Raw genomic sequence first — 113,338 nt, 5'->3', positions numbered from 1 at the left:
TCACCAGCCGCAGCCGCCGCCCGCCGCATCGTGAGAAGTCGACCAGGATGTCCGCGCGCTCCCCGGGCGACAGGATGAGCGGCGAGTCGACGGTCACGGGCGCGGGGAGGAGCCCGGCGTCCGTCCCGATCTGCCGCACCGCTCCCTTCACCGGCCGCCCGGTCTTCTCATCGATGATCATCATGTGGTACGTGCGAGTATTGCAGGCGTTGAGTATCCGGAACCGGTACCAGGCGGGCTCCACGTCCAGATGCGGCCAGATCGTGCCGTTGACCAGCGTGTACGGCCCGCGGAACCCGGCCGTGATGTACGGCGGCGCGGCGTCGGCGTAGGTCACCTTGTGCAGCAGGCGGCCGGTGAGCCGTCCTTCCGCGTCCACCTCGAAGTTGCGGTCGGTGATCACCAGTGGGATCTCGCGGTCGCCGCCCGGCAGCCCGAGCCGGTCCTCCTCTTTGTCCCTGATCAGGTACATGCCGATCAGCCCGGCGAAGAGCGTCCACGTCGAGACGTGCATCGAGTGATCGTGGTACCACAGGGTGGACGCCGGCTGGTCGTTGAGGTACTCCACGATCTGCGTCTCGCCGGGGAACTGCCCGTTCTCCGACCATCCGTCCTGGCCCGCCCCCGTGACGGCGCCGTGCAGGTGCACGACCAGCCACGGCGGGATCTCGGCCACGTCCTTGCGTGGCGTGCCCCCGCTGAGCCCCGGCACGACGTACGGGTTGGGCTCCACCCCCACCGGCGCGTAGACCTCCACCGCGGTGACCGGCACCCGATCGTCGTCGATGGCGTTCCGCCAGGCCACCTCCAGCCGCTGCCCGCGCCGCACCTCGATGGTCGGGCCGGGGAAGTGCCCGCCGTAGGTCCACAGGCGGGTCGGCGGGAGCTGCGAGTGCAGCCGCCGGTCCACCGAACGCAGGTCGATCGTCAGCCGCGGCCCCTTCGGGCGGATGACCGGCGGGACGCGGAGCGCGTCCACGAACGGCGTCAGCGCGACGGTGATCCCGCGGCCGTGGGGGACGTCCGCCGCGTCGGCGGGGCCGCGGCCGGTCGGGGAGGAGCCGGACTGCTGCGGGTCGCGCGCCTGATCCGCGCCGGGAAGGCCGTCCATGTGGCCTGCGCTCTGGTGCGGGTCGTCTCCCGATCCGGGCCTCCCCGGCGCCGCCTGGCGGACCACCGCCACCACCCTGTCGGTGCCCGCGCCCGCCGCGACCGCCGCGAGCCCCGCGGCCACGGCCCAGAATCCCCGCCTGCTGGTCCTCATCCCCGCCCCGTCTTCGCGATCCTCTCGCCGCCCCCCAGCGACCCGTGCGGCTCTTTCCCGGGGACCGTCCCCGGCGCGACGCCGGTCGCCATAGTGCCATGAAGGGCCCGTACGGCCCGGGAAGCCGCGCAGGAGCCGGGATCGGGGCGGCCGCCGTCGCGCGGGAACGGATCAGACCTGGGACGGATTGGCGGTAGTGTGCCCCGGTGCGGCGGTTGATCCCTTCTCGTCTGGTACGGCTCGCTCTCGCGGCCGCGGTGGCCGCGACCATCGTCGGGGCCGTGTTCCTCCTGCTCCGGCGCCGCGCGGACCGTACCTCCGGCGGCGCGCCCGGCCGTGTCTCCGTCCGTGCGGCGGACGGCGCCTCCGGCGGCGCGTTACGTCCCGACCGGGGCGGCCCGGTCCCGCGGAAAGAGGGCGAACCCGGCACCGGCTCCGGCACGGCCGAGGTCGCGCCCTTCCCTCCCGAGCCGATCCTGGGACGGCCGACGCCCGAGGAGCTCCGGCTTTTCCTCGGCCGCTCACGCGCGACCGAACGGCTCGAGGCGTTCGCCCAGGCGGACGGGCCGCTCGCGGACGTGCGCAGACTTGACGAGCGAACCCGCCGGCGGCTGCATCGCGTGTCGGCCGCCGCACTGGCCGTCTGCCTGCTCGCGCTGGGGGCCCGCTACGTCGAGGCCACGACCTTCCACGAAGGCATGCTGACCTCGACGGACGCGCGATTCCTGGACAGTGCCCCCTGCCTCGCGGACGGCTGTCCCGCGCCCCCCGGCTGCGAGGCCGCCTGCCAGGACGGCGGCGACGGCGCTGTGACATCCACCACGGGGGAGTCGGAGCCCGAGGTCGCGGGTCCGACACCCGTGCCGGACCCGGCGTGCACGCCCACCGTGGGCAGGCCCATGGTCCGGCCGGTGCGGCCCCGCGTGACCCGCGCCGTGAACCGGCAGTGGCGGCGCATCGAGAGGTGGCTCAAGGCCAACGCGCCCAAGACGTTCCGCACGCTGCGTCCGCCCGCGAGGGCGGGGACGATCGCCGTCGCCGAGGCCCAGATGGGCATGTGGTTCCCCGACGACCTGCGCGCCTCGCTCCTGCGCCACAACGGCTCCCGCCTCATGCCGGGGACCGGGGGCCTGCAGCTCTACAGGTACGGGATGTACGGCGTGAAGGAGATCCGCGACACCTGGCGGTACCTGTGCCGGGAGGATGGGGTCGACTACACCGACGATCCACGCGGCGAGTGGTGGAGCGGGCGGATGATCCCCGTCGGCGACGACCAGAACGGCGAGTACCTGATGATCGACTCCATGCGAAGGGACGTCGCGGGCTCGTTCGCCGAGAACGGGGGAACCTTCGCGAGCGGGCCGGACTGGACCTCGTACTACGCGTTGCTCAAGACCGTCGCCGACGCGCTGGTCTCGGGACAGCCGATCAGGGGCTGGCTCGCCCCCCAGGTGACGGACGGGGCGCTCGGATGGGTCGACGTGGACGACCTGGACACGGGCAGCTCGAAGGCGCCCGACGCGTGACAGCCCGTACGACGCCGTAGGAGGCGGGGGAAGGACGGGAGCGGCGTACGGCCACCGCGTCGCGGTGGCCGTACCGGGATCAGTTCGACGGCGGGGTGACCGGCTTGCCGCCGGGCAGCACCATCGGCTTGGGGAAGCGCAGGCGGCGGATCTGCGAGGAGCGCATCGCGGCGTAGAAGGCGATGCCCTTGAGGTTCTCGCCGGGGAACTTCAGCGCGGCGGCCCGCTTCACCCGGTTCGCGACGTACAGCGAGTTGCCGATGACCGCGATCATCACGATCGGCAGGGCCAGGGTGTAGACCGTCAGAACCACCGTGCGGACCTGCAACGGGAACGGGATCATCGACAGCAGCATGATGACCAGCACCGCGGGCAGGAAGTACTGACCGGGAAGACGCCGCGAATCGACCCAGTCCCGGGCGAACCTGCGCACGGGACCCTTGTCACGGGGGAGGAGGTACTTCTCCTCGCCACGGAGCATGCCCTCACGCTGGCGGGCCCGCTGCGCCCGGTCCCGGTCCCGCTGCAGGCGGTAGGCTTCCTTGCGGTTCGCCGGTGCGGTGACGGGCGAGCGGCGGCGCCCCTGCGCCTCGCTCCGCTTGGGGGTGGGACGGCCCTTGCCCTGAGTCTGCTGAGGCTTAGGATCTTGGACGGAGATGGGGGTCTCATCCGTGGCGGCCTGGTTACGACGTCCGAACACGTCGCCCAGCCTACCGGGAGTGCAACTTAGTGACGCCCTCACGCGTTATGCGTAGGGTGAACCCAGGCGGCTTGGCCGCTTTTGGGCGACTGAATACGGCTGGGGCTACCCACGCAACCTTGAGAAGGGGACGGCCGACGCGCATGAGCGTGATGAAAAGACTTTCCATGATCTTCAAGTCGAAGGCCAACAAGGCACTGGACAAGATGGAGGATCCGCGGGAGACCCTGGACTACTCCTACCAGCGCCAGCTTGAGCTGCTGCAGAAGGTGCGCCGGGGCGTGGCCGACGTCGCCACCAGCCGCAAGCGGGTCGAACTGCAGATCAACCAGCTCGAGGCCCAGGCCAAGAAACTGGAGGACCAGGGCAGGCAGGCGCTGAGCGTCGGGCGGGAGGACCTGGCGCGTGAGGCGCTGACCCGCCGCAACGGCCTCAACACCCAGATCGCCGACCTCCGGATCCAGTACGGCAACCTGCAGGGCGAGGAGGAGAAGCTCACCCTCGCCAGCCAGCGGCTCCAGTCCAAGGTGGACGCCTTCCGCACCAAGAAGGAGACCATCAAGGCCACCTACACCGCGGCCGAGGCGCAGACCCGGATCAACGAGGCGTTCTCCGGCATCTCCGAGGAGATGGGCGACGTCGGCCTCGCGATCCAGCGTGCCGAGGACAAGACGGCGCAGATGCAGGCGCGCGCCGGCGCGATCGACGAGCTGCTCGCCAGCGGCGCGCTCGACGACTTCACCGGTCAGCGTGACGACATCCAGGCCGAGCTCGACCGCATGGGCGGCGGCACGGACGTCGAGCTGGAGATCGCCAGGATGAAGGCGGAGCTGGGGCAGGGCCCGGCTCCCAAGAGCGCCATCGAGGCCGGCCAGCCCGGCCAGGCGACCCAGCAGGCGCCGCAGACCCAGCAGGTTCGGCAGCCGGGGGAGGGCCTGTGATCGTCAGAATCATGGGTGAGGGCCAGATCCAGATCGCGGACGCCGATCTCGACGTTCTGAACGCCCTGGACAGCGAGCTTGAGGCCGCCATCGAGGCAGAGGACGAGGCGGTCTTCCGGGTCAAGCTGCACGCGCTTCTGGACAAGGTCCGCCAGGTGGGCAAGTCCCTGCCCGACGACTCGCTCGAGCCGTCCGAGCTGATCCTGCCGCCCGCCGACGCCTCGATGGAGGAAGTGCGGGACATGCTCGGCGACACAGGGCTCATTCCGGGCTGATGTCCCGGACCAGGTTCGCCCCTGATCGTGGTCTGACCACCCGGATGGTCACGACCATGTTCCTGCTCGGCCTGCTCTACGTCGCGTTCGTGGCCATCCTGATCGCGGTCGGAGTGCGCGCCGTCGTGGTGCTGGTGATCGCCGGAGGCTTCCTGCTGGTGCAGTACTTCCTGTCCGACAAGATCGCGTTGTTCGCGATGCACGGACGGGAGGTCTCCCCTCAGGAAGCCCCTGAGCTGCACGGCATCATCGACCGGCTGAGCGCGATGGCGAACATGCCCAAACCCAGGGTGGCGATCGCGGACTCGGACGTGCCGAACGCGTTCGCCACCGGGCGCAACCAGAAGAACGCGGTCGTCTGCGTGACGACCGGCATCCTGCGCAGGCTCGACGCGCGGGAGCTGGAAGGCGTCCTCGCCCACGAGATGTCCCACGTCGCGCACCGTGACGTGGCGGTCATGACGATCGCCTCGTTCCTCGGGGTGGTGGCCGGGTTGATGACCCGGTTCGCGCTCTACAGCGGCCTCGCGGGAGGCCGCAGGGACAACAACAACGGCCCGCCCGTCGGGCTGATCATCCTGCTGGTGTCCGGCATCGTCTACGCCGTGAGCTTCCTGCTGACGCGGGCCCTGTCCCGCTACCGCGAGCTGGCCGCCGACCGCGCGGGCGCCCTGCTGACGCAGCAGCCGTCCGCCCTGGCGAGCGCGCTCACGAAGGTGAGCGGCGAGATCGCGCGGATTCCGACGCAGGATCTGCGCGAGGCGCAGCCGTTCAACGCGTTCTACTTCGCGCCCGCCCTCTCCGGACAGAGCATCGCGTCCCTGTTCTCCACCCACCCGTCGCTGGAGCGCCGCCTGGCGCAGCTCTCCACCATCTCGGCCGAGCTGGGGCGCTGATGGGCTGGTTCGACGCGCTTCTCGGCAGGTCGAAACCGGCCAGGCCGGACCTCGACGCGCTGTTCGCGCTGCCGTCGGCGGCGGTGACCCTGCAGGCGGCCACCGGGTTCACCCCCGCCGGCGTCGGGTCGGTGTGCTTCCGCGCCGCGGAGGGCGGCGCCTTCGTCCAGCTCGAACAGGACATCCAGGCTCTGCTCGGTACAGGCACCGAGCTGGCGCCCGACTCGTACGGCTACACCTGGCTGGTGGTCCGCCGCCCCGCCGAGGATGTGGCGTCGCTGGTCACCGACCTGCACGCGGTCAACTCGACGCTGGAGGCGAACGGCTTCGGGCCGTCCCTGCTGTGCTCGCTGGTGACCTTCGCCGACCCGCGCGGCCGGCGGCTCGCCATCGTCTACCTGTACAAGCAGGGCACCTTCTACCCCTTCGCGCCCATCGGCGGCACCCAGCGGGACAACGCGCTCGAACTGCAGATGCGCGGGGTGCTCGCGGGCGAGCTCAAGATCGAACCCGACCTCGCCCGCTGGTTCCCGGTCTGGGGCGCCCCCGGCCTGTGAGCCGGTCGCGCGGCACCCCTGATCTGTGAGTCGACCATGTGGCGCCCCCCGCCTGGGCGGGGGGCGCCACGCGGGCATCGGCGGCTACGGAAGCGCCAGCATGCGGTCGAGCGCGACCTTGGCCCAGTGGGTGGTGTCGGGATCGACGGTGATCTGGTTGACCACCTCGCCGTCGGCGAGCGACTCCAGCGCCCACACCAGGTGCGGCAGGTCGATCCGGTTCATCGTGGAGCAGTAGCAGACGGTCCGGTCGAGGAAGGTCACGTCCTTGTCCGGGAACATCCCCGCGAGCCGCTTGACCAGGTTCAGCTCGGTGCCGATCGCCCACGACGAGCCGGCCGGGGCCTCCTGGAGCTTGCGGATGATGTACTCCGTGGAGCCGACGAAGTCGGCCTTGGTCACGACCTCGTGCCGGCACTCCGGGTGGACCAGCACGTTCACGCCAGGGATGCGGGCGCGCACGTCGTCGACGCATTCGGCGGTGAACCGGCCGTGGACCGAGCAGTGGCCCTTCCACAGGATCATCCGGGCGTTCTCGAGCTGCTCCCGGGTGAGGCCCCCGTTCGGGCGGTGCGGGTTGTAGACGACGCAGTCGTCCAGGGACATGCCCAGCTCCAGCACGGCGGTGTTGCGGCCAAGGTGCTGGTCCGGGAGGAACAGGACCTTCTCGCCCTGCTCGAAGGCCCACTCCAGCGCCCGCCGCGCGTTGGACGAGGTGCAGACGGCCCCTCCGTGCCGCCCGCAGAAGGCCTTGATGTCGGCGCTGGAGTTCATGTACGTGATCGGGACCACGCGGTCGGCCAGCCCCGCGTCCTCCAGGGCGTCCCAGCACTCCTCGACCTGGTCGAAGGTCGCCATGTCGGCCATCGAGCAGCCCGCCGCCATGTCGGGCAGGACGACCTTCTGGGCGTCGGAGGTGAGGATGTCGGCCGACTCGGCCATGAAGTGGACGCCGCAGAAGACGATGTACTCGGCCTCGGGACGGGCGGCGGCCTCGCGGGCGAGCTTGAAGGAGTCGCCGGTCACGTCCGCGAACTGGATGACCTCGTCGCGCTGGTAGTGGTGGCCGAGCACGAAGAGCCTGTCGCCGAGCCGTTCCTTGGCCTTGCGGGCGCGCTCGACCAGTGCGGGATCGGAGGCGAGAGGCAGCTCACCCGGACAGTCCACGCCGCGTTCGCTGTGCGGGTCGGCGTCCTGGCCGAGGATGAAGAGCGGGATCCCGGTCTCGGTGGTCGTCACGACCACACCCCCTTCGGGGACTTATCGTCGAACTGACGACTAATAATTACACATCCTTCGTTCGTTTCATGCCAGGGGGCCCAGGCTCCGCGCGGGCTTGTCACGACCCCGCCCGCGATCACAGGCCCGGTGCCCGCGGAGGGGACCCGGCCGGGAATGTGTGGCGCCGAACCGGTGTTGGTAGCGTCTATCTGGGGAGAGCTCAGGGGTGTGGCCTTCGACAAAGGCGGAATCATCTCTTTGGGCCCACCCTGAGACGTCAGAATCCATCGACCGCTCCCGGAGGGCGGTTGACGCAGACGCGGGAGTCAGCACATGACGGTTGAGAGCAGCGAGGCCACCCAGCAGGGTCTGATCCTGACTGACGCGGCCGCCGCCAAGGTCAAGAGCCTGCTGGAGCAGCAGGGCGAGGAAGGACTGCAGCTGCGCGTCGCCGTGCAGCCGGGCGGCTGTTCCGGCCTTCGCTACCAGCTCTTCTTCGACGACCGCTCCATGGACGGCGACGTCGTGTCGGACTTCGGCGGTGTCAGCGTCGTGACCGACCGGATGAGCGCGCCGTACCTGATCGGCGCCACGATCGACTTCGTGGACACGATCGAGAAGCAGGGCTTCACGATCGACAACCCCAACGCCACGGGCTCCTGCGCCTGCGGCGACTCGTTCAACTAGCGGCCCCCGCGGCCCCGGAGCATCCCCTCGGGCCGCGCACCGCGACACGGACGCCCCGTACGGCCCCCTGCCGTGCGGGGCGTCGGCGTGTACCGGCATCGGTTGAGATCGCGCCTGGACTCCGGTCGCGTATTCTTGCGGGGTTTGTCGGAACGTTCATCGAGGCGTCTGTGAAGGCATATGAAGATCCTCGAAACGTTCGTCCAGATGCTGACAACGAGGAGACTGACCCCGTGCGCATCGCCGTCACCGGCTCCATCGCGACCGACCACCTGATGACCTTCCCCGGCCGTTTCGGGGACCAGCTCATCGCCGAACAGCTCGACCGGGTATCCCTGTCCTTCCTGGTCGACGAACTGCAGATCCGTCGCGGGGGGTGCGCGGCGAACATCTCGTTCGGCATGGGATGCCTGGGACAGCGCCCCATCCTCGTCGGCGCCGTGGGAACGGACTTCACGGACTACCGGTCGTGGCTGGAGCGCCACGGCGTCGACTGCGAGTCGGTCTACGTCTCCGAGCTGCACCACACGGCGCGCTTCCTCTGCACCACGGACGAGGAGCACAACCAGATCGCCTCGTTCTACACGGGGGCGATGGCCGAGGCCAGGGAGATCGAGCTGGGCCCGATCATCGACCGCGTCGGCGGTCTCGACCTGGTCCTGATCAGCCCCAACGACCCCGACGCCATGCTGCGGCACACGGACGAGGCGCGTGGCCGGGGCATCCCCTTCGCGGCCGACCCCTCCCAGCAGCTCGCCCGGATGCCCGGTGAGGACATCCGCCAGCTCGTCGACGGCGCGGCCTACCTGTTCGGGAACGACTACGAAAAGGGCCTCATCGAGCAGAAGACCGGCTGGTCGGACGAGGAGATCCTGCAGCGGGTCGGCGTGCGCGTCACCACGCTCGGGCCGAAGGGCGCGCGGATCGACCGCGCCGGCGAGCCGAGCGTGAGCGTCCCCCCGGCTCCCGAACTGGGCAAGGCCGACCCGACCGGCGTCGGCGACGCCTTCCGGGCCGGCTTCCTCTCGGCCCTCTCCTGGGGCCTGTCACTCGAGCGCTGCGCGCAGGTCGGCAACCTCACCGCGACGCACGTCCTGGAGCAGGTCGGCTGCCAGGAGTACGAGCTGAGCCAGCGCGCCTTCCTGGAGCGCTTCGGCGCCGTCTACGGCCAGGACGCGGCGGGCGAGGTCGCCACCCACGTGAAGTGCCACTACGCGTAGCGCGGAAGGTCGTTACAGACGCGGCGTGCTTTCCGCGTAGATCCTGCTGACCGCCTCGGCGAGCTTGCTCTCGGACAGGTGGGCGGCCAGGTCGGCCTCGCTGATAACCCCGACCAGTCGGTGGTTCTCCAGCACGGGCAGCCGCCGGATCTGGTGCTCCTCCATGGTCTGGAGCGCCTGGTCCAGATCCGCGTCGGCGTCGATCCACACGGGCGTGCCCTGCGCGAGATCCCTCGCCTTCACCTCGGCGCAGTCCTTACCGGCCGCGACACACTTGATGATGATGTCGCGGTCGGTGATGATCCCCTTGAGCCGGTCGTCCTCGCCGCACACAGGCAGCGAGCCGACGCTGAGATCGCGCATCATCCGCGCGGCGGTGAGCAGGCTCTCGTTCTCTCCGATGCACTGCACGCCGAAGTGCATGACGTTGCGTGCGGTGGTCATGGAATCCCCCGAGACTTCTCGATGTGCGTTTCCGGGGACCCCCTACCCAGGAGACGGGCGGTCAGTAGTTGCGCCGCACCTGGATGGCCCAGCCGCCCTGGGGGATCTCGGCGCTGCCCACGTGCGCGTGGGACTTCAGCCGGCACCATGCGGGGATGTCGGTGTACGCGGCCGGGTCGTCGGCCAGGACCTCGACCACCGCGCCCATCGGCACCTGGTTGATCTGGTCGGCCAGCATGATGATCGGGATGGGACACTTGCGCCCGAGCGCGTCGATCGTCAGGGCGGCGGGCTCACGCGTCCCGGCCTGCGTCTCGGCCACCGCCTCCGCCCTCGGCTCCCCGGTCTCGCCTCCGGCCCCCGAACGCTTCCGCCACATCAGCGCACTCCCAAACTCGCTCGGATGCGTCGCACGATGTCCGGTAGTGCGGCGAGGAACCGGTCGACGTCGCCCTCGGACACGCTTCGGGGCAGCGATACCCGGACGTTCCCGTGCGTAAGCACGCCCATCGCCTCCAGCACGTGCGATGGACGAAGCGTACTCGCCGTGCAGGAACTCCCGGACGAGACGGCGAACCCGGCCCGGTCCAGCTCGGTCAGCAGCGCCTCGCCCTCCACGTAAAGACACGAAAAGGTGACGATGTGCGGCAGCCGCAGGACGGGGTCGCCGACCACCTCCACGTCGGGCACCAGGCGCGGAACCTCGGTCCTGACCCGATCGACCAGGGCCGACAGCCGCGCGTTCTCCGTCGCGGCCTCCTCGGCCGTCGCGCGCAGCGCCGCCGCGGCGGCCACGATCGCCGGGACGTTCTCGAACCCCGGCACGCGGCGCCGTTCCCGCTCGTCCTGCGGGTACGGCGAGCGCCAGCGGGTCCCCTTGCGCACCGCCAGGACCCCGACTCCCGCCGGGCCGCCCCACTTGTGCGCGCTCGCGGTCAGCACGGACCAGCCGCGGGGGAGCGGGAGCCGTCCCGCCGACTGCGCGGCGTCGACCAGCAGCGGCACCCCCGCCTCCTGACAGGCCGCGGCGGCCTCCTCGACGGGCTGGAGGGTCCCCACCTCGTGGTTGGCCGTCTGCAGGCAGGCCAGCGCCGTTCCCGGCGCGGACACCGCCCGCGCGAACACCTCCGCGTCCACCCGGCCGGTACGGCTCACGCCGACCACGTCGACCGTGCCGCCCCCGCGCTCGTGCTCCTCGGCGGCGTGCAGGACACTGGAGTGCTCGACCGCGCCGGTCACCAGGCGATCGCCGACGCGCCTGCGCCCGTTCAGCGTGCCGAGGACGCCGAGATGGACCGCCTGGGTGCCCGACGAGGTGAACACGACCTCGTCCGGGCGGGCGCCGAGCACCTCGGCGACGTCGGCCCGCGCCTGCTCAAGCAGCATCTGCGCACGTCGCGCGGCGCCGTACAGGCGGGCCGGGTCGGCCCAGCCGGCGTCGAGGGCGGACAGCAGGGCGTCCCGCGCCGCGGGGTGAAGGGGTTCGGTCGAGGCAGCGTCCAGATAGACCACAGTTAGGACATTAACGGGGGCTGCTCAGAGGGGCGGTGCCGGTCCGCGCTAATGTGTCCCCCAGCGTGAACTCAATCAAGTAAAGGGGGGACAGGTCCGAGACGGCCCTGGTCCCTTTTGAACGTGCAAATTGGAAGATCCGCCCAGGAGAGGGACTCTTGGGCTTCACCTGTGGGGTAGGCAATCCGTGAGTCCGACCCGCCGTACGACACGGCGACCGTTGGCCCGCCGCCGGTTGCCACGCGTCGCCGCTCTGGCGGTGCTCGTGGCTGCCGCGACGGCGTGTAGCGCCCAGACGACTGAGCAGTGGTCCCGTGGCGGTATGCCCGAAGGCGCTACAGAGCAGTCGCACCTTGTTCAGTCGCTCTGGAACGGGGCCTGGATCGCGGCACTGGCCACCGGCATCGTCGTGTGGGGCCTGATCCTGTGGGCGTGCGCGTTCCATCGCAAGAAGAAGAACTCGTCGAACGAGCTGCCGCCTCAGGTGCGGTACAACCTGCCGATCGAGATCCTCTACACCGTGGTGCCGATCATCATGGTCTCGGTCTTCTTCTACTTCACCGCCCGTGACGAGACCGAGATCATGAAGGTGACCGGCACCGCTCCGGTCAAGGTCAAGGTCGACGGCTACCAGTGGAGCTGGCGCTTCACCACCGAGTACCAGGGCAAGACCGTCAAGGTCGACGGCGTGCCGGTCGACCTCGCCAAGCAGAACGTGGACAACCCCGAGGGCCCGCAGCTCGTGCTGCCGACGGGCGCCGAGGTCGAGTTCGACCTCCACTCGCCCGACGTCATCCACTCGTTCTGGGTGCCGGCCTTCCTGTTCAAGCAGGACGTGTTCCCCGGCCAGGTCCACAACAAGTTCCAGATCAAGACGCTGACCCGCACCGGCGTCTTCATCGGGCGGTGCGCCGAGCTGTGCGGCGTCGACCACAGCAAGATGCTGTTCTCCGTCAAGCTCGTGCCGCAGTCGGAGTTCGACCAGTACATCCAGAGCCAGGCGGGGAGTGCACAGTGACCGCCATCCACCAACCCTCCGCCATCGCGGCCCGGCCGTACACCAAGGGCTCGGTCGTGGCCAAGTGGCTTACCTCCACTGACCACAAGGTGATCGGGCACCTGTACCTGATCACGTCGTTCGTGTTCTTCCTGATCGGCGGCGTCATGGCGCTGGTCATGCGCGCCGAGCTGGCCCAGCCGGGTCTGCAGTTCGTGACGAACGAGCAGTTCAACCAGCTCTTCACGATGCACGGCACGATCATGCTGCTGATGTTCGCGACGCCGCTCTTCGCGGGCTTCGCGAACGAGCTGATGCCGCTGCAGATCGGCGCGCCGGACGTGGCCTTCCCCCGGCTGAACATGGTGAGCTACTGGCTCTACCTGTTCGGCAGCACCATCGCGGTGGCCGGCTTCATCACCCCGGGTGGCGCGGCCGCCTTCGGATGGACGGCGTACGCGCCGCTGTCCAACGCGGTGACCTCGCCGGGCCTCGGCGGCGACATGTGGATCATGGGTCTGGCGCTGTCCGGACTCGGCACGATCCTCGGCGCGGTGAACTTCATCACCACCATCATCACGATGCGCGCGCCCGGCATGACGATGTTCCGGATGCCGATGTTCACCTGGAACATCCTGCTCACCAGCATCCTGGTGCTGCTGGCCTTCCCGGTCCTCGCCGCCGCCCTGCTGGCCCTGGAGGCCGACCGCAAGCTCGGCGCCCACATCTTCGACTCCGCCACCGGCGGCGCGATCCTGTGGCAGCACCTGTTCTGGTTCTTCGGCCACCCCGAGGTCTACATCATCGCGCTGCCGTTCTTCGGCATCATCACCGAGGTCATCCCGGTGTTCAGCCGCAAGCCGATCTTCGGTTACATCGGCCTGGTGGGCGCGACGATCGCGATCGCGGGTCTGTCGATCACGGTGTGGGCCCACCACATGTTCGTGACCGGCCAGGTGCTCCTGCCGTTCTTCTCGTTCATGACGTTCCTCATCGCGGTACCGACCGGTGTGAAGTTCTTCAACTGGATCGGCACGATGTGGCGTGGCCATCTGACATTCGAGTCGCCGATGCTGTTCGCGGTCGGCTTCCTGGTGACCTTCCTCTTCGGTGGTCTCACCGGCGTCATCCTGGCCTCGCCGCCGCTCGACTTCCACATCAGCGACACCTACTTCGTCGTGGCCCACTTCCACTACGTGATCTTCGGCACCGTGGTGTTCGCGATGTTCTCGGGCTTCTACTTCTGGTGGCCCAAGTTCACGGGGCGGATGCTGAACGACCGGCTGGGCAAGGTCCACTTCTGGCTCACGTTCTTCGGCTTCCACCTGACCTTCCTGGTGCAGCACTGGCTGGGCGTCATCGGCTTCCCGCGGCGCTACGCCGACTATTCGCCGGTGGACGGCTTCACCGACCTGAACATCATCTCGTCGGTGGGCGCGTTCCTCCTCGGCGCCTCGCTGCTGCCGTTCATGTACAACGTGTGGATCACGTGGAAGAAGGCGCCGAAGGTCACCGTGGACGACCCGTGGGGCTACGGCGGCTCGCTCGAATGGGCGACCTCCTGCCCGCCGCCGCGGCACAACTTCACGTCGCTGCCGCGCATCCGGTCTGAGCGTCCCGCGTTCGACGTCAAGTACCCGCACCTTTCCGCGAAGCCTGCACTGGAGGAAAGTCGATGAAGGTCCAGGGATGGGTGTTCGTGCTCTGCGGCCTCTTCTTCGCCGCAGTGACCGTCGTCTACTGGTTCTGGTCCAAGGAGCCGACCGGGACCGCGGTGCTGGCCATCTCCGTCGGCCTCGCCCTCATGATCGGCTACTACCTGCTCTTCACGGCTCGCCGCGTCGGTGAGCAGCCGGAGGACAGCAAGGAGGCCGAGATCAGCGACGGTGCCGGTGAGCTGGGCTTCTTCAGCCCGCACAGCTGGTGGCCGCTGTTCGTCTGCCTCTCCGCGGCGCTGACGTTCTTCGGCTTCGCCGTCGGGATGTGGCTCTTCCTGATCGGTGTCTTCGCCACCATCATGAGCATGATCGGTTTCGTGTTCCAGTACTACCGGGGCAACTTCTCGCACTGACCCGGAGGAGCGCGTCTCCTGTCGACCCCGTCGCGGCCGGCCAACGATCACGTTGGCCGGCCGCGACGCTTTTCTTTGCCAGGTGCCATCCCTGATCTGAGCGCGGACCCAACGTAATCGGGTACTAACCCCATGCAAGTGGTACGTGGCGGGGGGAGGCCGACGTGCGAGCTGGTGCTGGGCTGCTTGCCATACTCATGGCGACCGGATGTTCCGCCGCCGCGGCGGATCGCGAGAAGGAGGCCGCCGTGGTGCCCACGGCGGCGGTGGGCATCACGCCGGAGAACGGCGCTCAGGGCCTGGCGCCCGAACTGCCCATCATGATCGCGGCCGCCGGGGGGACGCTGAAGAGCGTCACGGCCGAGGCGAAGGGCAAGCCCGTGGCCGGGATGTTCAGCGCCGACCGGACGAGGTGGCGGAGCGCCCGGCCGATGACACCGGGCACCGACTACACCGTCACCGCCGTGGCGGTCAACGCGGCGGGCAAGACCACCGAGACCAGGAGCGTCTTCTCGACGCAGAAGGCGGCCAAGACGTTCGACGTCCAGACCATCCTCCCCAACAAGGAGACCACCGGTCTGACCGTGGGCGTCGGCATGCCCATCATGATCACTTTCGACCACGACGTCACCGACCGAGTCTCGCTGGAGAAGAACCTGGAGGTCTACGCGTCCAAGCCGATCCAGGGCGCGTGGCACTGGTTCGACAACCGCCGGGTGACGTTCCGTCCCAAGGAGTACTGGCCGGCCCACACGAAGGTCCGGCTGGTCGCCCGGCTCGCCGGCGTCCGCGGCGGCGACGGCATGTACGGCACCAAGGACTACGTCCGCGACTTCACCATCGGCCGCTCCCAGATCAGCCACGCCGACACCGGAACGCACTACATGAAGGTGGTGCGCGACGGGAAGGTCATCCGGAACATGCCCATCAGCGCCGGCATGGGCGGCCAGATGAAGTACTTCACGACCTCGGGCATCCATCTCGCCATGGACCGCGAGCTCGTCACCGTCATGACCTCGCCCGGCATCGGCCCCGGCAGCCCCGGCTACTACCAGACCACCGTCTACGACACCGTACGGATCTCTGACACCGGCGAGTACGTGCACGGCGCCCCGTGGTCGGTGGGGGACCAGGGCAACTCCAACGTGAGCCACGGCTGCGTCAACGTCAGCCCCGCGAACGCGAAGTGGTTCAGGACCAACACGCTGATCGGCGACCCCATCGTCATCTCCGGATCGCCGCGGCCGCTCGACCCGACGAACGGCTGGGGCCACTGGCAGGAGTCCTGGAAGCAGTGGCTCAAGTGGAGCCGGCTCCGCGGTGCCAGCACCGAGCCGCTCTGACGGCCTCTGAACGCCGCGACGACGGCCCGCGTCCCCTTTTCCCGGGGCGCGGGCCGTCCGCCGTCTGCGGCCGAATGAGGGCCGGGCAGCTCGTTCGGGGGAGAGGCGCCTCCGCGGTGGTGCGTGCGGGTCACGGGCGGGGCCGTTCAAGGAGGGCCAGGGGCGCCGTCCTGGGCGGCCCTGGCACTCGTCGGAGGGGGCAGGGAGTCGTGCGGCCCACAAGGGGGCCGCAGAAAACGAAACGGCCCGGGTGGGAATCCCCACCCGGGCCGCTCACGTGCGGTTCACCCGGACTCAGTGAACTTCCTTGCGCTCCCCGGCGCCGACGGCGACGTGCTCCTCGCCGTGCTCCTCCTCAAGGGGGACACGGTCGGTGCCGTACGCCTTGCTCATCTTGGCGCGGAGCCGGCCGATCAGCGAGCGGGCGCCCTTGGGCGGGATCCCCTCACGGTCGGCTGCGCTCTCGATGACGGGGATCTCCTTCTTGCCGCGCATGTGCGCCAGGATGTCGTCCGCCGGCGGCGTGTGGACCTCGATGTACTCGCCGTTCGGCATCCGCTTGATGACACCGGACTCGACACCGTGGGACACGATCTCGGCGTCCTTGCGCTGGAGGCCGAGGCAGATCCGGTAGGTGACGAAGTAGGCGATCGCCGGGCCGAGGAAGACGGCCACCCGGCCGAACATCGTCGTCTCGTAGAGACCGATGTGGAAGTTGGCCGAGATCTCGTCGTTGGCGCCCAGCAGCCACAGAACGCCGTAGAACGTCATCGCGGAGATGCCGATCGAGGTGCGGTGCGGGTTGTTGCGCGGCCGGTCGGCGACGTGGTGCTCGCGCCGGTCGCCGGTCACCCACTGCTCCAGGAACGGATACAGCGCCAGGCCGGTCATGATGAGCCCCAGCGGCACCAGCGCCGGAATCAGCACGCTCAGCGGGACCGTGCCTCCGGACGTGCCGAAGAGGTTGATCTCCCACGCGGGCATCAGGCGCAGGGATCCTTCGAGGAAGCCCATGTACCAGTCGGGCTGCGAACCCGCCGAGATGTCCGCCGGTGTGTACGGCCCGAACAGCCAGATCGGGTTGATCTGGGCGAACGTGCCCAGCAGCGCCAGCACGCCGAACGTGAACAGGAAGTACGCGCCCGCCTTGGCCATGAAGGCCGGGTAGAACGGCGCGCCCACCACGTTCTTCTCGGTGCGGCCCTTGCCCGGCATCTGCGTGTGCTTCTGCACCCACATGAGGATCATGTGAGCGGTGATCAGCGCCAGCAGGATGCCCGGGATGAGCAGGATGTGCAGCGTGAAGAACCGGGAGATGATGTCCTCGCCGGGGTACTCGCCCCCGAACAGGAAGAACTGGATGTACGTGCCGATCAGCGGGATCGACAGGATGACACCCTGGGTGATGCGCAGACCGGCGCCGGACAGCAGGTCGTCCGGCAGCGAGTAGCCCGTCAGACCCTCGAACAGGGCGAGGCTCAGCAGCAGGATGCCGATCAGCCAGTTCAGCTCGCGCGGCTTGCGGTACGCCCCGGTGAAGAACACGCGGAGCATGTGCACCACCATGCCGGCGACGAACAGCAGGGCCGCCCAGTGGTGGATCTGCCGGATGAGCAGACCGCCGCGGACGTCGAACGAGATGTGCAGCGCCGAGGCGTACGCCTCGGACATCATGACGCCCTTGAGCGGCTCGTACGCCCCGTTGTACACGACCTCGCCCATGGTGGGCTTGAACCAGAAGGTCAGGAACGTACCGGTCAGCAGCAGGATGACGAACGAGTAGAGCGCGATCTCACCCAGCAGGAACGACCAGTGGTCGGGGAACATCTTCCGCAGATTGCGCTTGAGGAAGCTGCCCGCCCCGAGCCGGTCGTCGAGGAAGGTCGAAACGCCGGCGATTGCCTTCGGAGGAGTGTCCATTACGCCTTCTCCGCCTTCTCCCTGGCTTCCCGCTCCGCGTCCCCGCGCTCCCAGAAGCTGGGACCGACGGGCACGTTGAAGTCGGCCTTGGCGATGAGGTAGCCCTCTCCGTCGATCCCGATCGGAAGCTGCGGCAGCGGCCGCGCGGCGGGACCGAAGACGACCTTGGCGCCGTCGGAGGCGTCGAAGGTCGACTGGTGACACGGGCAGAGGATGTGGTGCGTCGTCTGCTCGTACAGCGCCGCGGGGCAGCCCACGTGGGTGCAGATCTTCGAGTAGGCGACGATGCCGTCGTGCGTCCAGTTCAGGTTCGTGCCGGACTTGAGCTCCTCCGGACGGAACTTGAGCAGGATCAGCGTGGCCTTGGCCAGGGCGTTGAGGTCGTGCTCGTAACCCTCGGGCACCACGGAGAGGATGCCGCCGGGCGAGTTGAAGTCGGCGGCGCGGATCGGCTGGCCGGTGCCCTCGGTGATGAGGCGGCGCGGCTTGCCGTTCTTGGTGGCCTCGCCCCAGACCGTGTGCCGGAGCTTGGTGCCCGGCAGCGGGCCGAGGTCCTTCAGCAGGACGAGCGGAGCCAGGCCGAGCGGCGCCGCCGCCAGCAGCAGCGTGCGGCGGAGCAGCTTGTGCTTGACGAAACCGCTCTCCTCGGCGCCCGCGAGGAACGTCTCCTTGACGTACTCACGGGTGTCGGAGTCGGACGCCATCAGGTGACGCTCCTGGATCATGCTGTACTTCGGCATGATCTTGCGCACCCACGTCGTGATGCCGGCCGCCAGCGCGAGCAGCGCCAGCGTCAGCGTGCCGCCGAGCGCGAAGTTGGACGCCGAGGTCTTCTCGAGCGTCCCCACCTGGAAGATGACGTACGAGGCGATGAAGCCGGCACCCGCGAGGAAGGCGATCGCGAACAGAAGCGCGACCGCCTTTTCCGCCTTACGGGCACTGACCGGATCCTGGTACTGCACCCCGGGCAGGGCCTCGGGCTTGTGGGCGGGCTCTTCCTTGAGGACGGCCTCGCTCGGAGGGGGCGTGCCGATGACGCGCTTGGGCACGCGATCCTCGGGCTGGTCGATGGTGTTGTCTGTCATTAGTGCGCCTGTCGCTTCTTCGCGGTGATCCAGATGGCGGCGAGAACCAGCAGGCTGATGCCGACGACCCAGGCCACCAGGCCCTCGGTCACCGGACCGATCCTGCCGAGGCCGGAGCCGCCCGGGTCTACCTGGCCGCGGACGCTCGTGATGTAGGCGATCATGTCCCGCTTCTGGGCGGGAGTGATCGTCGAGTCATTGAAGACGGGCATCGCCTGCGGACCGGTGGCCATCGCCTCGTAGATCTGCGTCGGCGACGCCTCGTTCAGGGACGGGGCGTACTTGCCGTAGGTCAGCGCGCCGCCCGCGCCGACGAAGTTGTGGCACTGGATGCAGTTCGCACGGAACAGCTCGCCACCCTTCGCCGGGTCGCCCTTGGCCGGGTCCACCTGCTCGGCCGACGGCCGGGTCGGGCCGCCGCCCAGCGACTGCACGTATGCCGCCAGCTGGTCGATGGCCTCGGGGGTCACCCACTCGTCAAGGGGCTTGCGCGGAGCCTGGGCCCCCGGGTCGGCCGCAGGCATGCGCCCGCTGCTCACCTGGAAGTCCACGGCCGCCGCGCCCACGCCCACGAGGGTGGGGCCGGACTTGGTGCCCTCGGCGTTCAGTCCGTGGCAGCTGGCGCAGTGAGCGACGAAGAGGTCCTTGCCCTTCGCCACGTCATCGGCCTTGCCGGACGCGACCGCCGCGTCCGCGGTGCTGCCGTTCGGCGCGGCGAGCGCGTATCCCCCGCCGAGGAGGCCCAGCGCGAGCGCCACAACGGCAAAACGCGCGAGGGGATGCCGCCGTCGCGCGGTGATGGATTTCACCGATCTCCCCGTTCCGATCATTTGATGATGTAGATGGTCGCGAAAAGGCCGATCCAGACCACGTCGACGAAGTGCCAGTAGTAGGACACGACGATCGCGCTGGTGGCCTGCTCATGGGTGAAGCGCTTCGCGGCGTACGTGCGTCCCAGAATGAACAGGAACGCGATCAGTCCACCCGTCACGTGCAGACCGTGGAAGCCTGTGGTCAGGTAGAACACGGAGCCGTAGGCGCTGGAGGCGAGGGTCAAGCCCTCCTCCACCAGGGTGCGGTACTCGTTCAGCTGGCCCGCGACGAAGATCGCGCCCAAGATGAAGCTGAAGATGTACCAGAACCTGAGCTTCTTGACCTGGCCCTTTTCCGCGGCCCATACACCGAACTGGCACGTCACGCTGGAGAGGATCAGGATGATCGTGTTCGCCGTGGCGTACGGAATGTCGAGATGGGCGTCCGGCCAGGGTTTGCCCTGGCCGAGGCTGACCGACCGGATGGTGAAGTACATCGCGAACAGCGCCGCGAAGAACATGAGCTCAGAGGACAGCCACACGATGGTCCCGACCTGAACCAGGTTCGGCCGGCGGGACCCGTAGGGCGTCGTCGTCGTTGTAATTGCGGATGCTGTCGCCACGGGCAGCATTATTGCGGCTCCCCTGGTCGGGTCGCCGCACGGCCCCCCGTTAGAGGCCCCTTTGCTCGGTTTAGAACCGGAGAATCCTGGCAAGAACCCTGGGCTACGCGTATGGCGAGGGCGCCGGTACCATCACGATGACCATACCCAGCGATTCGACAGTGAGCGTGACATGAGGGTTCTCGTCTACAGCGACGACGCAGGCACCCGTGAGAAGGTGCGGCTTGCCATCGGACGGCGTCCCGCAGCGGACGTGCCCCTCGTCGAGATCGTCGAGTGCGCCACCCAGCCGGCCGTGCTCAAGTATCTCGACTCCGGCGAGATCGACGTCGCGATCCTCGACGGCGAGGCCGCCCCGGCCGGGGGCATGGGGGTCAGCAGGCAGGCCAAGGACGAGGTGCACAACTGCCCGCCGATCCTGCTCATCATCGCGCGCAAGGACGACCGCTGGCTCGCCAACTGGTCCCGCGCCGACGCCGTCGTCGCCCAGCCCCTCGACCCCATGGCGGTCGCCGAGGCCGTGGCCGACCTCATGCGGCGCCGGCTGAGCCTGACCGGATCGAATCTCCCCGCCCAGCCCGTCTCGTAACGGAGCCTCTCCCTATGGACTCGCGTACCACCTGGCCGTCCCTGCTGAACGCCCTGCTCGCCGGCGAGCACCTGACCGCCGACGAGACGGCGTGGGCCATGGGCGAGATCATGTCCGGTGACGCCACCCCCGCCCAGATCGGGGCGTTCGCGGTCGCGCTGCGGGCGAAGGGGGAGACCGTCGCCGAGGCGGCCGGCCTCGCCAGGACCATGCTGGAGCGTGCGGTCCCGCTGTCCATCGAGGGGCCCGTCGTCGACATCGTCGGCACCGGGGGCGACCGGGCGCACACCGTCAACGTGTCCACGATGTCGGCCATCGTCGCCGCGGCCGCGGGCGCCCGGGTCGTCAAGCACGGCAACCGGGCCGCGACCTCCCTGTGTGGCGCGGCCGACGTCCTGGAGCACCTCGGTGTCGTCCTCGACCTGTCGCCGGAGGCCACCGCCCGGCTCGCCGCCGAGGCCGGGATCGCGTTCTGCTTCGCGCCCGTCTACCACCCGGGCTTCCGGTTCGCCGGGCCGCCGCGTCGCGAGATCGGCATCCCCACCGTCTTCAACTTCCTCGGCCCGCTCACCAACCCGGCGCGGCCCACCGCCCAGGCGATCGGCGTCTTCGACGCCCGCATGCTCCCCGTGGTCGCGGGCGTCTTCGCCGAGCGCGGCGTGTCCGCGCTGGTCTTCCGGGGCGAGGACGGGCTGGACGAGCTCTCCACCGCCGGGCCCTCGCGCGTCTACGTCGTCCGCGACGGCGCCGCCACCGAGACCATGTTCGACCCGGCGGACATCGGAGTGCCGCGTTCCCAGCCGGACGACCTGCGCGGCGGCGACGTCGCGTTCAACGCCGCGGCCGTCCACGACACGCTCGCGGGCAAGACCGGTCCGGTGCGCGACGCGGTGCTGCTGAACGCCGCCGCCGCCCTGGTCGCCTTCGACGGGTCCGGCGACGACCTGGTCGCCGATCTCGGCGCCGCCTACGCCCGCGCCGCCGAGGCGGTCGACACCGGAAAGGCGGCCGCCACCCTCGAGCGCTGGGTCGAGGTCAGCCGCTCTCTCGCCTCCTGATCCGCGCGGGCCGGGATCCGTCCCGCGAGGGACTCCCGGTCCGCCTCGGAGGTGACGCGTGCCGCGGGGCGTGAGCCGTACCGTGCGCGCATGACGCGCCTTCTGCTCGCCCGCCTCGCTCGGCTCGCCCGCGGGTGGCCGCCCGCCCTCTCCGGTGTCCGGCGGGGGCTCGCCTCCGTGCCGGCGTGGCCGCGCGGGACGTGGGGGAGCGATCTCGCGCGCCTCCGGGAACGGCTGCGCATCGCCGCCGAACTGCACGACGTCGTCGCGCACGACCTGAGCGTGATGACCGTGGGCGTCGGCGCCGGGCGGGTGCTCATGGACAAGGATCCCGTGCGCGCCGTCCATACCCTCCGCGAGGCGGAGGAGTCGGGCCGCCGGGCGCTGTCCGACCTGCAACGCGTGATGGCGCTGCTGCGCGTGGAGGAGGTCTCGCGCGTCCCTCAGCCCCGGCTCACCGAGTTACCGGCCCTGCTGGACGCGTTCACCGCCGCGGGTCTGGCCGTCACTTTCACCGAGGAGGGCCTGCGGCGGTCCTGGTCCGCGCTGGAGCTGTCGGTGTACCGGATCGTCGAGGAGGCGCTCGGCGCCGCGCTGCGCCCCGGCGCGGCCCGCTCGGCCGCGGTCACGCTGCGCTGGACCCGGAGCCTGCTCGACCTGACCGTACGGGACGACGGCGCGCCGAGGGAGCGGCCGCGCGGCGCGTGGGAACGGGCGTCGCTGTTCGGCGGCTCGGTGTCGGCGCGCGTCGTGCCCGGCGGCTTCGAGACCCGGGTCCGCCTGCTGTGCGGTCAGTCCGCCTCGTTGAGGCCGATCGAGAAGGCCGCGTCGAGGTCGTGGCGGGAGTAGGTGCGGAAGGCGATGTGCGTCTCGGTCTGCTGCACCCCGGGCACCTTGTTGATCCGGCCGGGCACGATCTCGGCGATCTGCTCGTACCGCCCCACGCGGATCATGGCGAGCAGGTCGTACTCGCCGGTGATCGAGTAGACCTCGCTGACCCCGTCGAGCTCGGCGACCGTCTGCGCGACCTCGGGAATCCGGTCGACATCAGCCTTGATGTGCACGATCGCGGTGACCATTCGCGTTCTCCTGTGTCAGTCGGGGTTCGTCGCGTACGGCCCGCGCCCCGGCGGCGCGGGGGCGGGATCGATGGTTCATCGTAGGGGCTTGCCCTCACGCGGCTGGTGCCCGGGGAGCCCCTGGTAGGCGCGTTCCATCCGGGCCCGCAGCCGGCCCGCGCCGTACGCGGGGAGGCTCCACGTGCCGTCGACCCGGACCAGCCGCACACCGGGGGACTCCAGCCAGCGCAGCACGCACTCGGTCTCCTCCGCGCTGGCCGCCGGGATGGGGCCGGGACCCGGCGCGACGGTCTCGGCCGTGGCGACCAGGGCGTCGACGTAGGGCACCGGGTGGGCGCCGCGCGGCATCACCCCCGCCGCGGCGAGCCGCCCGTGCCGTACCACGTGGATGTCCCACCCGCCGTCGAACGCCGGGGCGGCCGCCACCATCTGCGGGATCGCGGTGAGCGCGCGCAGCCGCTGCATGCGGGCGGCCGTGCGGACGTAGGCGGCGAGCCGGTCGCGGTCGACGGCCGCCTCCTCGTACCGCTGCTCCGCCGACAGGCGGCGCATCCTCGCCTCGATCGCGGAGACGACCACCTCGGGGTCGCGGTCCATCGCGTGCCGCGCGCACTCCACGTGCCGCGAGTACTCCTCCTCGCTCTCACGGCCCTCGCAGGGCGCGCCGCACCGGCCGAGCTCGGCCAGGGTGCAGGCGGCGCGGCGGACGCGGGGAGAGAGCCGCTGCGTGCACTGCCGCAGCGGGATCGCCTCGTGCAGGGCGGCCCGCGCCTCGTCGGCGATCCGGCTGCTGGAGAACGGCCCGAGATAGGTGCCGCGGTCGTCCTTGAGGTCGCGGACGACGCTGAGCCGGGGGAACGGCTCGTCGGTCAGCTTGAGCCAGACCACGCGCTCAGGGAACCGGGACCGCTTGTTGTAACGCGGCTTCGCCGCCCCGATCATGCGCAGCTCGCGGACCTCCGCCTCCAGCGCGGTCGCGCACACGATCGAACGGACGCTCTCGGCGATTCCGACCATCTCGCGGACCCGCGGCCGGGTCTCGCTCGCCGTGAAGTAGCTCCGGACCCGGTTGCGCAGGTTGGAGCTCTTGCCGATGTAGAGCGCCTCGCCCTTGGCGTCCTCGAAGACGTACACGCCCGGGGCACTGGGCACCGACTGGGCCAGATGCCGCTTGCGCCGCTGCTCCGGGGTCGGGGCGCGGACGAAGGAGCGCAGGTCCTCCAAGGTGTGCACGCCGTACGAGCCGACCCGGCCGATCAGGCCGTGCAGCACGTCGACCGTCGCCCTGGCGTCGGCGAGCGCCCGGTGGCACGGCTCGGTGCCGCTGCGGAACAGCCGGGCGAGGGTGGCCAGCTTGCAGTTGGGCGTCTCGTCCCGGGTGAGGACCCGCCGCGCCAGGTCCGCGGTGTCGACCACGGGGTTGGCCGGCGGCGGGTAGCCCCCGGCGGCGCACGCGGCCCTGAGGAACCCCATGTCGAAGGGCGCGTTGTGCGCGACCAGCGTGGCGCCGGCGGCGAACTCCAGGAACGCGGGCAGCACCTCGGGCATCTTCGGCGCGGCCATGACCATGGCGTCGGTGATGCCGGTGAGAACGGAGATGAACGGCGGGATCGGGCCGCCGGGATCGACCAGCGTGGCGAACTCGCCAAGGATCTCGCCGGCGCGCACCTTGACCGCGCCGATCTCGGTGATGGCGTGCTCGGCCGCCGCGCCGCCGGTGGTCTCCAGGTCGAAGACCACGAACGTCACGTCCCGCAGGGGAGTGCCGAGCTCGTCCAGAGTGCCCTGTACCGCTTCCACGCGCCTGACCTTAAAGACGGGCACCGACATTCCCCACGGCAGGGCTACGCCCGAGGGTTCCACTCCCGCCGCAGCATGGCGTAGATCACCTCGTCGCTCCACTCGCCCTTGAAGATCTCGTTCTCCACCAGGTGGGCCTCGCGGCGCATGCCGAGACGCTCCATCACGCGGGCGGAGGCGGTGTTGCGGCTGTCGCAGCGGCCGTAGACGCGGTGGAGGTCCAGATCGGCGAAGGCGAGCCGGAGCAGCTCCCGGGACGCCTCCGTGGCGAACCCGCGCCCGTGGTAGGCGGGGTGGAAGACGAAGCCGATCTCGCCCTGCCGGTGCTCGCGGCTGCGCCAGAACAGGGAGAGGTCGCCGATCAACGTTCCCGTCTCGCGCAGCTCGACGGCCATGTTGAGAGTGTCGTTGTCGTCGCTCAGGACGGCGTACCCGATCTTCTTCTCCAGTGCGGCCCCGGTCTCGTCGCGTGTACGGGCGTCCCAGTAGAGGTAGCGGGCGACGTCGGGGCGCGAGTGGAAGGAGTACAGCTCGTCGAGGTCGTCCATCGTGAACGGCCGGAGGAACAGCCGGGGGGTTTCGAGGGGGTAGGACGGGTTCAGCACCGGATCATCCTATTGGCGGCCCGGCCACTCGCCGCGCGTCCCGGTCCAGTCTCGCCGCGACGCTCCTGAGGTCCTCGGCCAACAGGTGCAGCATGCCGCGCCAGCCGTACAGCTCGCGGTCGAAGCGCTCGGCGGCGGGACCGGTCCACCCGGGGGACCGGCGCAGCGCGGCCACCGGATCCAGCAGGTCGTCGAACCAGGGCGCGGCCCTGCGCATCGCGTCGCTCTCGAACGTCACACGCCAAGCCTGACAGAAGCGGGAACAGTGCGTGACCGATGCCCTACGATCCGCAACGTGACCAAGCTGTGGTTGGCCGACGCGCCGTCCCTGCGCGCGCTCGCCGCCCGCCTGGACGACGTGTCGGGCCGCCTTGCCCCGAGGGCGGGCGGCGCCCTGTCGCCGGTGTTCGGCGCCGACCAGATTGCGCGGCATCCGGATCTGGCGCACTACGCCGAACGGCTGTGTGCACTGCGGCGCTGGTGCGAGGAGGCCGCGGCGGACCTGCGGCGCAGGGCCGCGATCGCCGAGCAGGCCGACGCGCTGGCCCTCGACCCGGTGGAACCGCCCGCCGTGCGGAGCGCGCTGGTCTCCGTCGCGTCCGGCACGGCCGACGCCGCGCTGTCCGAACTCAGGCTCCTTGTCGAAGGCCGGGACCCCGGGCCCGGGCGTGACGAGGCGGTGGCCGCGTTCTTCGCCGCCCTCGCGTCGGACACCGCGCTCGCGGTCGCTCTCGCCGACGCCGCCCTGGTCGGCCCGCTCGGTGGCGTGCCGTACGAGCTGCGGTACGCGGCGAACCGGCTGCTCATCCGGCAGGCCCGCGCGGAGGCGGCGGCCCTGTGGCTGACCGACAGGGTCGCCCTGTTCTCCCGGCTGCTTCAGCCCCGCGAGGTGTCGGCCATGCGGGATGGGCGGGTCGTCTCGGTGCGGGTGCCCCGGCAGTTCCTGTTGTTCGACCCGAACGGTCAGGGCCGGGTGGCCGAGGTGTTCGGCGACCTCGCCTCCGCGACGTCCGTCGCCGTCACCGTGCCCGGCACGGGGAACAACCTCGGGACCTACACCGACGGACCGGGCACGAACGCGCTGGCCCTGCACGACTTCGCCGAGCGCTTCTCCGGGGGAAGTGCGGCCACGATCGCCTGGATGGGGTGCGACCTGCCGCAGACCCTGCCGCAGGCGGCGTGGACGTCCTACGCCGAGGCCGGAGGGCCGCTGCTCCGCGACTTCGTGACCGGACTGCGTCTCGGCGACGACGTCCGCACCACCCTGGTCGGCCACTCGTACGGCAGCACGGTGACCGGCCACGCCGTGACCGCCGGGCTGCGTCCCGGCAACCTCGTCGCCGTGGCGAGCCCGGGGTGGGGCGTGTACTCGGCCGCGGCTCTGCGCGCTCCCGGCACCCACCTGTACGCCTTGCGCCACCCCCACGACGTGATCGGCATCGCGCCCGTGGTGTCGCTGCTGTCGAAGGCGGGGCTGCTCGGCCTGCTGGCCACCCCCTGGACGGGCCACGGGCAGGATCCCGTCCTCCTCGACGGCGTCACCCGCCTGGCGACCGGCACGGACCGCGATCTCGTGCAACTCGGCCTCGACATCGACGCCCACGGCGACTACTTCACGACCTCAGGTCGCGCTGCCACAGCCACCATCAACATCGCCCATGCGATCGTGGGGGACGTACGCCCTCTCACTTTTGCCGAGGCAAGGGAAGAGCCTTGATCAAGCGGGTCGTGTCCGCGTTCTTGTTCGCGGTCTTGAGTGTCGGAACCGGAGCCTGCCAGGTGAATGCTTCACATGTCCCCAGCGCCCAGCTATCGCGTGCGATCAACGAGCTCACGGCTGCCTTGACCCAGACGATTGAAATAGCGGCAGAGGGGGCGGCTCCATATGCGAAACAGAGAACGCCATGGCCGTGCGAGACGGTCGGAACCAGGGCGTTTTCCATTGGATATGACATAAAAGTCAAGGATCCGCGAGCCGGTCTGAAGAAGGCGCTGGCTCATTGGACCGACCGTGGACTGGGAGTCGGGCTTGATAGCTCGGACCGTGAGCAGCATCCGGAAATAGTGCTCGAAGCGCCTCTGTTCGAGCTCTCGGTTCATGCTTTTCCGGAGCGCGGAGAGTTATGGATTCGCGGCAACACGGTGTGCTTGGCGGGGGAGGTGCCGGAGGACTGGCGGGACGTCCGGTAAGGAGGGTGTCCTTCGGCGTGAGGGGAGCGTAGTCGCGGGTCGGCGGGTCCGTCCTGAGTCCTTATCGCAACCAAGCGGTTGGCTGAAGTCCGTTAACCTCGCAGTTCGTGCATCGTACGGGAGCGCCCCGCGATGCCGCGAGAAGGCGTCAGGCGGCGGACGCGCGGGCCGGGTTGATGCCCCGACCTGGCCATGGGCATGGCGGCCGTACCCTTTAAAAAGGACAAGGATGAGGAGCAAGCGGATGAGTTCAGCCGGAGAGGGCCTGTCTCGTCCGCTGCCGGAGCAGGTGCGCTTACACGTTGTGGAGCTCGCGGCTCAGGTGCTGGGGTCCATGCCGGCGGCCGCGATCCCGCCTCAGTTGCGCGGCATCGCCAAATTCGACCCGCGCAAGCGCGCCCGCCTCGGCGGCGCGCCGATCGCCGCCCTGCTCGAGTCGGACAAGGAGTTCCGCGAGACGGTCGCGGAGACGCTCAGGTCCGCCTGGCCGGACCTGGCGACGGGCCTCGCCGAAGGCGTGGTCCCGGCTGCGGCCGATCCTGTGCTCGTCGCCGCCGCGGCGTACCTGATCCGCCCTGAGGCCTGGCCGGATCTCGTCGAGCGTGCCCGCGAGGATCTCGAGCAGACCACGTCGGCCGAGGCGGAGCGGGACCAGGTCGAGGCGCGGCTCCGCGAGCAGCTCGCCGCCCAGCGTACGGCCGCCAAGGAGGAGGCCGAGCGCCTGCGCGAGCAGATCAGGGCGGCCCGCGGGGAGAACGCCGACCTCCGGCGCAAGCTGCACGACGCGCGTGAGCGGGCCAAGGCGGCCGATCAGCGCGCGGCCGAGCTGGAGGCCGAGACGGCCGAGGCCAGGGCCAGGGTGGCGAACGCCAGCGGCGCGGCCGAGACGGAGATCCGCAGGCTGAAGGAGCGCCTCGCGGACGCGGAGCGCCAGCTTGAGGCGAGCCGCCGCGCGGCCCGGGAGGGACGCAGCGTGGAGGACGCCCGCATCCGCGTGCTCATGGACGCGTTGCAGGACGCCGCCGCCGGGCTGCGCAAGGAGCTGGCCCTGCCCACGATGATCAGCAAGCCGGCCGACTACGTGTCCGCCGTGGTCCCGGGCGCGCCGAGCGTGCGCGCGGTGCCCGCCAGGGCGCTCGCCGACGACGATCCCCAGTTGTTCGACCAGTTGTTGGCCATCCCCAACCTGCACGTCATCATCGACGGCTACAACGTCACCAAGACGGGCTATCCGACGCTCACGCTGGCCGACCAGCGGGCCCGGCTCCTCACCGGGCTTGGCGGCCTCGCCGTACAGGCCAGGGTTGAGGTGACCTGCGTCTTCGACGGCGCGGAGCTCAACGGGCCGGTGCAGGTCTCGGCTCCGCGCGGGGTCCGGGTGATGTTCAGCGCCCCGGGTCAGATCGCCGACGACCTCATCCGCCAACTCGTCAAGGCGGAGCCCGCCGGACGCGCAATCGCGGTGGTCTCCTCCGACCGCGAGGTGGCCGATTCCGTACGCCGGATGGGGGCGCGGCCGGTGCCGTCGCTGCTGTTGCTCCGGCGTCTCGGCCGCGCCTGATCACTGAGGGTTCCACGCCGGTCGCCACAGGTGATGATCAGCCCGAATACCTGCGAATAGGTTGAATCGTCATGATCGCCTGAGTAAAGTCGCGCCCCAGATTTGTCTATACGAAGGGGACGTCAGTGCGAGGGCGTGTACCCGTGGCCGTCGGCTTGGCAGCTGTGGCGCTGCTCTTGCCTGTAACTGGCGCCCAGGCCGACCCCAAGCCCACGGTCGCGCAGGCCAAGGCCAAGCTGAAGAAGCTGAACGAGCAGGCCGACAAGGTCGTGGACCAGTACAACGCGGCCAACGAGAAGTGGAAGAAGGCCAAGAAGCAGTACGCCGAGATCAACGCCGGCTACGCCAAGAAGGCCGAGAGGGCCGACGAGCTGCGCGAGAACCTGGTGACGGTCGCCGCCAGCGCGTACCAGACCGGAGATGTCGTCTCCATGGGGCTGTTCTACAGCCCGAACCCTGACTCGATGCTCAGCGGTCTCGCCGCGCTCGACCAGCTTTCGCAGGGACGGGCCCGGCAGCTCGGCGAGTACCAGAGCGCCATCGCCGATCTCAAGAAGCAGCGGGATCAGAAGAAGAGCGTCTACGACGAGGCCACCAAGGTCAAAGCCGACCTCCTCAAGGAGAAGAAGCAGGCCGACGAGCTGGTCAAGGAGCAGACCGAGCTGCTGCGCCGCCTCGGGGCGTTCAACCCGGGCAACACCAACAGCCCCGGCGCCGTCTATTCCGGGTCCGCCTCGGGTAACGCGCTCGCCGCGCTTCAGTTCGCCTACCGGCAGATCGGCAAGCCGTACCGGTACGGCTCGACCGGGCCGGGCTCGTGGGACTGCTCGGGACTCGTCCAGGCCGCTTGGTCGGCCGGCGGGGTGTCGCTGCCACGGACGAGCTATGAGCAGTGGGCGTGGGGGGCGAGCCGCAGGGTCCCGCTCAACGCGCTGGAGGCCGGCGACCTGCTCTGGCACGCCGGGTACGGTCACGTGGGCATCTACGCCGGAGACGGCAAGGTCGTCCACGCTCCGCAGACGGGTGACGTGGTGAAGGTCGTCACGCTGGCCCAGTACAACCCGATCGGGGCGGTTCGTCCCTGATCCGTGCCGCTGGGTGGCGGCCCTCTCGACCTCGCGGGACACCGGCTGACCGGTGTCCCGCTTCGCGTATACGGCCCTGCTCCGGCTCCCTCTCCTGCGTCCTGCTCGCCCCGGAGTGGCCCTGTCTTGTGCCAGGCCGCACGCGGCCTGCCCAGGCCGTCCGTCCCCGCCCTTGCGCGGGTGTGACGGCGTGCCGGGCGGCTCGTATGGCGCCGGACTCCGTGCGCGGCCCCGCCGCGCACGCGTGGCCGAGCACTGTGGGTGTGCGGCTCGTGCGCCCGAGGTCGGATAAGCGCCGGTGCGACTGTTTCGGCGGACGGGTGTTCCATCGCCTCGCGATCCGCTCCGTCGCGAGCCCGCTGTCGGACGGCTCATGCCGGCGTTGGAGCCGTCCCCATTCACCGAAGCGAGGCGATGGGATATAGATCCACCGCGAGGTAGGTCGGCCCGCACAGGGAGATTATGACTTCTGATCTTTAGCACGAAATGTGAGAACTCTCACAAGAAGTGGATCAGAATGCCAACGCCGACGATCTCCATGGCGGAAAGACGAACACCCGAATCGATCTCACAATCAGAGTGATCGATGTGGCTGATGTGGCCGATTTGCGACATGATGTGGCAAATGTGAGCAGCGTCACATTGGCTGTCCGGAACTATCGACTATCCAGGGGTTTTCGCTTTGCCGGATCGTTTATTCGATCTTTATTTCTTTGGCAGCCCTTTGCCGACTTGTGGCACGAATCGGTAACTTCTGGCCCGCGGTGAGCGGCCACGCCACCGCCGCGAACACCGGTCCGAGGCCGCGTTCGCGCAGCATCCGTCGCCGTCACCCGCTTCGCGACCCCCCGAGGTGAGGCGACATGCCGAGTCCGTGCAGTCAGGAGGCACGGAGCCGGGGACCCATCGACCTTCTCCGAAGGTCCGGGGTGAATCGGCGCGCTTCGCGCCGTAGGGCGACTTCCCCGCCCGAACCCGTCAGCTAACCCGGTAGGCGCAAGCGGAAGACCCTAGGAGCGATCCTGTCCAGCACCCCTGCACGTCTGTCCCGCCTTGCCCGCGTCACCCTGGGCGGCGCCGCGATCGGCGTCTCCTTCGGGGCCGTAGGGGCCGTCGGGGCCTCCCCCGCCTCGGCCGACCCCGTGACGGACGGCCTCACCGTGGAAAAGATCACGACCACGAGTGTGACGGCCTCGACGGAAGCCGACGCGTCGGCCACCGTAGCGACCGCCACCGCCACCAAGACCTCCAGTCGCCAGTCCAAGGCGGTCCGCCAGCGGCAGCTGGCCCGCAAGGCCGTCGAGACGGCCAAGAAGCAGCTCGGCGACCCGTACCGATGGGGCGCCACCGGACCCGGCGCGTTCGACTGCTCGGGTCTCGTCCAGTACGCCTGGCGGAAGGCCGGCGTGGACATCCCGCGCACCACCTATTCGCAGCTCAGCGGAGTGAAGAAGAAGGTCTCCTGGAGCAAGCTCAAGCCCGGTGATCTCATCTTCACGAGCGGTGGCGGCCACGTCGGCATGTACGTCGGAAAGGGCAAGATGATCCACTCGCCGCACACCGGCGCGGTGGTCCGCATCGACAAGCTCGACGCCTACCGCAAGAGCAGTTTCGTCGGAGCGGTCCGCCCCGGCGTCTGAGAACACAGAAGCGCCCCGCCAACGGGCGATGAGCGTCCGGCGACGACAGCCGTCCCCCGGGCTTTCGGAACCGACGCTCTCGACGCGCTCCCAGGAGCGTCCCTCGCCCATCGGCCGGGTACGTCCGGCACAGAAGACCCCATCCCGGGCGCGTCCGGGACGCCCCCCGGCCGGGTTGGGGTCCTACCGGACACGCCTCGCGGCCCCGTCCCTCGTCCGGAGGGGCGGGGCCGCGGCATGTCCGCCCGCCCGTACGATTTCCGCATGCGCGCTCTGGCCCGCCTCTCGGCGGCCGTGCTGGTCGCGGCGTCGGTGGCCGGCCTGGCCGCCGACGCCCCACCCGACCGGGCCCTCGCCACGGCGCGGGCGGTCATGGGGGAGCACCCCGAGATATGGATCGGCGCCTCGATCATTAGGGGGAAGCACGCCGTCGTCGTCACCGGGCATGCGGCGTCCACGCCGCCGTCCCTCTCCGCCCCCGGAGCCCCTGCCGGAGCCGGGCTCGCCGACGTGGCCGACTCCGCCCGCCGTACGGTCGCCCGGGTGTGGGGGCCGGTGGACGCGGTGATCCTCGCCCCGGCGACCGACGAGCAGGCGGAGGTGCTCGCGTCGCCCTCCGGGGTGACGGGCCTGGCCGCCCTGGCCGACGTCGATCACGTGATCCTGGCGCCGTCCGGGTTCGGCCGGCTCTCCCCGACCGGCCGCCGGGTCGTGCTGGCCCACGAGCTGACCCACGTCGCCACCGGTGCCGCGATCTCCGGCGACATGCCGGCCTGGCTGGTGGAGGGCTTCGCCGACTACGTCGGCTATCTCGGCAGCGACCTCACGGCGCGGGCGGTCGCGGCGGAGCTCGCCGCCGAGGTCCGCTCCGGAACGCTGCCCGCGGAGCTGCCCGGCCGCGAGGCGTTCCGGCCCGGCGCGTCACGGCTCCCGCAGGCGTACGAGGAGGCGTGGCTGGCCTGCCGGTACGTCGCCGACCGGTACGGGGAGCGCACCCTGGTGGCCCTCTATCGGGCAGCGCGTCGCCACGGCATCGCCACGGCGCTGGTAGAAACGTTAGGCACCGACCTGGCGGAGCTGACCGCGGACTGGCGAGGATATCTGCGACACGAACTCGCCTGATCGGGCCCGCCCGCACGGGGACGGCCGCGGACTGCGAAGGGGTGATGGGGGATGTCACGGAGCGACGTCGCCGGACACGTCGGCCGCTCCGGAGCCGGACGCGATTCCGGCACCCGGGCGGCGGCGATCGCGCTGCTGACTCTGGGGGTGGCCCTGCTGGGGGTCGTCGCGGTCACGACCCCGTGGCAGCCTCTCGGCCCCGAGGCTCCGGACGTGCACGCCGAGCCCGCGCTGGATTTCACCCGCGCCCAGCTCGACCGCGCCGACGCCTTCGACGCGGCGACGTCGGCTCCCGGCTACCTGTCGCTCGCGCTGACCCTGGTCTTCGGGGGAGTGCTCGTCCTCACCCCGGTCGGCGCCCGGCTGATCGGGCGGGTCAGGGGCCCCTGGTGGATCAAGGCGATCATCGGCCTGCTCGGTGTCTATGTCGTCTCGCTCGCGCTCAGATGGCCGCTCGGCATGTGGATGGAGGGCCTGCTGCGGGACTACGGCCTGTCCACGCAGACCTGGGGCTCCTGGACCGCCGACCGGCTGAAGAACTTCGCCGTCCAGATCGTGCTCTCCGGCATCGCCGTGCTGGTGATCGTCGCACTCGCCCGCAAGTGGCCGCGCACCTGGTGGATCCCCGCCTCCGTGGGCGCGTTCGCGCTGACCGTCGTGGTGTCCTTCGCCTACCCGATCGTGGTCGAGCCGATGTTCAACAGCTTCACGCCGCTGCCCGCCGGACAGCTGCGCACCGACCTGCTCGCCATGGCCCAGAGGGACGGTGTCCCGGTCAAGGACGTGCTGGTCGCCGACGCCTCCCGCCGCACCACCGCGCTCAACGCGTACGTCTCCGGGTTCGGGGCCACCCGCCGCATCGTCGTCTACGACACGCTGGTCACCCAGCCGAAGCAGGAGGTCGAGCTGGTCGTCGCGCACGAGCTGGGCCACGCCAAGAACGACGACGTCCTGTACGGCACGCTGGTGGGCGCCCTCGGCGCGGCGGCGGGCACCTGCCTGCTGTTCCTCGTGTTCCAGGCGCTGCGCCGCCGCGCGGGCGTCTCCTCGGCGGGCGACCCCCGGGCCGTCGCGCTGCTCGTCGGGCTCATCTCCCTCGGCACCGTGCTGTCCGGGCCGGCGCAGAACGTGGTGAGCCGGCAGATCGAGGCCCGCGCGGACGCGCACGCGCTCGACCTCACCCGCGACCCGGCCACGTTCATCGCCATGCAGAAGAGCCTGGCGCTGCGCAACATCTCGGACCTGTCGCCGAGCGCCCTGGACTACATGCTCTACGCCTCGCACCCCTCGACCGCCGAGCGCATCGCGATGGCGCGGTCCTGGGCGCGCCGGGGCGGCGTGCCCCGGCCGTGACGCGGTGACCGTGGAGAGCGGCGGATCCGGAGGATGGGCCGTGGACAGGACCCTGTTCGTCACGAACGACTTCCCGCCGAGACCCGGGGGCATCCAGGCGTTCGTCCACGGGCTCGCCTCTCACCTCGACCCGGCGTCGGTCGTGGTCTACGCCCCGCGCTGGAAGGGGTGCGAGGCGTTCGACGCGCGGCAGCCGTACGAGGTGGTGCGGCACCCGACCTCGCTCATGCTGCCGGGGCCAACGGTGGCGCGCCGGGCCGCCGAGCTGGCGCGGGACTGCCGCACTGTCGTCTTCGGCGCCGCGGCCCCGCTCGGCCTGCTCGCCCCCGCCCTGCGCGAGGCCGGAGCCCGGCGCGTGGTCATGCTGACGCACGGCCACGAGGCGTCCTGGGCCCGGCTGCCGATCGCCCGCGACCTCCTGCGCCGCATCGGCGAGGGCGCGGACCTGGTCACCTACCTCGGCGAGTACACGCGCGGCCACCTCGCGCAGCACATCTCCGACGCCAAGCTTGTACGGCTCGCGCCGGGCGTGGACACCACGACCTTCCACCCGGGCGCCGGGGGAGCGCGGGTCAGGATGTCGCTGGGGCTCGGTGAGCGGCCCGTGGTCGTGTGCGTCTCACGGCTGGTGCCGCGCAAGGGCCAGGACACGCTGGTCCGCGCCTGGCCGCTGGTCCGCGCCCGGATCCCGGACGCGGTGCTGCTGCTGGTCGGGGGCGGCCCCTCGCGCGGCGCGCTGCGGCGGATGGCGGAGGGGAGCGGGCTCACGGACTCCGTCGTGTTCACCGGCTCCGTGCCCTGGGCCGACCTGCCGTCGTACTACGACGCCGGCGACGTCTTCGCCATGCCGTGCCGTACCCGCCTGGGCGGGCTGGACGTCGAGGGGCTCGGCATCGTCTATCTGGAGGCGTCGGCGACCGGCCTGCCGGTCGTCGCGGGCGCGTCCGGCGGCGCCCCCGACGCCGTACGGCACGGCGAGACCGGCCTGGTGGTCGACGGGACGTCGCATGAGGAGGTGGCGGCCGCGCTCGTCGAGTTGCTGGACGATCCCGCGCGTGCCCGCGCCATGGGGGAGCGTGGCCGGGCGTGGATCGAGGAGGAGTGGCGCTGTGACCTCGTGGCCGCCCGGTTCGCCGGGCTGCTCGCGCCCGGCCGGGCGGAGGAGGCCCGGCGGACCTCGCCACGGGACCGGGCGGTCCCGGGGGCCGGGGAAGCGCAGTCGTAGCGGCCGCCGAGAGAGCTCACGCTCCCCGGCCTGACCTGTAGGCCGGAGTGGCGGGTAGCGATCGGTACCCGGTGGCCGGAACGTCCATCGTGCCGTCCGCGGCCCGGACAGCACACATACGCGAGAAGACACCGGGCCGGCCCTGACGGACCGGCCCGGGACGTCGTCACCGCGAGGTGGAGTTACGCGTACAGGTCGTCGATCTGCTTGGCGAAGTCGCGCGCCACGACGTGACGCTTGATCGACTGCTTCGGCGTGACGTGACCGGAGTCCTCGCTCAGCTCGATGTCGAGGATGGCGAACTTCTTGATCTGCTCGGCCCTGGAGACGGACAGGTTGGCGGTGTCCACGGCCTGCTGCACCTCGGCCACGACGGCCGGGTCGGAGCAGAGCTCGGCCATGGAGGCGCCGGTGCGCCCGTTGGCCTCCTTCCACTGCTCCATGGCCTCGGGGTCGAGCGTGACGAGCGCGGCGACGAACGGCCGGTCGTCGCCGACCACCATCACCTGGCTGACCAGCCGGTGCGCCCGGATGCTGTCCTCCAGCGGGCCGGGGGCGACGTTCTTGCCGGCCGCGGTGACGAGGATCTCCTTCTTCCTGCCGGTGATCCGCAGGTAGCCGTCCTTGTCGAGCTCGCCGACGTCGCCGGTGTGGAACCAGCCCTGCGGGTCGATGGCCTCCTTGGTGGCCCGCTCGTTGTTCCAGTAGCCGCCGAAGACGTGGCGCCCCTTGACCAGGATCTCGCCGTCGTCGGCGATGCCGATGGTGACACCGGGGAACGGCTTGCCGACCGTGCCGACCTTGTTGGCGCCCGGGATGTTCACGGTCGAGGGGGCGCTCGTCTCGGTGAGGCCCCAGCCCTCGAACACCTCGATGCCGACGCCGCGGAAGAAGTGGCCCAGTCGCTCGCCGAGGGCGGAGCCGCCGGAGACGGCCGCGCTCAGCGCGCCGCCGGTCGCCGCCCGCAGCCTGCCGTACACGAGCTTGTCGAAGAGGCCGTGCTTGAGGCGGAGGCCGAGGGAGGCGCCGCCGGAGCTCTCCGCCTTGCTCCACTCGATCCCGACCTTCACGGCGGTGTGGAAGATCTTGCCCTTGCCCTCGGTGGTGGCCTTGAGCTCCGCGGCGTTGTAGACCTTCTCGAAGACACGGGGCACCCCGAGCAGGAAGGTCGGCTTGAACGTCTGCAGGTCCGGCGCGACGTTCTTCATGTTGGCCGTGTGCCCGATCACGGTGGACGTCTCGATGAGGACGATCTGGATGATCCTCGCGAAGCTGTGCGCGAGCGGCAGGAACAGCAGCGCGGCCCGGTCCTGAACGTCGAACAGCAGCTCCAGGGGGCCGTGCGCCACGTTCCGCGCGGTGAACAGCAGGTTGTCGTGGCTGAGCATGCAGCCCTTGGGCCGGCCGGTGGTGCCGGAGGTGTAGATGATCGTGGCGAGGTCGTGGCCGCCCCGCGCCGCCCGCCGCTCGGCCAGCGTGTCATTGGAGACGTCGGCGCCGAGCCGGATCAGCTCCTCCAGCCCGTCGTTCTCGATGCGCCAGAGCGCGGCCAGGTCGGGCACGGCCTCCTTGACCGTCTGCTCGTGCGACTCCAGCTCGACGACGACGCGTTTGGCCTCGCTGTCGGAGATGATCCACTTCACCTGCTCGGCGGAGGACGTCTCGTAGATCGGCACCCCGACCCCGCCCGCGGCCCAGATGGCGTAGTCGACGACCGTCCACTCGTACCGCGTACGGGACATGAGCGCCACCCGGTCTCCGGGCTCGACGCCGGCGGCGATCAGCCCTTTGGCGACGCCCGCGACCGTGTCGCGGAACTCGCGCGCGGTCACCGGGACCCAGGTGTCGCCCTCCTTGCGGCGGATCACCACGGCGTCCGGTTCGTCGACGCCGCGCTGGAACACCGTGTCTGTGCAATTCGCGGACAACGGGACGTCCACCAGCACGGGAACGCTGTACTCGCGCACGGTCACTCCTTCGGACGCGCTCCTGACTTCTTCTCGGCCGAGGCTGGAGCGGGGATCGGCTTCACCGGACGCTACCGTGCGAAGTTACGCGTGGGTAGATCCGTCACAGAGGCGTTATCTGCGCATTCGCACGCTATCAGGGCGGTCATCGGGGTTCGTCGCACCGGACGTTCCGTGGAGGAGACCGGACCCGCCCCTTACCTGTCGGCGCTCCGGAGGTTCGAACGCGCGATCGGGACGGGCGCCCGGGCCGGTCCGGGCACCGGTACTACCATGTCCGCCATGAGGGTGCATGTCGTCAGCGACGTCCACGGCCGGGCCGACGCCCTGGCACGGGCGGGCGACGGCGCCGACGCCCTCGTGTGTCTGGGCGACCTCATCCTCTTCGTCGACTACGCCGACCACTCGCGCGGGATCTTCGCCGACCTGTTCGGACGGGAGAAGGCCTCCGAGTTCATCGGGCTGCGCACCGCCGGCCGGTTCGACGAGGCGCGGGCCATGTCGGCCGCGCTGTGGGCCGCGCTCGGCGGCGACCCCCGCGACCACATCGAGGCCGCGGTCCGCCGCCAGTACGCCGAGATCTTCGAGGCGATGCCGACGCCCGCCTACATGACGTACGGGAACGTGGACGTCCCACGGCTGTGGCGGGAGTTCGTCCGCCCGGGCCACGTCGTCCTCGACGGCGCCACCGCCGAGATCGGCGGGCTCAGGTTCGGCTTCGTGGGCGGCGGGCTGCGCACCCCTTACCGCACGCCGTACGAGATCGACGACGAGGAGTACGCGCGCAAGGTCGAGGCGCTGGGCGAGGTGGACGTGCTGTGCTGCCACATCCCGCCCGCGATCCCCGAGCTGCTCTACGACGTCGTCGCCCGCCGGCTGGAACGCGGCAGCGAGGCCACCCTGGAGGCGATCAGGAGGACGCAGCCCAGATACGCGCTGTTCGGGCACGTCCACCAGCCCCTGGTGAGCAGGACCCGGGTGGGGCGCACCGAGTGCGTCAACGTCGGTCATTTCCGCGGGCGCGGCACGCCTTTCGCCCTGGAATGGTGAAGTACGGTTAGCCCATGGCTGATCGAACCACGTCGAGCATCACGATCGACGCCGACCCGTCGTCCGTCATGACTGTGATCGCCGACTTTCCCGCCTATCCCGAGTGGGCCGGCCAGGTGAGGTCCGCGAGCGTCCTGGAGACCGGCGAGCAGGGCCGGGCGGCACGCGTCCGGTTCGTCCTCGACGCCGGAGTGATCAGCGACGAATACGTCCTCGGCTACGAGTGGACGGACGACGACGCCGTGATCTGGCACATCGTCGAGCCAGGCAAGATGGTCTCCGGCCTGGACGGCAGCTACCGCCTCACCGAGACCTCCGGCGGCACCGAGGTGACGTACGAGCTGGCCGTGGACCTCAAGGTGCCGATGATCGGAATGATCAAGCGCAAGGCCGAGAAGGTCATCGTCGACACGGCCCTCAAGGGGCTCAAGAAGCGCGTCGAAGGCCGATGAGGGTCCTCCTCTTCACGGGGAAGGGCGGCGTCGGCAAGACCACCGCGGCGGCGGCGACCGCGACCCTCGCCGCGGAGCGCGGACTGAAGACGCTGGTCGTCTCCACGGACACCGCCCACTCCCTCGCCGACGCGCTCGCCGTGCCCGGCTCCGGCGAGCCGGTCCAGGCGGCGCCGGGGCTCTACCTCCAGCAGGTCGACACGCAGAAGGCGCTCGAACGCCACTGGGGCGAGCTGCGGGCGTACGCCAGGAACGTGCTCCAGGAGCTGGGCCTGGACGAGATCACCTCTGAGGAGATCACGGTCCTGCCTGGCGCCGAGGAGATCATCGCGCTGCTCGAACTGCGCGAGCAGGCCCGCACCGGCCGCTGGGACGTCGTCGTGGTCGACTGCGCGCCCACCGCCGAGACGCTGCGGCTGCTCGCCCTCCCCGAGGCCCTCGACTGGCACGTCAACCGGCTGCTGCCGGGCCTGCGGCGGGTGCTGCGCGCGGTCTCGCCGGTGGTCAGGCACGTCGCCAAGGTGAGCGCCCCCGAGGGCGCCGTCATCTCCGCGGGAGAGCGGCTGCACCGCGGCCTGATGGAGGTCCGCGAGCTGCTGACCGGCGACAACGCCTCGGTCCGCCTCGTGCTCACCCCCGAGGCCGTGGTCGTCGCCGAGGCCCGGCGCACCCTGACCTCGCTCAGCCTGTACGGCTACCGCGTGGACGGGGTCGTCGCCAACCGCGTCTTCCCGGCCGACGACGCCGACGACTGGCGGCGCGGCTGGGTGGAGGCGCAGGCCAGGCACCTCGCGGAGATCCACGAGTCGTTCGCGCCCCTGCCGGTCCACACCGTCCCTTATCTCCCGGCCGAGCCGGTGGGCCCGCGCGCCCTGGCGGAGGTCGCCGCCGCGCTGTACGGCACGGCCGACCCGTTCGCCCCTCCGAGCGCGGAGCCGCCGATGCGCGTCGACGCCGACGAGCTGGTCCTCGCCCTCCCTCTGGCCGACAAGGAGGCCGTGGATCTGGCCCGCAAGGGAGAGGACCTGATCGTCACGGCGGGCTCCTACCGGCGGGTGATCGCCCTGCCCGCGGCCCTGGCCCGGAGGGGGATCGCCGGTGCGGTGCTCCGCGACGGGCACCTCCGGGTACGGTTCGAGACAGGAGGGGCGAAATGACGGAAAGCAACACGAACAACGGGTCCAACGGAACCCAGGACACCAACGGCTCCCCGCGTCAGGACCCGCTCGGGTCGATCGCGGATGAGGCGATGAAGCTCTTCGACGCCCTGCAGCGGCGGGTCGGCCGCGAGCTGGGCAAGGGCTTCGTGAAGGGCGGCGTGAGCGGGCTCGGCGGCGCGCTGGGCGGTGGCCTCGGCGGGGCGTTCGGCGGTGGCCGTACCGACGACGTGTGGGGAGAGGCGGTCGCCGCCCACGACCACGACGAGTACATCTGCCGGGCCTGCCCGGTCTGCCGGGTGATCGCCGCGGGCAAGGAGTCCGGCGGCGACGTCACCGATCACCTGATCGCGGCGGGCGGCGAGCTGGTCGCCGCGCTGCGCCAGGCGGTGGACGCCCTGCAACAGCGGGCGACCCCGCCCAAGCGGCCGGAAGAGCCGCACGTAGAACACATCGACCTGGGCTGACAGAGGTTTCGAGCACATGGCCTTGACCATCGGCGTGGACATCGGCGGCACGAAGATCGCTTCGGGTGTCGTCACGGAGGACGGGCAGGTCCTCGACCGCGCCCTGCGGCCGACGCCGGCCGACAGTCCCGAGCTGGTGGCCGACGCCATCGCGGACGCGGTGGCCGAGCTGGCCCGGCGCCACGCCGTGGAGGCCGTCGGGCTGGGAGCCGCCGGGTTCGTGGACGAGACCCGGTCGGTCGTCCGGTTCGCCCCCAACCTGGCCTGGCGGGAGGAGCCGCTGCGCAAGAAGGTCGCCGAGCTGGTCGGCCTTCCCGTCGTGGTGGAGAACGACGCGAACGCCACCGCCTGGGGCGAGTATCGCTTCGGCGCGGGCCGGGGCGAGAGCCACGTCGTGTGCGTCGCCCTCGGCACCGGCATCGGCGGCGGCGTCGTCCTCGGCGGCGAGCTCTACCGGGGCCGCTGGGGCATGGGGGGCGAGCTCGGCCACATGCAGGTGGTGCCGGAGGGCCTGCCCTGCGGATGCGGCAACCACGGCTGCTGGGAGCAGTACGCCAGCGGGAACGCGCTCGTGCGGCGGGCGCGGGTCAACGCCGCCGCCGACCCGTCCTCCGCGGTCCGCCTGCTTGAGCTGGCCGGCTCCCCGGACGCCATCGTCGGACAGCACGTCACCGACGCCGCCAGGGACGGGGACGCCGCCGCGCTCGCCGCGTTCGAGTTCCTCGCCGGCTGGCTGGCCCAGGGCCTGGCCGACCTGGCCGCGGTCCTCGACCCCGGCTGCTTCATCATCGGCGGCGGCGTCTCCGGCGCGGCGGACCTGTTCCTCGACCAGGTCCGCGCCGACTACGCCGCCCGCCTCACCGGGCGCGGGCACCGCCCGCTCGCCGGCATCCGCGCCGCCGAGCTGGGACCGGCCGCCGGCATGGTGGGCGCCGCCGACCTCGCCCGGGTCCGCTGACACCGCCGGTGCGAAACCGCACCGGGCACGCGACGTACGGACGGGAGTCGGGAGCGACCGCTGTCAGGCATCAGGATCGCCACCTACAACGTGCGGGCGGGGCGTGACGACCGCCGGGCGCTCGTGCGGGTCGTCAACGCCATGCGGCCCGACGTGCTGTGCGTCCAGGAGGCCCCGCGACTCCCCGGCAGGCGGCGCCGCCTCGCCCGGGAGACCGGCCTGACGATCGCGGCGGGCGGCCGCGTCTCCGGATCGCGCCTGGCCGGTACGGCGGTGCTCACCGGCCCCGCCGTGCGGGTGCTGTACGCCGCGGAGCACCGGCTGCGCTGGTTCCCCGCGCTGGAGCCGCGCGTCGTCGTCTTCGCGGTCGTCGAGAAGGGCGGCCTGCGGCTCGCGGTGTGCTGCTTCCACCTCGATCTGCACCCCGGGGCGCGGCTCCGGCACGCCGCCGAGATCGTGCCGATCGTGGAGCGCCTCGCCCGGATCTTCGGGGCGCGCGCCGTCCTGTGCGGGGACGTCAACGAGGAGCCCGGCGGGCCCACCTGGCGCTACCTCGCCCGGCGCTTCGCGGACTGCTACGGGGAGTCGCCGAAGGGGGAGGGCGGGACCTTCACCGCCAGGCGGCCGGCGAAGCGGATCGACGGGATCTTCGCCGCCCCCGGCCTCGCCGTGGCGTGCTGCGGAGCCGCGGACGCCGACCCCGCCGACCTTGTGATCGCCAGCGACCACCGCCCCGTGGTCGCGGATCTGTACGGAGACACACTCGGCGGCGCGGCGACCGAATCTGCCGAGAAATCGGTCTAATACATCACATTCAGGACCGGAATGGTGACCTCGCGCACACAGGTCACTCCCGTCACCGTACGATTTGTTCATGACCCGCCGCCACAGACGGCGCGCGGCACCGCTTGGTGTGCTCCTCGCCGGTCTCGTGGCCGGTTCCCTTTTGTGCGCCACCTCGGTGGCGCCCGCCTACGCCGAACCCGGAAGCCCGGAGTCGGGCAAGCAGGCCGCGCGCAGCCGGACGTCCTCCGCCAAGCTCCAGGCGGACGGCTCCCTCTCCGACGTCGCCGGACTCTCCGAGAAGGACGTCTGGGCGGTCGGCCAGCAGGACGTCTGGGACTTCTGGCAGAACCAGGGCGTCATCACGCACTGGAACGGCAGCTCCTGGACGGAGGTGGACGTCCGCAACGACACCACGGGCGCCGGGCACCTGCGCTCCGTCGCCGCCGCCTCCAAGAACGATGTGTGGGCGGTCGGGGACGGCCACGACGGCCTGCCGTACGTCGCCAGGGGAAACCGCGACGGGTTCGACCGGCTCGCCGTGCCGCAACTGCGCGGCGGCGACTGGATCGGCGCGGTGGCCGCGACGACCGGCAGAGTGGTGCTGGTCGGCAGCCGGGACGGCCGGACGTTCGTCGCCGACGCGGCCGCTCCCTCCTGGACCGGCTGGGCGACCGTGCAGGGGCCGATCGGCGCCCTGTACGGCGTCGGCCTCACCGGCAAGTCGGAGGGCTGGGCGGTCGGCGACTCAGGCTCCCGGCCGGTGATCCTCCGGCTCACCACGACCGGCTGGAAGGTGTCCCGCGTCCCGGCGGTGAAGGGCGGCTTCCTGCGCGACATCTACGTCCAGAGCCGAAAGCGCGCGGTCGCGGTCGGCGGGGTCTACCAGCGCTCCGGAAAGATCAGGCCACTCGTGCTGTCCTGGGACGGCGAGAGCTGGACCAGGGAGAAGCTGCCCGTCGCCCAGGCCGAGCTGTACGGCGTGACCGGCGACGGTGACGGCGCGTTCTGGGTGTCGGGCTACGATCCCGCGCGGCCCGGGACGGCCTTCCTGCTCACCTACACCGGCTCGAAGTGGAAGGTCGTGCACGGCGACTCGGTGCCCGACCGTACGGTCCGCCTGCAGGCGGTGACCAGGGTCGGCGCGACCACCATGGCGGTCGGGCACACGCTCGACGCGAACGACCGCTACCACGACGTGATCGAGACGTTCGGCACCTCGGCCAAATAGGGTCAGATGACGGCGCCGTCGTCCCAGCCGGAGTCGGCGGGCGGTCCGTCGCCCATCCGCACGACGAGGGCCACGAACCCGCCGATGAACGCCGCCACGGCGGTGAAGACGATCCAGCCGTCCATCGGCCAGCTCAGCAGGGCAGCGAGCAGCAGGTACGCGGGGCCGCCGAAGAGGGCCGCCCACGCCAGCTTGGTGACGCCGTCCGCCTTGGGCAGCGGGGGAGGAGCCGGAGGGATGTAGTGGTCCTCGTCGTCGCCCGGCTCCTGGACGGCCGCCTGGACGGGCTCGGTGTCCTCCTCTTTCTCCTCCGCGGGGGGCTCGTCCGGGACGTTCTCCCGGTCAGGCCATGGTTGACCGGCCGAGGTGTCCTCGGCCTTCTCATTGAAGGAGGCGACGATCTGACGCCAGACCTCGTCCTCGTCACTCTGCGGCGTCACTTCGATCCCGGGTCAGGAGTCCTTCGTCAAGGGTACCGAGGCATGCGTGCGGATGAAGTCGAGGCTCCCCGCGAAGATCGTGGGAGCATCGTTGTCCAACGTGGCGACATGGTAGCTGTCCGGTAGTTCTCTGATTTCCAGATTGTTCCCCATTCGTTCCCGAAGGAACTCCACGCTCGCCGGTTTCACCACATGGTCCTGAGGGCTCCGGTACACCAGCACCGGCTGGGTGATCCGGTCCAGGTCGCGCTGGACGAGCTTCCAGAACTGCGGCAGTGTGGCGGCGGCCCGGACCGGCGTCCGCGCGTAGCCGAGCTCCACCGCGCCCTCCTTCTTGATGTCGCCCGCCACGCCGGGAGCCGACCGCAGGAACCACTTCAGCACCGGAGCCAGCCGCAGCATCGGCACGTCGCGCACCACGGACGGATTGACCACGACCACCCCGCGTACGGACTCGCCGTGCACCTCCGCGAGCCGGAGCGCCATGCACCCGCCCATCGACAGGCCCATCACGAACACCTCGGCGCACGCGCCGCGCAAATCGGCGAACGACTTGTCCAGCTCGGCGTACCAGTCCTCCCAGCGGGTCCGGTTCATTTCCTGCCAGGTCGTGCCGTGGCCGGGCAGCCGGGGAAGGGAGACCGTCAGCCCGGCCTCCGCGAGATACTCGCCCCACGGACGCAGCGCCTGAGGGGATCCGGTGAACCCGTGGCACAGCAGGACGCCGATCTCGCCCCCGTCATGCTGGTACGGCTCGGCGCCGGGAAGCAGCGGCATGAGAGAACCTCCGTGTCGGGTGCTCCTCCAGATTCGCCCGATAGTCGCACGTTGGCCATGGTTAGTGCGAGCACCTTAAGACATGGGAAGATGACTTGCACATCCGATCGAAGGAGCGCCCACGGTGTTGTATTGGGTGGTGAAGTACACCATCTGGCCATTGCTCCGGCTCATTTTCCGGCCCTGGGCACAGGGGATGGAGAACGTGCCGGCCGAAGGTCCGGTCATCCTGGCGGGCAACCACCTGTCGTTCGCCGACCACTTCTTCGGAGCGGGGTTCCTGCCGCGCAAGGTCATCTCCCTCGGTAAAGCCGAGTACTTCACCGGTCGCGGCATCAAGGGCATGGTCAGCCGCGCGTTCTTCTCGGGTGTCGGAACCGTGCCGATCGACCGCTCCGGGGGCAAGGCCAGCGAGGCGGCGCTCCGTACCGGTCTGCGCATCCTCAAGGACAACCAGGTCCTCGGCATCTACCCGGAGGGGACGCGCTCTCCCGACGGCCGGCTGTACAAGGGCAAGACCGGTGTCGCCCGGCTCGCCCTGGAGTCCCGCGCTCCGGTCATCCCGTGGGCGATGGTCAACACGTTCGAGATGATGCCGCCCGGGCACCCCATCCCCAAGTTCGGCATCCGTCCCGGTGTCAGGTACGGCAAGCCGCTCGACTTCTCCCGCTACTACGGGATGGAAGGCGACCGCCTCGTGCTCCGCGCCGTCACCGACGAGATCATGTACGCGTTGATGGAGCTGTCCGGCCAGGAGTACGTGGACAAGTACGCCGCCAGCGCCAAGGTCGAGATGGTCCGCGCCGCCCGGGCGGCCGCGTCGAAGTCCTGACCGCCCGTTCCACGGCACGAGCGGTCACGGATCGAGGGTCTCGTCGCGGGGTGCCCGACTTCTGATGGTCACTTGCTGAGCCCTGGTGAGGCCGTCCCTGGGCTCAGATCCGGGTGCGGATCTGGCGGATGTGCTCGGGCGTGGTGCGGCAGCAGCCGCCGACATACGCCGCGCCCAGGGCGTGCCACCGGGCGGCGGCCTCGCCGTACTCCACGGGATCGGTGAGGCCGAGCCAGCGGCGGCCGGCCGCGTCCCATGTCTCGCCCGAGTTGGGATAGACCACGACGGGCTTGCCCTTGAGCCGGCCGATCAGGCCCGGGATGTGGCGCGGGGCCGTGCAGTTCACGCCGACCGCGATGACCTGGGGCAGCTCGGCGAACAGTGCGGCGCACTCGCGCAGCGGGGTGCCGTCACTGATGTGCTCGTCGTCGCGGCACGAGAAGCTGACCCAGGCGCGCACCGACGGCAGTTCACCCAGCAGCGTGGCCAATGCCCGCGCTTCCGCCAGCGACGGGATGGTCTCGCACGCCAGCAGGTCCGCTCCGGCGTTCGCAAGGATCTCCAGGCGGTCCCGGTGCCATGCGGTCAGCTCCGCCTCGTCGAGGTCGTAGTCGCCGGTGTACTCGGAGCCGTCGGCAAGATAGGCGCCGTACGGCCCGACGCTCGCGGCTACGAGCCCATGCCCGGCAGTGTCCCGAGCCTGTACGGCCAGCTCGACCGACAGGCGGATGAGATCCGCCGCCTCGCGCGAGGTCAGGCCGCGCCGTACGAAGCCGGGGATGCTGGCCTGGTAGCTCGCCGTCGTCGCGACGTCCGCGCCGGCCGCGTAGTAGTCGAGATGAACCTGCCGGATCATGCCGGGATCTTCGATCAGCAGCTTGGCCGACCAGAGGTCGTCGGAAAGGTCGCAGCCCAGGGCCTCAAGGTGGGTGGCGAGGCCGCCATCGAGGATCAATGTGGAACTCACCGAACAACCCTATGCGTTTGCGGCATATGGGGCTTAAACGGCTCATCCTCCGTGTGCTGCGCCGCCGGTCTCCCGTCCCCGCAGGGGGACGCGATGACCGGCCCGACACGGGCGGAGTGCGGGAACCTCGGCGTCCCGCGCCTCGCCCACCGTCCGACGTCATCCGTCTGAACGAACCTCACTGATCCGCCCGCACGAGCGCCCTCGGCCGAGTCCGGCGACCCCGGCCGTCCCCGTGGGATGGGCCGTCGGACGCGGCCTGCCCCCGCCTGCGACCAGGCGGGGGCTCAGCGGTCGTCGGCGCCCCTGGCCGTGCCCACGGGGCGCCGTAGCGGCCGCCCCGCGCGCGGTGGAAGTCTGCGGCGGCGTGCCCATCCCTCGGTCGGCCCGGCCCACTGCTTCGCGAGTGTGGTGGCCAGATCACGCGGAGGCTGCCCTCATGTCACGACGCCGCGCCGGCTACGAGCGGAAACTCTTACACCACTCCCGTGAACGCAACCTTGGCCAGGGCGTGCGTTCACGGAAGCCCGGTGTGCCCGACCGAGGTTCATTGGCGCTTCCAGAAGGGGCGGCGTTCGGAGCGGGGTGGCTCTTCGGTGGGCGGCTCCGCTGAGGTGCCCGCCTCTTCGGCATCCGCCGCCGTAGGTGACTGCGCCGGCGGGAGCGGTGGCGCGGCGGAGGTGTCCTCGGCGGAGGTGTCCTCGGCGGAGCCGAGGGAAAGCCGGGTGAGGAGTTCGACCGCTCGCCGCCACAGATCGGCGAGGTCGACGTCGGCCCGTTCGGCCTGATCGAGCGCCTCTCCCAACGCGGACAGCTCCGCATAGCCGCCGATCAGGTGATCGAGCACCCGCAGGCGGCTGGCGAGATCCGCGAGGTAGCGACGGCGGACCGGCTCGGGGGACGACTCCACGGCGTGGAGCCGCCGCAGTTCCTCGGCCAACTGCGGCCGGATGCCGTCGAGGCTCGTCGTCGGAGCGACCTCGCCACCTGGAGACCACCCCTGCCCGCCGGTGAACCCTCGGCCGGGCCGAGGCGGTCGCGACGGCGCAGGTGTCGTCCGCCTCGGGATCGGCCCGGAGCCCGGTACGGCGGGCGGCGGGGGGCCCGATGGCGGTGCGGCACCCGGCGGCGGCGCTGGTGACGGGGCCACTGGCGGCGGGAACGGGCCCGGAGCGGGTGCCGCGCTCCCCGCGGTCGAGGGCGGGCTGATGCCGGTGTCCATCCAGGCGATGGGCGCGTCGGCGGGGCGGCCAGGCGCGGGCGCGCTCTCGGCGGAGAAGGCCATCGTGGTCATGGCGGCCGCCATGACCGGCTGAGGCGGCTCCCAGCCGCTGGGCAGCTCGACCGGCTGGATCACGTGGTGCTCCGGCCTGCCGTCGGCGGCCACGTGGGTGTCCACCGCGACGAACGCCGTGAACCGGCAGAGCACACCGAAACGCAGCGACGTCGCGACGATCTCGTGTTCCAGTGATCGGTCGCCGACCGCGTACCGATCTTCGAGATCGCGCACGTGGCCCCGCGCCCACACGGCCCGGGCGGCGCCACTCGCGGCATCGCCTCTCACGGTCACCGCCGGCACGCGGGCGTTCCACGGCCGGCCGCCGGAGGTCAGTCCGTGGACGGTCAGCGCCTTCTCGCCAGCGGCACCGGCCGCGTCCGCGGAGGTGGCCGGCCCACGCTCCAGGTCAGGTGGGGAGATCCGCGCCGGCTCGCCGGTGGCCGTACCGACGCGATAGCGGCCGGAGACCGTCAGCGGAACGCCGGGGTAGAGCGATCCGGCGTGCGTGACGGTGCCCGGGACGATGTCGAACCCGTCCGCCCGGAGAGAGACACCGGTGACCAGTGGAGAGCCGATGCGGCGATGGATGTGCTCCATCGCCTCGTCGAGGCGGTCTTCCGACTCGACCAGTTCGCACCGCCCCGAGCCGAGCATGGCCAGCCTGCCGAGGAAGCCGGCGTTGACGGCGCGGTCGATCCCGACGGCGTGCACCCGGACGCCGCTCAGCCGTGCCCCGGTGCGTTCCAGGATCTGATCCTCGTTGCCGACCTGCCCGTCGGTGACCAGCACAAGCACGCGATCGCGCCCGGCGGCGGGCGTCGAGCCGAGGGGCGGCGAGGAATGCGGTTCGTACGAGACCGGGCGCGCCGGCCCCTGGCCGGGGAAGTGGCCAGGGGAATGGCTGAGCGCCTGCTCACCGGACGTCGGATGAGGAGGGGGCGACAGCTCTGCCGACGGCGGGGGAGTCGACGGGGCGAGCAGCCGCAGCGCCTCCTCCATCGGGGCGAGGATCTCGGTGCCGCCTCGCGCTTCCAGCCGGGACAGGTGCTCGATCGCGCGATAGCGGTTGCGATCCGTGGCCGGAGTGAGCCCATCGGGGAAAGCACGCTCGATGGCCGTGTCGAACGCGAGCACGGCGAACCTGTCGCGGGATGTGAGCGTGTCGACGATGCGCGCCGCGGCTCGCCGGGCGGCGACCATCTTCCACCCGGCCATGCTGCCCGATCGGTCGAGCAGGAGGACGACGTCCCGGGGAGCGGTTTCGCCCGGCTTTTCAGCGGGTGGAACGACCGTCAGCGTGAACGTGCCCTCCGCCGAAGGCGGGGTGCCCTCGTGCTCGACGGCGGGTCCGGAGCCGCGTGACCCGGCCTCGGCCGGCGTACCGGGCTCGGGGCGTGGGGCAGGGTCGGGGACAAGCGCCAGCGAGGTGGACGGCGCGAAGCCGAGACGCAGGATGAAGTCGCTGTCCAGGCGCTCGCCCGGCGTCAGCCGGAGGGTGTCGCCCTCCTGGATGACCTCGTGGAGGCTGGAACGGATCTCCTCGAGCCCCAGACCGGCGGGATCGATCGTCGTCACCAGCGAAAGCCGTACCGGATTGGGGAAGCCGGGCAGGAGCACCGGCGGGGTGATCCGCGAGGCGTCGGGCACCGCGTCGGTGTCCGGTGCGGTGCCGTCGCCGACCTGGCCGCCGTCCAGCGGCGTGCCCGGAATGTAGCGCGGCGCCACCACGAGCGGGAAGCGGAACTCGGCCGCGCCGTCTTCGAAGGGGAGCGGCTGGCTGAGGGTGAGATGTATCTGCACCCGCTCGCCGGCCAGGATGTTGCCGACCCGGATGGTGAAGACGTCGGGACGGTCCTCCTCGGCCATCGCCGCGCGGCGGCCTTCGGCGAGCGCGCGGTCGTAGTCGGCTCTGGCCTGTCCGCGCTCCTTCAAAACGCCGTCGATCACCCGATCGTCGGCGGTCATCCGGAAGGCCGTCACCGCGGCGCGGGGCGGCAGCGGGAAGACGTACGTCGCCTCCAAGGTGACGTCGAAGGGGTTGCGGAACCCCTGCGCCATCTCGACGCCGGCCAGGAGGCCCGCGACCCGGGCGGTGATGTCGACGCTCTCCAGCGGAAGGTTGCCTCTGGCGGTCTCCAGGGCGCCCAGCCCGGCGTCCGGTACGGGATGACACCGCTCGGGCGGCAGGGGGGTGATGATCGGGACAGACATCGGTCAGCTCCCTTCCATGGCGGACTCAGGCCGGGCGGCCAGTCCTCTGGCGACGAGGTCGGCGATGAGGGGCGCGGCGGCCTCGCGGAGTGCCGCCAGGTCGCGTTCGGTGGGCGGGCGCGTCGCCTGGTGCAGCATGACCGTCACGCCGGGAGCCAGTCGTACGCCGTAGACGAGGTCGGCGGGGAGGGGTTGGAGGGCGTCGCGCGCATGGCCGTCCTCCAAGTCGGCCGCGGAAGCGCGAGTGAGGTCGGCGGCCCACCGGGCGTCCATCGTGTCGAACGGTCTCGACGAGGCGGGTACGGGGGAGGGCGAGCCCGGTGCTCCGGCGGTGACGGCTGTCATGTCGTCTCGGGCCGTCCCGGCGTCAACCGGCGCCGCGTCGCCCGCGGCGGTTCTCTCGGCTACGGCGGCCACGCCGTCGCGCCACGCCGGGTCGCTCCCCGCCGTATGAAGTGGAGCCGGAGCGGGGGAGGAGCGCGTCCAGAAGCGGTCGGGACCCGGCTGTCGGCCCGTGTCGGTCGGCGGTGGTGTGCGGACGTCGGGCGCGCCACCCGGCTGAGCGGGGGCGACGCCGCCCGGCGGGCCCGCCGAAGCGTCGATCGCGGGCGGGGCGCCGGCCAACCCGGAGACGCGTTCCAGCATCTCGTCGGTCGCGCCGGCGAGCTCGGTCTGGATCTCCGCGATCGACAGGCCCTCGGCCTGGCGGCGTTTGATCGCGACAAGTTGGAGCAGATGACGTCGGCCGTAGAGGGCGACCCTGCCACGGCGGGCCAGTGGGGGATCGAGCAGACCGATCGTGGCGTACCACCGGATCAGCCGCGCGTTCGGAACGTCGCGGACCCGCCCGTTGGGGCGTGGCCCGGCGCCGAGCAGCGCCGCCGCGCGCTCGGCCAGCTCTCCGATGGTCCACGTGCCGTCCATGCCGCCATGATGACACTGTCATCGTGACACTGTCAACGTTTAGCTCGCGTGGAAGGGGTATGGCAGCTAGTCCGTTGGTAATGACGAACGACTCCATCGAGGGGGAGGTACCTTCATGACCTCGATAAGCAGTCCGCTCTCGCCCGACAACAAGAAGATCGCCACGGATTGCCTACAGGGCGCGCTGATCGATCTGATCGACCTGTCCCTGGAGGGCAAGCAGGCCCACTGGAACGTCATCGGGCGCCACTTCCGTTCGATCCATCTGCAGCTCGACGACGTCGTGGACTTCGCTCGCGAGAGCGCGGACCTCGTCGCCGAGCGTGCGGTCGCGCTGGGAGCGAACCCCGACGGCCGGCCCGGCACCGTTGCGCGCGACAGCCACGTGACGAGGGTCGACAGCGGCTACATCGAGGACGGCAAGGTCATCGCGATCTTCACCGACGTTCTCGAGTCGATCACCCGCCGCATGCGGGAGCGCATCGACGCGACTGAGAAGGCCGACCCCGTCACGCAGGACCTTCTCATCGGGATCACCCGTGACCTCGAGAAGCACCATTGGATGATGCAGGCTCAGCGCTGATCGTCCGCGGCTGTGCCGGTGCCCCCGAGCATTCGCAGGGGGCGCGGCGAAGGCCGTGGCCGATCCGCCGCGCCGCTCAGAGGCGCGGGTGTCACGCGTCAGAGGAGCCTGCGGGCGAGACCGGCGACGGACGGCCGGCTCGCCAGCAACTCGCGAAGGGCGTCCCATTCCGGGGCGCCCTCGTGCGTTTCCGGCGCGCTCGGGTCGCTCACCTCACACATGGAAGCGCCGGGGCCGCCGCGCCGCACCGGCCGGACCCGCGGCCCGCCCGCGCCGGACCGGTCGGCCTCCCGCGGCTCCTTCCCCTGCCGCCCGCCGACGCCTCGCGGAGCGGCGGGCACCGGTCCGAGCCGGGCGAGGGCCTCCGCCCACGCGTCGACGCTCCCTGTGGACGCCGCCTTCTCCAGCACCTCCAGGACCGTCTCGCCGGAGCCGCACTCCTTCGCCAGCGCGGACAGCAGATGCGGCCAGCGGACGGCCAGGGCCGCGACCTTCGCCACCGCGGCGTCGTCGGCGCGTTCCGCGCCGGCCAGGCTCTGCCGGTACGTCACGAACGAGTAGAACCTGAAGACGTTCACATAGCGCTTGAGCTGGCGCGGATTGGCGGAGGAGAGGACGGGAAGCGCCGCCTCGATCGCCCGGTAGGCGTTCTCGTCCGTGTAGAGATCGTCATACACCCGGTCGGCGGCGAGCCGCGTCTCCGGCCACAGGTCCGGTACGGCGTCGCCGCCCGACGGCCTTCCTGGTTCGCCTACCGGCGGATCGGCGACGGCCGACACGTCCCGCGCCTCCAGAAGAGCCGCGGTGTCCGGCATCGCGGCCACGGCCTCCTGCGCCTCGCGCGCCGCGGCGTCCAGCGTGTCGGCGGTCGGCGCGGCGGCCCGGATCGTCGCTTCGAGGATTTCGACGAGTCGCGGGTTCAGGGGACGCCTTCCGGGGGAGAGCCCGCGGTCGGACGCGCTCCCGCTTGTTCCGGAAGCGGCGTGGACGTCGGATCCGAGGGTCCGGCCCCCGAGATCGCCGGATCGTCCTGCCGGAACCGGACGCTCATCCGCTTCCCAACGCGCATCCGCTCCCCAAGCGGCCTGTGCCTGGTCGCGGCCCCGTGCGGCACGCGCTCGGTGGCGGCTCCCGCGCCCGTAGTCGCCCGGCTCCTCCGCGGCCCCCGTCCCCGGCGCGGCGCCGTCCTCCGCCCGCGGCCCCCGGTCCATACCGTCAGAAGGCGGACGCGGCCGCTCCCGGCAACGGTCGACTCCCAGTAGCGCGCCGACATATCCGGGCAGGCGATGGGCGTCCTCCAACACCGGAAGGCTGAGCGGAAGCTGGACGATCTTCTCCAGGAAGCGCCATCCGAGCCCCGAACGCAGGTCCGCCGGCATGGCTTCCGCGAGATCCTGGTAGGCGACCTCCACGTGGGCCGCCACCACGTCCGGCTCCATGGCCAGGACGAAGACGCAGTTCGGGAACTCCCCGGCGAGGAAGAGGTTGATCGCCTCGATCACCTGGGCGACGGTCCCGGAGCCGCATCGGTCCAGGTCGTCGACGAAGACCACGAGAGGGCGCTCTTCCGTGGCCACCAACCGCAGCACCCGGCGCATGTCGGTCTGGACGAGGTGCAGGAACCCCGTCTTCGCGCCGTATCCCGGGTCGACGACGAGGTCGCCCGCCAGTCCGGGAGCCGGGCCGAGCAGGTCCGGCGGCCGGATCAGCCTGCCGAACGCCGTGTCCGCCGACTCGGTCAGGAACCGGGCGAGCCGTACGGCGCCGCCGGCGAGCACGCCCACCGAGCCGCACGCGCCGAGGGCCGCCGCGGCGGCGCGCAGGGCGGGGCCGAGCGCCGGCACCAGGGCCGCGGCGGCGAGCGAGGCGCAGGTGAGCACGATCGTGGCGGCCAGCCCGAGCGCGACGGGCGTGAGCCGGGTGATCGCCATCCGGTAGGCCCGCCGCCGCACGGCCTCGCGATCGATCCTGGCGAGGTTGAGCTCCAGCCAGAAGCGTTCGCGTTCGCCGCGGGGCAACCGGCCGGTGACCTGCGTGATGATCTCGTGCGCGAGACCCGCCCATACCTGCTCGCCGTTCTGGTACATCCACGGGTTGAACCACACCGTCGGGCGCCAGTCGGAGGCGCGCAGGGCCGGCCGTTCCGGTGCGGAGAGGCGGGGATCCTCGCGGGACCGGTCGCCGCGCCTCCTGGCGTACGAGAGCACCTCGGCGATGGTCACCCGGGACGCCCCCCGCGCCTTCCGGCGCAGGGCGGCACGGCGCCCCCGCCCCGCCTTCCGCGGCGGCGAGCCGGGACGGGCCAGGTGGATCTCCGCCGGATGCCCGTCCGCCGTGCCCGGGTCGAGCAGGTCCTGGATCATCCGCATCAGCGACGTCTTGCCGGTGCCCCAGGGGCCCTTGACGCCGATCGTCAGCGGCGGCAGCGTCTCGGGATGGCGGACGAACGCCGCGACCGCCTCCGCGTAGATCCGGTGCCCGAGCTGGTCGTCCGTCGTCCAGCGGTCGGGCGTGAGCCTCGCCCGGGGCCGTACAGCGCGGCGCGCGGCCCGCCATCGACGCAGCACGGCGCAGGCACGGGCGTGCTCGTCCCGGGTCAGCCGCGCCCGACCGACCTCTCGTACGGCGGGGTGGGCCGGGAACCCCGAGGCGTCCACGAGCTCCCACGGCGTGCCGAGCTCCGCGAGCGCCCGAGCCGCGTCGCCCGCGCTCTCGGCCGGTCCCGTGCCGGCCGGATCGCCGTGGTCGCGGTCCGCGAGCAGCAGGGCCGCGAGGTCGGAGGTCAGCGGCTCGCCGTCCTCGAGCAGCGCGGCCAGCCGCAGCAGGTCCTGGGCGACCGGGCCGAGGTACACGTCGTAGACCCGGGCGACGATCTCCTCGGCGGTCGAGGGGACGGAGCTCTCCCCGCGCCTCCGGAGCTCGTCGACCGCCCCGCTCAGCCCGTCGGGCACGGCTCCGGCCGCCGCGCTCCCGGCCCCTCCGGTCCGCGCGAGCGGGACGGAGGGGGCGTCGCCGTACACGCTCAGCAGGGGGCGCAGCGAGCTGCCGGCAGAGGCGGTGACGGCGTATCGGTGCAGGTCGGCGATGGTGACCACGCCGTCGCCGTCGGCGTCGGCCGCTCCGGTGAGGAGCCCGTCGGCGATCACGCCGGTGAGCGAGAGGCCGCGGCGCGGCGGGCGCTCGCCCATCGCCAGGCCGGTCGTCAGCGCCGCCGCCACGATGGGCGGATCTCCGCGTACGGGGAGAACGCTGACATCGTGCCGCGAACCGGCACTGTCGTCGGGGTCGCTGTCCACCACCCAGCCGAAGTCCACGATCATCACGATCGCCTCCGCCGCGCAGTCGCCCGCGCGGCGTGCGAAGCCGCTGATCAGGGCGGCGAAGTCGCGCGGGGTCCAGCCCCGCCCCGTCGGCCACCGGATGACGAGCAGGTCCCCCGGCTCCGCCGCGTCGAGGAAGCGTCCCAGGTGGTGATGGTCCCCGGAACCTTCGCCGGGTACGGACTCCACGACGTACCCGTTGGTCGCCAGGGCGTTGACGAGCCTCCGGGCGGGCCGGGCGGAGGCGGCGTCCCGGACCGCGTCGGCGCCGGCGTCTGGATCTTCGGGATCGAGGAACACCAGCGCCTTACGCGCGTGCACCGGCCCGATCGCCCGCTCGGCCGCCGGGCGGGCGCCTGGAGCCGGGACGTCTACCGTGCCGTGCCTCATGAATCGATCACCGTGGTCGCTGGAGGGCTGGTGGGGGCCTCAATGTAGACCCGGGCGTGTCGGAGATGATCGCGACGGGCGGCGCCGATTACGCACTTCTCGCGCAAAGTTTGCGCGGACGAAGCGTGGGGATCCCCCGGGCGTTCACAACTTTTTGATCGGCTGTCCGGACCGACCGTGCGTAGCGCGCCAACGAGACGCAGCGGACACGGCCCGGAGGCGGGCGGCGGAAACGGGTCCGGAACCCGACCGGGCCGCGTGCCACGAGCAGGCCAAGGAGACGATCATGTCGCGTCATACGTCCGTACGGCCGGAGGCGATACCCGTGCTGACCGGCCCCCTGTGGTCGTCCGGCTTCGCAGAGGCGTCCTTCCGGAGGGGAAGTGGCGGCCCCATGCTTCCCGGGAGCCGGTACGGGGACCTGGAGACGCCGGACGGCGACACGATCGCCCTCGCGCGCGGGTACACCGGCAGGGTCGTCGGCCGCTCCGGTCAACGGGTGGGCGGGTTGACCTGGCACGCCGAACCCGGCGCGGGAGCCTGCTTCCCCGACGGCGACGGATGGATCTACGTCTCCAACTCGGACGTCCCGCTGCTCGGCGGCGTGTCGGCGATCCGGTTCGGCCCGGACGGGGCCGTCAGAAGCGCGTATCGCATCCTGTCCGGGACCGACCGGAACCGCACCGGCGAGGCCACCCCCTGGGACACCTGGCTGTCGTGCGAGGAGACCGGCCGCGGCCGGATCTTCGAGTGCGATCCGTACGGCGAACACGCGGCCATGCCGCGCCTCGCGATGGGCCTGTTCCGGCACGTGGGCGCGGCGTTCGATCCGTCCAGGACGGCCGTGTACCTGACCGAGGGCGAGCCGGACGGCTGCTTCTACCGGTTCCGCCCCGAGGAGTGGGGCGACCTGACGACCGGCGTCCTGGAGGTGATGGTGGGCGGGCCGGGGCCCGGCCCAATCACCTGGCGGCGGGTCCCCAACCCGGCCGGCCTGTTCGAGCCGACCCGCGAGCAGGTCGAGGGGGCCAAGCGGTTCGCCGGGAGCGGCGACTGCCACTACTCCGGCGGCCTCTGCCACTTCGCCACGGCGGGCGACGGCCGTGTCTGGGCGTACGACGCGGAGAACGAGCAGATCACGGTCCTCGCCGGCCCGGAGCGGCGGAGTGCCGTGGGCGGGGTGACGGCGGGGCACGTCCGTGCTCTCGTCATCGCCGAGTACGGCGACGGCACGGAGATGGCGATCCTCGGGGAGGACGGCACCTACACGCCGTTCCTGTGGATCCCCGGGCACGGCGGTTCGGAGGTCGCCGGCCCGGCCTTCTCACCCGACGGCGCCAGGCTGTACTTCTCGGCATCGCACGGCGGCGGCGCGTCCGCCGCGAGTCTCACCTACGAGGTCACCGGCCCCTTCCACCGCTGATCGCGTCCCACCGAGAAAAGGGCGTCAGGACGCCCAGTCACGCGCGCGGTCGACGGCCTTCTTCCAGAGCGCGTAGGCGGCGCCGTCGTCCGGGCCGGGTTCGAAGCGGCGGTCGAGCCGCCAGGTCTCGCGCAGTTCCTCCTGCGAGGACCAGACGCCCGCGCCGAGTCCGGCGAGGAACGCCGCGCCCAGGGCCGTCGTCTCCTGCACGACCGGGCGCTCGACCGGGGTGCCGATCTGGTCCGCCTGCAGCTGCATCAGCAGGTCGTTCGCGCTGGCCCCGCCGTCGGCCTTCAACACGGGCACGGGGAGGTCCATCGTCTCCACGATGTCGCGCACCTCGAAGGCAATCGCCTCCAAGGTCGCGCGCACGAGGTGCGCCCGCCTGGTGCCGCGCGTGATGCCGAGGATCGTGCCCCGCGCATCCGGATCCCAGTACGGTGCGCCGAGGCCGGTCAGGGCGGGGACGAAGACCACGCCGCCCGAGTCGGGAACCGTCCGGGCGACGGCTTCGGTCTCCGCGGCGCTCTGGATCACGCCCAGGCCGTCGCGCAGCCACTGGACGGCGGCGCCGGTGACGAAAACCGCCCCTTCGAGCGCGTACGTCATGGCGCCGGAGGGCGCCTGCCAGGCCACCGTGGTGAGCAGCCCGGCCGCCGAGCGGACGATCTCGTCCCCGGTGTTGACCAGGATGAAGGAGCCGGTGCCGTACGTGCATTTCACGTCGCCGGGCGAGAAACAGGTCTGGCCGAACAGCGCGGCCTGCTGGTCACCCGCGACGCCGCTGATCGGCAGGTCCAACCCGAGGAACGCCTCCGGGGACGTGCGGCCGATCTCCCCGTAGTTGGGGACGAGCTCCGGCAGTGCCTCCTCCGGCACCCCGAACAGGTCGCACAGCTCCGGCGACCAGGCGCCGCGCGTGATGTCGTACAGCAGGGTCCTGGACGCGTTGGACGGGTCGGTGACGTGCCGCTCGCCGTTCGTGAGCCGCGCGATCAGGTACGAGTCAACGGTCCCGATCGCGAGGTTGCCCGTGTTCCACGCCCTCGGGTCGTTCTCGGCGAGCCAGGCCAGCTTGGTGCCCGTGAAGTAGGGATCGAGTCGCAGGCCCGTCAGCTCCGCCACCCGCGGCTCGTGCTCGCGGAGCCTCTCGCAGACGTCCGACGAGCGGCGGTCCTGCCACACGATCGCCCGGCGTGGGGCGGCGAGTGTGGTCCGGTCCCACAGCACCGCGGTCTCCCGCTGGTTGGTGATGCCGACGCACCGTGGCGGCGTCGCGGCCCCGTCGAGCGCCGTACGGCAGGCGGCGAGCGTCGCCTGCCAGATCTCCTCGGGGACGTGCTCGACCCAGCCGGGGCGGGGGAAGTGCTGCGCGAACTCCTCGTATCCCCGTGACTCGATCCGGCCGTCCTCGGACACCACCAGGGCGGTGACACCGGTCGTTCCCGCGTCGATCGCCAGGACGCTCACCGCGCCTCCTTTACCGGCACGTTGGCTAGTGTGGCTGTTGGGCGGATCGTAACCCGTGCCGCGCGGCCGGCGCGTGTACGCGGATGCCCGAGTGGGCCCCGGTCTCACCGGCGGCGGGACGCCGATCCGACCCGAGCCGAGGTGCCGGGGGAGGCTGATAGAGGAGCGGCGCGCGGCCGGTCGCCGGAATCCCGGCGCGGCGCGGACCCGCTCGTTAGGCTTGATCACCGAACCGCACGTTTGGTCTAGACCATTCCTGCCGCCTCGGGCAGAATGCCTTGCGTTGACGTGCTGGAGAGCCGGCATGGGTCTGGCCGTGAATCCATATGGAGGAACCCGTCATGCGTATCGGAGTGCTGACCGGAGGCGGCGACTGCCCCGGCCTGAACGCCGTGATCCGCGCGGTCGTCCGCAAGGGCATCGGAGTCTACGGATACGAGTTCGTCGGCTTCCGTGACGGCTGGCGCGGCCCGCTGGAGGGCGAGACCATGGAGCTGGGCATTCCGGCCGTGCGCGGCATCCTGCCGCGCGGCGGCACGATTCTCGGCTCCTCCCGTACGAACCCCATCAAGATCGAGGGCGGCGTCGAGCGGATCAAGGACAACCTGGCCGCGGCGGGCGTCGACGCCCTGATCGCCATCGGCGGCGAGGACACCCTCGGGGTCGCCAAGCAGCTCTACGACCGGGGCGTGCGGGTCGTCGGCGTGCCCAAGACGATCGACAACGACCTCAACGCGACCGACTACACGTTCGGCTTCGACACCGCGGTGAACATCGCGATGGAGGCCATCGACCGCCTCCACACCACGGCCGAGTCCCACCACCGCGCCCTCATCTGCGAGGTCATGGGCCGCCACGCCGGCTGGATCGCCCTGCACGCCGGCATGGCCGCGGGCGCGAACGTCATCCTGATCCCGGAGAAGCCGTTCGACATCGACCGCGTCTGCGCCTACGTGGAGTCCCGCTTCAAGACCCGCTACTCGCCGATAATCGTCGTCGCCGAGGGCGCCCACCCGATCGAGGGCCAGATGGCGCTGCAGGCCGGCGAGCTCGACGCGTTCGGGCACGTACGCCTCGGCGGCATCGGCGAGGTCCTCGCCCAGGAGATCGAGAAGCGCACCGGCAAGGAGGCCCGCACCACGGTCCTCGGCCACATCCAGCGCGGCGGTACGCCGACCGCGTACGACCGGGTCCTGGCCACCCGCTTCGGGCTCGGGGCCATCGACGCCGTCCACGAGGGCGACTACGGCAAGATGATCGCCCTGAGCGGAACCGATATCGTGCGGGTCGGTCTCGACGCGGCGACCGCGGAGCTCAAGACCGTTCCGGCCTCGCGCTACGAGGAGGCCGAGGTCTTCTTCGGCTGATCGGGCCGACGGCCCAGGCGAGCGGCAACGCGTCGTCGGTCTCAGGAGCCGACCGGTCCTGGTGAGAGGTGACCGGTCTGGGAAGAAGGGCCGCCCCGGGGTTCCGGGGCGGCCCTTCGCCTGTCCGGGCGCCGGCACGCACGCCCCTCCAGGCTCGCGTCCCCACGCCCACATCGTCCGGGGGTACGCCTCCGATCGCGACGTCTTGGGGCAGACGGCCCTCGCCGTCCTCACTCACGTCGGCGGTGTTGGTGGTGTTGCGGCTCGCGGGGGAGGGGCGAGGCCGATCCGGCCCGCCGCTCGGCCAGCCACTCCAGCAACTCCGCCTCCGCGCGCAGTTCGCGCTCGGAGGGGGCGAGGATGGCCGACAGCAGCATCACCAGGGTGAACATGCTGATGGTGACCAGCAGCGGGACCAGGAAATCGATGGCCGAGGCGCCGGGGACCATCTCCGGATCGGGGTCGAGCCGCACGCTCATCGCGAACATGCCGGTGTAGTGCATCCCACTGACGGCCACCCCCATGATCAGCGCGGCCCCGGCGGTCGGGAGCGCGCCCCGCACCCGTGTCGTGAACCACAGCGCGACCGTCGCCGCCACGACGGCGATCAGCACGGAGGCGGCGACGACGGCGAAGTCGTAGTGGACGTGCCCCGGCATGTTCATCGCGGCCATGCCGACGTAGTGCATGCAGGCGACGCCGCCTCCAGTGAGCAGCCCGCCCGCGAGCAGTGGTCCCGACCGCGTGCCGCCGTACGCGACGAGGAACAGGCCGGCGCCCACCACGGCCACCGCGATGAGGGCCGAGGCGGCGGTGAGCGGGATGTCATAGCGGATCGGGACGTTCCCGACCGCGAACCCCATCATCGCGATGAAGTGCATGACCCAGATCCCGGTGCCGCCGATCGACACGGCGCCACCGACCAGCCAGCGCACCCGGGCGCCGCCGACCGCGAAACGGGCGCGCGCGGTCAGCATCAGCCCGAGCATCGATCCGATGCTGGACATCACGTACGCGAGCACCGGCGTGAGCAGCCCGTACGCGAAGTGGTTTATGTGTGCCATGAATTCACCTTCGGTAATTCGAGACACCGGGAGTATGGCAATGGGGCCGCATTTACAAAGCTATAGGGGGATATTTAGGGGGGTGGAGAGGGAGAATTTTTGTCCCGAGAGAGAGGGGGTTCCTCATGTGTGGATAAACGTGCACTCCGAGTGAGGTTCGGTTCACGTTTCTCGTGCAGTGATCGCGAAATCCGACTCCGGCTCGTATGGAAAGCCCGAATTTCCCTCACGTTCGATCGTTCCCTGTCCGCGTCGACCGGTCGGGTCGCGGCTGGTAGGAACGATGATTCGGTGGATCCAGCCTTCGAATACCGACGGGAAACCCGCTCTCGCCTCGACCGAATTCCGGGTGCGGGGTCCGCTCCGAGCGCAGGACGCCGGTCGGCCGATGAATCCTGAGCCGCCTAAGTGGCCTCCGGCGTGCGAATTCTTGTTTGATCGGACGATCCGCGCCTGCGCGGGGCGAAATGCGCGACGGGCTGCCCGAAAAGCTTCTTGGGGTGGTGGCCGCCATGCGCTCACCGGCGCCGGCACCGTAGTCCCCGATCTCCCCCTCCCGGAAAGGGACGTGGGTACGGCGGAGGCGGGGGTTGTGGAGGGGCCGTACGTGCCGGGGCGGGCACCGGGGACCGTGCCCGTGGGGGGTCGTCTCGCCGGGGGCGGACGAGGGGCGCGCGCGGACTAAAGTAGCGGGATCGCGGCGTTGTCCCTTGCCGGGCCGGTTTCCGGTTCGCCGCAGCCGCCCGTACCCGCCACACTTGCGGTAGCCGTACTGTCTCGAACCGCTTCGCCGGAGGTAACACGATGTCCGTGACGGCCATGTCGGCCCTGGGTGAGCCCTGCGTGCTGCTCAAGCTGGGCGAGGTCGTCCTCAAGGGCAGGAACCGCGAGCTCTTCGAGAGCCGGCTGCGCTCCAACATCAAGGCCGCGCTCAAGGAGTTCACGGTCGACATCCGGCAGCGGCACGGCGTGATCGCGCTGTTCCTGCCGAAGGGCACGTCGGTGGACGTCGCCGAGGCGGTCGCGCAGCGCGTGTCCGAGGTGCCCGGTCTGGTGCGGGTCAACCTCGCCTGGCGCGTCGCCAAGACTCCCGAGGCCGTGACCGAGGCGGCCATCGAGCTGATCAAGGACAGGGACGAGGTCGCGCGCAAGGCGTCCTTCGCCGTCCGCTCGCGACGCAGGGACAAGCGCTTCCCGCTGCGCTCCAACGAGCTGGACCGCCTCGTCGGCGGCACCATCAACGACACGTACGGCCTGCCGGTCGACCTGAGCAAGCCCGAGCTGACCGTCTTCATCGAGGTGGACAGGGACGAGGTCTTCGTCTTCACCGACGGCCTGCCGGGCCAGGGAGGGCTGCCGGTCGGCTCCAGCGGGCGGGCGCTGGTCCTGATGTCCGGCGGCATCGACTCGCCGGTCGCCGCCTACCGGATGATGCGGCGCGGTCTCCGGGTGGATTTCCTGCATTTCTCCGGCATCCCGTTCACCACGTCCGAGTCCATCTACAAGGCGTACGCGCTGGTCCGCCGGCTCGACCGGTTCCAGGGGAAGTCGCGCCTGTGGGTGGTGCCGTTCGGCAAGGCCCAGCAGTCGATCAGGGCGTCCGGCCAGGACCGGCTCGCCGTGATCGCGCAGCGGCGCCTGATGCTGAAGACGGCGGAGGAGGTCGCCCACCGCATCCGCGCGGAGGCGCTGGTCACCGGAGACTCTCTCGGGCAGGTCTCGTCCCAGACGCTGGCCAACATCACCGCCCAGGACCACGCGGTCGCGATGCCCATCCTGCGGCCGCTGATCGGGCTGGACAAGACCGAGATCATGGCCGAGGCGCGCCGGATCGGCACGCTGGAGATCTCCGAGCTGCCGGACGAGGACTGCTGCACGCTCCTCGCTCCGCGTACGGCCGAGACCCGGGCCAAGATCGAGGACCTCAAGCAGATCGAGAAGCGGCTCGACGCCGAGGAGCTCGCCGTCCAGCTCGCCGACTCCCTGCAGGAGTACAAGCTCGAAGGCGTCTGACCGGGCCGGTGCGGTGGCCCGGTCACCCGGTCAGAAGGACGGCTCCCGATAGGCGTAGATGTCGTCGAGGTCGTACAGCGCGATCTCGTCGGGGGCCTCCCTCGCCGCCTGGCGCAGGTGCTCCGAGAAGCCGTGCATGGAGAAGATCGCCAGCACGGCGTTCTCCGCCTTGTGGTCCTTGGACAGCAGCGCCCGGATGTGGCGAAGGCGCTCCAGGTCCTTCAGGCCGCGCGGACGCTCGGTCGCCTTGGTCTCGCCGATGACGGTGATCGTCGAGCCCTTGGGGCGGCCACTGGTGTTGAACGCGAGACCGACGTAGTCCACCTCGTGGGTGGTCCGGCTGGCCGGGTCGGGCACCAGTGCCCAGCCGTCCGAGCCGAGGTCGGTCCGGTTGTACAGCAGCCGGAACGCGCTCCGGGTCGCGATCTGCTCGAACGCCGGGCCGAGCACCTGGGAGCGGAAGCTCTGCTGGGCACCGCGCCAGGCGTCCTCCGGAGTCAGATTCCCTTCGGCCAGTAGGGACATACGCGGGCCGACCACGGCGTGGTGGAAGCGGACGATCGGGTCGTTCAGCCGGAACAGGTAGTCGCGGGGCCGCAGGAGGTCGCGCCACTCGTCGACGTACCGCATGGCCACCAGCCGGGCGACGATCCCGTCGGTCTCATCCCTGGAACGGCCGATGGCCCCGCCGATCTTCGTCAGGGTGGTGTTGCCCTCGGAGATCGCCTTCATCGCCTGCCGGTAGATGTCCTTGTCCGTGATGCGCGGGTCCTCGCGGAGCAGGCGATCGATCTCGTCCTCGGTGAAGAAGTCCGGCCGAGGTCGGAGCAGTGCGTCGGCGAGCCAGGCGTCCAGCTCCTCCATCGTCTGCGGAACCGGGAGCCCCGTCAGTTGCAGGAGCGGATTCCGGTAACCCGGAGCGCCGCCGAGCGCCGCGAAGAGGGTGAACGCCACCCGGCGGTCCTCGATCCCCCAGAACCGCGCCATGTCGACATGGTCGAAAGGGTCCATGGTCAGCTTGAAGGTGAGGCGGCCGAAGAGCGGCCGGGAGCCGTGACCGAGCTCGTGGATCACCGACATCGCCGAGCCGCAGAGCAGCATGCGCCCCTCGATGAGCCGGTCGTAGTAGCCGATCCAGAGGCCCGGCTTGCCGGGCTCGCCGCGCCGGAACGAGCTGGTGTCGTAGACCGCCTTCACGATCGACTGCAGGTCCGGGGTGTCCCGCAGCAGATAGGGGAACTCGTCGATCACGACGGGGGGTATCCGGTTTCCCTCGCTCCTGCTGAACGTCGCGTCCATCGCGATCTGGAGCAGCCGGTCCCACGTGTCGGGCGCGTCGAGAGTCAGGGCCGACAGTTCGGCGGTCCGGGACGGGTCGTAGGTGATCAGCTCCTTACGGAACCGCTGCTGGACTTGTACGAGCGTCTCCTCGAGGCGCGCCTCGAAGTAGAACCCGCCGGTCGCGTTGGTGAACCGCTTGAGAAGGTAGGACTTCCCGGTACGGCGACGGCCGGCCAGTGCGGCCACCCCCGAGCCCGGGGTTCCGATGGGAGAAGGCCGCGCGAACCGCTCCAGGATCTCCCAGTCCTCGTCGCGGTCAACGATGTCGTCAGGTTTGGGCAACATGCGGGCAGCGTATTTTCCCGGCTCGGGCGTCCGCTGGAATTCCAGGAAAGCCTTCCGACCTGCGGTTATATGCGGATTTCGCGACTAATGTGCCCCACCGGTCGGTACGGCTCGCCGCTCGTGGCGCAAGCCGTACCCGGTCGTCTGCGTCCGGACGGCCGGACAGCCGGAAGGTCAGGGGCGCGAGACCACGCGGTGGCGGGCCGCGCCCCGAGGCGAGCCGGAGATCACGCGGGCACCGGGACCGCGTGCGTGGCGTCGGTGAGCGTACGGCCCAGCAGCGGGGGGAACTGGCGCATCACCCGCGCGAGCTCGCGCAGGTCGCCGTTGACCAGGGCCTGGGGGCCGTCGCAGAGCGCCTGCTCGGGGTGGGGATGGACGTCGATGATCACGCCGTCGGCGCCGACCGCGACGGCCGCGCGGGTGAGCGGCAGGACGAGGTCGCGGCGGCCGCCCGAGTGGGACGGGTCGATGATCACAGGGAGGTGGGAGAGCCGCTGCGCGACGGGGACCGCGGAGACGTCCAGGGTGTTGCGGGTGGCGGTCTCGAACGTGCGGATGCCGCGCTCGCACAGCACGATGTCGAGGTTGCCGCGCTGGGCGATGTACTCGGCCGACATCAGCCACTCTTCGATCGTGCCGCTCATGCCGCGCTTGAGCATGACCGGCTTGCCCGCCTTGCCGACCGCCTGGAGCAGCGCGAAGTTCTGCGTGTTACGGGTGCCGATCTGCAGCATGTCCGCGTAGGACGCGACCAGCTCGACGTCGTGGGCGTCCACCACCTCGGTGACGATCGGCAGGCCGGTCTTCTCGCGTACGTCGGCGAGGATCCGCAGGCCCTCCTCGCCCAGCCCCTGGAAGGCGTACGGCGAGGTGCGCGGCTTGAAGGCGCCGCCGCGCAGCAGGGTCGCGCCCGCGGCCTTGGCCATCTCGGCCGCCTCCAGGGTCTGCCGCGGGGTCTCGACGGCGCACGGGCCCGCGATCAGCGTCACGGTGTCCGGGCCGATCGGCACCCCGCCCACCCTGACGGTCGACCGCTCGGGATGGTTCTCCCGGCTGACCAGCTTGTACGGCACGGACACGCGCATGACGTCCGCGACGCCGGACTTGCCGCGCAGGTTCAGCGCCGCGAACCGTTCGACGTCGCCGACCAGCCCGATGATCGTCCGGCTCACGCCGCGGCTGACGAACGCCTCGCCGCCGGCCGTGGCGACGAGCCCGACGATCGACTCGATGTCGTCCGGGGTCGCCTCGGATCCCATGACGATGACCATGGTCACTCCTAGTGGGTGCTGTCGTTTTCCTCGCAAAACGCGAAAGGCCCCGGGTCCGTGTGGACCCGGGGCCTTTTCGTTCGCCTTGGCTGTCAGCGCAGCGCTAAGGGGCGAGCGGTCCCTGCGGGTCCGTCGCCATACCAAAACTCAGCGGTACGCATGCCACGCAATATAGCGCATGTCCGGCAGCGGGCGGGACCGTTCGTGATCGTGGATGGCCTTCCGGCCGCTGGCGGGGTCCCGGTGCCGGTGAAGGGAACGGCTGGTGGCAGGATGGCGACGTGCCGGAGATGCCCGAAGAGGAGAACCGTCTGCCCCCGGGGCAGTACATCCCACGCGGCCGGCCCGTCATCCACTACGGCCGGGTCCCGGCGTTCCGTCCCGAGAGCTGGCGGTTCCAGGTCTTCGGCGCGACGGCGTCGGGTGACACGCACATGCTCGGATGGGAGGAGTTCGCCGCGCTGCCCAGGACCGCGGTCATCGCGGACTTCCACTGCGTCACCAAGTTCTCGATCATGGGTAACGAGTGGTCGGGCGTCGCGGCGCGGACGCTGATGGAGTGCGTCCCCCCGGCCCCCGGCGTACGGCACGTCATGATCTGGGCCGAGTACGGCTACAGCGCCAACATCCGGATGAGCGACTTCGACCGCGACACGACGCTGTTCGCCACCGCGCTGGACGACAAGCCGCTCACCCCCGAGCGTGGCTTCCCCGTACGCGTCGTGGTCCCGCACCTGTACGCCTGGAAGAGCGTGAAGTGGGTGCGCGGGGTCGAGTACATGACGGAGGACCGGCGCGGCTTCTGGGAGGAGCGCGGCTACCACAACATCGCCGACCCCTGGCGCGAGCAGCGGTACTCCTACCAGGAGGAGCCGGGCGAGGGTCCTCCCTGACCGGCGGAGAGGCACTCCCCTTCGTGTCCGCGTGACCACTCTTCGTCGTCGAAACCCTTGCGGGCCCGGCGGGCGAGGCGGCACGGTGGTGGTCATGCTGCGTGTTATGGCCGTCGACGGCGAGGCGTCCGCCTTGTCCGAGCTCGTCTACCTCCTGCGCCGGAACGAGCGGATCGAGCACGTCACCACCGCACAGGACGGGCTGGCCGCGCTCCACATGATCGTGACGATGCTCGGCGCCGGAGAGCGCCTCGACGGAGTCTTCCTCGACGTCCGGCTGCCCGGGCTGGACGGGTTCGAGCTGGCGAAGATGATCGTCGGCTTCCCTGGGCGGACCCGGCTGGTCTTCGTCACCGCCCACGACTGCGCGGTCCGCGCGTTCGAGTTGGAGGCCGTCGACTACGTGCTCAAGCCGGTACGCCCCGAACGGCTGGCGCAGGCCGTGCGGCGGCTCTCCTCGGCGGCCGAGGCGGCGGGCGGCGAGGAGGAGGGCGTCGACGTCATCCCCGTCGAGCTGGGCGGCCGCACCAAGTTCGTCCAGCGCCAGGCCGTCTGGTACGCCGAGGCCTACGGCGACTACGTGCGGCTGCACACCGTGGACGGCACCTACCTCGTACGGATGCCTCTGGCGGCGCTCGAACGCCGCTGGGGCGGCTCGGGCTTCGTCCGCGCCCACCGCAGCACGCTGGTGAACGCGCGGCACGTCAGCGAACTGCGCTATGACGGCGGCCGGATGGTGCTCCAGGTGGGGGGTGAGGTCCTTCCCGTGAGCAGGCGGCACACCCGCCAGGTGCGCGACCAACTCGTCCGGCGCTTCCGGGTTCCCACCTCGACAGTCGGCTCGATGTGACCCTCGGGCGGTCACCGGCGGTGAGGGAGCGCGACCGCTCGTCGCGCCAGGGACGCCGTCGGTCCCGACGGGGATGGCCGCATGTCGCGAAACAGCGACCGCTCGTCCCAACTCCGGCCGCGAGCGCGGCGCGCCGCCGTAATCTCTCCGTCATTGCAAGGCCACGCCGCGTAGCTGACTGAAGTTCGTGACCATGCCGCGCGGATGCCGGGCGAGCCCTCACTGGGGGTGAGGGCGCTGGGAAATATCCGAAAATGCCGCATAAGTCGGCATCTGTCGGATATGGCCTGTCGCGGGATCCGCGAAAGCGGTCCGGCCATCGGGGGCGCCGGACCGCGAGCGGGCCCCGTGCGGTCCATCTATCCGAGACCGCCGGCCGCCGAAGGCGCGTCAGCCGCTGGCCGCGGGCTCCCGGAGCTTCTTCAGCAGCGCGATGTTCTCCCGGTCCTTGTCCGCCTTGCCGGGCGTCTCGATGCAGAGCGGCACCCCGGCGGTCACGGGGTGGCGCATGATCTCGGCGAAGGGCTCCGCGCCGATGTGCCCGGCGCCGATGTTCTCGTGGCGGTCCTTCTTCGAGCCGCACACGTCCTTCGAGTCGTTCGCGTGGATCAGCTTGAGCCGTCCGGGAGCGGTCGCGTGCAGCGCGTCGAGCATCTCCGCCACCCCGCCGGGGGCGGCCAGGTCGTGCCCGGCGGCGAAGGCGTGGCAGGTGTCCAGGCAGACGCCCACCTTGGGGTGGTGTTCCAGCGCGTCCAGGTAGGGCCCGAGGTCCTGCACGGTCGCGCAGAGCATCTGCCCCTGCCCGGCCATGGGTTCGAGGAGCAGGTCGGGGCCGCCCTCGGGGATCTCCTCCACCAGTGGGAGGAGGTGCTCGTGGATCTGGCGCATGGCGTCGTCCCGCGACTGGCTGACCGCGGAACCGGTGTGCACCACCACGCCGAGGGCGCCGATCTGGGCGCCGCGCCTGAGCGTGTGCCTGATCACCGCCACGGAGCTGTCCAGGGTCGCCGGGGTGGGCGAGCCGAAGTTCACCAGGTAGGGGGCGTGCGCGAAGACCGGCAGCCCGGACGCGGCGAGCTTCGCGTCCTCGGCCGGGTCGCCGTCGTTCAGTGCCCAGGTCCGGGGGTTGGTGACGAAGACCTGGGCCATCTCGGCGCCGACGTCGGCCGCGTAGCGCAACCCGCCGGTGGCGAGACCGCCCGCGACGGAAACGTGCGCGCCAATCGCATTTCTCGAGGTCATGATGGCTCCAGCCTAGTGTCCCGACCGGCAAGCCTCGCCCCCGTCGCGTCACCTCGCGCGACGCTCCGTCACCGGTGCCCGAGCATTCGTGGCAACGTGCGAACCCGGGCGGGGGACACGACCGGGCGGTTGTGCGTTCGAGCTAGACCCGTCCTCCGTGGCGATGTTGACTGCATGCATGCGAGAACTCAGCCAGGAGGAACTGCGCTCCTGCTGCGCGTCCACGACCTGGATGGCCGCCGTCGCGGCGCGACAGCCGTACGCCGACCTCGCCGCGCTGGTGGAGGCCGGTGAGGCCGCGGTCGCGACGCTGGACTGGGCCGACATCGTGGAGGCGCTCGCGGCGCATCCCCGCATCGGCGAGCGCGCCCTGGCCGAGCGGACGGCGGACGGCGGGCGCGAGGAGGCGTGGTCCCGGGCCGAGCAGTCCGGCGCGGCCGGCGCGTCCCCGGGCGTGCTCGACGCCATCGCCAGGGGGAACGCGGTCTACGAGGAGCGGTTTGGGCACGTCTATCTGGTACGCGCCACCGGCAGGAGCGCCGAGGAGATGCTCGGCCTGCTGCTCGCCCGGCTCGGGAACGACGAGGAGACCGAGCAGGAGATCGTCCGCGCCCAGCTGGCCGAGATCGTCCGGATCCGGTTGGAGAAGGCGGTGACCGGCGGGTGAGCCTCTCCACTCACGTGCTCGACACGGCGAAGGGCGTCCCGGCCCCGGGCGTGCTCGTGCGGCTCTCGCGCATGACCGTGCACGGTTTCCTCGCCGCGGCCGAGGGCCGTACGGACGGGGACGGCCGGATCCGGGAGTGGTCACCGGTGAGCGCGGAGTGGGTCGAGGGGACGGACCCGCGCCCCGGCACCTACCGCCTGGTCTTCCACACGGGGGAGTACCTGGGGGAGGACGCGTTCTTCCCCGAGGTCAGCGTGGTCTTCACGATCCGCGAGCACGACGGCCACTGCCACGTGCCGCTGCTGCTCAGCCCGTACGCCTACTCGACCTATCGCGGGAGCTAACGTGATCGTCCTGGGTCCCAACCGGTACGGCAAGGCCGAGATCAGGGTGCTCAGGGTCACCCGGAACGGGGACGCCCACCGCCTGAAAGATCTCAACGTGAGCACGTCGCTGTGCGGCGCGATGGACGACGTGCACCTGACCGGCGACAACTCGGCCGTGCTCACCACCGACGCGCAGAAGAACACGGTGTACGCCTTCGCCAGGAAGCACGGCATCGGCGCGATCGAGGACTTCGCCCTGCTGCTGGCCAGGCACTTCGTGGACTCCCAGCCATCCGTCCACCGGGCGCGGGTCGCGATCGAGGAGTACGCCTGGGAGCGGAACGCCGGCTCCGGGCACTCATTCGTCCGCTCGGGCGGCGAGGTGCGCACCTGCGTCGCCCACTACGACGGATCGGCCGCGCGGATGGTGTGCGGGCTGCGCGACCTCGTCGTGCTCAACACGACGAACTCCGAGTTCCGGGGGTTCGTCAAGGACGCGTACACGACGCTTCCGGAGACCGGTGACCGGATCCTCGCCACGGCGGTGGAGGCGTCCTGGCGGCACGCGGCGACGCCTCCCGGCGGGACCGGCGCGGAAGGCGAAGAGGCCCCGACCGACTGGGACAAGTCGTACGAGAGCGCCCGTCAGGCGCTGCTCGCCGCCTTCGCCGGGACCTACAGCCGCTCCCTGCAGCAGACGCTGTACGCCATGGGAGCCCGCGTTATCGCCGACTGCCCCGAGATCTGCGAGGTACGGCTCTCGCTGCCGAACAGGCACCACTTCCTGGTCGATCTCGCGCCGTTCGGGCTGGACAACCCCGACGAGGTCTACCTCGCGGCCGACCGGCCGTACGGACTGATTGAGGGGACGGTCCTGCGCGACGACGCGCCCCCGGCCGGCCCGGCCTGGGAGTGACCGCGATGGACTTCCTGCGCCCCGCCACATGGGAGGACGCCCTGGCGATGAAGGCCGCGAGGCCGGACGCGACGCCGATCCAGGGCGGCACGGACGTCATGGTCGAGATCAACCTCGACAAGGGACGTCCGACGGCGCTCCTCGACCTGAACCCCGTCGCCGAGCTGGCCCGATGGTCCTGGACGGCCGGGCCCGCCCCGATGCTCCGCGTGGGCGCGGGCGTCACGTACACGCGGTTGATCTCGGAGCTGGGCACGTGGCTGCCGGGGCTCGCCCAGGCGTCCCGTACCGTCGGCTCGCCGCAGATCAGGAACAGGGGCACGCTCGCGGGCAACCTGGGCGCGGCCTCGCCCGCCGGAGACGGCCACCCGCCGCTGCTGGCGTCCGGCGCGCTGGTCGAGGCCGAGTCGGTACGCGGGACCCGGCTCATCCCGATCATCGAGTTCTACACCGGCGTGAAGCGCAACGCGCTGGAGGGCGACGAGCTGATCCGTGCGGTCCACGTCCCCCCGGCCGCCGGTCCGCAGTGCTTCGCCAAGGTCGGCACGAGGAACGCCATGGTGATCGCGGTCTGCTCCTTCGCCGTCGCCCTCGACGTGCGGGCGCGGCGCGCGGGCACCGGGATCGGCTCCGCCGCCCCCACTCCACGCCGGGCACATGCGGCCGAGGAGTTCCTCGCCGGAGAGCTCGACTGGGACGGCGCGGGGCCGCTCGATCCCGCGCTGGCCCACAGGTTCGGCGAGCTGGTGGCGGAGGCGGCCGCGCCCATCGACGACGTGCGCGGCCGGGCGGACTACCGGCGGCACGCCCTGGCCGTGATGGCGCGCCGGTCGCTCGGGTGGGCGTGGGCGGAGCGCGGCTCGGTCCCGGGGACATCAGACGCGTCGGGGACTTATCACCAGAAGTCGGGTGAAAACGGATGAATGACAGCGCTTCACGATCCCATGTCCGCGGCTCGTCCGAGAACCGCCCGCGGGAGGTCCGATGCGGGTGAACGTCCGCGTCAACGGTGAGCCGATGGTCGCCGACGACGTATGGGAGGGGGAGAGCCTGCTGTACGTGCTGCGCGAGCGGCTCGGCCTGCCCGGCGCGAAGAACGCCTGCGAGCAGGGCGAGTGCGGGTCGTGCACCGTCTACCTCGACGGGATCACGGTGTGCGCGTGCCTTGTGGCGGCGGGCCAGGCTGAAGGGCGCGAGGTGGTGACCGTCGAGGGGCTCTCCGGGGGAGGCGCCCGGCGGCGCGGCGGCGCTCCCGACCGGAACCCGCGGCCGGACCCGGACGTGGACGACGTCGCCGGGCCGCCGCTCGACGGCCTGGACGAGGTGCAGCGCTGCTTCGTCGAAGCGGGAGCCGTGCAGTGCGGGTTCTGCACGCCCGGGCTGGTCGTGCAGGCCCACGCGCTGATCGCGGGCGCCTCGCGGGTGCCCGAGGACGCCGAGATCCGCGAGGCCCTGGCCGGCAACCTGTGCCGGTGCACCGGATACGAGAAGATCCTCGACGCCGTACGGCTGGCCGCGGCGCGCGCGCACGCCCGCGCCGCCACGGAAAACGCGCGGTCTGTGCCGGGAGGGGCCGATGACTGACCGAGAACGGCCGAGCGTGGTCATCGAGAACGCGTACATCGCTCCGGTGGCCGGTGCGGAGATCCCCGGCGGTCACATCGTGATCGAAGGGGATCGCATCGTCGCCGTCGGGCCGGGCCGGGCGGACGCCGTACCGGCCGGCGCCGTGCGCGTGGACGGGAGCGGCTGCCTGGCCACGCCCGGCCTGGTCAACGCCCACCATCACCTCTACCAGTGGGCCGCGCAGGGGATCGCCCCTGACGGGACGCTGTTCGAGTGGCTGGTCGCCAGCTATCCGGTGTGGGCCCGGATGGACGCCGAGGTGGTGCACGGCGCGGCCACGGCGGGGCTCGCCTGGCTGGCGGCGTCGGGGTGCACCACGACGACCGACCACCACTACATCTTCCCGAAGGGGCGCGGCGACCTGTTCGACGCGGAGATCGAGGCGGCCCGCGCGGTCGGCCTGCGGTTCCATCCGTGCCGGGGGTCGATGGATCTCGGCCGGTCAAAGGGAGGTCTGCCGCCGGACGAGATCGTGGAGGACATCGACGAGATCCTCGCCGCCACCGAGGACGCTATCCGGAAATATCATGACCCGTCCTTCGGGGCGATGCTCCGGGTCGCGGTCGCGCCCTGCTCGCCCTTCTCCGTGAGCGGCGAGCTGATGATCCGCTCCGCCGAGCTCGCCCGCTCCCATGGCGTACGGCTGCACACCCACATCGCCGAGAGCCTGGACGAGGACGACCACTGCAAGGAGCGGTTCGGGGTCCTGCCGGTGGAGTACCTCGACCGGATCGGCTGGCTCGGGCCCGACGTCTGGCTGGCCCACTGCGTCCACCTGACCGACAAGGACGTCCGGAGGTTCGCCGAGACCGGCACGGGCGCCGCACACTGCCCGTCGTCGAACGGCCGTCTCGGCTCGGGCGTCGCGCGGGTCCCCGAACTGCTGCGCGCCGGAGCTCCCGTCGGCCTGGGCGTGGACGGAGCCGCGTCCAGCGAGATGACCACGATGGCGGGCGAGATGCGTACGGCGATGCTGATGCAGCGCGCCCGACACGGCCCGCACGCCCTGACCGCCCGCCAGGCGCTGGAACTCGCCACGCTGGGCGGGGCGCGCTGCCTCGGCCGCGAGGCGGAGATCGGGACGCTGGAGCCGGGCAAGCTGGCCGACGTCGCCCTGTGGCGGCTGGACGGCTTCCTCGCCGCGATCGACGACCCGGTGGTCGCCCTGGCGTACGGGGGTTCGCCGCCGCCGGCCCGGCTGCTGGTCGGCGGCCGCACGCTGGTCGAAGACGGTGAACTCCGGACCGTGTCCGCGGCGGAGGCCGCCAGGGCGGGGGTGGCGGCACATCGGCGCCTGACGGCCGCGACCCCGTGACGGGCAGCCGGTCACGGCCGGGCGCCACCGTTCGACGATGATGGATCGTCATCTTTCGCCATCTTTCGCCGGACTCGGGAGAACAGTAATGAGGGACCACGTCGTCATCGCGCCGGACAAGTTCAGGGGGTCGCTGACCGCCGCCGATGTCGCCGCGCGGGTGGCAGCGGGGCTGGGCGACGTGCCGACCCTGCGGATCCCGGTGGCCGACGGGGGTGACGGCACGGTGGACGCGGTCGTCGCCTGCGGGTTCACCCGGGTCGAGGTCGAGGTGACCGGTCCCGTCGGCGATCCCGTCCGTGCCTCTTACGCCGCCCGGGACGGCGTCGCCGTGGTCGAGCTGGCCGAGGCGTCCGGCCTGCGGCGGCTGCCCGGCGGGCCCGCGCCCCTGACCGCCACGAGCTACGGAACCGGCGAGCTGATCGCCCACGCCGTACGGCACGGCGCCCGCAAGGTCGTGCTCGGCCTCGGCGGCAGCGCCTGCACGGACGGCGGCGCGGGCATGCTTCAAGCGCTCGGCGCCCGGTTGCTGGATGAGAACGGCGAGGAGTTGCCGCCCGGCGGAGCCGCGCTCCGGAGGCTCGCGACCGTCGACATCTCCGCCTTCAGCGCCGGCCACGCTCACGGGCATGAGCACGAGCACGGCCAGGCCGAGGGCCAGGCGGACGGGCACGGACACGGACACGGGCATGGCCATGCCGGGCGCGGTCTCGCGGACGTCGAGTTCGTGGTCGCGAGCGACGTGGACAACCCCCTCCTCGGCCCGCACGGAGCCGCGGCGGTGTACGGCCCGCAGAAGGGCGCCGGGCCGGAGGACGTGGCGGTGCTGGAGGCCGGGCTGGCCCGGCTCGCCGCCGTCGCCGCGCACACCCACGGCGTGGTGGGGGCGGCCGAGCACGACGGGGTCGTCCGGGCCATGGGCGTCGCCGGACGGCCCGGTGCCGGGGCCGCCGGGGGCGTCGGCTTCGCCGCGCTGGCCTTCCTCCACGCCGAGATCAGCCCCGGCATCGAGTACCTCCTCGGCCTGCTGGAGTTCGACCGGCACGTCGAGGGCGCCCGGCTGGTCATCACCGGCGAGGGGGCGCTCGACGAGCAGTCCCTGCGCGGCAAGGCCCCGCTCGGGGTGGCCGCGGCGGCGGCCAAGCACGGCGTCCCGGTCGTCGCGGTCTGCGGCCGCCGGTCGATCTCGGGCGAGGAACTGCGCTCGGCGGGTATCTCCCAGGCGTACGCGCTGACCGATCTCGAACCCGACGTCGAGAAGTGCATGGCCGAGCCGGGGCCGCTGCTGGAGCGCCTGGCCGCGCTCATCGCGTCCGACCACCTGTCACCGTTCGCCGGTCGCCACGACGACGCCAACGGAGGTTCCGCATGATCCGACCCGGACCATCCCGCCATGACTGAGCCGCTCGCCCCCGGGACGGCCGAGGTTCCCGCGCCGGGAACGCCCGGGGGCCCACTTTCCGCCGGGCTTTCCGAGCCCGGGGCGTCCGGTTCTCTCGCGTCCGCACGGGGTGGGCGGCCCGGGTTCGACCTGGTCGTGCGGTCTCGGCGGGTGGTCACCCCGGAGGGCGTGCGGCCGCTCACGGTGGCCGTACAGGACGGCAGGATCGCGGCGCTGCTCGCGTACGACACGTTCGAAACCCGACAGGAGGGGGCGGCACGGGAGGCGGTGGACCTGGGGGAGGTGGCGCTGCTTCCCGGCCTGGTCGACACCCACGTCCACGTCAACGAGCCGGGCCGTACGCACTGGGAGGGGTTCGCCTCGGCCACCAGGGCGGCGGCCGCCGGGGGAGTCACGACCGTCGTCGACATGCCGCTCAACGCGCTGCCGCCCACGGTGAGCGTGGCCGCCCTGGAGATCAAGCGGCAGGCCGCCGAGGGGCGGTGCCACGTCGACGTCGGCTTCTGGGGCGGGGCGGTCCCCGGCAACGCGGGTGAGCTGGAGCCGCTGCACCGGGCCGGGGTCTTCGGCGTCAAGTGCTTCCTCTCGCCGTCCGGCGTGGACGAGTTCCCCGCCCTTGACCGCGCCGGGCTGCGGGAGGCCCTGCGGACGCTGGCGGCGTTCGACGGGCTGATGATCGTCCATGCCGAGGATCCGGCGCTCCTCACCGACCCGCTCGGCCCGACGTACCCGGACTTCCTGGCATCCCGTACGGCGGAGGCCGAGCGCAGGGCCGTCGAGCAGGTCGTCGAGCTGGCCGCCGAGATCGGCGCCCGCGTCCACATCGTCCATGTGTCGTCCGCGTCCTGCCTCGACGTGCTGCGGGCGGCGCGCCGGGACGGCGTGCGGATCAGCGCGGAGACCTGCCCGCACTACCTCACCCTGAGCGCCGAGGAGGTCAGCGGGCCCGCCTACAAGTGCTGCCCTCCGATCAGGGAGGCCGCCAACCGCGAGGCCCTCTGGCGGGGACTCGCCGACGGGCTGTTGATGGGCGTCGTCTCCGACCACTCGCCGTCCCCGCCCGACCTCAAGGCGCCCGACTTCGCCGCGGCCTGGGGCGGGATCTCCTCGCTGCAACTCAGTCTCCCCGTCGTCTGGACGTCCGCGAGGGAACGCGGCTACGGCCTGAGCGAGGTGGCGCGGTGGATGGCGGAGGGGCCGGCAGCGCTGGTGGGCCTGCCGTACAAGGGGGCGATCAGGCCGGGCGCGGACGCGGACCTGGTCGCCTTCGACCCGGAGGGGCGGTTCACCGTGGACGCCGCCGCGCTGCACCACCGGCACCCGGTGACGCCCTACGACGGCAGGACGCTGACCGGGGTCGTCGTCCGCACCTGGCTGCGCGGCCGACCGGCCGGCGCCGACGCCCCGCGCGGCCGGCTCCTCGCCGGGGAGGGGATCGGATGAGAGGGCACGGCAGGCTCCCCGACCTCGCGCTCCGCACGTACGGAGGCTCGGTGCTGGCGGCGAGCGACGAGTCGTTCGCCGCGAAGGAGGCGCTGATCAGGCCGGGACGCCCCGAGTTCCGCCCCCGCACGTTCGGCGCCAAGGGCCAGGTCTACGACGGGTGGGAGACCCGCAGGCGGCGCGAGCCCGGCCATGAATGGGCCCTGGTACGGCTCGGCCTGCCCGGCGTGATCAGGTCGGTCGTGATCGACACCGCCTGGTTCACCGGCAACTATCCGCCGTTCGCGTCCGTCGAGGCGTGCGCGGCGGACGGCTACCCGGCGCCGGACGAGCTGACCGGGTGGGTGGAGATCGTGCCGCGCGCCGCGCTCAAGGGCGACGCCGCGCACGAGTTCGAGGTGAGCGACCCGCGGCGGTTCACGCACGTGCGGTTGAACGTCTTCCCCGACGGCGGCGTGGCGCGGCTGCGCGTGTACGGGGAGGTGGTGCCGGATCCGCGGCTCCTGTCCGGTCTGACCGTCGATCTGGCCGCGCTGGAGAACGGGGCGCTCGTCGTCGCATGCTCGGACGAGTTCTACTCCTCGCCCGAGAACGCGCTCGCGCCGGGGCTCGCCAGGAACCAGGCCGAGGGCTGGGAGACCGCGCGCCGGCGCGACGGTGGCAACGACTGGCTGGTCGTCGCCCTCGCCGGGCCGGGCACCGTCGCCGTGGCCGAGCTGGACACGACGAACCTCCTGTACAACGCCCCGGGCGCGGCCGCGCTGCGGGGGATCGACGGCCGGTCGGCCGCGCTCGACGACGAGGACGCCTGGTTCCCTCTGCTGCCTGAGACGCGACTCCAGCCCGACACCCGGCACCGGTTCCGCCTCGACGACGACAGACCGCTGACCCACGCCCGGATCGACATCTTCCCCGACGGCGGGCTGGCCCGGCTGCGGCTGCTCGGCTCCCTGGTCTCCTGAGCGGAAGAGCCCGTCCACCCCGGTTCACGGGATGGACGGGCTCCTCGATGCCGGGCTCAGTGCCAGAGGATGACGGTCGTCCCCCGGGGCTGGTCACCGGTCGGGTTCTGCCCGAGGACGCGCTGCCCGCCGGCCAGCGCGCGGGTCTCCACCGGGAACCCCGCGGCCTCCAGCTCGCGCTTGGCCTCGCCCACGTCCTTGAAGAGCACGTTGGGGACGGCCACGAAGTCGGGGGTGGCGAGCGACGGGTCGGTCTCCCACGGCCAGTGCCAGCCGGTGTCCGGCCCCCTGGAGACGGTCAGCCGTACGTTGGCGCCGCCGGCCACGGCGGCACCCGCCGCCGGATCCTGCGCGATCACCGTGCCCGGCGGGTTGGCGTCGGCCGTCTCGTCGACCTGGACCTGGAAGCCCCGCTCCTGGAGGAACTGCACCGCCTGGTCCTTCATCATCTTCGAGACGTCCGGCATCAGCAGGCCCGCGCTGACCACCAGGTTGATCGTCTCGCCCTTCCTGACCCGGCTGCCGACCGGCGGCTTGGTGCCGATGACGGCGTCGCGTTCGACGGTGTTGCTGGAGACGGTGCTCACCTGGCCGACCTCCAGGCCGGCCTCGGCGATCTTGACCTTGGCGTCGCCCACGCTGAGCTTCTCGACGTTCGGCACCGGGACGGTCTCTGGGCCCTTGGACGCCACAAGCGTCAGCTGCGACCCCTCCTCGACCTCGCTGCCGGGAGCGGGCGTGATCTCCAGGACCAGATCCTTGCCGACTTTCTCGTCGAACCTGGGCTCCCCGAGCTTGACCACGAAGCCCGCGTTCTCCGCCTGCTGGCGGGCCGCCACGATCTGCTTCCCCAGCAGGTCGGGGACCCGTTTGTACTCCACCCGGGAGAACAACCAGCCGCTGAACGCGATGCCGCCGAGCATCACCACGACGAGGCCGATGAGCAACCAGGTCGATCGCCGTCCGGACCGCCGGGTCTTGCGCGTCTCCGTCGTCGCGATCTCGTGCTTCGGCTGGATCATGGTGTGCGCGGGCGCGTCCGGCCCGCGGCCGTTGTACGCCGTCGTGACGGCCCCCGGCGAGCTGTGCATCCCGGGCGAGCTGTGCATCCCCGCAGACCTCTGCATCCCCGGCGACGAGGGGTGCGTGCCCGGCATGCTCTGCGTTCCGGGTGCGCTGTGCACACCGGACGTCCTGGACACTCCGGGATGGCTGTGCGACACACCGGGCTGGCTGTGCGTCCCCGGCATGCTGTGCGCCCCGCCGGCCGCCCTTCCCGGAGCGCCCGGCGCCATGGGCCGGTCGGCCGGCCCACGCGGCATCGTACGATGCGCCTCGACGGCGGCCACCAGCATGGCGGTCGCGTCGGCGGGGCGGCGGGCGGGGTCCCTCGCGGTGGCGGCGGCCACCAGGGCGTCGACCTGCGGAGGGATACCGGAGACGATCGAGGACGGCGGCGGCACGCTGTCGTGCACGTGCCGGTAGGCGATGGACATCGGGGTCTCGCCCTCGTACGGCTGACGCCCGGTGATCAGCTCGAACAGCATGACCCCGGCCGCGTAGACGTCGCTGCGGGCGTCCGCGACCCCCGAGGTCACCTGCTCGGGAGACATGTAACCGATCGTGCCGATCATCATGCCGGTCTTGGTCTGGTTGCTCGCCTCGACGGCACGGGCCAGGCCGAAGTCCACGACCTTGACCCGGCCGTCGTCGGCGAGCAGCACGTTCTCCGGCTTGACGTCCCGGTGGATGAGCCCCGCCTGGTGGGCCGCGCCGAGGGCGGCCAGGACGGGGATCAGGAGTTCGATCGCCTCCCGGGCGGGCAGCGGCCCGCGCGAGCGCAGCACGTCGCGCAGGGTCTTGCCCGGCACGTACTCCATCGTGAGATAGACGGTGGACCCGTCCATGCCCTGGTCGAAGACCTGGACCACGTTGGGGTGGGACAGGCTCGCGACCGACTTGGCCTCGCCGATGAACCTCTGGACGAACTTCGGGTCCTCGGCCAGCGACCGGTGCATCACCTTGAGGGCGAGCATCCGGTCGAGCCGGGTGTCCATCGCGAGGTAAACGGAGGCCATGCCGCCCCGGGCGATCCTCGACTCGACGCGATAACGTCCGTCGAGCAGCTGCCCCACCAACGGGTCGGTTAACGACGTGTCCACCCGCCTGAGTTTACGGGTCCTTTGTCACGGGTATGCCCTTTCGGCTCCGAGACTGTGACCGAATTGGACCATAATGCGGATCTTGGGGTGGAACGTTATGCGAACCGCGGCAACGAGGGTGAGGACGCCTCCGCGTACCGCCGCCGGGGGATGCGGCCGGCCAGCCGCGCCATCCGCCCCGCCTCGACCGCCGAGCGCATCGCGGAGGCCATGAGCTCCGGCCGCTGGGCGCGCGTCACCGCCGTCGCCAGCAGCACGGCGTCGCAGCCCAGCTCCATCGCCAGCGCGGCGTCGCTCGCGGTGCCCAGACCCGCGTCGAGGATCACCGGGACCGAGGCCGCCTCGACGATCAGCTCGATGCTGTGCGGGTTGCGGATGCCCAGACCGGACCCGATCGGCGCGCCCAGCGGCATCACCGCCGCACACCCCGCCTGCTCCAGCCTGCGGGCGAGCGCCGGATCGTCCCCGATGTACGGCAGCACGACGAAGCCGTCCGCCACCAGCCGCTCGGCGGCGTCGAACGTCTCGATCGGGTCGGGCAGCAGGGTCCGCTCGTCGGCGATGACCTCCAGCTTCACCCAGTTCGTCTCCAGGGCCTCCCTGGCCAGGCGCGCGGTCAGTACGGCCTCACCCGCGGTGAAGCAGCCCGCCGTGTTCGGCAGGACCTTGATGCCGCGCCGGCGCAGCACGTCGAGCACCGACCCCTGGACCGCCGGGTCCAGCCGCCGCATGGCGACCGTCGTCAGCTCCGTGCCGGACGCCTCGAGCGCCCGGTCGAGCACGTCCAGGGAAGGGGCGCCGCCGGTGCCCATGATCAGCCGGGAGGAGAACTTCTCCCCGCCGATGACCAGCGCGTCGTCCATGTCGTTCACGGTCATCCTCCCTGCACCGCCGTCAGCACCTCGACCCGGTCGTTCTCGGACAGCGAGGTCGACTCCCAGGCGCCCTTGCTCACCACCACGTCGTTCACCGCCACGGCGACGCCGCTGGTCATCGCCGTGAGCATGCGCACGGCCTGTGCCACGGTCGAGCCGTCGGGCAGCTCGCCGGCGTCTCCGTTGATCGTCACCTTCATCGCAGGCCCCTTTCCGGATCGCAGGACCGTACGGCGTCGGGCACGTCGCCGCCGGTCAGGAACGCCGTGACCGCCTCAGCGGTGACCGGCGCGAGCAGCACGCCGCTGCGGTGGTGACCGGTCGCCGCGATCACACCCGGCGCGACCGCCGGGCCGATCAGCGGCAGGTTGTCGGGGGTGCCGGGCCGGAAGCCGACGGTCGTCTCCACCAGCTCCAGCTCCGTGATGCCCGGGACCAGCTCGCGCGCGTCACGCAGCAGCTCGTAGACGCCGCCCGCGGTCACCCGGCCGTCGAACCCCAGCTCCTCGACGGTGGCGCCGAGCGTGACCTCGCCGTCGCCCCTGGGCACCAGGTACACGGACGACCCGTGCACCTTCCCCCGTACACACCGGCTCAGGAAGCCCTTCGGGCCGCGCAGCCGCAGGATCTGGCCCTTGACCGGCCGCACCGGCAGGCCGGGCGCGAGCGACGCCGACCAGGAGCCCGCCGCGATCACCACCCGGGACGCGGACAGCTCCTCACCCGACGCCGGCCGTACGCCGCGGGTCTCGTCCCCGTCCACCACCAGCTCGGTCACCCGGTCGCGCACCAGCGTGCCGCCCGCCCGCTCGAACGCCGCCAACAGCGCCCGCACCACCAGGCGCGGATTCACCCAGGCGTCGCCCGCGGCCAGCAGCCCGCCGCGCACCGACGGCGACAGCATCGGCTCGAACTTCCGGCACTCGCGGCCTGTCAACCGCTCCACCGGCAGGCCGAGCGTCTGCTCGAACGCCGCGAGATCCTCCAGGTACGCCATGTCGTCCGGGCCGTACGCGACCTCGAGCGTGCCCTCGGCGCGGTAGTCGAGATCGACGCCGCTCTCCTCCTGCAGCTCGTCCCGGAAGGACGGCCACCTCTCCAGCGACGCCAGCCCGAGCCGCAGCAACGGTTCCTCGGTGTACGTCACCTCGCTGACCGGGGCGAGCATCCCGGCCGCCGCGTGCGACGCCCCCGCTCCCGGATCGGGATCCACAACCGCAACGGAAAGGCCGCCCTGGACGGCGCGCCAGGCCGCCGACAGGCCCACCACACCACCGCCCACGACGACCACGTCGTAGCCACGCACCTCTGCGCTCCCTTCGCCGGCATTACCCGGATCAGGTGTTCTGGCGGTCGAGAGCTGTCACACGGTCGCGCTCGGGTCCTCGTTCGCTTCGCGGGAGGCTCGTTCCTCGCCTGCCACTCCACTCACTGCGGCCCTCGCCGCTCCGTACGCTCTCCTCTCAGCCCGGCTCACCGGGCTCCCGCGCGTCTTACGCCTCAAGACTAGTCTTGATCGGGAGTGTCACGCACAACATGGTCAATGCCGCTCGTGCGGGCTACTTGCTCAACTCGTTACCAAATCTCCATTGGCGGGTGCCCCGGTGGCCGATCTAGGGTCAGGGCGTGGATCACGTCGTGGTGGTAGGCGCCGGCCTGGCCGGGATACGGAGCATCGAGGCCCTGCGAGCCCATGGGTTCGCCGGCCGGATCACGCTGATCGGCGAAGAACGTCATCGCCCCTATGACAGGCCGCCCCTTTCCAAGGCGGTGCTGCTCGGAGAGACCGACTCCACCGTGGTCGACTCCGACCTGGACGCCCTCGACGTGCGGCTGCTCCTCGGGACCGCCGCCAAGGGGCTCGGCGCCGGCGTACTGGAGACCACGGAAGGGGAGCTCGCGTTCGACGGGCTCGTCATCGCCACGGGCGCCACGCCCGTACGGCTGCGCGGCGAGGGCAGGCAACACGTCCTGCGCACCATCGACGACGCCATCGAGCTGCGCTCCCGGCTCGTGCCCGGCGCCCGCGTCGCCGTCATCGGCGCCGGCTGGATCGGCGCCGAGGTGGCCACCGCGGCGGCGAAGGCCGGGTGCGCCGTCACGGTCGTCGAGGCCGGGGAGGCTCCGCTGGCCGCGGCCCTCGGCACCACCGCCGGCGCGTACACCACCGGCTGGTACGCCGAGGCGGGCATCGAGCTGCGGCTCGGCGCCGTGGTCGGCTCCGTCGATCCCGACGGCCTGACGCTCATGTCGGGCACGCGCATCCCGGCGGACGTCGTCGTGACCGGGGTCGGCGTACGTCCCGCCGTCGACTGGCTGAAGGGCTCGGCCGTGGAGCTCGACAACGGCGTCGTCGTGGACGAGCACCTGCGCACGTCCGTGCCCGGCGTCGTCGCCGTGGGCGACTGCGCCAACTGGTGGTCGCGCAGGTTCGGCAGGCGGATGCGGGTCGAGCACTGGGACAACGCGCTCGGCGCCCCGGACACCGCCGCCGCCACCCTGCTCGGCGAGGAGGCGGTGTACGACCCCGTCCCGTACTTCTGGTCGGAGCAGTTCGGCCGGATGGTGCAGTTCGCCGGATGCCGTGACAACGCCCGCCGGATCCTGAGAGGGAAGCCCGAATCGGACCGGAAGTGGGCGGCCTGCTGGCTCACCGACGACGATCGGCTCGCCGCCGTGCTGACCGTCGATCGGCCCCGCGACCTCGTGCAGGGGCGGCGTCTGATCGAGGCCGCGCGGCGGATGGACGTGGCCCGGATCTCCGACCCCGCGACCCACCTCCGCGACTGCGTCCTGACCTAGCCGGCGGCGGACGTGCGGGAAGCGGGCGGAGGCTCTCGGACGGCCCGGCGACGGTCCGCAGCGGGCAGACGGAGTACGGACGGCGGGCCGGAGGAGAACGCGAAGTGGCCGGCGTGTCGGCCGCGACGCGCGTCAGGCTTTACCGGGCGCTCCGCAATCGAGGTGTTTTGCGGCGGCCACCTGTGGTAATCGTGGATTTGTGACGCTTACTGTTGCGCAGATCGACAGAGAGACCGACCGGCTCGTAGGGGAGTGGCTCTCCCTCTCTGAGGTCGCGAAGAGGCTCGAACTCACCATCGGCCGGGCCAAGCAGCTACTGAAGGACAAGAAGCTCGTGGGCGCCCGCAGGGGCTCCGGAGAGCCGCAGATCCCGGCGCGGTTCCTGGACCAGGGCGACGTGCTCAAGGGACTGCCCGGCACGCTCACCGTGCTGGCGGACGCAGGATACGACGAGGTCGAGTCGATCCGCTGGCTCTTCACACCGGACGACTCGCTTCCAGGGGCGCCGATCGACGCGATCAGCGCCGGACGGCACACCGAGGTCAAGCGCAGGGCGCAGGCTCTCGGATTCTGACCGATTCGCCGGGCGTGGCATGGTAGTGGGGTGAATCTCCGAAAGCGGCTGGCCGACGCCCGGCTCTACCTTTGCACCGACGGCCGGCGTGGCCGTGGCGATCTGCCCGAGTTCCTCGACGCCGTGCTGGCCGCCGGTGTGGACATCGTCCAGCTCCGCGAGAAGGGGCTGGAGGCGCGCGAGGAGCTCGCGCTCCTGGAGGTCTTCCGCGAGGCCTGCGACCGGCACGGCGCGCTGCTCGCGGTGAACGATCGTGCCGACGTCGCCCGCGCCGCGCGCCCCGACATCCTGCACCTCGGCCAGGACGACCTGCCGGTGTCCGTCGCCCGGGAGATCCTCGGGCCGGACATCCTGATCGGCAGGTCCACCCACTCGGCCGAGGAGGCCACCGCGGCGGCGTCCGAGCCCGGCGTGGACTACTTCTGCTGTGGGCCGATCTGGCCGACGCCGACCAAGCCCGGCCGTCCCGCTCCCGGCGTGGCGCTGCTGGATCACGCCTCCCGGCTGGACACGGACCGGCCGTGGTTCGGCATCGGCGGCATCGATCTCGGGAACCTCGACGAGGTCCTCTCCCACGGCGTGCGCCGGGTCGTCGTCGTACGGGCGATCACCGAGGCGGAGGACCCGGCGGCGGCGACGGCCGAGCTGCGCGCCCGCCTCGACGCCGTCTCCCTCTGAGAGCCCTCCGGCCCGCTGTCAGGTGCGCCGCGTGGTGGCGGCGACGGCCAGCGCGCCCAGCGCGTCGCGCGCCTCGGCCTTGATCGGCGCGCGTTCGAGGGATCGGAGCGCGTCGTCGAGATAGCGCTTGATCATGTCCTCGCACTGGGCCAGCGCGCCGGTCTCCTCGATGACCAGGCGGAGCCGCGCCACGCCCTCCTCGTCCAGCTTCGGGTCGCCCAGCAACGTGCGTACGACCTCGGCCTGGGAGTCGGTGGCGGAGGCGAGCGTGCGCGCGATCAGCATGGTGCGCTTGCCCTCGCGCAGGTCGTCGCCCGCGGGCTTGCCCGTCTCGGCGGGGTCGCCGAAGACCCCGAGGACGTCGTCGCGAAGCTGGAACGCGATGCCGACCTTCTGGCCGTACTCGACGCAGAGCCGGTCGATCCACGGGGTCACGCCGCGCGCGGCGAGGACGAGGCCGAGCCGCAGCGGCTGCTCCACCGAATATTTGCCGCTCTTGTACAGGGCCACGCGCAGGGCGCTCTCGAAGGTGCTCTCGCCCTTGGCCTGCTCGAGCAGGTCGAGGTACTGCCCGAACATCAGCTCGGTGCGCATGTGGTCGTAGACCGGCTGCGCGGCGGCCAGTGCCTCGTCGGACACGCCGCTGGTCCGCCACATCTGTCCCGCCCAGACGAGGAGGAGGTTGCCGAGCAGCACCGCCGCGCCCTCACCGAACTGCTCCGCCGACCCGTGCCACCCCGACTCGGCGTGCAGCCGCTCGAAGCGGCGGTGCGCCGCGGGCATGCCGCGCCGCAGGTCGCTCGCGTCCATCACGTCGTCGTGGATGAGCGCGCTCGCCTGCAGGAGTTCGAGCGAGGCGGCGGCACGGTATACCGCCGGGTCGTCACCGCCGCCGGCCGCCCGCCACCCCCAGTGGCAGAAGGCCGGACGCAGTCTCTTGCCCCCCGCGATGAAGTCGTCCACGGCGGACAGCAGCACGGCGAACTGGGGGTCGTCGAAGAACGGACGCTGCTCGTCGAGGAACCTTCGTAGCGATCGATCCACTTCGAAACGTACAAGGTCGAGCGGGGCGGCGGACGTCGTCATGACTCTGAGCGTAACCGGCATAGATGGAACAGTGGAGACGTGGGGAGACTTAAGTGGTCACAGGTAACAAAGCGACCGCGTTTCGTCCGTATGGTGAGAGGCCCCGCTGTCGGCGGAGGCCAGGACGGTAGCCTGGTCACCATGGCTTTGGGTCTCCCGTCACGACTTCCGGACCGCGTTCCCACGATCCGCGAGCTGCTCGCGAAGGGGGAGCGGTCGTTCTCGTTCGAGTTCTTCCCGCCGAAGAACGACGAGGGGGAGCGGCAGCTGTGGCGCGCGATCCGTGAGCTGGAGGCGCTGCGGCCCACCTTCGTGTCCGTGACGTACGGCGCCGGCGGCAGCACGCGCGACCGCACGGTCGAGATCGTCGAGCGCCTCGCCCACGAGACCACGCTGACCCCGGTCGCGCACTTCACCGCGGTCGACCACTCCCTCAAGGAGCTACGCCACCTGATCGGCAGGTTCGCCGACGCGGGCGTGCGCAACATCCTGGCCGTACGCGGCGACCCGCCCGGCGGCAACCCGCTGGACGAGTGGGTCAAGCACCCCGAGGGCGTGACGTACGCCGAGGAGCTGGTCCGGCTGATCCGCCAGTCCGGCGACTTCTGCGTGGGCGTGGCGGCCTTCCCGTACAAGCACCCCCGGTCCGCCACGGTCGAGTCGGACACCGAGTACTTCGTGCGCAAGTGCCGGGCCGGAGCCGACTACGCGATCACGCAGATGTTCTTCCGCGCGGAGGACTACCTGCGCCTGCGGGACCGGGTGGCCGCCAAGGGCTGCGACACGCCGATCATCCCGGGCGTCATGCCGGTGACCCAGATGAGCACGATCGCCCGTTCCGAGCAGTTGTCGGGCGCCCCGTTCCCGCCGGAGGTGGCGGCCCGGTTCGAGAAGGTCGCGCACGACCCGGCGGCGGTACGCCGCCTCGGCGTCGAGCACGCGGCGGAGATGTGCCAGACGCTGCTGGACGAGGGCGCGCCGGGCATCCACTTCATCACCTTCAACAGGTCGAGCGCGACCCGCGAGGTCTTCCAGGCGCTCGCCGCGAGCCCCACCGCGCTCACCGCCTGAGTCGCTCCCGGCTTTCTCGCCGCCGGCCGCAGTCGGCCTGGGCCGGGGTGGCCGTCTCCCGGCAGCCGGGCGCTCTCGTGGTGTGCGGCCAGTACGCGGAGTGCGGGACTTTCGGTCAGGCCCGGTTCCTCGGCGTGAGGGGGAGCCGGGTCCCGGCGATCGCGTAGCTCTCGCGGCTGCCGGGAAAGGCGAACTCCGTCATGAGGTCGACGAAGCCGATGTCCCGATAGAGCCGCCGCGCCACGGTCGGGGCGTCGTGCGTCGAGAGCACGGCCGTACGCTCCGGCCGGCCCTCGCAGATGGTGTGGATCAGCCGGCGGCCGATGCCCCTGCCCTGGTGGCCGGGGAGGACGTGGATCTCCGCGATTTCCAGCGCGTCGCCGAACCACTCCTCGGTGGCCGCGCCGCCGGACTGGTCTGTCAGGGATCTCGCCACGATGTCGTGCCACCATTGCCCCGGCATCCCGTGAAATCCATAAGCAAAGCCAATGATTTCCGGAGTTTCCGCGACAACGCAGACGAAATCTGGATATGTCGCGTGATTGCGCATGATGCCGAGACGGCCGGAGAGCTGGTCGGGGGGCGGTCGCATGGCGGCCGTATAGATGGCGAGGACCGTGTCGAGCACCCCGACGAACTCGTCGGGACCGATCCGCCGCAGCTCGATCATCGCGCATCCCGGGCGCAGGCCCCGCCCCTCCGGGCGAGGGGAGCGCCCTCGCCGCCGTACCTGTCCGGTCCAAGGGGCTCAGGGGATTCCGCGATGGCCAATGCACGTCTGCTTTCTGGTCGGGAACCCGGCGGGGAGCACCGTGTCCGCGCCGGAAGGAATCGGGACCGCCGCGATTCGGACCGCCTTTCTGCGAACCGCGCGCCGACCTCGGCGGGAAGGCCGGGCGCTGTTTCCCCCGGCTTTCAGCCGCGGAAGGACGCCGATTTCCGCACATTAGCAAAGCCGTTTCCCGCGCCGCCGCCCGGCGAGAACTCCGCTGATGGGCCGCGTGGCGGCGGCGCCCACGGCGGGCGTTCCCGGCGTACGGCGGCGCGTGGATCGCCCGCGGTGGGTCTGCTCTCTCCGGTGGAAGAGCGGAATACCCGGAATGCGGGGGCGCGGTCAGGGGAGTGGCCGCTGTCGGCGTCGTCCGCGGTGCTCCGGGTTCAGACCGGGGAGCGCGTCACTCCACCTCGGCCGCGGTGCCGCCGGTGATCCTTATCAGCTCGTCGAACGAGGTGGGGAAGACCGTGTGCGGGTGGCCGGCCGCGGCCCAGACGACCTCGTGCTTGCCCAGCCAGGTGTCCACCAGCGTGCGTACGGGGGCCGGATGGCCCACCGGCGCCACGCCTCCGATCGCCTGCCCGGTGTGAAGGCGTACGAACTCCGGCGAGGCACGCCGTACCTTGGCGGCGCCCACAAGTCCCGCGATCAGCTCCGTGTTCACCCGGTGCGCGCCGCTGGTGAGGACCAGGAGCGGCTCACCGTCCGCGTCGAAGATCAGGCTGTTGGCGATCGCCCCCACCTCGCAGCCGAGTCGCTCGGCGGCGGCCGCGGCGGTCGGCACGGATTCGGGAAAAACCACGACATCGCCCTCGACGTCGTGGGAACGCAGGACCTCTGTCACGCGGGCGACGTTCGGATGCAACTTTTCGAGCATCAGGCAACTCTAATCAGGTGGACAGGCCATGGGCCACGCATTACGGCCCCATGGTGACTACACGGGATTATCGGTTCCGTGGGTTAATGTCCATTGATCCAACACTGGGAGACAACTGAAAGGGTTGGTCCGAATGGGGGCTCGACGGTGGACTGCCGCCGCGACGCTCGTCGCGGTGGGGGCCGTGACGGTCGCGGGCTGCGGCATGGCTGGAGCAGGAGAGGCGAGAACGGACGCCACACGGCTGCGGCCGGCCGCAGCCACCGCGCCGATCCGCATGGAGCCCACGCGCGTGACGCCGGTCGCGGCGACGACCGGCGCCGGGGTGAGCGCGGCCTCCGCGGGGTTCGCGCCGTTCACCGCGCCCGGCCGTACGCTCAAGCCCGGCTCCAAGGGAACCGAGGTCAAGGCGTTGCAGGCGCGGCTGAAGGAACTCGGCTACGTGCCCGGCCCGCTCGACGGCAAGTACGGCGGGACCACCCAGATGGCGGTGTGGGCGTTCCAGAAGGTCCAGGGCATCGCGCCGACGAGCACGGTGGCGAGCCGCACCTGGCGTGCGCTGGAGAACCCCAAGGCGCCCAAGGTCCTGGTGCCGCGCGGCAAGCCGGACCGGGTCGAGGTCAACCTCACCCAGCAGATCATGGTGCTGTACTCCGGCGGTGAGGTGAAGCTCATCTCGCACGTCTCCTCCGGAAGCGGGATCCCGTACACGGAGTACGCCATGTGGAACGGCAAGCGGACGAAGTTCACCGGGAGCGCCAGGACGCCGACGGGCGACTACAAGACGACCTGGCGCCGAAGCGGCTGGCACCGGTCCTACCTGGGGCAGCTTTACAACCCGATCTTCTTCAACGGCGGCATCGCCCTCCACGGCGCGCTGTCCGTGCCGCTCTACCCCGCGTCCCACGGGTGCGTGCGGTTGCCGATGAACGTGGCCGAGATCCTGCCCGGAATGCTCGGGACCGGCGTTCCCGTCCACGTGCGGGGGAAGTTCGTCCGCTGACGCGCGGTCCTGCTCGTCCAGGCCGATCACCGGGCCCGGGGCGTTTCGCTCCGGGCCCGCGTCATGCTCCGGATCGCGCGCTGCCCGGGAAGCCGCGCCGGGCTTCAATCTTCGAAGAGTGCTCCGGTCGCACTGACGACGATCGCCCGCTCTCGAAACCCCTTGCCGGTAGGGCTTTCCGCGTTTCCGGTGGTCAGCGATCGTTCCGCGACCGCATGATCAATCGAACCCATGTTCGCCATGATGCTTGACAGTGAACCTGGTCGAATTTATGTTCGAGGCGGTGAGTGCGGGACTCGCGGCTCGCACTCACCCCGTTGGATGCCGTGCCTTCGTCGTCGGCGGAGACGAGCGCGGTGCGGTCCACGGCGTTGGCCGGACGGGGAGAGGGGAAGCTCCTCGTCCGGCCGCCGTGACAGATTGTCGGTGCCGTCTGCAAGGGTGATCTCACCGGCGAGCAGCGCCGGAAGCCACGACTCAAGGAGGCGGGCGTGACTGGACAGGTCGATGACCGCAGGAGCGGGCCCAAAATCCCCCAGGCCGTTCTGGCGCATCTCGCGGACGCCCGTGCCTGCCTGGCGGACGCTCTCGGCGGCTCCACGCCGGCGGACAGGTACGTGTCGGCCCATCTCGCGGCGCTCAAGGCGGCGGCGGCCGTGCTGGCCGCTCGTCCCCGTCCCATGGACGGCCGGCGGCGTCGGCTGCGCAGCGCATGGGAGCTGCTGCCCGAGGCCGAGCCCAAGCTGGCGGATTGGGCCGCGTTCTTCGCGGTGAGCGCCACCAAGCGCGCGGCGGCGGAGGCGGGGATGACCCGCGTGGTCAGTCAGCGCGACGCCGAGGAGCTCGTCGCCGAGGCGGACAGGTTCGTCGGCGAGATCGAGGCTCTTCTCGGGGTGCCGGGTCAGTCGGCCCTGCCCATGGCGGGATGAGCGGCCGCTGTCGGGCGTGAGCCCGGAACGGTCAGAACGGCGTGCCTCTTATGACGGCGTCGGTTCTCTCATGGTCAGGGCCCCGAGCGGCCGGACCGGGCGGCTCGGGGCCCCGTAACGATCGCGCGTGTTCAGAACGGGACGACGGCGTCGCCGGTCAGAAGGACTCCACGGCCCGGCGGGCCTCCGCGTCCAGCACGCCCCAGCTGATGAACTCCTCGGTCAGCTCCACCGGCGACTTGTCATAGATGACCGCAAGCGAGCGCAGGTCCTCCTGGCGGATCGACAGCACCTTGCCGTTGTAGTCACCACGCTGGCTCTGGATGGTCGCGGCGTACCTGGCGAGCGGGCCCGCCTTGTCCTTCGGAAGCTGCGAGAGCCGCTCCAGGTCGATGACAAGCTTCGGCGCGGGTGCCAGCGGGCTGGGAGCGGCACCTCCGGGAAGCAGCTCAGACACCGGAACACCGTAGAATTCGGCAAGCTCGGCCAGCTTCTGCACGGTCACCGCGCGGTCGCCGCGCTCATAGGAGCCGACCACGACGGCCTTCCACCGGCCACGGGACTTCTCTTCTACCCCGTGCAGGGAGAGCCCCTGCTGGGTGCGGATCGCGCGCAGTCGCGCGCCGAGCGACTTGGCGTAGTCAGACGGCATCGTGTGGCCCCCGGCTCTCTATGTCTGTTCTCAACTTGATTCTCCTTCCTTGACCCGTATGCACAGAACACCGGGGCGGGCGCCTGAGACAGGCACCTTCGGTGACCGCTGCGTCGGGTTTTACCCAGGAAGGTCATGTGTTGCGGTTACGCACAGTGACGGTAAAGCCGCCACTCGCAAAGGTCAAGCTGATTGGAAAAAAGAGCGCCAAACAGTGTTCTCCCCTCAATCCCCCCATCCGAGACTGCCTCGGGTTTCGGGGGAGTGACGCCCAGAGCGAACGGCGGGCCTCTTCGCCGCCATCGCCGCTGGCAGGAGGGGGTGACCCCGTCGGGCGCGTCGGAAGCGGACTGGTAGCCTGGGGCCGCCAGACACCCTTTAAGCCCCGTCCTGTGAGGCGGGAAAGGTGGTGATATCTCCATGTCCGATGCCCGAAATCAGGCCCGAGCGGTCCTTGAGGGCCCCGACATCCACCGGGCGTTGACCCGAATCGCGCACGAGATCCTCGAACGCACCAAGGGTGCGGAGAAGGTCGTGCTGCTCGGCATCCCGACCCGCGGCGCGACGCTCGCGTTCCGGATCGCGGAGCGCATCTCCCAGTTCGAAGGTGTGAAGGTGCCCGTCGGCACCATCGACATCACGATGTACCGCGACGACCTCCGGCTGCGTCCCGCGCGCCCCCTCGGTCGTACGGACCTTCCCGCCGAGGGCGTGGACGGCAGGACGGTCGTCCTCGTCGACGACGTGCTCTTCTCCGGCCGGACCGTCCGCGCGGCGCTCGACGCGCTCAACGACGTGGGCCGCCCGCGGGCCGTCCAGCTCGCCACCCTGGTCGACCGGGGCCACCGCGAACTGCCCATCCGAGCCGACTACGTCGGCAAGAACCTGCCGACCTCCAAGAGCGAGAAGGTGAAGGTCTACCTCGAGGAGATCGACGGACGCGACGCCGTACTGCTCATCAAGGGAGACGACCGGCCCGACGCCGGCGAGACGAACGGGGAGCGGTGAGCACGATGAAGCGGCATCTGATCTCCGCGGGGGACCTGACCCGCGACGACGCCCTGCTCGTCCTGGACACGGCCGAGGAGCTGGCCCGGGTCTCCGAGCGCTCCATCAAGAAGCTGCCGACGCTGCGGGGCCGCACGGTGGTCAACCTCTTCTACGAGGACTCCACCCGGACCCGCATCTCGTTCGAGGCCGCGGCCAAGCGCCTGTCCGCCGACGTCATCAACTTCTCGGCCAAGGGGTCGAGCGTGTCGAAGGGCGAGTCGCTCAAGGACACCGCGCTGACCCTCGAGGCCATGGGCGCGGACGCGGTCGTCATCAGGCACGCCGCCTCCGGCGCCCCGCACCGCCTCGCCAACTGGGTGCGCGGCAGCGTGGTCAACGCCGGCGACGGCACCCATGAGCACCCCACGCAGGCGCTTCTCGACGCGTTCAGCATGCGGCGCAGGATGGGCCGCGTCGAAGGGCTCAAGGTCGCCATCGTGGGCGACGTCCTGCACAGCCGGGTCGCCCGGTCGAACGTCCTGCTGCTGCACGCGCTCGGCGCCGAGGTGACCCTGGTCGCCCCGCCGACCCTGCTGCCCGTGGCCGTGGACACCTGGCCCTGCCAGGTCTCCTACGACCTGGACGCGGTGCTGCCGAAGTCCGACGTCGTCATGATGCTCCGGGTGCAGCTCGAGCGGATGAACGCCGCCTACTTCCCGTCCGCCCGGGAGTACAGCCGCCGCTACGGGCTGGACCGCGAACGCTTCGCCCGCCTGCACGACGACGCCATCGTCATGCACCCCGGCCCGATGAACCGCGGCATGGAGATCTCCGCCGAGGTCGCCGACTCGCCCCGCTCGACGATCGTGGAGCAGGTGGCGAACGGCGTGACCGTCCGCATGGCCGTTCTCTATCTGCTGCTGAGCGGGTCCGAGCCCGCGATCGGGGGAGACCTGTGACCACCATTCTGATCAAGAACGCCCGCGTCCTCGGTGGGGACCCGTGCGACATCCTCATCAGGGACGGCGTCATCGCCGAGGTCGGCGCGGCCGCCGGCAAGTCGGGCAAGGCCGAGACGATCGACGCGACCGGCCTGGTCGCGCTGCCCGGCCTGGTCGACCTGCACACGCACCTGCGCGAGCCCGGCCGTGAGGACGCCGAGACTGTCCAGACGGGCACCCAGGCCGCCGCGCGCGGCGGGTTCACCGCCGTCCACGCCATGGCCAACACCTCGCCGGTCGCCGACACCGCGGGCGTCGTCGAGCAGGTCTGGCGGCTCGGCCAGGAGTACGGCCACTGCGACGTCCAGCCGGTCGGCGCCGTGACGTCGGGCCTGGAGGGCAGGCAGCTCGCCGAACTGGGCGCCATGGCCGACTCCGCCGCCCGGGTCCGGGTCTTCTCCGACGACGGAAAGTGCGTCTCCGACGCCGTCCTGATGCGCCGGGCGCTCGAGTACGTCAAGGCGTTCGACGGCGTCGTCGCCCAGCACGCCCAGGAGCCGCGGCTGACCGAGGGCGCCCAGGTCAACGAGGGCGAGATCTCCGGCAGGCTCGGCCTGACCGGGTGGCCGGCCGTCGCCGAAGAGGCGATCATCGCCCGCGACTGCCTGCTGGCCGCGCACGTCGGCTCCCGGCTGCACGTGTGCCACGTCTCCACCGCGGGATCGGTCGAGATCATCCGCTGGGCCAAGTCGAAGGGCTGGGACGTCACCGCCGAGGTGACCCCGCACCACCTGCTGCTCACCGACGCGTGCGTGGAGCGTTCCCCGGTGGGGCCGTACAACCCGATCTACAAGGTGAACCCGCCGCTGCGCACGAACGAGGACGTCCTCGCGCTGCGCGAGGCGCTCGCGGACGGGACGATCGACTGCGTCGCCACCGACCACGCCCCGCACCCGGTCGAGGACAAGGAGACCGAGTGGGCCGCGGCCGCCATGGGCATGATCGGGCTGGAGACGGCCCTGTCCGTGGTCCAGGAGGCCATGGTCGAGACCGGCCTGCTCGACTGGGCCGGCGTCGCCGACCGCATGTCGTACCGGCCGGCCAGGATCGGCAGGCTGAGCGGCCACGGCAGCCCGCTGGAGGCCGGCGCGGCCGCCAACATCACGCTTTGCGACCCCTCGGTCCGTACGGCGGTGGATCCGGCGGCGATGGCGTCAAAGAGCCGCAACACGCCGTACGAGGGGATGACGCTTCCTGGCCGGGTCGTGGCCACGTTGCTGCGCGGCCGCCCGACCGTTCTCGAAGGGAAGCTGGTGTGACGATGAGTGAGGAGAGCGAGACCGTGAACACGGCACTGCTCGTGCTGGAGGACGGCAGGGTCTTCGAGGGGACGGCCTTCGGAGCCGTCGGCGAGACGTTCGGCGAGATGGTCTTCAACACCGGGATGACCGGGTACCAGGAGACGCTGACCGACCCGTCGTACCACCGGCAGATCGTGGCGATGACCGCGCCGCACATCGGCAACACCGGCGTGAACGAGGAGGACCCGGAGTCGGGCCGGATCTGGGTGTCGGGCTACGTGGTGCGCGAGCCCTCGCGGGTCCGGTCGAACTGGCGGTCCACCAAGAGCCTGGACGAGTACCTGCGTGATCAGGGCGTGGTGGGGATCGCCATGGCGGGGACGCGGGCGTTGACCCGTCACCTGCGCGAGCGCGGCGCGATGCGGGCCGGGGTGTTCTCCGGCGCGGCGCTGGCCGGCACCGGCGCGGACCCGGCGCGAGTCGACATCGACGAGCTGGTGGAGCGGGTACGGCGTTCGCCCGGTATGGAGGGCGCCGACCTGGCCCGCGAGGTCTCCACGGCCGAGCCGTACGTGGTGAAGGCCGTGGGCGAGAAGCGGTTCACGGTCGCGGCGGTCGACCTGGGGATCAAGGCGATGACGCCGGAGCGGATGGCCGAGCGGGGCTGTGAGGTGCACGTGCTGCCCGCGACCGCGACCGCGGCGGACATCCTCGCGATCGAGCCGGACGGCGTGTTCTTCTCCAACGGCCCCGGCGACCCGGCCACCGCCGACTTCGCCGTCGAGGCGCTGCGCGGCGTGCTGGACGCGGGCCGGCCGTTCTTCGGCATCTGCTTCGGCAACCAGATCCTCGGCCGCGCGCTGGGGCTGGGCACCTACAAGCTCCGGTACGGCCACCGGGGCGTCAACCAGCCGGTCCAGGACCGCAGGACCGGCAAGGTGGAGATCTCGGCGCACAACCACGGCTTCGCCGTCCAGGCCCCGCTCGACGGGCCGTTCGACACGCCGTACGGGCGGGCCGAGGTGAGCCACGTGAACTTGAACGACGGCTGCGTGGAGGGGCTGCGGCTGCTCGACTACCCGGGCTTCAGCGTGCAGTACCACCCGGAGGCCGCGGCCGGGCCGCACGACGCCGCATACCTCTTCGACGAGTTCTGCGAGCTGATGGGGCGGGCGAACGGCGGCCGGCCGGAGACGACGAGCGAAACGGGGGAGAAGGGTGCCTAAGCGCACGGACATCAGGTCGATCATGGTGATCGGCTCGGGGCCGATCGTGATCGGGCAGGCGTGCGAGTTCGACTACTCCGGCACCCAGGCCTGCCGCGTGCTGCGGGCGGAGGGGTTCCGGGTCATCCTGGTCAACAGCAACCCCGCCACGATCATGACCGACCCCGAGTTCGCCGACGCCACCTACGTCGAGCCGATCACTCCGGACATCGTCGAGAAGATCATCGCCAAGGAGCGGCCGGACGCGCTGCTGCCCACCCTGGGCGGGCAGACCGCGCTCAACACCGCGGTGGCCCTGCACGAGGCCGGCGTCCTGGACCGGTACGGGGTGGAGCTGATCGGCGCGAACTTCGACGCGATCCAGGCCGGGGAGAACCGGGAGCGGTTCAAGGAGATCGTCGCCAAGGTCGCCGCCGAGCGCGGCCTGAACGCCGAGTCCGCCCGCAGCGTCATCTGCCACTCGATCGAGGACTGCCTGGCCGCCGTCGACGAGCTGGGCTATCCGCTGGTGGTGCGGCCCTCGTTCACCATGGGCGGGGCCGGATCGGGGTTCGCCTACGACGAGGCCGACCTGCTGCGGATCGCCGGCGCCGGTCTGGACGCCTCTCCGACCACCGAGGTGCTCCTGGAGGAGTCCATCCTCGGCTGGAAGGAGTACGAGCTGGAGGTCATGCGCGACCGCGCGGACAACGTGGTGATCGTGTGCTCCATCGAGAACATCGACCCGATGGGCGTGCACACCGGTGACAGCGTGACCGTGGCGCCGGCGATGACGCTGACCGACCGCGAGTACCAGAACATGCGGGACGTGGCGATCGCGGTGATCCGCGAGGTCGGGGTGGACACCGGCGGCTGCAACATCCAGTTCGCGGTCAACCCGGACACGGGCCGGATGATCGTGATCGAGATGAACCCGCGAGTGTCGCGCTCGTCTGCTTTGGCGTCGAAGGCGACCGGGTTCCCGATCGCGAAGATCGCGGCCAAGCTCGCGATCGGCTACACGCTGGACGAGATCCCCAACGACATCACCCGTGAGACCCCGGCGTCGTTCGAGCCGTCGCTCGACTATGTCGTGGTGAAGGTGCCGCGCTTCGCGTTCGAGAAGTTCGCGGGCGCGGACCAGACGCTGACCACGCACATGAAGTCGGTCGGCGAGGCCATGGCCATCGGCCGCTCCTTCCCCGAGGCGCTGCAGAAGGCGCTGCGGTCGCTGGAGAAGAAGGGCTCGTCGTTCTCCTGGGTCGGCGAGCCGGGCGACCTGCGGGAGCTGCTGGAGGCGTGCCGGACGCCGCACGACGGCAGGCTGCGCACGATGCAGCAGGCCATCCGCGCCGGCGCCACCCTGGAGGAGCTGTTCGAGGCGACCAAGGTCGACCCGTGGTTCCTCGACCAGCTGTACGGCATCGACGAGACGGCCCGCTCGATCACCGGGCTGGACCGGCCGACCCTGATGACCGCCAAGCGGTACGGCTTCAGCGACGCGCAGATCGCCGAGATCCTCGGGGTCGCCGAGTCGCGCGTACGCGAGGCGCGTCACGAGTCCGGCGTGCGTCCCGTCTACAACACCGTGGACACCTGCGCCGCCGAGTTCGCCGCCAAGACGCCCTACCTCTACTCCACCTACGACGAGGAGACCGAGGTCCCGGCCGGGGACCGGCCCAAGGTGATCATCCTGGGCAGCGGGCCGAACCGGATCGGGCAGGGCATCGAGTTCGACTACGCGTGCGTCCACGCCTCGTTCGAGCTGGCCAAGGCCGGTTACGAGACGGTGATGGTCAACTGCAACCCCGAGACCGTCTCGACCGACTACGACACGTCCGACCGCCTGTACTTCGAGCCGCTGACGCTCGAGGACGTGCTGGAGGTCGTGCACGCGGAGCAGGAGAGCGGCCCGGTCGCCGGGGTCATCGTCCAGCTCGGCGGTCAGACGCCGCTCGGCCTGGCCCAGGCGCTCAAGGACGCCGGGGTGCCGGTGGTCGGCACGTCGCCGGAGTCGATCCACCTCGCGGAGGAGCGCGGCGCGTTCGGCCGTGTGCTCGCCGAGGCGAACCTGCCGGCTCCCAAGCACGGCACCGCGCTGAGTGTCGCGGAGGCGCAGTCGATCGCCGCCGAGATCGGCTACCCGGTCCTGGTCCGGCCGTCGTACGTGCTGGGCGGGGCGGGGATGGCGATCGTCTACGACGACGACACCCTGGCCTCCTACATGGCCAGCGCCGTCCAGGCGTCGGACAACCCGGTGCTGATCGACAAGTTCCTCGACGACGCGATCGAGATCGACGTGGACGCCCTGTTCGACGGCGAGGAGCTGTATCTGGGCGGCGTGATGGAGCACATCGAGGAGGCCGGCATCCACTCCGGCGACTCGGCCTGCGCGCTGCCGCCGATCACGCTGGGCGGGTTCGACATCAAGCGGATCCGCGCCGCAACCGAGGGGATCGCCCGCGGGGTGGGCGTGCGCGGGCTGCTGAACGTGCAGTACGCGATGGCCGCCGGGGTCCTGTACGTGCTGGAGGCCAACCCGCGCGCCAGCCGGACGGTGCCGTTCGTGTCCAAGGCGACCGCGGTGCCGCTGGCCAAGGCCGCCGCCCGGGTCATGCTCGGCGCCACCATCGCCGAGCTGCGCGCCGAGGGGATGCTGCCCGCCTCCGGTGATGGGGGGACCCTGCCGCTGGACGCGCCGATCGCGGTGAAGGAGGCGGTGCTGCCGTTCAACCGCTTCCGGGGTGTGGACACGGTGCTGGGGCCGGAGATGCGCTCGACCGGTGAGGTGATGGGCATCGACGAGTTCTTCGGCACCGCCTACGCCAAGTCCCAGGCCGCCGCGTACGGGGATCTGCCGACCAAGGGCCGGGCCTTCGTGTCGGTGGCGAACAAGGACAAGCGGTCGGTGATCTTCCCGGTCAAGGCGCTGGCGGACCTGGGGTTTGAGATCCTGGCGACCGAGGGGACGGCGGAGGTGCTGCGCCGTAACGGTGTCCGTGCCAAGATCGTGCGCAAGCACAGTGACGGGACCGGTCCCGATGGTGAGCCGACGATCGTGCGGCGGATTCTGGACGGGGAGGTGGATCTGATCGTGAACTCGCCGTATGGGAGCCCGGGGCAGTCCGGGCCGCGGCTGGACGGGTATGAGATCCGCACCGCCGCCGTCCTGCGCGGCATCGCCTGCATCACCACCGTTCAGGGACTCGCCGCCGCCGTTCAGGGCATCCAGCACATCGTCCGCGGCGACGTGGGCGTACGGTCGCTCCAGGAGCATGCCAGGAGGCTGAGGGACTGAGCGAACGGAGTGGCCCGCGAGGCACGAGCGGTCCGCGGAGTGAGCGAGGGAGCGAGGCCGACCATGAGTGCGAGGCTGAGGGACTGAGCGAACGGAGTGGGCCGCGAGGGCGATGCAGGAGGCGCGCCTCCTGCACGACGCGGGGTCCGCGGAGTGAGCGAGGGAGCGAGGCCGACCATGCGTGCGAGGCTGAGGGACTGAGCGAACGGAGTGGCCCGCGGGTACGGTGCCGGGGAGGCGCTCCCGGCGCCGCGTGGAGCGAGGCCGGCCGTCGGCATGTGGCTGTGGGACTGAGTGTCGCGGGACGGCGGGCCCGTGCCACGGCGGAGGTGAGGGAGTGGCCGGTTCCCCGGTGCAGGTGACGGGAACGGTGCTGACGACTCGGCGGGTGGAGGCCTACCATGCGCTGACCGTCGTGGCGCCGGCCGTCGCCGACCGGTTCCGGCCGGGCCACTTCGTCACCGTCGGCGTGGGCGGGCCGTACACGTCGATGTTGACGCGGCGGGCGTTCGCGATCCACGACGTGAAACCGGACTACGGCGGCACGGTGGAGTTCGTCTTCAGCGTGCGCGGTCCGGGGACGGCGTGGCTGGCGGACCGCAGGGCGCGGGACACGCTGGACCTGGTCGGCCCGCTCGGGCGTCCGTTCCCGTTGCCGCGCGATCCGTGCACGTGCGTGCTGGTCGGCGGCGAGTACGGCTCCGCGTCTCTCTTCGTGCTGGCGGACGTCCTGCAGCGCCGGGGGTGCCGGGTCGACTTCGTGCTGGGCGCCTCCAGCGCCGACCGGGTGTTCGGCGCGTTGCGCGCCCGCCGGATGGGCGAGACGACGACGCTGACGACCGAGGACGGCTCGCTGGGAATGCGCGGGGAGGTGACCGACGTGCTCGCGGGCGTGATCGCGGACGCGCGGGCGGACGTGGTCTACGCGTGCGGGCCGATGGCGATGCTGCGCGGTGTGACGCGGGTGTGCGTCGAGTTCGGCATCCCGGCGCAGGTGTCGGTGGAGCAGTCCATGGCGTGCGGCGTCGGCATCTGCATGACGTGCGTCGTCCCGGTCATCGACGAGGACGGCGTGACGCGCATGGTCCGGGCCTGCACGGACGGCCCGGTGTTCCTGGGCGAGCGGGTCCGCTTCGACGACGTCGGGACGATCCCGTTCGACGCTCTGGGCGCTCCTGGAGGGCGGCATGGGTAGGCGTGAGAGTGTCCCGGGCCCCATCGCGTGCGGCGCGTCCGCGGCGCGGGACGTGGGCGTGACGGTGTCACTCCCGGAGGCGGCGCGGGGCGTGGGTGTGACGGGTTCACGCGCTGCGGTCCCGGGGCGGGACGGGGAGCGGCATGGCCGTTGACCTGAGGAGCTACCTGGGCCACGTGGAGCTGCCCAACCCCGTCCTGACGGCCTCCGGCTGCGGCGGCACCGGCCGGGAGCTGGCGCAGTTCTTCGACGTGACGCGGATCGGCGCGTTCGTGACCCGTTCGATCACGATGGCCCCCAGAGCCGGGCGTCCGACGCCGAGGATGGCGGAGACGCCGTCGGGCATGCTGAGCGCCGTGGGCCTCCAGGGGCCCGGCGTGGAGGTGTTCGCGGAGCGGGAGCTGTCCTGGCTGGCCCAGCGGGGAGCGCGCACGATCGTCTCCATCGGCGGCGGCAGCGTGGCGGAGTACACCGCCCTGGCCCGGCGGCTCGCCGACGCCCCGGGGATCACGGCCGTCGAGGTGAACCTGTCCTGCCCGAACGTCGAAGACCGGGGCCGGGTCTTCGCCCGGGACGGCTCGGCCGCGGCGGAGGTCGTCGCGTCCGTGCGGGCCGCGACGCGCTACGACGTCCCGGTGATCGCGAAGCTCGCGCCGGACGTGGCCGACGTCGTCTCGCTGGCCCGCCTGTGCGTGGACGGCGGGGCCGACGCACTTTCCATGATCAATACCCCACTGGGTATGAGCGTGGACGTCGACACCATGCGCCCGTCGCTCGCCGCCGGCACCGGCGGCCTGTCCGGGCCGGCGATCAGGCCGCTCGCGGTCCGCTGCGTCTGGCAGGTCCACGCGGCGCTTCCGGGCGTGCCCATCGTCGGCATGGGCGGCGTGATGACGGGCAGGGACGCCCTGGAGCTGGTCCTGGCGGGCGCCTGCGCCGTCGCCGTGGGCACCGCCCTGTTCCACGACCCCTATGCCTGCCAGCGCATCCTGAGGGAGCTGGAAGAGCTCCTGCAGGCGCGCGGCTTCGACCGCCTGGCCGATGCCGTCGGGCTGGCGCACCGACCCGCCGGGGCAGGTCCCCGGAACCGCATCGAACTGGAGGAGAGCTCCCTGTGACCCCCGCACCCATCGCCGTCGCCCTCGACGCGCCCGACCTGGAGACCGCGGCCCGGTGGGCGAGTCTGGTGACGCCCCACGTCTCGACGGTGAAGGTCGGGCTGGAACTCTACCTCCGTTACGGGCCCGACGTGATCGATTCCGTGCGCGGGGCGAGCGGCGTCCAGGTCTTCCTCGACCTCAAGCTGCACGACATCCCGAACACGGTCGCCGGGGCGACCCGCGCCGTGGCGCGGCTCAAGCCGTCCATCCTGACCGTGCACGCGTCGGGCGGGTCCGCGATGATCCGGGCCGCCGTCGAGGCGGCCGGTCCGCAGACCCAGATCGCCGCCGTGACGGTCCTCACGTCGCTCTCGGAGGCCGATCTCGCCGCCATCGGCTTCGAGGGACGTCCCGACGACTCCGTGCGCCGCCTGGCGGCTCTCGCCGTGGGCGCGGGAGCCCAGGCCCTGGTCTGCTCGCCCCGCGAGGTCGCCGCGGTGCGTGCCGAGGTCGGACCCGGGATCACGTTGATCACTCCGGGTGTGCGGCCCGCCGGCGCCGACACCCAGGATCAGGCAAGAGTAGCGACCCCGGAGGACGCGCTCGTCGACGGGGCCGATCTTCTGGTGATCGGCCGGCCCATCACGGGCTCGTCGGACCCGGGTGCCGCCGCCGCGACGATCGCCGCGGCGCTCCGCAAGGTGGACGTGTCCCGTTCAGCGGGCGCGGCTTCGCACGCACGCTGAGAGACCCCGGCGGCGTCCGGAGGGGCCGTCGCCGGTTTCTGTGGCAAAGATCATCCCAGATCTTTCCCGCGCTCGCGTCACACCCCTCGCCGATGCCGCCCCGTGGGCCCTTCTGGGGGGCTCCGCACGGGCCCTCTGGGGCGGCTCCCGGTTCGTGGATGTCCGCCCGCGAGCCTCCGGAAGGCCCCCTGTGGAGCCGTTTCCCGGCGTTCCGCGGCCCGTCGGCGTACGGCCGCCGGCCGGTCCCGGAGCCCCGTACGAGGCCCGTCACGGACGGTTCGGAGGAGGGCTCTCCTCCGTGGCTGATGAGGCGGTTTTCATCGACAGAGTGTGATTTTCCAGGTACTCAAAGTAATAGATTCAATTTTGTGGTGAGAGAAACCTGGCTTGACGTTGCCGGAGTGGGCATGGACCAGCTAGTTTCCCCTCCCGTCCGAGTACATCGACAGAAATTCGAGGTGACCCGGCGTGGCTCTTCCTCCCCTGACTCCCGAGCAGCGCGCGGCGGCACTTGAGAAGGCTGCCAAGGCTCGCAAGGAGCGTGCCGAGGTCAAGAACCGGCTCAAGCACGGCGCGGTTTCTCTGGCTGAGGTGCTGAAGGATGGGCAGACCGATGACGTCATCGGCAAGATGAAGGTCTCGGCTCTGCTGGAGTCGCTCCCTGGCGTGGGCAAGGTCCGCGCCAAGCAGCTCATGGAGCGCCTTGGTATCGCCGAGTCCCGCCGCGTGCGGGGTCTCGGTGCCAACCAGCGCGCTTCCCTGGAGCGGGAGTTCGGCGGCGCCGAGAGCTGATCTCGGCTTCGCTGCAAGATTTACGGGGGATATCGAGTGACCGATACGTCCTGGCCCGGCGAGGATCGGGCCCGCCAGGCAGCCGCTTCCAGCGGGTCCGGGACATGTGCCGGTGACTCCATGCCTCCGCACCGCCGCCTGACGGTCCTCTCCGGTCCGTCGGGCGTCGGGAAGTCCACGGTCGTCGCCGAGCTCCGGCGGTCGCACCCCGAGGTGTGGCTGTCGGTCTCGGTGACAACCAGGAAACCCCGCCCTGGCGAGACCCATGGCGTGGAGTACTACTTCGCCGACGACGCCGAGTTCGATCGCATGATCGCCTCGGGAGAGCTCCTGGAGTGGGCCGAGTTCGCCGGCAACCGGTACGGGACGCCCCGCACGCCCGTACTCGAACGGTTGGCCGCGGGTGTGCCGACGCTGCTGGAGATCGACCTCCAGGGCGCGCGGCAGGTGCGTGAGAGCATGCCCGAGGCGCTGCTCGTCTTCCTGGCCCCGCCGAGCTGGGAGGAACTGGAGCGGCGGCTGCGCGGGCGCGGCACGGAACCCCCCGACGTCATCGAGCGCCGCCTCGACGCCGGGCGCGTGGAGATGGCCGCCGAGAAGGAATTCGACCTCACTCTTGTCAACACGTCCGTCCAGGGCGTATGCGGTCGCCTGATAGCCTTGTTGGCCGGTACTGCGGAGGCTTAGGACTCCGAGACGACCGGACGTCCACCTAGCTAGGGGAAGCATCAACGTGGCAACCAGCGGCACCTATGCGGAAGGCATCACCAACCCGTCGATCGACTCGCTGCTCGACATCGTCGACAGCAAGTACAGCCTTGTCATCATGGGCGCGAAGCGGGCGCGCCAGATCAACGCCTACTACTCCCAGCTCGGCGAGGGCCTGCTGGAGTACGTCGGGCCCCTCGTGGAGACCCACGCCCAGGAGAAGCCGCTGTCCATCGCCCTGCGCGAGGTCAGCGACGGCCTGCTCACCTCCGAGCCCATCGAGGGCTGACGGCGCTCAAGGCGCCCGCCCCGCTCGCGCGGGAGGCGCGCGGGAGGTTTCACAACGTGAGATCGGTGGTCCTTGGGGTCAGCGCCGGCATCGCGGTCTACAAGGCGTGCGAACTGCTCCGCCTGTTCACCGAGTCCGGCCACGACGTGCGGGTCGTCCCGACCCGTGACGCGCTGCGTTTCGTCGGCGAGCCGACCTGGGCCGCGCTGTCGGGCAACCCGGTGACCACCGAGGTGTGGGAGTCGGTCCACGAGGTGCCGCACGTGCGGATCGGGCAGCACGCCGACCTCGTCGTCGTGGCGCCCGCCACCGCGGACGTGCTCGCCCGGGCCGCGCACGGCCTGGCGAACGACCTCCTCACCAACACCCTGCTGACGGCCCGCTGTCCGGTGGTGTTCGCGCCCGCGATGCACACCGAGATGTGGGAGCACCCCGCCACCCGGGCCAACGTGGCGACGTTGCGCGAGCGCGGCGCGATCGTCATCGATCCGGCGGTCGGACGGCTCACGGGGGCGGACAGCGGCCCCGGGCGGCTGCCCGACCCGGCCGAGATCTTCGAGGTCTGCCGCCGCGTCCTCGCCGGGCGCCCGGCGGACCTCGCCGGTCGGCACGTCGTGATCTCCGCCGGGGGCACCCGCGAGGCCATCGACCCGGTCCGTTTCATCGGCAACCGCTCGTCGGGCCTGCAGGGCTACGCCCTCGCCCGTACGGCCGTGGCCCGCGGCGCGGAGGTGACGCTGGTGTCGGCCAACGTCGCGCTGCCCGACCCGGCCGGGGCCAAGGTGGTGCGGGTCGAGACGGCCACCGAACTGCGCGAGGCGGTCGTCTCCGCCGCCGGGCACGCCGACGCCGTGGTCATGGCCGCCGCGGTGGCGGACTTCCGCCCGGCGACGCACAGCGACACGAAGATCAAGAAGTCGGCGGCCGAGCCGGACCCCATCCACCTGGTGAAGAACCCGGACGTGCTGGCCGAGCTCGGTGAGATCCGCCGCGAGGGGCGCGCGCCGTCCCCGCGCGTCATCGTCGGTTTCGCGGCCGAGACCGACGACGTGCTCGCCAACGGCCGGGCCAAGCTCGAGCGCAAGGGCTGCGACCTGCTCGTGGTCAACCAGGTGGGGGAGAACCTCGCGTTCGGCACCCCCGACAACGCCGCCGTGGTCCTCGTGGCGGGCGGCGACCCGGTCGAGATCCCGCGAGGGCCCAAGGAGGATCTCGCGGACGTGGTGTGGGATCTGGTGGCCGCACGACTCGCCTGACCGGCGCTTTTCCTCTTTCCAGGCTGGGTAAGTCGGTCTTTTGGGATCTTCCAGGGCGACGGTGCTTCGCGGGGCCGTACCCGGTGCGGCTACACTCAGCGGAGCATTGTTGACGTCAGCAGCCGCTGCATGAGGAGCCACGAGTTGTCCCGTCGCCTGTTCACCTCCGAGTCGGTTACCGAAGGCCACCCGGACAAGATCGCCGACCAGATCAGTGACGCGATTCTCGACGCCATGCTCAAGGACGACCCCAAGAGCCGTGTCGCCGTCGAGACGCTGATCACCACTGGCCAGGTCCACGTCGCCGGCGAGGTGACGACGGAGACCTACGTCGACATCCCCGCCCTGATCCGGGACAAGATCCTGGAGATCGGCTACGACGCCTCCCACAAGGGCTTCGACGGTGCCTCCTGCGGTGTGTCGGTGTCCATCGGCGCGCAGTCGCCCGACATCGCGCAGGGCGTCGACGACGCCTATGAGCACCGTGAGGGCGAGGGCGTGGACGACCTCGACCGCCAGGGCGCCGGCGACCAGGGCCTCATGTTCGGCTACGCCTGCCGCGAGACCCCCGAGCTGATGCCGCTGCCGATCACGCTGGCGCACCGGATGGCCCGCCGCCTGTCCGAGGTCCGCAAGAACGGCACCATCCCCTACCTGCGTCCGGACGGCAAGACCCAGGTCACCATCGAGTACGACGGCGACCGCCCGGTGCGGCTCGACACGGTCGTCGTGTCGACCCAGCACGCCCCCGAGATCGACCTGCGCGAGATGCTCACACCCGACATCCGCGAGCACGTCGTGGAGCCGGTGCTTGCCGATCTCGAGATCGAGGTCGAGGGCTACCGGCTGCTCGTCAACCCGACCGGCCGCTTCGAGATCGGCGGCCCGATGGGCGACGCCGGTCTGACCGGCCGCAAGATCATCGTCGACACCTACGGCGGCATGGCCCGCCACGGCGGTGGCGCCTTCTCCGGCAAGGACCCGTCGAAGGTCGACCGCTCGGCCGCCTACGCCATGCGCTGGGTCGCCAAGAACGTCGTCGCGGCCGGCCTCGCCGACCGCGCCGAGGTCCAGGTGGCGTACGCGATCGGCAAGGCTCAGCCGGTGGGCGTGTTCATCGAGACCTTCGGCACCGAGAAGGTCCCGGTCGCCCAGATCCAGGAGGCGGTGCTCAAGGTCTTCGACCTGCGCCCGGCCGCCATCATCCGCGACCTCGACCTGCTGCGCCCGATCTACTCCGAGACCTCCGCGTACGGCCACTTCGGCCGCGAGGGCTTCTCGTGGGAGTCCACGGACCGCGCCGACGCCCTGCGCGAGGCCGTCGGCCTCTGACACGTCCAGCAAGCGGCACCCGTCGTCTCCGGCGGGTGCCGTTTCGCGTTCCGCCGACGCCGCTCCCCGCCCCGGCGGCCAACCCCTCCGTACGGCCCGGCGGTGGGGCCGACGGCATCTGGTAGGACAGGAAAAGTGACCGTTCCGACATCGCCCGAGGGCCAGGAGGCGCTGCTCGCGATGCCGGAGCGCGGGCCGCGGCGGATCGCCGGGGCCGCGGGGCCGACCGGGAGGAAGCCGGGCCCGGCCAAGGGCGCTCCCGAGCCGGCCGCGCAGGCTCCGGTGGCGCGGGTCGTGGTCGACACGCCGCTGCCCCACCTGGACCGGCCGTTCGACTACCTCGTTCCGGCGTCCATGGACGCCGACGCCGTGCCGGGCTGCCGGGTGCGGGTGCGCTTCGCGGGGAAGCTCACCGACGGCTTCCTGCTCGAACGGGCCGAGAACACCGACCACGAGGGCAGGCTCGCGTTCCTGGAGCGGGTGATCTCACCCGAACCCGTGCTGACGGCCGAGATCGCCGGCCTCGCCCGGGCCGTCGCCGACCGCTACGCCGGGACGATGTCCGACGTCCTGCGTCTGGCCGTGCCGCCCCGGCATGCGAAGGTCGAGGCCGAGCCCCGGCCACCCCAGGAATCGGCGACCAGCGCGCAGGGCGCCGCACCGGGGGGCGCCGACGGTGGTGGGACGGGCCGGTCGGAAACGGAGGGCGCCAAGCCGGGCCGGTCTCCTGCGGCGGGCGCAGGGCCGGGTGGTGCCGACCGGGGAGGGACGGGCCGGTCGGACGTGGACGCGGGCCACTGGCGTGCCTATCCCGCCGGGGAGTCCTTCCTCGCCGCCCTCGCCGACGGGCGCTCGCCCCGGGCCGTCTGGTCCGCCCTGCCGGGCACCGATCGGGACGGGCCCTCCTGGCCGTACGCCGTCGCGGCGGCCGTACGGGCGACCCTGGCGAGCGGGCGCGGCGCCGTCGTCGTGCTGCCCGACGGGAAGGACGTGGCGCTGGCGGACCGCGTGCTCGGGGACACTCCCCATGTCGCGATCACCGCCGATCTCGGCCCGGCGGAGCGCTACCGCCGCTGGCTCAGGGTGCTGCGGGGGGAGGTGCCGGTCGCCGTCGGCACCAAGGCCGCGGCCTTCGCCCCCGTGGCCGACCTCGGCCTCGCGGTCATCTGGGACGACGGGGACGATCTGCACGATGAGCAGCACGCGCCCTACCCCCACGCCCGCGAGGTGCTCGCGCTGCGCGCCCACCGCGCCGGCGCGGCCATGCTGATCGGCGGGTACGCGCGGACGGTGGAGGCCACCCGGCTGATCGCCTCGGGGTGGGCCAGGCCGCTGGTGGGCCGGCGCGAGGAGGTCCGGGCGCGGGCTCCGCGGGTGCGTCCGGCGGGCGACGACGCCGAGATGGCCAGGGATGAAGCGGCCCGTGCCGTCCGGCTGCCGAGCCTCGCCTGGCGGGCGCTCAGGCGGGGGCTGGAGCACGGTCCCGTGCTGGTCCAGGTGCCGCGCAGGGGATACCTGCCCGTGCTCGCCTGCCAGAACTGCCGCGCCCTGGCCCGGTGCGGCCACGCCGGGTGCTCGGGGCCGCTGGCGCTCCGCTCCGGCCACGCCGCGCCGTACTGCCGCTGGTGCGGGCGGATCGCGGGCGACTGGCGCTGCGGCGCGTGCGGCGGGCGCCGGGTGCGCGCCGTCGTCACCGGCTCCCGGCGCACCGCCGAGGAACTCGGCCGCGCCTTCCCCTCCGTCACGGTGCGTACGTCCGGACGGGACGAGGTCCTCGCCACGATCGGCGCGGCGCCCGCCCTGGTCGTCGCCACCCCCGGAGCCGAGCCCGTACCGGACGGGGGATACGCCGCCGCCGTGCTGCTGGACGGCTGGGCGCTGCTCGGCCGCCCCGAGCTGCGCGCCGCCGAGGAGGCCCTGCGCCGCTGGATGAACGCGGCGGCGCTGCTGCGGCCGGGGGCCGAGGCGGTGGTGCTGGCCGACTCGTCGGTCCCCGCCGTACAGGCGCTGGTGCGATGGGACCCGGTCACCCACGCCGAGCGAGAGCTGGGGGAGCGCGCGGAGCTCGGCTTCCCTCCGGTCACCCGCGTCGCCACGCTGACCGGGCCGCCGTCGGCGGTCCGGGAGATGCTCGCCTCGGTGGAGCTTCCGGCCGGGGCCCAGGTCCTCGGTCCCGTACCGGTCGAGGGGCCGCGATCCGGCGGCGACCGGGAGAGCGAGCTGGAACGGGCGATGATCCGGGTGCCGCGCGCCCAGGGGGCGGCGCTGGCGCGGGCGCTCAAGGGAGCGAGCGGGGTGCGTTCGGCGCGCAAGGCGGCCGACCTCGTGCGGGTGCGCGTCGATCCGCTCGACCCTGTGTGACGGCGACGCGGGCCGGCCGGCGGTGCGGTGCACCTCCGGGACCTGCGGTTTCCTGCGTCTTCGCCGCCGATTCGCGATGCTGTCAGTAACCCGTTAGCGTCTCCCTGTGTCGATCGAATGGGTGAACCGCGCTGTCGACGACCTGCGCGCGTGGGGGCGTGAGAAGGGCGTCGAGGTCGACGTCGACGAGGTGCGCTTGCTGTGCGACTACGCCAGCGACTACCTGGAGGTGAACGAGCTCGGCGATTTCCGGCCGGGAACGTTCGAAGAGCTGCTGCTGGAGATCTATCCGCGTAAGGTCATCGCGCCGCCTGAAAGCGCGGGCGAGACCGTCGCCGCCGCGCGCACCCTCGTCGAGTTCCTCGTCGACTCGGGTGAGATCGGCGCGAAGACGGCGGAGCGCATTCGGGTCGCGCTCGACGAGATCGCGCCCGAGATGCCCGCCGCCCTCGCCGACACGAGCAAGTTCGGCATGGCCAAGAGCATCTTCAGCGCCATCGACGCCGACTCGCTCGACCTGGCCGACCCTCTCGCCGTCCAGCGGGCGGTCGATGAGCTCGACGGCCTCGACGAGGACCCCTGCGACTGTCCGGGCTGCGCGCCGCTCCCGGCGGTGCGGCTCGCCGCGCCGTCCGAGATCGCCCGTGCCGTACGCGAGGTGCCGCTGCTGCGGGACGCGCACCAACTCGTGGTGTGGATGTCCGAGGGCGGCAGGACCGCCACGGTGAGGAAGGCGCTGCGGGTCAAGGACGCGCGGGAGGTCGAGCGCGAGCTCTGCCTGGGCCGGCCCGGGCTGGCCTGGCGGCTGGCCCTCGACCTCGGCCTGGCCCGGCTGGACGGCACGGCGGTGCTCCTGGAGGAGGGATTCGTCCCCCTGGAGTCCCGCGACGAGGAGGACCTGCTCGACCTGTGGGCGGCGACGGTGGAGTTCCTCATCGAGGCCCCCGTCGAGATCACCGGCAACGAGGTCGTGGACGAGTCCGTCTACGCGGTCCACGACCTGCTGTACCGGCTGCAGGTGCCGGTGCCGCCGGACAGCGTCGGCGAGTACCTCCGCGAGCTGGCCGTGGCCGAGCGGGTGGAGGGCGTCGACGAGGCGCTGGAACGGCTCGTCTACACGGGCACGGTCCACCACGTGGGCGGCGGCGTCGCGCTGACCCCGCACGGGCTGTGGGGCCTACGGGAGCTCTACCTGGAGATCGGGCTGGAGCCGCCCATCGCGGCCGACCTGGCCGAGGGCGACGCGAGCGGCCTCGTCTCGGGGCTCATCACCAGCGGGCTGCCCGCCGAGGTGGCCGAGGGTGACATCGACCGGTGGCTGGCCCAGCGCACGCCCGAGCAGGCCGCGGCCGAGCTGCTCGCCGCGGTGGTGGGGGCGCCGGCCGAGATGCGCGGCATCGCCGTCACGATCGTGGACCGCCTCCCGGCCGGGGCGGAGCCCGCGGTGACCCGCTGCCTCGACGATCCGGAGCTGCGGCCGCACGCCATCCACTGGCTGGCGTCCCGGGGCCTGCCCGCGCCCGCGCTCACGCAGGACGAGCTGCTCTGGGTCAGCGTGGACATGCTCGCCCTCGCGCTGCCCGCCGCCCAGATCGACCCGGACGGCTTCGCCGAGAACATGGCGGTCTCCGGGCCTCCGCCGCACCTGATCGAGGACATGTGGCGGGTGGACCACCCCGACGTGGTCGAGGTGCTCGAACTGCTCGGCAACACGCTCCCCGACAAGGTCACCGCCAAGGCGGCCCGTAAGGCCGCGTTCAAGGCCCGCTCGCGCAGCATCCGCTGACCCGCGCGGGGCGGCTCCTCCGGGGAGATCGACGAAACGTTCACGGGTGCGCACCGGCGCCCGCCTGCGTGCGTTCGCGAGACGCCTGAGGAGGAAGCGGCGAACGGCACAGCAGGCGTCGTATGTGGAGTAAGTTGCTGTAATGGCCGACAGCGACGCCCTCACTTTCCCGCCGGTCGACCTCGCCCCCGACGAGGAACTGGTGCGTGCCGTGCCCCTGGTGCCGCTCGTGCGTGACGCCGTACGGCTCGCGCGGTGGACCGGGGTGCGCGAGGTCACCGAGGGCGGGCTGCTGACCGAGAAGGACGCGGCGGCCGCGGTCCGCGAGCTGGGCCTGGAGGCCCGCCGGCTCCGTCTCATCTGGATCGTCGCGGTGAACGGCCGCCTCATCGAGATCACGAAGGCCGGCGCCCGGCCCGGCCCACCGGTCCACGACCTGCTGGAGTTCTGGGACGGCGTGGTCATGGACGTGCTCGACCGCACCGACGAGGGCTTGACCGGCTCCAGCGTGATCGACGAGCACCTGACCGAGATCCTCGCGACCATCTACTCGGTCCGGACGGGCATGCCCGTCGCCGCCCTGGCCTCGGGCATCCTGCAGGCGCACGAGGTCGGCTGCGAGGCCCGCCCGGCGGAGTTGCGGCGCCTGCGGATGACGCTCGCCGCCGAGCTGGCCGACGCGCTCGGCTTACTGGAGTACTGCGGACTGATCGAGCCCGTCGCCGAGGTCGTACGGCTGACGCCGCCCGGCGTGTGGGCGGTGCGCCGCGACCTGCTGAGGGAGGGGCACGACGCGCCCTCCCTGCACGAGGTGGCGGGGTTCGCCGAGCTGGGCGCGGCGGAGCTGATCGAGGCGATGTTGGAGGGAAAGGCGTCGTCGAGCGTCGCCACGCTGTGGCTGGAGCGGCGGATCCCCGAGGACGCCGCCCGCGAGCTCATCAAGATCGCGGCGTCCGGGAACGCCGCGCAGCGGGGCACGGCCGGCACGATCCTGGAGGAGCTGGGCCCCGAGGCCGAGCCTGCCGTCCGTGAGGCGCTGTCCGAGCCGATGATGTGGCGGTACGCCGCGGCCTGGCTGGGTGTCCGCGACCTGGAGGCGCCCGCGCTGAGCGAGAGCGACGGCGCCTGGGTGGCGGTGGACACGCTCGCCGCCCTGCTGTACATCGGCTCCGGGGGCGAGTCGGTCGGGCAGATCGACATGCTGGGAGAGGACCTGCGCACGCTGGTCCCCGAGATGGGCCGCACCGAACACCCCGACGCCCTGGCCGTCCTGGAGATGCTGGGCCGCCACCACCCCGACGTGGTCATCGCCAAGTCGGCGCGCAAGACCGCGATGAAGGCCCGCTCCCGGATCGCCTGATCCACCACCACCGCCCAGATCGCGTCCGCCGTCGTCCGGGGGCACTCGCACGGCCACGGCGTTCCGGGCGCGCGGCGGCGCTCGGCATTCGGGCTCGGTGCCGGAGGGCCGTAAACTGGGCTGATCCCTGGAACTTGACGTCACCTGATGTGAACGGAGCCCTCTGTTGGCCATTCAGCCGATCCGCCTGTTCGGCGACCCGGTGCTGCGCACCCCGGCGGAGCCGGTGGTGGATTTCGACAAGGAGTTGCGCCGGCTCGTCAAGGACCTCACCGACACGATGATGGACGCGCCGGGCGCCGGGCTCGCCGCGCCGCAGATCGGCGTCGGGCTGCGCGTGTTCACCTACTACGTGGACGACCAGCTCGGCCATCTGATCAACCCCGACCTCGACCTGTCCTCCGAGCTCGACGAGGAGGGCGAGGAGGGCTGCCTGTCCTTCCCCGGACTGTCCTTCCCGACGCCCCGCGCCATCAGGGCCGTGGCCAAGGGCTTCAACATGCACGGCGATCCCGTCGTGCTGGAGGGCACCGACCTGATGGCGCGCTGCTTCCAGCACGAGACCGACCATCTCGACGGCGTGCTCTTCATCGACCGCATGGACGCCAAGCAGCGCAAGCAGGCGATGCGGGCCATCCGCGAGGCCGAGTGGAGCGGGCTGTCCGCCCCGGCCGTCAAGTTCTCTCCGCACGCGACGCGGGGGAGGGCCATCTAGTGCGCCTCGTCTTCGCCGGCACGCCGGACACCGCGCTGCCCTCGCTGCGCGCGCTGCTGGACTCGTCCCGGCATGAGGTCGTCGCCGTCGTCACCCGCCCCGACGCGCAGTCGGGCCGGGGGCGCAAGGTTCACCCCAGCCCCGTGGCCCAGCTCGCCGACGAGGCCGGCATCGAGGTGCTCAGGCCGGCGAAGGCCGGGAACCCCGACTTCCTCGACCGGCTGCGCGAGATCGGCCCGGACTGCTGCCCCGTCGTCGCGTACGGCGCGCTGCTGCCGCAGTCCGCGCTGGACATCCCCCGGCACGGGTGGGTCAACCTGCACTTCTCGCTGCTGCCCGCCTGGCGCGGCGCGGCGCCGGTCCAGCACGCCGTGCTGCACGGCGACGAGATCACCGGCGCCGCGACCTTCCGCATCGTCAAGGAGCTCGACGCGGGCCCCGTCTTCGGCGTCGTGACCGAGCCGGTACGGCCCGACGACACCAGCGGCGACCTGCTCGGCCGCCTCGCCGAGTCCGGCGCCGAGCTGCTCCTCGCCACCCTGGACGGCATCGAGGACGGCACGCTGGAGGCGCGCGAGCAGCCGCACGACGGCGTCAGCCTCGCCCCCAAGATCGACGTGGACGACGCCCGGGTGGACTGGACGGCTCCCGCCATGCGGGTGGACCGCCTGGTCCGCGCCTGCACGCCCGCTCCCGGCGCGTGGACCGAGTTCCGCGGCCAGCGGGTCAAGGTCGGCCCGGTGAAGCTCGCACCCGACGCGGACCGGCTCGGTCCCGGGGAGATCAGGGCGGCCAAGAACAGCGTTCTGGTCGGCACCGCGTCCCACCCGGTCGAGTTGGGCGAGGTGCAGCCGCAGGGCAAGCGCCTGATGACGGCGGCGGAGTGGGCGCGCGGCGTGCGCGTGACCGGCGAAGATCGGCTGGGCTGAGCGACGTGAACAGCGACAACCGCGGCGGACGGAACCGCTCCGGGCAGAACCGCGCCGGAGGCGGCCCCGGCGAGCAGCGCCGCGGCGGGCAGGACAGGTCCGCGCAGGAGGGCGCCCGCCATGGGAAGGGCGGCCCGCAACGGCGCGGTGGAGGCCAGGGCGGGCGGCGCGGCCCGGGCAGGCCGGTCAGGGACGAGGCGCGCAACGCCGCCTACGACCTGATGCGCGCCGTCGACGAGCGTGACGCGTACGCCAACCTGCTGATGCCGACGCTGCTGCGGCAGCGGAAGATCACCGGTAGGGACGCGGCGCTCGCCACCGAACTGGCGTACGGCACGCTGCGCGGGCTCGGCACGTACGACGAAGTCATCGCGATGTGCAGTGACCGCGCGCCGGAGGAGGTGGACCCGCCGCTGCTGGACGCGATCCGGCTCGGCGTCCACCAGCTGCTGCGGACCCGCATCCCCGCGCACGCGGCGGTG

At 71.4% G+C, this 113,338-nt stretch carries 105 protein-coding genes and 1 riboswitch (1 of these 106 cut by a window edge); of the genes, 70 read left to right on the top strand and 35 right to left on the bottom strand.

Translation table 11 applies throughout. The features are described from left to right. A partial coding sequence (locus tag AWQ68_RS43450) for a multicopper oxidase family protein (RefSeq protein WP_169808865.1) occupies nucleotides 1-1,264 on the bottom strand: 1,264 nt, incomplete at its 3' end. A 206-nt stretch (nucleotides 1,265-1,470) separates the two neighbouring features. On the opposite strand from AWQ68_RS43450, the gene AWQ68_RS06435 reads away from it, so the two are divergent. Next, complete coding sequence (locus AWQ68_RS06435) at nucleotides 1,471-2,790, top strand: SMI1/KNR4 family protein (RefSeq protein WP_066936153.1); 1,320 nt, start codon at nucleotides 1,471-1,473, stop codon at nucleotides 2,788-2,790. Between the two features lie 79 nt (nucleotides 2,791-2,869). Here AWQ68_RS06435 and AWQ68_RS06430 read toward each other — a convergent pair whose 3' ends face one another. Continuing rightward, nucleotides 2,870-3,490, bottom strand: coding sequence for a DUF3043 domain-containing protein (locus AWQ68_RS06430; RefSeq protein ID WP_066936151.1), 621 nt, complete (start codon nucleotides 3,488-3,490; stop codon nucleotides 2,870-2,872). A gap of 143 nt (nucleotides 3,491-3,633) precedes the next feature. Here AWQ68_RS06430 and AWQ68_RS06425 point away from each other — a divergent pair, with 143 nt between their 5' ends. From AWQ68_RS06425 to pspAB, 4 genes are read left to right on the top strand one after another with little or no spacing between them, the layout of a single operon-like run. Beyond that, the gene (locus tag AWQ68_RS06425; protein ID WP_084463699.1) at nucleotides 3,634-4,431 is read left to right on the top strand and encodes a PspA/IM30 family protein; all 798 of its coding nucleotides are present in this window, start codon (nucleotides 3,634-3,636) and stop codon (nucleotides 4,429-4,431) included. Continuing rightward, nucleotides 4,428-4,706 (top strand): PspA-associated protein PspAA, encoded by a 279-nt coding sequence (pspAA, locus tag AWQ68_RS06420; protein WP_066936146.1) that lies wholly within the window; start codon nucleotides 4,428-4,430, stop codon nucleotides 4,704-4,706. Before AWQ68_RS06425 ends, pspAA begins: the two co-directional genes overlap by 4 nt. Beyond that, a complete protein-coding gene (gene htpX, locus AWQ68_RS06415) occupies nucleotides 4,706-5,602 on the top strand; it encodes a zinc metalloprotease HtpX (protein ID WP_066936144.1) in 897 nt (298 codons plus the stop codon). Before pspAA ends, htpX begins: the two co-directional genes overlap by 1 nt. Next, nucleotides 5,602-6,159: a PspA-associated protein PspAB gene (pspAB, locus tag AWQ68_RS06410; protein WP_066936141.1), complete on the top strand. Its 558-nt coding sequence runs from the start codon at nucleotides 5,602-5,604 to the stop codon at nucleotides 6,157-6,159. The genes htpX and pspAB overlap by 1 nt, the downstream gene beginning before the upstream one ends. Nucleotides 6,160-6,243: 84 nt before the next feature. Here the strand turns inward: pspAB and nadA are convergent, their stop codons facing one another. Next, nucleotides 6,244-7,398 (bottom strand): quinolinate synthase NadA, encoded by a 1,155-nt coding sequence (nadA, locus tag AWQ68_RS06405; protein ID WP_066936672.1) that lies wholly within the window; start codon nucleotides 7,396-7,398, stop codon nucleotides 6,244-6,246. A 315-nt stretch (nucleotides 7,399-7,713) separates the two neighbouring features. Here nadA and erpA point away from each other — a divergent pair, with 315 nt between their 5' ends. Beyond that, nucleotides 7,714-8,067, top strand: a complete 354-nt coding sequence (gene erpA / locus AWQ68_RS06400) for an iron-sulfur cluster insertion protein ErpA (protein WP_066936139.1) — start codon at nucleotides 7,714-7,716, stop codon at nucleotides 8,065-8,067. A gap of 233 nt (nucleotides 8,068-8,300) precedes the next feature. Next, on the top strand, nucleotides 8,301-9,287 hold the full coding sequence (locus AWQ68_RS06395) for a carbohydrate kinase family protein (protein ID WP_066936136.1): 987 nt from the start codon (nucleotides 8,301-8,303) through the stop codon (nucleotides 9,285-9,287). A gap of 12 nt (nucleotides 9,288-9,299) precedes the next feature. Here AWQ68_RS06395 and AWQ68_RS06390 read toward each other — a convergent pair whose 3' ends face one another. The 3 genes from AWQ68_RS06390 to AWQ68_RS06380 form a co-directional block, all read right to left on the bottom strand. Beyond that, nucleotides 9,300-9,731, bottom strand: a complete 432-nt coding sequence (locus tag AWQ68_RS06390; RefSeq protein WP_066936133.1) for a CBS domain-containing protein — start codon at nucleotides 9,729-9,731, stop codon at nucleotides 9,300-9,302. A 61-nt stretch (nucleotides 9,732-9,792) separates the two neighbouring features. Then, nucleotides 9,793-10,110 carry a sulfurtransferase TusA family protein gene (locus tag AWQ68_RS06385; RefSeq protein ID WP_084463698.1) on the bottom strand — a complete coding sequence of 106 codons (318 nt, stop codon included), beginning with the start codon at nucleotides 10,108-10,110 and terminating at the stop codon, nucleotides 9,793-9,795. Then, a complete protein-coding gene (locus tag AWQ68_RS06380; protein ID WP_066936130.1) occupies nucleotides 10,110-11,243 on the bottom strand; it encodes a cysteine desulfurase family protein in 1,134 nt (377 codons plus the stop codon). The genes AWQ68_RS06385 and AWQ68_RS06380 overlap by 1 nt, the downstream gene beginning before the upstream one ends. A 187-nt stretch (nucleotides 11,244-11,430) precedes the next feature. Between AWQ68_RS06380 and ctaC the strand changes: the two genes are divergently transcribed. From ctaC to AWQ68_RS06360, 4 genes are all read left to right on the top strand, one after another. Continuing rightward, nucleotides 11,431-12,261: an aa3-type cytochrome oxidase subunit II gene (ctaC, locus tag AWQ68_RS06375; protein WP_066936127.1), complete on the top strand. Its 831-nt coding sequence runs from the start codon at nucleotides 11,431-11,433 to the stop codon at nucleotides 12,259-12,261. Next, nucleotides 12,258-13,919, top strand: a complete 1,662-nt coding sequence (ctaD, locus tag AWQ68_RS06370) for an aa3-type cytochrome oxidase subunit I (RefSeq protein ID WP_066936124.1) — start codon at nucleotides 12,258-12,260, stop codon at nucleotides 13,917-13,919. Before ctaC ends, ctaD begins: the two co-directional genes overlap by 4 nt. Then, the gene (locus AWQ68_RS06365) at nucleotides 13,916-14,311 is read left to right on the top strand and encodes a cytochrome c oxidase subunit 4 (RefSeq protein WP_066936121.1); all 396 of its coding nucleotides are present in this window, start codon (nucleotides 13,916-13,918) and stop codon (nucleotides 14,309-14,311) included. Before ctaD ends, AWQ68_RS06365 begins: the two co-directional genes overlap by 4 nt. Nucleotides 14,312-14,475: 164 nt before the next feature. Further along, nucleotides 14,476-15,654, top strand: a complete 1,179-nt coding sequence (locus AWQ68_RS06360; RefSeq protein WP_245655772.1) for a L,D-transpeptidase — start codon at nucleotides 14,476-14,478, stop codon at nucleotides 15,652-15,654. Nucleotides 15,655-15,948: 294 nt separating this feature from the next. Here AWQ68_RS06360 and qcrB read toward each other — a convergent pair whose 3' ends face one another. The 4 genes from qcrB to ctaE are packed head-to-tail and all read right to left on the bottom strand — an operon-like array spanning nucleotide 15,949 to nucleotide 20,103. Continuing rightward, on the bottom strand, nucleotides 15,949-17,574 hold the full coding sequence (gene qcrB, locus AWQ68_RS06355; RefSeq protein ID WP_066936115.1) for a cytochrome bc1 complex cytochrome b subunit: 1,626 nt from the start codon (nucleotides 17,572-17,574) through the stop codon (nucleotides 15,949-15,951). Continuing rightward, on the bottom strand, nucleotides 17,574-18,659 hold the full coding sequence (gene qcrA / locus AWQ68_RS06350) for a cytochrome bc1 complex Rieske iron-sulfur subunit (RefSeq protein ID WP_066936112.1): 1,086 nt from the start codon (nucleotides 18,657-18,659) through the stop codon (nucleotides 17,574-17,576). The genes qcrB and qcrA overlap by 1 nt, the downstream gene beginning before the upstream one ends. Further along, nucleotides 18,659-19,468 carry a cytochrome bc1 complex diheme cytochrome c subunit gene (gene qcrC / locus AWQ68_RS06345; RefSeq protein ID WP_066936109.1) on the bottom strand — a complete coding sequence of 270 codons (810 nt, stop codon included), beginning with the start codon at nucleotides 19,466-19,468 and terminating at the stop codon, nucleotides 18,659-18,661. The genes qcrA and qcrC overlap by 1 nt, the downstream gene beginning before the upstream one ends. 17 nt (nucleotides 19,469-19,485) lie before the next feature. Beyond that, on the bottom strand, nucleotides 19,486-20,103 hold the full coding sequence (gene ctaE / locus AWQ68_RS06340) for an aa3-type cytochrome oxidase subunit III (RefSeq protein ID WP_066936105.1): 618 nt from the start codon (nucleotides 20,101-20,103) through the stop codon (nucleotides 19,486-19,488). Between the two features lie 163 nt (nucleotides 20,104-20,266). Here ctaE and AWQ68_RS06335 point away from each other — a divergent pair, with 163 nt between their 5' ends. The 3 genes from AWQ68_RS06335 (at nucleotide 20,267) to AWQ68_RS06325 (ending at nucleotide 22,590) form a co-directional block, all read left to right on the top strand. Beyond that, nucleotides 20,267-20,683 (top strand): hypothetical protein, encoded by a 417-nt coding sequence (locus AWQ68_RS06335; RefSeq protein WP_066936102.1) that lies wholly within the window; start codon nucleotides 20,267-20,269, stop codon nucleotides 20,681-20,683. A gap of 14 nt (nucleotides 20,684-20,697) precedes the next feature. Continuing rightward, nucleotides 20,698-21,741 (top strand): anthranilate phosphoribosyltransferase, encoded by a 1,044-nt coding sequence (gene trpD, locus AWQ68_RS06330; RefSeq protein ID WP_084463697.1) that lies wholly within the window; start codon nucleotides 20,698-20,700, stop codon nucleotides 21,739-21,741. A 90-nt stretch (nucleotides 21,742-21,831) separates the two neighbouring features. After that, the gene (locus AWQ68_RS06325) at nucleotides 21,832-22,590 is read left to right on the top strand and encodes a sensor histidine kinase (RefSeq protein WP_066936100.1); all 759 of its coding nucleotides are present in this window, start codon (nucleotides 21,832-21,834) and stop codon (nucleotides 22,588-22,590) included. Here AWQ68_RS06325 and AWQ68_RS06320 read toward each other — a convergent pair. From AWQ68_RS06320 to AWQ68_RS06305, 4 genes are all read right to left on the bottom strand, one after another. Next, nucleotides 22,533-22,820: an Lrp/AsnC family transcriptional regulator gene (locus AWQ68_RS06320; protein ID WP_066936096.1), complete on the bottom strand. Its 288-nt coding sequence runs from the start codon at nucleotides 22,818-22,820 to the stop codon at nucleotides 22,533-22,535. The two genes, AWQ68_RS06325 and AWQ68_RS06320, sit on opposite strands and share 58 nt — an antisense overlap. 75 nt (nucleotides 22,821-22,895) lie before the next feature. Further along, nucleotides 22,896-24,650 carry a DEDD exonuclease domain-containing protein gene (locus tag AWQ68_RS06315; RefSeq protein ID WP_066936092.1) on the bottom strand — a complete coding sequence of 585 codons (1,755 nt, stop codon included), beginning with the start codon at nucleotides 24,648-24,650 and terminating at the stop codon, nucleotides 22,896-22,898. Nucleotides 24,651-24,664: 14 nt separating this feature from the next. Next, nucleotides 24,665-25,225: a GNAT family N-acetyltransferase gene (locus AWQ68_RS06310; protein WP_066936089.1), complete on the bottom strand. Its 561-nt coding sequence runs from the start codon at nucleotides 25,223-25,225 to the stop codon at nucleotides 24,665-24,667. Between the two features lie 4 nt (nucleotides 25,226-25,229). Then, nucleotides 25,230-25,463 (bottom strand): hypothetical protein, encoded by a 234-nt coding sequence (locus AWQ68_RS06305; protein ID WP_066936086.1) that lies wholly within the window; start codon nucleotides 25,461-25,463, stop codon nucleotides 25,230-25,232. Between the two features lie 57 nt (nucleotides 25,464-25,520). Here AWQ68_RS06305 and AWQ68_RS06300 point away from each other — a divergent pair, with 57 nt between their 5' ends. From AWQ68_RS06300 to AWQ68_RS06270, 8 genes are all read left to right on the top strand, one after another. Further along, nucleotides 25,521-26,942 carry an alpha/beta hydrolase gene (locus tag AWQ68_RS06300; RefSeq protein ID WP_066936083.1) on the top strand — a complete coding sequence of 474 codons (1,422 nt, stop codon included), beginning with the start codon at nucleotides 25,521-25,523 and terminating at the stop codon, nucleotides 26,940-26,942. Further along, nucleotides 26,939-27,415: a hypothetical protein gene (locus AWQ68_RS42110; protein ID WP_157544964.1), complete on the top strand. Its 477-nt coding sequence runs from the start codon at nucleotides 26,939-26,941 to the stop codon at nucleotides 27,413-27,415. The genes AWQ68_RS06300 and AWQ68_RS42110 overlap by 4 nt, the downstream gene beginning before the upstream one ends. Nucleotides 27,416-27,659: 244 nt before the next feature. After that, nucleotides 27,660-28,976 (top strand): NYN domain-containing protein, encoded by a 1,317-nt coding sequence (locus AWQ68_RS06295; RefSeq protein ID WP_066936080.1) that lies wholly within the window; start codon nucleotides 27,660-27,662, stop codon nucleotides 28,974-28,976. A gap of 125 nt (nucleotides 28,977-29,101) precedes the next feature. Then, on the top strand, nucleotides 29,102-30,061 hold the full coding sequence (locus AWQ68_RS06290; RefSeq protein ID WP_066936077.1) for a C40 family peptidase: 960 nt from the start codon (nucleotides 29,102-29,104) through the stop codon (nucleotides 30,059-30,061). An 854-nt stretch (nucleotides 30,062-30,915) separates the two neighbouring features. After that, nucleotides 30,916-31,073, top strand: a riboswitch (cyclic di-AMP (ydaO/yuaA leader). Nucleotides 31,074-31,221: 148 nt separating this feature from the next. Then, complete coding sequence (locus tag AWQ68_RS06285; protein ID WP_066936663.1) at nucleotides 31,222-31,701, top strand: C40 family peptidase; 480 nt, start codon at nucleotides 31,222-31,224, stop codon at nucleotides 31,699-31,701. Nucleotides 31,702-31,965: 264 nt separating this feature from the next. Continuing rightward, a complete protein-coding gene (locus AWQ68_RS06280; RefSeq protein ID WP_157544960.1) occupies nucleotides 31,966-32,823 on the top strand; it encodes a peptidase MA family metallohydrolase in 858 nt (285 codons plus the stop codon). Nucleotides 32,824-32,874: 51 nt separating this feature from the next. Next, on the top strand, nucleotides 32,875-34,176 hold the full coding sequence (locus AWQ68_RS06275; protein ID WP_084463695.1) for a M48 family metallopeptidase: 1,302 nt from the start codon (nucleotides 32,875-32,877) through the stop codon (nucleotides 34,174-34,176). A gap of 40 nt (nucleotides 34,177-34,216) precedes the next feature. Further along, nucleotides 34,217-35,401 carry a glycosyltransferase family 4 protein gene (locus tag AWQ68_RS06270; protein ID WP_157544958.1) on the top strand — a complete coding sequence of 395 codons (1,185 nt, stop codon included), beginning with the start codon at nucleotides 34,217-34,219 and terminating at the stop codon, nucleotides 35,399-35,401. 182 nt (nucleotides 35,402-35,583) lie between these two features. On the opposite strand, the gene AWQ68_RS06265 is transcribed toward AWQ68_RS06270, so the two are convergent. Next, nucleotides 35,584-37,368 carry an AMP-dependent synthetase/ligase gene (locus AWQ68_RS06265; RefSeq protein WP_066936657.1) on the bottom strand — a complete coding sequence of 595 codons (1,785 nt, stop codon included), beginning with the start codon at nucleotides 37,366-37,368 and terminating at the stop codon, nucleotides 35,584-35,586. Between the two features lie 282 nt (nucleotides 37,369-37,650). Here AWQ68_RS06265 and AWQ68_RS06260 point away from each other — a divergent pair, with 282 nt between their 5' ends. From AWQ68_RS06260 to AWQ68_RS06230, 7 genes are all read left to right on the top strand, one after another. Next, complete coding sequence (locus AWQ68_RS06260; RefSeq protein ID WP_157544956.1) at nucleotides 37,651-38,418, top strand: metallophosphoesterase family protein; 768 nt, start codon at nucleotides 37,651-37,653, stop codon at nucleotides 38,416-38,418. A gap of 14 nt (nucleotides 38,419-38,432) precedes the next feature. Continuing rightward, nucleotides 38,433-38,870 (top strand): SRPBCC family protein, encoded by a 438-nt coding sequence (locus AWQ68_RS06255; RefSeq protein ID WP_066936069.1) that lies wholly within the window; start codon nucleotides 38,433-38,435, stop codon nucleotides 38,868-38,870. Beyond that, complete coding sequence (locus AWQ68_RS06250; protein WP_066936066.1) at nucleotides 38,867-40,027, top strand: ArsA family ATPase; 1,161 nt, start codon at nucleotides 38,867-38,869, stop codon at nucleotides 40,025-40,027. The genes AWQ68_RS06255 and AWQ68_RS06250 overlap by 4 nt, the downstream gene beginning before the upstream one ends. After that, nucleotides 40,024-40,494: a DUF5304 family protein gene (locus AWQ68_RS06245; RefSeq protein WP_066936063.1), complete on the top strand. Its 471-nt coding sequence runs from the start codon at nucleotides 40,024-40,026 to the stop codon at nucleotides 40,492-40,494. The genes AWQ68_RS06250 and AWQ68_RS06245 overlap by 4 nt, the downstream gene beginning before the upstream one ends. A gap of 16 nt (nucleotides 40,495-40,510) precedes the next feature. Then, nucleotides 40,511-41,452 carry an ROK family glucokinase gene (locus AWQ68_RS06240; RefSeq protein WP_066936060.1) on the top strand — a complete coding sequence of 314 codons (942 nt, stop codon included), beginning with the start codon at nucleotides 40,511-40,513 and terminating at the stop codon, nucleotides 41,450-41,452. Between the two features lie 90 nt (nucleotides 41,453-41,542). Beyond that, nucleotides 41,543-42,256: an endonuclease/exonuclease/phosphatase family protein gene (locus AWQ68_RS06235; protein WP_245655771.1), complete on the top strand. Its 714-nt coding sequence runs from the start codon at nucleotides 41,543-41,545 to the stop codon at nucleotides 42,254-42,256. Between the two features lie 70 nt (nucleotides 42,257-42,326). Next, a complete protein-coding gene (locus AWQ68_RS06230; protein ID WP_066936054.1) occupies nucleotides 42,327-43,466 on the top strand; it encodes a hypothetical protein in 1,140 nt (379 codons plus the stop codon). A gap of 2 nt (nucleotides 43,467-43,468) precedes the next feature. Here the strand turns inward: AWQ68_RS06230 and AWQ68_RS06225 are convergent, their stop codons facing one another. Next, nucleotides 43,469-43,906, bottom strand: coding sequence for a hypothetical protein (locus AWQ68_RS06225; protein ID WP_066936051.1), 438 nt, complete (start codon nucleotides 43,904-43,906; stop codon nucleotides 43,469-43,471). A 12-nt stretch (nucleotides 43,907-43,918) separates the two neighbouring features. Further along, nucleotides 43,919-44,683, bottom strand: a complete 765-nt coding sequence (locus tag AWQ68_RS06220; RefSeq protein ID WP_066936049.1) for an alpha/beta hydrolase — start codon at nucleotides 44,681-44,683, stop codon at nucleotides 43,919-43,921. A 124-nt stretch (nucleotides 44,684-44,807) separates the two neighbouring features. On the opposite strand from AWQ68_RS06220, the gene AWQ68_RS06215 reads away from it, so the two are divergent. Further along, nucleotides 44,808-45,515, top strand: coding sequence for a lysophospholipid acyltransferase family protein (locus tag AWQ68_RS06215; protein ID WP_066936046.1), 708 nt, complete (start codon nucleotides 44,808-44,810; stop codon nucleotides 45,513-45,515). A 103-nt stretch (nucleotides 45,516-45,618) separates the two neighbouring features. Here AWQ68_RS06215 and mmuM read toward each other — a convergent pair whose 3' ends face one another. The 3 genes from mmuM to AWQ68_RS44130 all read right to left on the bottom strand — a co-directional run bounded on the left by mmuM (nucleotide 45,619) and on the right by AWQ68_RS44130 (nucleotide 50,896). Next, nucleotides 45,619-46,482: a homocysteine S-methyltransferase gene (gene mmuM, locus AWQ68_RS06210; protein ID WP_066936043.1), complete on the bottom strand. Its 864-nt coding sequence runs from the start codon at nucleotides 46,480-46,482 to the stop codon at nucleotides 45,619-45,621. Nucleotides 46,483-47,029: 547 nt separating this feature from the next. After that, the gene (locus tag AWQ68_RS44670) at nucleotides 47,030-49,972 is read right to left on the bottom strand and encodes a VIT domain-containing protein (protein WP_084463694.1); all 2,943 of its coding nucleotides are present in this window, start codon (nucleotides 49,970-49,972) and stop codon (nucleotides 47,030-47,032) included. A gap of 3 nt (nucleotides 49,973-49,975) precedes the next feature. Next, nucleotides 49,976-50,896, bottom strand: a complete 921-nt coding sequence (locus AWQ68_RS44130) for a helix-turn-helix domain-containing protein (protein WP_084463693.1) — start codon at nucleotides 50,894-50,896, stop codon at nucleotides 49,976-49,978. A gap of 115 nt (nucleotides 50,897-51,011) precedes the next feature. Here AWQ68_RS44130 and AWQ68_RS06195 point away from each other — a divergent pair, with 115 nt between their 5' ends. Beyond that, nucleotides 51,012-51,479 carry a Dps family protein gene (locus AWQ68_RS06195; RefSeq protein ID WP_066936040.1) on the top strand — a complete coding sequence of 156 codons (468 nt, stop codon included), beginning with the start codon at nucleotides 51,012-51,014 and terminating at the stop codon, nucleotides 51,477-51,479. Nucleotides 51,480-51,577: 98 nt separating this feature from the next. Here AWQ68_RS06195 and AWQ68_RS06190 read toward each other — a convergent pair whose 3' ends face one another. Further along, the gene (locus tag AWQ68_RS06190; protein WP_066936037.1) at nucleotides 51,578-55,189 is read right to left on the bottom strand and encodes a KAP family P-loop NTPase fold protein; all 3,612 of its coding nucleotides are present in this window, start codon (nucleotides 55,187-55,189) and stop codon (nucleotides 51,578-51,580) included. A 286-nt stretch (nucleotides 55,190-55,475) separates the two neighbouring features. Here AWQ68_RS06190 and AWQ68_RS06185 point away from each other — a divergent pair, with 286 nt between their 5' ends. Continuing rightward, nucleotides 55,476-56,612: an alkaline phosphatase PhoX gene (locus tag AWQ68_RS06185; protein WP_066936034.1), complete on the top strand. Its 1,137-nt coding sequence runs from the start codon at nucleotides 55,476-55,478 to the stop codon at nucleotides 56,610-56,612. Between the two features lie 24 nt (nucleotides 56,613-56,636). Here AWQ68_RS06185 and glpK read toward each other — a convergent pair whose 3' ends face one another. Then, nucleotides 56,637-58,082, bottom strand: coding sequence for a glycerol kinase GlpK (glpK, locus tag AWQ68_RS06180; protein WP_066936031.1), 1,446 nt, complete (start codon nucleotides 58,080-58,082; stop codon nucleotides 56,637-56,639). Between the two features lie 341 nt (nucleotides 58,083-58,423). Here glpK and AWQ68_RS06175 point away from each other — a divergent pair, with 341 nt between their 5' ends. Beyond that, on the top strand, nucleotides 58,424-59,449 hold the full coding sequence (locus tag AWQ68_RS06175) for a 6-phosphofructokinase (RefSeq protein ID WP_066936651.1): 1,026 nt from the start codon (nucleotides 58,424-58,426) through the stop codon (nucleotides 59,447-59,449). Between the two features lie 230 nt (nucleotides 59,450-59,679). Here the strand turns inward: AWQ68_RS06175 and AWQ68_RS06170 are convergent, their stop codons facing one another. Beyond that, nucleotides 59,680-60,513, bottom strand: coding sequence for an MHYT domain-containing protein (locus AWQ68_RS06170; protein WP_066936028.1), 834 nt, complete (start codon nucleotides 60,511-60,513; stop codon nucleotides 59,680-59,682). An 804-nt stretch (nucleotides 60,514-61,317) separates the two neighbouring features. Here AWQ68_RS06170 and thiI point away from each other — a divergent pair. Then, complete coding sequence (gene thiI, locus AWQ68_RS06165) at nucleotides 61,318-62,526, top strand: tRNA uracil 4-sulfurtransferase ThiI (RefSeq protein WP_066936026.1); 1,209 nt, start codon at nucleotides 61,318-61,320, stop codon at nucleotides 62,524-62,526. A gap of 30 nt (nucleotides 62,527-62,556) precedes the next feature. On the opposite strand, the gene AWQ68_RS06160 is transcribed toward thiI, so the two are convergent. After that, a complete protein-coding gene (locus tag AWQ68_RS06160; RefSeq protein ID WP_066936023.1) occupies nucleotides 62,557-64,152 on the bottom strand; it encodes an AAA family ATPase in 1,596 nt (531 codons plus the stop codon). A gap of 227 nt (nucleotides 64,153-64,379) precedes the next feature. Beyond that, on the bottom strand, nucleotides 64,380-65,426 hold the full coding sequence (aroF, locus tag AWQ68_RS06155) for a 3-deoxy-7-phosphoheptulonate synthase (RefSeq protein WP_066936649.1): 1,047 nt from the start codon (nucleotides 65,424-65,426) through the stop codon (nucleotides 64,380-64,382). Nucleotides 65,427-65,716: 290 nt separating this feature from the next. On the opposite strand from aroF, the gene AWQ68_RS06150 reads away from it, so the two are divergent. Next, a complete protein-coding gene (locus AWQ68_RS06150; protein WP_066936646.1) occupies nucleotides 65,717-66,319 on the top strand; it encodes a sulfite oxidase-like oxidoreductase in 603 nt (200 codons plus the stop codon). A gap of 94 nt (nucleotides 66,320-66,413) precedes the next feature. After that, the gene (locus AWQ68_RS06145) at nucleotides 66,414-67,169 is read left to right on the top strand and encodes a LytR/AlgR family response regulator transcription factor (protein WP_066936643.1); all 756 of its coding nucleotides are present in this window, start codon (nucleotides 66,414-66,416) and stop codon (nucleotides 67,167-67,169) included. Nucleotides 67,170-67,559: 390 nt separating this feature from the next. On the opposite strand, the gene AWQ68_RS06140 is transcribed toward AWQ68_RS06145, so the two are convergent. Then, a complete protein-coding gene (locus AWQ68_RS06140; protein WP_066936020.1) occupies nucleotides 67,560-68,411 on the bottom strand; it encodes a deoxyribonuclease IV in 852 nt (283 codons plus the stop codon). A 178-nt stretch (nucleotides 68,412-68,589) separates the two neighbouring features. Between AWQ68_RS06140 and uraD the strand changes: the two genes are divergently transcribed. The 9 genes from uraD to alc all read left to right on the top strand — a co-directional run bounded on the left by uraD (nucleotide 68,590) and on the right by alc (nucleotide 77,068). Next, nucleotides 68,590-69,078: a 2-oxo-4-hydroxy-4-carboxy-5-ureidoimidazoline decarboxylase gene (gene uraD, locus AWQ68_RS06135; RefSeq protein WP_245655770.1), complete on the top strand. Its 489-nt coding sequence runs from the start codon at nucleotides 68,590-68,592 to the stop codon at nucleotides 69,076-69,078. Further along, the gene (uraH, locus tag AWQ68_RS06130) at nucleotides 69,075-69,422 is read left to right on the top strand and encodes a hydroxyisourate hydrolase (protein WP_066936018.1); all 348 of its coding nucleotides are present in this window, start codon (nucleotides 69,075-69,077) and stop codon (nucleotides 69,420-69,422) included. Before uraD ends, uraH begins: the two co-directional genes overlap by 4 nt. Nucleotide 69,423: 1 nt before the next feature. Next, nucleotides 69,424-70,320 (top strand): factor-independent urate hydroxylase, encoded by an 897-nt coding sequence (gene pucL, locus AWQ68_RS06125; protein WP_066936015.1) that lies wholly within the window; start codon nucleotides 69,424-69,426, stop codon nucleotides 70,318-70,320. Between the two features lie 5 nt (nucleotides 70,321-70,325). Beyond that, nucleotides 70,326-71,243, top strand: a complete 918-nt coding sequence (locus AWQ68_RS06120) for an FAD binding domain-containing protein (protein ID WP_084463730.1) — start codon at nucleotides 70,326-70,328, stop codon at nucleotides 71,241-71,243. Nucleotides 71,244-71,304: 61 nt separating this feature from the next. Continuing rightward, complete coding sequence (locus tag AWQ68_RS06115; RefSeq protein WP_066936012.1) at nucleotides 71,305-71,904, top strand: (2Fe-2S)-binding protein; 600 nt, start codon at nucleotides 71,305-71,307, stop codon at nucleotides 71,902-71,904. Then, complete coding sequence (locus tag AWQ68_RS06110; protein ID WP_066936009.1) at nucleotides 71,897-73,261, top strand: 8-oxoguanine deaminase; 1,365 nt, start codon at nucleotides 71,897-71,899, stop codon at nucleotides 73,259-73,261. The genes AWQ68_RS06115 and AWQ68_RS06110 overlap by 8 nt, the downstream gene beginning before the upstream one ends. A gap of 88 nt (nucleotides 73,262-73,349) precedes the next feature. After that, complete coding sequence (locus AWQ68_RS06105; protein ID WP_066936006.1) at nucleotides 73,350-74,633, top strand: glycerate kinase; 1,284 nt, start codon at nucleotides 73,350-73,352, stop codon at nucleotides 74,631-74,633. Nucleotides 74,634-74,654: 21 nt separating this feature from the next. Beyond that, nucleotides 74,655-76,106 (top strand): allantoinase AllB, encoded by a 1,452-nt coding sequence (gene allB / locus AWQ68_RS06100; RefSeq protein WP_084463692.1) that lies wholly within the window; start codon nucleotides 74,655-74,657, stop codon nucleotides 76,104-76,106. Next, on the top strand, nucleotides 76,103-77,068 hold the full coding sequence (gene alc / locus AWQ68_RS06095) for an allantoicase (protein ID WP_066936003.1): 966 nt from the start codon (nucleotides 76,103-76,105) through the stop codon (nucleotides 77,066-77,068). The genes allB and alc overlap by 4 nt, the downstream gene beginning before the upstream one ends. Nucleotides 77,069-77,124: 56 nt before the next feature. On the opposite strand, the gene pknB is transcribed toward alc, so the two are convergent. The 4 genes from pknB to thiO all read right to left on the bottom strand — a co-directional run bounded on the left by pknB (nucleotide 77,125) and on the right by thiO (nucleotide 81,411). Further along, nucleotides 77,125-79,230 carry a Stk1 family PASTA domain-containing Ser/Thr kinase gene (gene pknB, locus AWQ68_RS06090; RefSeq protein ID WP_157544954.1) on the bottom strand — a complete coding sequence of 702 codons (2,106 nt, stop codon included), beginning with the start codon at nucleotides 79,228-79,230 and terminating at the stop codon, nucleotides 77,125-77,127. A gap of 95 nt (nucleotides 79,231-79,325) precedes the next feature. Beyond that, the gene (locus AWQ68_RS06085; RefSeq protein WP_373281501.1) at nucleotides 79,326-80,108 is read right to left on the bottom strand and encodes a thiazole synthase; all 783 of its coding nucleotides are present in this window, start codon (nucleotides 80,106-80,108) and stop codon (nucleotides 79,326-79,328) included. Further along, nucleotides 80,105-80,305, bottom strand: a complete 201-nt coding sequence (gene thiS / locus AWQ68_RS06080; RefSeq protein WP_066936000.1) for a sulfur carrier protein ThiS — start codon at nucleotides 80,303-80,305, stop codon at nucleotides 80,105-80,107. Before thiS ends, AWQ68_RS06085 begins: the two co-directional genes overlap by 4 nt. Then, nucleotides 80,302-81,411: a glycine oxidase ThiO gene (gene thiO / locus AWQ68_RS06075; RefSeq protein WP_066935997.1), complete on the bottom strand. Its 1,110-nt coding sequence runs from the start codon at nucleotides 81,409-81,411 to the stop codon at nucleotides 80,302-80,304. The genes thiS and thiO overlap by 4 nt, the downstream gene beginning before the upstream one ends. 320 nt (nucleotides 81,412-81,731) lie before the next feature. Between thiO and AWQ68_RS06070 the strand changes: the two genes are divergently transcribed. The 3 genes from AWQ68_RS06070 (at nucleotide 81,732) to thiE (ending at nucleotide 84,159) form a co-directional block, all read left to right on the top strand. Beyond that, nucleotides 81,732-82,907 carry an NAD(P)/FAD-dependent oxidoreductase gene (locus AWQ68_RS06070; protein WP_066935994.1) on the top strand — a complete coding sequence of 392 codons (1,176 nt, stop codon included), beginning with the start codon at nucleotides 81,732-81,734 and terminating at the stop codon, nucleotides 82,905-82,907. Nucleotides 82,908-83,106: 199 nt separating this feature from the next. Further along, entirely contained in the window at nucleotides 83,107-83,481 is a 375-nt protein-coding gene (locus tag AWQ68_RS06065) for an Rv2175c family DNA-binding protein (protein WP_066935990.1), read from the top strand. A 30-nt stretch (nucleotides 83,482-83,511) separates the two neighbouring features. Further along, entirely contained in the window at nucleotides 83,512-84,159 is a 648-nt protein-coding gene (gene thiE, locus AWQ68_RS06060) for a thiamine phosphate synthase (protein WP_066935987.1), read from the top strand. A gap of 18 nt (nucleotides 84,160-84,177) precedes the next feature. Here thiE and AWQ68_RS06055 read toward each other — a convergent pair whose 3' ends face one another. Next, entirely contained in the window at nucleotides 84,178-85,245 is a 1,068-nt protein-coding gene (locus AWQ68_RS06055) for a polyprenyl synthetase family protein (RefSeq protein WP_066935984.1), read from the bottom strand. 141 nt (nucleotides 85,246-85,386) lie between these two features. On the opposite strand from AWQ68_RS06055, the gene metF reads away from it, so the two are divergent. Continuing rightward, nucleotides 85,387-86,316 carry a methylenetetrahydrofolate reductase [NAD(P)H] gene (gene metF, locus AWQ68_RS06050; RefSeq protein WP_066935981.1) on the top strand — a complete coding sequence of 310 codons (930 nt, stop codon included), beginning with the start codon at nucleotides 85,387-85,389 and terminating at the stop codon, nucleotides 86,314-86,316. A gap of 115 nt (nucleotides 86,317-86,431) precedes the next feature. Here the strand turns inward: metF and AWQ68_RS06045 are convergent, their stop codons facing one another. Then, on the bottom strand, nucleotides 86,432-86,986 hold the full coding sequence (locus AWQ68_RS06045) for a GNAT family N-acetyltransferase (protein WP_066935978.1): 555 nt from the start codon (nucleotides 86,984-86,986) through the stop codon (nucleotides 86,432-86,434). A 505-nt stretch (nucleotides 86,987-87,491) separates the two neighbouring features. Continuing rightward, the gene (locus AWQ68_RS06040) at nucleotides 87,492-87,968 is read right to left on the bottom strand and encodes a YbaK/EbsC family protein (RefSeq protein ID WP_066935975.1); all 477 of its coding nucleotides are present in this window, start codon (nucleotides 87,966-87,968) and stop codon (nucleotides 87,492-87,494) included. A gap of 133 nt (nucleotides 87,969-88,101) precedes the next feature. Here AWQ68_RS06040 and AWQ68_RS06035 point away from each other — a divergent pair, with 133 nt between their 5' ends. Continuing rightward, nucleotides 88,102-88,971, top strand: coding sequence for a L,D-transpeptidase family protein (locus AWQ68_RS06035; RefSeq protein WP_084463691.1), 870 nt, complete (start codon nucleotides 88,102-88,104; stop codon nucleotides 88,969-88,971). A 104-nt stretch (nucleotides 88,972-89,075) separates the two neighbouring features. On the opposite strand, the gene AWQ68_RS45625 is transcribed toward AWQ68_RS06035, so the two are convergent. Continuing rightward, the gene (locus AWQ68_RS45625; protein WP_281217594.1) at nucleotides 89,076-89,204 is read right to left on the bottom strand and encodes a hypothetical protein; all 129 of its coding nucleotides are present in this window, start codon (nucleotides 89,202-89,204) and stop codon (nucleotides 89,076-89,078) included. 258 nt (nucleotides 89,205-89,462) lie between these two features. Between AWQ68_RS45625 and AWQ68_RS06030 the strand changes: the two genes are divergently transcribed. Beyond that, nucleotides 89,463-89,900: an SAV_6107 family HEPN domain-containing protein gene (locus AWQ68_RS06030; protein ID WP_066935972.1), complete on the top strand. Its 438-nt coding sequence runs from the start codon at nucleotides 89,463-89,465 to the stop codon at nucleotides 89,898-89,900. Nucleotides 89,901-90,057: 157 nt separating this feature from the next. On the opposite strand, the gene bldD is transcribed toward AWQ68_RS06030, so the two are convergent. Beyond that, a complete protein-coding gene (gene bldD, locus AWQ68_RS06025) occupies nucleotides 90,058-90,552 on the bottom strand; it encodes a transcriptional regulator BldD (protein ID WP_061256674.1) in 495 nt (164 codons plus the stop codon). Between the two features lie 420 nt (nucleotides 90,553-90,972). Between bldD and pyrR the strand changes: the two genes are divergently transcribed. From pyrR to AWQ68_RS05930, 19 genes are all read left to right on the top strand, one after another. Next, nucleotides 90,973-91,560 carry a bifunctional pyr operon transcriptional regulator/uracil phosphoribosyltransferase PyrR gene (gene pyrR, locus AWQ68_RS06020; RefSeq protein WP_066935969.1) on the top strand — a complete coding sequence of 196 codons (588 nt, stop codon included), beginning with the start codon at nucleotides 90,973-90,975 and terminating at the stop codon, nucleotides 91,558-91,560. 5 nt (nucleotides 91,561-91,565) lie between these two features. Continuing rightward, nucleotides 91,566-92,501 (top strand): aspartate carbamoyltransferase catalytic subunit, encoded by a 936-nt coding sequence (locus tag AWQ68_RS06015; protein ID WP_066936626.1) that lies wholly within the window; start codon nucleotides 91,566-91,568, stop codon nucleotides 92,499-92,501. Then, nucleotides 92,498-93,802 carry a dihydroorotase gene (locus AWQ68_RS06010; RefSeq protein WP_066935966.1) on the top strand — a complete coding sequence of 435 codons (1,305 nt, stop codon included), beginning with the start codon at nucleotides 92,498-92,500 and terminating at the stop codon, nucleotides 93,800-93,802. Before AWQ68_RS06015 ends, AWQ68_RS06010 begins: the two co-directional genes overlap by 4 nt. A 2-nt stretch (nucleotides 93,803-93,804) precedes the next feature. Then, nucleotides 93,805-95,010 (top strand): glutamine-hydrolyzing carbamoyl-phosphate synthase small subunit, encoded by a 1,206-nt coding sequence (gene carA / locus AWQ68_RS06005; protein ID WP_066935963.1) that lies wholly within the window; start codon nucleotides 93,805-93,807, stop codon nucleotides 95,008-95,010. After that, nucleotides 95,003-98,287, top strand: coding sequence for a carbamoyl-phosphate synthase large subunit (gene carB / locus AWQ68_RS06000; RefSeq protein WP_066935960.1), 3,285 nt, complete (start codon nucleotides 95,003-95,005; stop codon nucleotides 98,285-98,287). Before carA ends, carB begins: the two co-directional genes overlap by 8 nt. A gap of 337 nt (nucleotides 98,288-98,624) precedes the next feature. Then, on the top strand, nucleotides 98,625-99,482 hold the full coding sequence (locus AWQ68_RS05995; RefSeq protein ID WP_066935957.1) for a dihydroorotate dehydrogenase electron transfer subunit: 858 nt from the start codon (nucleotides 98,625-98,627) through the stop codon (nucleotides 99,480-99,482). 143 nt (nucleotides 99,483-99,625) lie between these two features. Then, complete coding sequence (locus tag AWQ68_RS05990) at nucleotides 99,626-100,600, top strand: dihydroorotate dehydrogenase (protein ID WP_066935954.1); 975 nt, start codon at nucleotides 99,626-99,628, stop codon at nucleotides 100,598-100,600. Next, nucleotides 100,597-101,328, top strand: coding sequence for an orotidine-5'-phosphate decarboxylase (gene pyrF / locus AWQ68_RS05985; protein WP_066935951.1), 732 nt, complete (start codon nucleotides 100,597-100,599; stop codon nucleotides 101,326-101,328). The genes AWQ68_RS05990 and pyrF overlap by 4 nt, the downstream gene beginning before the upstream one ends. A 468-nt stretch (nucleotides 101,329-101,796) precedes the next feature. After that, nucleotides 101,797-102,120, top strand: coding sequence for an integration host factor, actinobacterial type (mihF, locus tag AWQ68_RS05980; RefSeq protein ID WP_030450375.1), 324 nt, complete (start codon nucleotides 101,797-101,799; stop codon nucleotides 102,118-102,120). A gap of 120 nt (nucleotides 102,121-102,240) precedes the next feature. After that, on the top strand, nucleotides 102,241-102,807 hold the full coding sequence (gmk, locus tag AWQ68_RS05975) for a guanylate kinase (protein ID WP_066935948.1): 567 nt from the start codon (nucleotides 102,241-102,243) through the stop codon (nucleotides 102,805-102,807). 46 nt (nucleotides 102,808-102,853) lie between these two features. Continuing rightward, nucleotides 102,854-103,117: a DNA-directed RNA polymerase subunit omega gene (gene rpoZ, locus AWQ68_RS05970; RefSeq protein ID WP_066935945.1), complete on the top strand. Its 264-nt coding sequence runs from the start codon at nucleotides 102,854-102,856 to the stop codon at nucleotides 103,115-103,117. Nucleotides 103,118-103,173: 56 nt separating this feature from the next. After that, the gene (gene coaBC, locus AWQ68_RS05965) at nucleotides 103,174-104,373 is read left to right on the top strand and encodes a bifunctional phosphopantothenoylcysteine decarboxylase/phosphopantothenate--cysteine ligase CoaBC (RefSeq protein WP_066935942.1); all 1,200 of its coding nucleotides are present in this window, start codon (nucleotides 103,174-103,176) and stop codon (nucleotides 104,371-104,373) included. Nucleotides 104,374-104,517: 144 nt separating this feature from the next. Beyond that, complete coding sequence (metK, locus tag AWQ68_RS05960) at nucleotides 104,518-105,705, top strand: methionine adenosyltransferase (protein WP_066935940.1); 1,188 nt, start codon at nucleotides 104,518-104,520, stop codon at nucleotides 105,703-105,705. A gap of 180 nt (nucleotides 105,706-105,885) precedes the next feature. After that, complete coding sequence (locus tag AWQ68_RS05955) at nucleotides 105,886-108,066, top strand: primosomal protein N' (RefSeq protein WP_084463729.1); 2,181 nt, start codon at nucleotides 105,886-105,888, stop codon at nucleotides 108,064-108,066. A 106-nt stretch (nucleotides 108,067-108,172) separates the two neighbouring features. Then, entirely contained in the window at nucleotides 108,173-109,852 is a 1,680-nt protein-coding gene (locus AWQ68_RS44060) for a hypothetical protein (protein WP_066935934.1), read from the top strand. Nucleotides 109,853-109,994: 142 nt separating this feature from the next. Next, the gene (locus AWQ68_RS05945; RefSeq protein WP_066935932.1) at nucleotides 109,995-111,212 is read left to right on the top strand and encodes a hypothetical protein; all 1,218 of its coding nucleotides are present in this window, start codon (nucleotides 109,995-109,997) and stop codon (nucleotides 111,210-111,212) included. Between the two features lie 166 nt (nucleotides 111,213-111,378). Next, nucleotides 111,379-111,927: a peptide deformylase gene (gene def / locus AWQ68_RS05940; RefSeq protein ID WP_066935929.1), complete on the top strand. Its 549-nt coding sequence runs from the start codon at nucleotides 111,379-111,381 to the stop codon at nucleotides 111,925-111,927. Further along, complete coding sequence (fmt, locus tag AWQ68_RS05935) at nucleotides 111,927-112,856, top strand: methionyl-tRNA formyltransferase (protein ID WP_066935926.1); 930 nt, start codon at nucleotides 111,927-111,929, stop codon at nucleotides 112,854-112,856. The genes def and fmt overlap by 1 nt, the downstream gene beginning before the upstream one ends. 5 nt (nucleotides 112,857-112,861) lie before the next feature. After that, nucleotides 112,862-113,338 carry the 5' end (the start) of an RsmB/NOP family class I SAM-dependent RNA methyltransferase gene (locus AWQ68_RS05930; RefSeq protein WP_066935923.1) on the top strand. 1,029 nt of this gene lie beyond the right edge of the window, so the window shows 477 of its 1,506 coding nt (coding positions 1-477); its start codon is at nucleotides 112,862-112,864; the stop codon falls past the right edge of the window.

It is taken from the genome of Microtetraspora fusca, assembly GCF_001570365.1.
Classification (GTDB): Bacteria; Actinomycetota; Actinomycetes; order Streptosporangiales; family Streptosporangiaceae; genus Microtetraspora; species Microtetraspora fusca.
Note: the sequence above shows the minus strand (reverse complement) of the source record. Positions and strands in the feature narration are given on the sequence as shown.

Coding starts and splice junctions, on each gene's coding strand:
- AWQ68_RS06390 (WP_066936133.1), bottom strand. CDS start 9,731: ATGACCACCGCACGCAACGTCATGCACTTCGGCGTGCAGTGCATCGGA.
- erpA (WP_066936139.1), top strand. CDS start 7,714: ATGACGGTTGAGAGCAGCGAGGCCACCCAGCAGGGTCTGATCCTGACT.
- AWQ68_RS06230 (WP_066936054.1), top strand. CDS start 42,327: ATGACCCGCCGCCACAGACGGCGCGCGGCACCGCTTGGTGTGCTCCTC.
- AWQ68_RS06015 (WP_066936626.1), top strand. CDS start 91,566: ATGAAGCGGCATCTGATCTCCGCGGGGGACCTGACCCGCGACGACGCC.
- thiS (WP_066936000.1), bottom strand. CDS start 80,305: ATGAAGGTGACGATCAACGGAGACGCCGGCGAGCTGCCCGACGGCTCG.
- AWQ68_RS06315 (WP_066936092.1), bottom strand. CDS start 24,650: ATGTCGGTGCCCGTCTTTAAGGTCAGGCGCGTGGAAGCGGTACAGGGC.
- pyrR (WP_066935969.1), top strand. CDS start 90,973: ATGTCCGATGCCCGAAATCAGGCCCGAGCGGTCCTTGAGGGCCCCGAC.
- gmk (WP_066935948.1), top strand. CDS start 102,241: ATGCCTCCGCACCGCCGCCTGACGGTCCTCTCCGGTCCGTCGGGCGTC.
- AWQ68_RS06365 (WP_066936121.1), top strand. CDS start 13,916: ATGAAGGTCCAGGGATGGGTGTTCGTGCTCTGCGGCCTCTTCTTCGCC.
- ctaE (WP_066936105.1), bottom strand. CDS start 20,103: ATGCTGCCCGTGGCGACAGCATCCGCAATTACAACGACGACGACGCCC.
- AWQ68_RS06240 (WP_066936060.1), top strand. CDS start 40,511: ATGGCCTTGACCATCGGCGTGGACATCGGCGGCACGAAGATCGCTTCG.
- AWQ68_RS06160 (WP_066936023.1), bottom strand. CDS start 64,152: ATGTTGCCCAAACCTGACGACATCGTTGACCGCGACGAGGACTGGGAG.
- AWQ68_RS06255 (WP_066936069.1), top strand. CDS start 38,433: ATGGCTGATCGAACCACGTCGAGCATCACGATCGACGCCGACCCGTCG.
- AWQ68_RS06120 (WP_084463730.1), top strand. CDS start 70,326: ATGGACTTCCTGCGCCCCGCCACATGGGAGGACGCCCTGGCGATGAAG.
- AWQ68_RS06170 (WP_066936028.1), bottom strand. CDS start 60,513: ATGGCACACATAAACCACTTCGCGTACGGGCTGCTCACGCCGGTGCTC.
- AWQ68_RS06425 (WP_084463699.1), top strand. CDS start 3,634: ATGAGCGTGATGAAAAGACTTTCCATGATCTTCAAGTCGAAGGCCAAC.
- AWQ68_RS06110 (WP_066936009.1), top strand. CDS start 71,897: ATGACTGACCGAGAACGGCCGAGCGTGGTCATCGAGAACGCGTACATC.
- AWQ68_RS06295 (WP_066936080.1), top strand. CDS start 27,660: ATGAGTTCAGCCGGAGAGGGCCTGTCTCGTCCGCTGCCGGAGCAGGTG.
- uraD (WP_245655770.1), top strand. CDS start 68,590: ATGCGAGAACTCAGCCAGGAGGAACTGCGCTCCTGCTGCGCGTCCACG.
- AWQ68_RS06250 (WP_066936066.1), top strand. CDS start 38,867: ATGAGGGTCCTCCTCTTCACGGGGAAGGGCGGCGTCGGCAAGACCACC.
- AWQ68_RS06320 (WP_066936096.1), bottom strand. CDS start 22,820: ATGGTCACCGCGATCGTGCACATCAAGGCTGATGTCGACCGGATTCCC.
- AWQ68_RS06175 (WP_066936651.1), top strand. CDS start 58,424: ATGCGTATCGGAGTGCTGACCGGAGGCGGCGACTGCCCCGGCCTGAAC.
- AWQ68_RS06040 (WP_066935975.1), bottom strand. CDS start 87,968: ATGCTCGAAAAGTTGCATCCGAACGTCGCCCGCGTGACAGAGGTCCTG.
- AWQ68_RS06045 (WP_066935978.1), bottom strand. CDS start 86,986: ATGATCGAGCTGCGGCGGATCGGTCCCGACGAGTTCGTCGGGGTGCTC.
- AWQ68_RS06325 (WP_066936100.1), top strand. CDS start 21,832: ATGACGCGCCTTCTGCTCGCCCGCCTCGCTCGGCTCGCCCGCGGGTGG.
- metF (WP_066935981.1), top strand. CDS start 85,387: ATGGCTTTGGGTCTCCCGTCACGACTTCCGGACCGCGTTCCCACGATC.
- AWQ68_RS06335 (WP_066936102.1), top strand. CDS start 20,267: ATGAGGGTTCTCGTCTACAGCGACGACGCAGGCACCCGTGAGAAGGTG.
- AWQ68_RS06245 (WP_066936063.1), top strand. CDS start 40,024: ATGACGGAAAGCAACACGAACAACGGGTCCAACGGAACCCAGGACACC.
- AWQ68_RS06275 (WP_084463695.1), top strand. CDS start 32,875: ATGTCACGGAGCGACGTCGCCGGACACGTCGGCCGCTCCGGAGCCGGA.
- AWQ68_RS06185 (WP_066936034.1), top strand. CDS start 55,476: ATGTCGCGTCATACGTCCGTACGGCCGGAGGCGATACCCGTGCTGACC.
- carA (WP_066935963.1), top strand. CDS start 93,805: ATGAGTGAGGAGAGCGAGACCGTGAACACGGCACTGCTCGTGCTGGAG.
- allB (WP_084463692.1), top strand. CDS start 74,655: ATGACTGAGCCGCTCGCCCCCGGGACGGCCGAGGTTCCCGCGCCGGGA.
- AWQ68_RS05990 (WP_066935954.1), top strand. CDS start 99,626: ATGGCCGTTGACCTGAGGAGCTACCTGGGCCACGTGGAGCTGCCCAAC.
- AWQ68_RS06115 (WP_066936012.1), top strand. CDS start 71,305: ATGCGGGTGAACGTCCGCGTCAACGGTGAGCCGATGGTCGCCGACGAC.
- AWQ68_RS06260 (WP_157544956.1), top strand. CDS start 37,651: ATGAGGGTGCATGTCGTCAGCGACGTCCACGGCCGGGCCGACGCCCTG.
- AWQ68_RS06085 (WP_373281501.1), bottom strand. CDS start 80,108: ATGACCGTGAACGACATGGACGACGCGCTGGTCATCGGCGGGGAGAAG.
- AWQ68_RS06220 (WP_066936049.1), bottom strand. CDS start 44,683: ATGCCGCTGCTTCCCGGCGCCGAGCCGTACCAGCATGACGGGGGCGAG.
- AWQ68_RS06145 (WP_066936643.1), top strand. CDS start 66,414: ATGCTGCGTGTTATGGCCGTCGACGGCGAGGCGTCCGCCTTGTCCGAG.
- thiI (WP_066936026.1), top strand. CDS start 61,318: ATGTCCGTGACGGCCATGTCGGCCCTGGGTGAGCCCTGCGTGCTGCTC.
- aroF (WP_066936649.1), bottom strand. CDS start 65,426: ATGGTCATCGTCATGGGATCCGAGGCGACCCCGGACGACATCGAGTCG.
- htpX (WP_066936144.1), top strand. CDS start 4,706: ATGTCCCGGACCAGGTTCGCCCCTGATCGTGGTCTGACCACCCGGATG.
- AWQ68_RS06280 (WP_157544960.1), top strand. CDS start 31,966: ATGCGCGCTCTGGCCCGCCTCTCGGCGGCCGTGCTGGTCGCGGCGTCG.
- AWQ68_RS44130 (WP_084463693.1), bottom strand. CDS start 50,896: ATGGACGGCACGTGGACCATCGGAGAGCTGGCCGAGCGCGCGGCGGCG.
- AWQ68_RS45625 (WP_281217594.1), bottom strand. CDS start 89,204: ATGGGTTCGATTGATCATGCGGTCGCGGAACGATCGCTGACCACCGGA.
- AWQ68_RS05955 (WP_084463729.1), top strand. CDS start 105,886: ATGCCGGAGCGCGGGCCGCGGCGGATCGCCGGGGCCGCGGGGCCGACC.
- trpD (WP_084463697.1), top strand. CDS start 20,698: ATGGACTCGCGTACCACCTGGCCGTCCCTGCTGAACGCCCTGCTCGCC.
- AWQ68_RS06195 (WP_066936040.1), top strand. CDS start 51,012: ATGACCTCGATAAGCAGTCCGCTCTCGCCCGACAACAAGAAGATCGCC.
- AWQ68_RS06105 (WP_066936006.1), top strand. CDS start 73,350: ATGAGGGACCACGTCGTCATCGCGCCGGACAAGTTCAGGGGGTCGCTG.
- AWQ68_RS44670 (WP_084463694.1), bottom strand. CDS start 49,972: ATGTCTGTCCCGATCATCACCCCCCTGCCGCCCGAGCGGTGTCATCCC.
- qcrA (WP_066936112.1), bottom strand. CDS start 18,659: ATGACAGACAACACCATCGACCAGCCCGAGGATCGCGTGCCCAAGCGC.
- AWQ68_RS06055 (WP_066935984.1), bottom strand. CDS start 85,245: ATGACGACGTCCGCCGCCCCGCTCGACCTTGTACGTTTCGAAGTGGAT.
- AWQ68_RS06140 (WP_066936020.1), bottom strand. CDS start 68,411: ATGACCTCGAGAAATGCGATTGGCGCGCACGTTTCCGTCGCGGGCGGT.
- AWQ68_RS06150 (WP_066936646.1), top strand. CDS start 65,717: ATGCCCGAAGAGGAGAACCGTCTGCCCCCGGGGCAGTACATCCCACGC.
- AWQ68_RS06035 (WP_084463691.1), top strand. CDS start 88,102: ATGGGGGCTCGACGGTGGACTGCCGCCGCGACGCTCGTCGCGGTGGGG.
- AWQ68_RS05945 (WP_066935932.1), top strand. CDS start 109,995: ATGGCCGACAGCGACGCCCTCACTTTCCCGCCGGTCGACCTCGCCCCC.
- qcrB (WP_066936115.1), bottom strand. CDS start 17,574: ATGGACACTCCTCCGAAGGCAATCGCCGGCGTTTCGACCTTCCTCGAC.
- AWQ68_RS06385 (WP_084463698.1), bottom strand. CDS start 10,110: ATGTGGCGGAAGCGTTCGGGGGCCGGAGGCGAGACCGGGGAGCCGAGG.
- AWQ68_RS06190 (WP_066936037.1), bottom strand. CDS start 55,189: ATGAGGCACGGCACGGTAGACGTCCCGGCTCCAGGCGCCCGCCCGGCG.
- alc (WP_066936003.1), top strand. CDS start 76,103: ATGAGAGGGCACGGCAGGCTCCCCGACCTCGCGCTCCGCACGTACGGA.
- pspAB (WP_066936141.1), top strand. CDS start 5,602: ATGGGCTGGTTCGACGCGCTTCTCGGCAGGTCGAAACCGGCCAGGCCG.
- bldD (WP_061256674.1), bottom strand. CDS start 90,552: ATGCCGTCTGACTACGCCAAGTCGCTCGGCGCGCGACTGCGCGCGATC.